Annotated in this window: 86 protein-coding genes, 1 tRNA gene, 1 other RNA gene and 1 pseudogene; 18 read left to right on the top strand and 71 right to left on the bottom strand. The window is 48.7% G+C overall.

The window, feature by feature from the left end; genetic code table 11:
• Positions 1-13: 13 nt before the first annotated feature.
• The 4 genes from GSO_RS01775 to GSO_RS01760 all read right to left on the bottom strand — a co-directional run bounded on the left by GSO_RS01775 (position 14) and on the right by GSO_RS01760 (position 3,597).
• On the bottom strand, positions 14-934 hold the full coding sequence (locus GSO_RS01775) for an RluA family pseudouridine synthase (RefSeq protein WP_010488285.1): 921 nt from the start codon (positions 932-934) through the stop codon (positions 14-16).
• Positions 931-1,398 carry a signal peptidase II gene (gene lspA, locus GSO_RS01770; protein ID WP_010488284.1) on the bottom strand — a complete coding sequence of 156 codons (468 nt, stop codon included), beginning with the start codon at positions 1,396-1,398 and terminating at the stop codon, positions 931-933. The genes GSO_RS01775 and lspA overlap by 4 nt, the downstream gene beginning before the upstream one ends.
• A gap of 108 nt (positions 1,399-1,506) precedes the next feature.
• Entirely contained in the window at positions 1,507-3,180 is a 1,674-nt protein-coding gene (locus tag GSO_RS01765; RefSeq protein WP_029345496.1) for a formate--tetrahydrofolate ligase, read from the bottom strand.
• Between the two features lie 12 nt (positions 3,181-3,192).
• Positions 3,193-3,597, bottom strand: coding sequence for an EbsA family protein (locus GSO_RS01760; protein WP_010488282.1), 405 nt, complete (start codon positions 3,595-3,597; stop codon positions 3,193-3,195).
• A 24-nt stretch (positions 3,598-3,621) separates the two neighbouring features.
• Between GSO_RS01760 and GSO_RS01755 the strand changes: the two genes are divergently transcribed.
• Positions 3,622-4,020, top strand: a complete 399-nt coding sequence (locus GSO_RS01755; RefSeq protein ID WP_010488281.1) for a ribonuclease HI family protein — start codon at positions 3,622-3,624, stop codon at positions 4,018-4,020.
• A gap of 119 nt (positions 4,021-4,139) precedes the next feature.
• Here GSO_RS01755 and GSO_RS15385 read toward each other — a convergent pair.
• Positions 4,140-4,742, bottom strand: a pseudogene (locus GSO_RS15385) (nitroreductase family protein).
• A gap of 305 nt (positions 4,743-5,047) precedes the next feature.
• Here GSO_RS15385 and cls point away from each other — a divergent pair.
• Positions 5,048-6,517 carry a cardiolipin synthase gene (cls, locus tag GSO_RS01745; RefSeq protein WP_010488280.1) on the top strand — a complete coding sequence of 490 codons (1,470 nt, stop codon included), beginning with the start codon at positions 5,048-5,050 and terminating at the stop codon, positions 6,515-6,517.
• A 168-nt stretch (positions 6,518-6,685) separates the two neighbouring features.
• Here the strand turns inward: cls and GSO_RS01740 are convergent, their stop codons facing one another.
• On the bottom strand, positions 6,686-7,012 hold the full coding sequence (locus GSO_RS01740; RefSeq protein ID WP_010488279.1) for a hypothetical protein: 327 nt from the start codon (positions 7,010-7,012) through the stop codon (positions 6,686-6,688).
• A gap of 110 nt (positions 7,013-7,122) precedes the next feature.
• Complete coding sequence (locus GSO_RS01735; RefSeq protein ID WP_010488278.1) at positions 7,123-8,574, bottom strand: helix-turn-helix domain-containing protein; 1,452 nt, start codon at positions 8,572-8,574, stop codon at positions 7,123-7,125.
• Positions 8,575-8,892: 318 nt separating this feature from the next.
• Here GSO_RS01735 and nrdH point away from each other — a divergent pair, with 318 nt between their 5' ends.
• From nrdH to nrdF, 3 genes are all read left to right on the top strand, one after another.
• On the top strand, positions 8,893-9,123 hold the full coding sequence (gene nrdH, locus GSO_RS01730) for a glutaredoxin-like protein NrdH (RefSeq protein WP_010488276.1): 231 nt from the start codon (positions 8,893-8,895) through the stop codon (positions 9,121-9,123).
• Positions 9,124-9,192: 69 nt separating this feature from the next.
• Complete coding sequence (nrdE, locus tag GSO_RS01725; RefSeq protein WP_010488274.1) at positions 9,193-11,364, top strand: class 1b ribonucleoside-diphosphate reductase subunit alpha; 2,172 nt, start codon at positions 9,193-9,195, stop codon at positions 11,362-11,364.
• Positions 11,365-11,417: 53 nt separating this feature from the next.
• Positions 11,418-12,398, top strand: coding sequence for a class 1b ribonucleoside-diphosphate reductase subunit beta (gene nrdF / locus GSO_RS01720; protein WP_010488272.1), 981 nt, complete (start codon positions 11,418-11,420; stop codon positions 12,396-12,398).
• A 166-nt stretch (positions 12,399-12,564) separates the two neighbouring features.
• Here nrdF and GSO_RS01715 read toward each other — a convergent pair whose 3' ends face one another.
• Both GSO_RS01715 and GSO_RS01710 read right to left on the bottom strand, forming a co-directional pair.
• Entirely contained in the window at positions 12,565-13,455 is an 891-nt protein-coding gene (locus GSO_RS01715) for a LysR family transcriptional regulator (RefSeq protein WP_010488270.1), read from the bottom strand.
• A 237-nt stretch (positions 13,456-13,692) separates the two neighbouring features.
• The gene (locus tag GSO_RS01710; protein ID WP_010488268.1) at positions 13,693-15,597 is read right to left on the bottom strand and encodes a M13 family metallopeptidase; all 1,905 of its coding nucleotides are present in this window, start codon (positions 15,595-15,597) and stop codon (positions 13,693-13,695) included.
• A 482-nt stretch (positions 15,598-16,079) separates the two neighbouring features.
• Here GSO_RS01710 and lplA point away from each other — a divergent pair, with 482 nt between their 5' ends.
• Positions 16,080-17,093 carry a lipoate--protein ligase gene (gene lplA, locus GSO_RS01705; RefSeq protein ID WP_010488266.1) on the top strand — a complete coding sequence of 338 codons (1,014 nt, stop codon included), beginning with the start codon at positions 16,080-16,082 and terminating at the stop codon, positions 17,091-17,093.
• 79 nt (positions 17,094-17,172) lie between these two features.
• Here lplA and GSO_RS01700 read toward each other — a convergent pair whose 3' ends face one another.
• The 6 genes from GSO_RS01700 to GSO_RS01680 form a co-directional block, all read right to left on the bottom strand.
• Positions 17,173-17,400, bottom strand: a complete 228-nt coding sequence (locus GSO_RS01700) for a hypothetical protein (protein ID WP_010488264.1) — start codon at positions 17,398-17,400, stop codon at positions 17,173-17,175.
• 133 nt (positions 17,401-17,533) lie between these two features.
• The gene (locus GSO_RS01695; protein WP_010488262.1) at positions 17,534-18,469 is read right to left on the bottom strand and encodes an NAD(P)-dependent oxidoreductase; all 936 of its coding nucleotides are present in this window, start codon (positions 18,467-18,469) and stop codon (positions 17,534-17,536) included.
• Positions 18,470-18,472: 3 nt separating this feature from the next.
• Positions 18,473-19,624: a THUMP domain-containing class I SAM-dependent RNA methyltransferase gene (locus GSO_RS01690; RefSeq protein ID WP_010488260.1), complete on the bottom strand. Its 1,152-nt coding sequence runs from the start codon at positions 19,622-19,624 to the stop codon at positions 18,473-18,475.
• Between the two features lie 422 nt (positions 19,625-20,046).
• Positions 20,047-20,412, bottom strand: an RNA gene (gene rnpB, locus GSO_RS16350) — RNase P RNA component class B.
• A gap of 12 nt (positions 20,413-20,424) precedes the next feature.
• Positions 20,425-20,823, bottom strand: coding sequence for a cell division regulator GpsB (gene gpsB / locus GSO_RS01685; RefSeq protein ID WP_010488257.1), 399 nt, complete (start codon positions 20,821-20,823; stop codon positions 20,425-20,427).
• Between the two features lie 55 nt (positions 20,824-20,878).
• The gene (locus GSO_RS01680; RefSeq protein ID WP_010488255.1) at positions 20,879-21,454 is read right to left on the bottom strand and encodes an SLOG family protein; all 576 of its coding nucleotides are present in this window, start codon (positions 21,452-21,454) and stop codon (positions 20,879-20,881) included.
• A gap of 66 nt (positions 21,455-21,520) precedes the next feature.
• On the opposite strand from GSO_RS01680, the gene recU reads away from it, so the two are divergent.
• Positions 21,521-22,147, top strand: a complete 627-nt coding sequence (gene recU / locus GSO_RS01675; protein ID WP_010488253.1) for a Holliday junction resolvase RecU — start codon at positions 21,521-21,523, stop codon at positions 22,145-22,147.
• Positions 22,140-24,443 carry a PBP1A family penicillin-binding protein gene (locus GSO_RS01670; RefSeq protein WP_010488252.1) on the top strand — a complete coding sequence of 768 codons (2,304 nt, stop codon included), beginning with the start codon at positions 22,140-22,142 and terminating at the stop codon, positions 24,441-24,443. Before recU ends, GSO_RS01670 begins: the two co-directional genes overlap by 8 nt.
• 178 nt (positions 24,444-24,621) lie before the next feature.
• On the opposite strand, the gene GSO_RS01665 is transcribed toward GSO_RS01670, so the two are convergent.
• The 9 genes from GSO_RS01665 to GSO_RS01625 form a co-directional block, all read right to left on the bottom strand.
• A complete protein-coding gene (locus GSO_RS01665; protein WP_010488251.1) occupies positions 24,622-25,086 on the bottom strand; it encodes a deoxycytidylate deaminase in 465 nt (154 codons plus the stop codon).
• Positions 25,083-25,736: an endonuclease III gene (nth, locus tag GSO_RS01660; RefSeq protein WP_010488250.1), complete on the bottom strand. Its 654-nt coding sequence runs from the start codon at positions 25,734-25,736 to the stop codon at positions 25,083-25,085. Before nth ends, GSO_RS01665 begins: the two co-directional genes overlap by 4 nt.
• Before the next feature lie 69 nt (positions 25,737-25,805).
• Positions 25,806-26,426, bottom strand: coding sequence for a DnaD domain-containing protein (locus tag GSO_RS01655; RefSeq protein WP_010488249.1), 621 nt, complete (start codon positions 26,424-26,426; stop codon positions 25,806-25,808).
• Positions 26,427-26,480: 54 nt separating this feature from the next.
• Positions 26,481-27,779: an asparagine--tRNA ligase gene (gene asnS / locus GSO_RS01650; RefSeq protein ID WP_010488247.1), complete on the bottom strand. Its 1,299-nt coding sequence runs from the start codon at positions 27,777-27,779 to the stop codon at positions 26,481-26,483.
• Between the two features lie 30 nt (positions 27,780-27,809).
• Positions 27,810-28,985 (bottom strand): pyridoxal phosphate-dependent aminotransferase, encoded by a 1,176-nt coding sequence (locus GSO_RS01645; protein ID WP_010488245.1) that lies wholly within the window; start codon positions 28,983-28,985, stop codon positions 27,810-27,812.
• Positions 28,986-29,037: 52 nt separating this feature from the next.
• On the bottom strand, positions 29,038-29,529 hold the full coding sequence (locus tag GSO_RS01640) for a cell wall elongation regulator TseB-like domain-containing protein (protein WP_010488244.1): 492 nt from the start codon (positions 29,527-29,529) through the stop codon (positions 29,038-29,040).
• 182 nt (positions 29,530-29,711) lie between these two features.
• A complete protein-coding gene (locus GSO_RS01635; protein ID WP_010488243.1) occupies positions 29,712-32,492 on the bottom strand; it encodes a helicase C-terminal domain-containing protein in 2,781 nt (926 codons plus the stop codon).
• A 43-nt stretch (positions 32,493-32,535) separates the two neighbouring features.
• Positions 32,536-36,246 carry a helicase-exonuclease AddAB subunit AddA gene (addA, locus tag GSO_RS01630; protein ID WP_010488242.1) on the bottom strand — a complete coding sequence of 1,237 codons (3,711 nt, stop codon included), beginning with the start codon at positions 36,244-36,246 and terminating at the stop codon, positions 32,536-32,538.
• Positions 36,243-39,782, bottom strand: a complete 3,540-nt coding sequence (locus tag GSO_RS01625) for a PD-(D/E)XK nuclease family protein (protein WP_010488241.1) — start codon at positions 39,780-39,782, stop codon at positions 36,243-36,245. The genes addA and GSO_RS01625 overlap by 4 nt, the downstream gene beginning before the upstream one ends.
• Positions 39,783-39,905: 123 nt before the next feature.
• On the opposite strand from GSO_RS01625, the gene mvk reads away from it, so the two are divergent.
• From mvk to fni, 3 genes are read left to right on the top strand one after another with little or no spacing between them, the layout of a single operon-like run.
• On the top strand, positions 39,906-40,841 hold the full coding sequence (mvk, locus tag GSO_RS01620) for a mevalonate kinase (RefSeq protein WP_010488240.1): 936 nt from the start codon (positions 39,906-39,908) through the stop codon (positions 40,839-40,841).
• Between the two features lie 7 nt (positions 40,842-40,848).
• Entirely contained in the window at positions 40,849-41,853 is a 1,005-nt protein-coding gene (gene mvaD / locus GSO_RS01615) for a diphosphomevalonate decarboxylase (protein ID WP_010488239.1), read from the top strand.
• Positions 41,819-42,853, top strand: coding sequence for a type 2 isopentenyl-diphosphate Delta-isomerase (fni, locus tag GSO_RS01610; protein WP_010488233.1), 1,035 nt, complete (start codon positions 41,819-41,821; stop codon positions 42,851-42,853). The genes mvaD and fni overlap by 35 nt, the downstream gene beginning before the upstream one ends.
• Positions 42,854-42,941: 88 nt before the next feature.
• On the opposite strand, the gene GSO_RS01605 is transcribed toward fni, so the two are convergent.
• From GSO_RS01605 to rpsU, 20 genes are all read right to left on the bottom strand, one after another.
• Positions 42,942-44,273 (bottom strand): RsmF rRNA methyltransferase first C-terminal domain-containing protein, encoded by a 1,332-nt coding sequence (locus tag GSO_RS01605; RefSeq protein WP_010488231.1) that lies wholly within the window; start codon positions 44,271-44,273, stop codon positions 42,942-42,944.
• A complete protein-coding gene (locus GSO_RS01600) occupies positions 44,260-45,216 on the bottom strand; it encodes an ABC transporter permease (RefSeq protein WP_010488229.1) in 957 nt (318 codons plus the stop codon). The genes GSO_RS01605 and GSO_RS01600 overlap by 14 nt, the downstream gene beginning before the upstream one ends.
• Positions 45,217-45,426: 210 nt before the next feature.
• Entirely contained in the window at positions 45,427-46,170 is a 744-nt protein-coding gene (locus GSO_RS01595) for a hypothetical protein (protein WP_010488227.1), read from the bottom strand.
• 103 nt (positions 46,171-46,273) lie between these two features.
• Positions 46,274-46,621, bottom strand: coding sequence for a metal-sulfur cluster assembly factor (locus tag GSO_RS01590; RefSeq protein WP_010488225.1), 348 nt, complete (start codon positions 46,619-46,621; stop codon positions 46,274-46,276).
• Between the two features lie 35 nt (positions 46,622-46,656).
• Positions 46,657-46,845, bottom strand: coding sequence for a 2-hydroxymuconate tautomerase (gene thmT / locus GSO_RS01585; RefSeq protein WP_010488218.1), 189 nt, complete (start codon positions 46,843-46,845; stop codon positions 46,657-46,659).
• A 175-nt stretch (positions 46,846-47,020) separates the two neighbouring features.
• Complete coding sequence (locus tag GSO_RS01580) at positions 47,021-47,815, bottom strand: Nif3-like dinuclear metal center hexameric protein (protein ID WP_010488216.1); 795 nt, start codon at positions 47,813-47,815, stop codon at positions 47,021-47,023.
• The gene (locus tag GSO_RS01575) at positions 47,802-48,512 is read right to left on the bottom strand and encodes a tRNA (adenine(22)-N(1))-methyltransferase (protein WP_010488214.1); all 711 of its coding nucleotides are present in this window, start codon (positions 48,510-48,512) and stop codon (positions 47,802-47,804) included. The genes GSO_RS01580 and GSO_RS01575 overlap by 14 nt, the downstream gene beginning before the upstream one ends.
• Positions 48,513-48,661: 149 nt before the next feature.
• Positions 48,662-49,912 carry an RNA polymerase sigma factor RpoD gene (gene rpoD, locus GSO_RS01570; RefSeq protein WP_010488212.1) on the bottom strand — a complete coding sequence of 417 codons (1,251 nt, stop codon included), beginning with the start codon at positions 49,910-49,912 and terminating at the stop codon, positions 48,662-48,664.
• 13 nt (positions 49,913-49,925) lie between these two features.
• Entirely contained in the window at positions 49,926-51,695 is a 1,770-nt protein-coding gene (dnaG, locus tag GSO_RS01565; protein ID WP_010488210.1) for a DNA primase, read from the bottom strand.
• Between the two features lie 195 nt (positions 51,696-51,890).
• Positions 51,891-53,960: a glycine--tRNA ligase subunit beta gene (glyS, locus tag GSO_RS01560; RefSeq protein WP_010488209.1), complete on the bottom strand. Its 2,070-nt coding sequence runs from the start codon at positions 53,958-53,960 to the stop codon at positions 51,891-51,893.
• A 1-nt stretch (position 53,961) separates the two neighbouring features.
• Positions 53,962-54,858, bottom strand: coding sequence for a glycine--tRNA ligase subunit alpha (gene glyQ, locus GSO_RS01555; RefSeq protein ID WP_029345495.1), 897 nt, complete (start codon positions 54,856-54,858; stop codon positions 53,962-53,964).
• A gap of 476 nt (positions 54,859-55,334) precedes the next feature.
• Positions 55,335-55,646: a hypothetical protein gene (locus GSO_RS01550; RefSeq protein ID WP_010488207.1), complete on the bottom strand. Its 312-nt coding sequence runs from the start codon at positions 55,644-55,646 to the stop codon at positions 55,335-55,337.
• 110 nt (positions 55,647-55,756) lie between these two features.
• A complete protein-coding gene (gene recO, locus GSO_RS01545; RefSeq protein WP_010488206.1) occupies positions 55,757-56,572 on the bottom strand; it encodes a DNA repair protein RecO in 816 nt (271 codons plus the stop codon).
• Positions 56,572-57,474, bottom strand: coding sequence for a GTPase Era (era, locus tag GSO_RS01540; RefSeq protein ID WP_010488205.1), 903 nt, complete (start codon positions 57,472-57,474; stop codon positions 56,572-56,574). Before era ends, recO begins: the two co-directional genes overlap by 1 nt.
• A complete protein-coding gene (locus tag GSO_RS01535; protein WP_010488204.1) occupies positions 57,471-57,860 on the bottom strand; it encodes a cytidine deaminase in 390 nt (129 codons plus the stop codon). Before GSO_RS01535 ends, era begins: the two co-directional genes overlap by 4 nt.
• A 2-nt stretch (positions 57,861-57,862) precedes the next feature.
• Positions 57,863-58,261, bottom strand: a complete 399-nt coding sequence (locus GSO_RS01530) for a diacylglycerol kinase family protein (RefSeq protein WP_010488203.1) — start codon at positions 58,259-58,261, stop codon at positions 57,863-57,865.
• Complete coding sequence (ybeY, locus tag GSO_RS01525; protein ID WP_010488202.1) at positions 58,245-58,703, bottom strand: rRNA maturation RNase YbeY; 459 nt, start codon at positions 58,701-58,703, stop codon at positions 58,245-58,247. Before ybeY ends, GSO_RS01530 begins: the two co-directional genes overlap by 17 nt.
• Before the next feature lie 2 nt (positions 58,704-58,705).
• Entirely contained in the window at positions 58,706-59,692 is a 987-nt protein-coding gene (locus tag GSO_RS01520; protein ID WP_010488201.1) for a PhoH family protein, read from the bottom strand.
• Between the two features lie 492 nt (positions 59,693-60,184).
• Complete coding sequence (locus GSO_RS01515; RefSeq protein WP_193364109.1) at positions 60,185-60,619, bottom strand: GatB/YqeY domain-containing protein; 435 nt, start codon at positions 60,617-60,619, stop codon at positions 60,185-60,187.
• Between the two features lie 27 nt (positions 60,620-60,646).
• A complete protein-coding gene (gene rpsU / locus GSO_RS01510; RefSeq protein WP_005687665.1) occupies positions 60,647-60,823 on the bottom strand; it encodes a 30S ribosomal protein S21 in 177 nt (58 codons plus the stop codon).
• A gap of 281 nt (positions 60,824-61,104) precedes the next feature.
• On the opposite strand from rpsU, the gene GSO_RS01505 reads away from it, so the two are divergent.
• Positions 61,105-61,935 (top strand): pyruvate, water dikinase regulatory protein, encoded by an 831-nt coding sequence (locus GSO_RS01505; protein WP_010488183.1) that lies wholly within the window; start codon positions 61,105-61,107, stop codon positions 61,933-61,935.
• Here the strand turns inward: GSO_RS01505 and GSO_RS01500 are convergent.
• From GSO_RS01500 to hisS, 5 genes are all read right to left on the bottom strand, one after another.
• Positions 61,932-62,819 carry a deoxyribonuclease IV gene (locus GSO_RS01500; protein WP_010488182.1) on the bottom strand — a complete coding sequence of 296 codons (888 nt, stop codon included), beginning with the start codon at positions 62,817-62,819 and terminating at the stop codon, positions 61,932-61,934. The two genes, GSO_RS01505 and GSO_RS01500, sit on opposite strands and share 4 nt — an antisense overlap.
• A 113-nt stretch (positions 62,820-62,932) precedes the next feature.
• Positions 62,933-63,853: a YitT family protein gene (locus tag GSO_RS01495; RefSeq protein ID WP_010488175.1), complete on the bottom strand. Its 921-nt coding sequence runs from the start codon at positions 63,851-63,853 to the stop codon at positions 62,933-62,935.
• A gap of 282 nt (positions 63,854-64,135) precedes the next feature.
• On the bottom strand, positions 64,136-64,579 hold the full coding sequence (gene msrB / locus GSO_RS01490; RefSeq protein WP_010488172.1) for a peptide-methionine (R)-S-oxide reductase MsrB: 444 nt from the start codon (positions 64,577-64,579) through the stop codon (positions 64,136-64,138).
• Positions 64,580-64,672: 93 nt separating this feature from the next.
• Entirely contained in the window at positions 64,673-66,478 is a 1,806-nt protein-coding gene (gene aspS, locus GSO_RS01485) for an aspartate--tRNA ligase (RefSeq protein WP_010488171.1), read from the bottom strand.
• Between the two features lies 1 nt (position 66,479).
• Positions 66,480-67,763 carry a histidine--tRNA ligase gene (gene hisS / locus GSO_RS01480; protein WP_010488170.1) on the bottom strand — a complete coding sequence of 428 codons (1,284 nt, stop codon included), beginning with the start codon at positions 67,761-67,763 and terminating at the stop codon, positions 66,480-66,482.
• A 668-nt stretch (positions 67,764-68,431) separates the two neighbouring features.
• Between hisS and GSO_RS01475 the strand changes: the two genes are divergently transcribed.
• Positions 68,432-69,754: an N-acetylmuramoyl-L-alanine amidase family protein gene (locus tag GSO_RS01475; protein WP_010488169.1), complete on the top strand. Its 1,323-nt coding sequence runs from the start codon at positions 68,432-68,434 to the stop codon at positions 69,752-69,754.
• A 76-nt stretch (positions 69,755-69,830) separates the two neighbouring features.
• Here GSO_RS01475 and GSO_RS01470 read toward each other — a convergent pair whose 3' ends face one another.
• The 8 genes from GSO_RS01470 to GSO_RS01435 all read right to left on the bottom strand — a co-directional run bounded on the left by GSO_RS01470 (position 69,831) and on the right by GSO_RS01435 (position 76,841).
• On the bottom strand, positions 69,831-70,457 hold the full coding sequence (locus GSO_RS01470) for an HAD hydrolase-like protein (RefSeq protein WP_010488167.1): 627 nt from the start codon (positions 70,455-70,457) through the stop codon (positions 69,831-69,833).
• On the bottom strand, positions 70,457-70,903 hold the full coding sequence (gene dtd, locus GSO_RS01465) for a D-aminoacyl-tRNA deacylase (RefSeq protein ID WP_010488165.1): 447 nt from the start codon (positions 70,901-70,903) through the stop codon (positions 70,457-70,459). Before dtd ends, GSO_RS01470 begins: the two co-directional genes overlap by 1 nt.
• A 123-nt stretch (positions 70,904-71,026) precedes the next feature.
• Complete coding sequence (locus tag GSO_RS01460; RefSeq protein ID WP_010488163.1) at positions 71,027-73,252, bottom strand: RelA/SpoT family protein; 2,226 nt, start codon at positions 73,250-73,252, stop codon at positions 71,027-71,029.
• A 388-nt stretch (positions 73,253-73,640) separates the two neighbouring features.
• Complete coding sequence (locus tag GSO_RS01455) at positions 73,641-73,964, bottom strand: membrane protein (RefSeq protein WP_010488162.1); 324 nt, start codon at positions 73,962-73,964, stop codon at positions 73,641-73,643.
• A 37-nt stretch (positions 73,965-74,001) separates the two neighbouring features.
• Entirely contained in the window at positions 74,002-74,730 is a 729-nt protein-coding gene (locus GSO_RS01450) for an RsmE family RNA methyltransferase (RefSeq protein ID WP_010488161.1), read from the bottom strand.
• Positions 74,730-75,683 (bottom strand): 50S ribosomal protein L11 methyltransferase, encoded by a 954-nt coding sequence (prmA, locus tag GSO_RS01445; RefSeq protein ID WP_010488160.1) that lies wholly within the window; start codon positions 75,681-75,683, stop codon positions 74,730-74,732. Before prmA ends, GSO_RS01450 begins: the two co-directional genes overlap by 1 nt.
• A gap of 61 nt (positions 75,684-75,744) precedes the next feature.
• Entirely contained in the window at positions 75,745-76,239 is a 495-nt protein-coding gene (locus tag GSO_RS01440; RefSeq protein WP_010488159.1) for a DUF3013 family protein, read from the bottom strand.
• The gene (locus GSO_RS01435) at positions 76,236-76,841 is read right to left on the bottom strand and encodes a DNA-3-methyladenine glycosylase (RefSeq protein WP_010488158.1); all 606 of its coding nucleotides are present in this window, start codon (positions 76,839-76,841) and stop codon (positions 76,236-76,238) included. The genes GSO_RS01440 and GSO_RS01435 overlap by 4 nt, the downstream gene beginning before the upstream one ends.
• A gap of 104 nt (positions 76,842-76,945) precedes the next feature.
• Here GSO_RS01435 and GSO_RS01430 point away from each other — a divergent pair, with 104 nt between their 5' ends.
• Entirely contained in the window at positions 76,946-77,194 is a 249-nt protein-coding gene (locus GSO_RS01430) for a hypothetical protein (RefSeq protein ID WP_010488157.1), read from the top strand.
• 164 nt (positions 77,195-77,358) lie between these two features.
• Here GSO_RS01430 and GSO_RS01425 read toward each other — a convergent pair whose 3' ends face one another.
• The 4 genes from GSO_RS01425 to GSO_RS01410 all read right to left on the bottom strand — a co-directional run bounded on the left by GSO_RS01425 (position 77,359) and on the right by GSO_RS01410 (position 79,089).
• On the bottom strand, positions 77,359-77,745 hold the full coding sequence (locus tag GSO_RS01425) for a DUF1093 domain-containing protein (RefSeq protein WP_010488156.1): 387 nt from the start codon (positions 77,743-77,745) through the stop codon (positions 77,359-77,361).
• Positions 77,746-78,150: 405 nt separating this feature from the next.
• A complete protein-coding gene (locus GSO_RS01420; RefSeq protein WP_029345494.1) occupies positions 78,151-78,354 on the bottom strand; it encodes a hypothetical protein in 204 nt (67 codons plus the stop codon).
• On the bottom strand, positions 78,354-78,740 hold the full coding sequence (locus GSO_RS01415) for a hypothetical protein (RefSeq protein ID WP_010488153.1): 387 nt from the start codon (positions 78,738-78,740) through the stop codon (positions 78,354-78,356). The genes GSO_RS01420 and GSO_RS01415 overlap by 1 nt, the downstream gene beginning before the upstream one ends.
• A gap of 260 nt (positions 78,741-79,000) precedes the next feature.
• A tRNA-Ser gene (locus GSO_RS01410) sits at positions 79,001-79,089 on the bottom strand.
• Between the two features lie 551 nt (positions 79,090-79,640).
• Between GSO_RS01410 and GSO_RS01405 the strand changes: the two genes are divergently transcribed.
• Positions 79,641-80,240, top strand: coding sequence for an Ltp family lipoprotein (locus tag GSO_RS01405; protein ID WP_044112435.1), 600 nt, complete (start codon positions 79,641-79,643; stop codon positions 80,238-80,240).
• Positions 80,241-80,465: 225 nt separating this feature from the next.
• Here the strand turns inward: GSO_RS01405 and GSO_RS01400 are convergent, their stop codons facing one another.
• The 5 genes from GSO_RS01400 to recJ all read right to left on the bottom strand — a co-directional run bounded on the left by GSO_RS01400 (position 80,466) and on the right by recJ (position 85,104).
• Positions 80,466-81,260: an N-formylglutamate amidohydrolase gene (locus tag GSO_RS01400; RefSeq protein WP_010488151.1), complete on the bottom strand. Its 795-nt coding sequence runs from the start codon at positions 81,258-81,260 to the stop codon at positions 80,466-80,468.
• Between the two features lie 100 nt (positions 81,261-81,360).
• Complete coding sequence (locus tag GSO_RS01395) at positions 81,361-81,678, bottom strand: DUF960 domain-containing protein (protein ID WP_010488150.1); 318 nt, start codon at positions 81,676-81,678, stop codon at positions 81,361-81,363.
• Positions 81,679-81,694: 16 nt separating this feature from the next.
• On the bottom strand, positions 81,695-82,195 hold the full coding sequence (gene ybaK, locus GSO_RS01390; protein ID WP_010488149.1) for a Cys-tRNA(Pro) deacylase: 501 nt from the start codon (positions 82,193-82,195) through the stop codon (positions 81,695-81,697).
• Between the two features lie 87 nt (positions 82,196-82,282).
• Entirely contained in the window at positions 82,283-82,810 is a 528-nt protein-coding gene (locus GSO_RS01385) for an adenine phosphoribosyltransferase (RefSeq protein ID WP_010488148.1), read from the bottom strand.
• On the bottom strand, positions 82,807-85,104 hold the full coding sequence (gene recJ, locus GSO_RS01380) for a single-stranded-DNA-specific exonuclease RecJ (protein ID WP_010488143.1): 2,298 nt from the start codon (positions 85,102-85,104) through the stop codon (positions 82,807-82,809). Before recJ ends, GSO_RS01385 begins: the two co-directional genes overlap by 4 nt.
• Positions 85,105-85,397: 293 nt before the next feature.
• Here recJ and GSO_RS01375 point away from each other — a divergent pair, with 293 nt between their 5' ends.
• The 3 genes from GSO_RS01375 (at position 85,398) to GSO_RS01365 (ending at position 86,695) form a co-directional block, all read left to right on the top strand.
• Positions 85,398-85,769 carry a hypothetical protein gene (locus GSO_RS01375; RefSeq protein ID WP_010488135.1) on the top strand — a complete coding sequence of 124 codons (372 nt, stop codon included), beginning with the start codon at positions 85,398-85,400 and terminating at the stop codon, positions 85,767-85,769.
• A 213-nt stretch (positions 85,770-85,982) separates the two neighbouring features.
• Positions 85,983-86,459 (top strand): ASCH domain-containing protein, encoded by a 477-nt coding sequence (locus GSO_RS01370; protein ID WP_010488133.1) that lies wholly within the window; start codon positions 85,983-85,985, stop codon positions 86,457-86,459.
• Between the two features lie 5 nt (positions 86,460-86,464).
• Positions 86,465-86,695, top strand: a complete 231-nt coding sequence (locus GSO_RS01365; protein ID WP_010488131.1) for a hypothetical protein — start codon at positions 86,465-86,467, stop codon at positions 86,693-86,695.
• A 155-nt stretch (positions 86,696-86,850) separates the two neighbouring features.
• On the opposite strand, the gene lepA is transcribed toward GSO_RS01365, so the two are convergent.
• From lepA to hrcA, 5 genes are all read right to left on the bottom strand, one after another.
• Positions 86,851-88,689: a translation elongation factor 4 gene (gene lepA, locus GSO_RS01360; protein ID WP_010488127.1), complete on the bottom strand. Its 1,839-nt coding sequence runs from the start codon at positions 88,687-88,689 to the stop codon at positions 86,851-86,853.
• A gap of 402 nt (positions 88,690-89,091) precedes the next feature.
• Positions 89,092-90,264, bottom strand: coding sequence for a molecular chaperone DnaJ (gene dnaJ, locus GSO_RS01350; protein WP_010488125.1), 1,173 nt, complete (start codon positions 90,262-90,264; stop codon positions 89,092-89,094).
• A 113-nt stretch (positions 90,265-90,377) separates the two neighbouring features.
• The gene (gene dnaK, locus GSO_RS01345; protein ID WP_010488123.1) at positions 90,378-92,249 is read right to left on the bottom strand and encodes a molecular chaperone DnaK; all 1,872 of its coding nucleotides are present in this window, start codon (positions 92,247-92,249) and stop codon (positions 90,378-90,380) included.
• 30 nt (positions 92,250-92,279) lie between these two features.
• Positions 92,280-92,873, bottom strand: a complete 594-nt coding sequence (grpE, locus tag GSO_RS01340; protein ID WP_010488121.1) for a nucleotide exchange factor GrpE — start codon at positions 92,871-92,873, stop codon at positions 92,280-92,282.
• Between the two features lie 67 nt (positions 92,874-92,940).
• Entirely contained in the window at positions 92,941-93,969 is a 1,029-nt protein-coding gene (hrcA, locus tag GSO_RS01335; RefSeq protein WP_010488119.1) for a heat-inducible transcriptional repressor HrcA, read from the bottom strand.
• Between the last annotated feature and the right edge of the window lie 2 nt (positions 93,970-93,971).

Here is a 93,971-nt window from a genome sequence, read left to right as displayed (position 1 = left end):
GATTGAGTTAAGATTACCGGACGTTGCGGGTCTTGTCAATGCCTGCGCGCAGATCGGCTAAGGTTTTTTCAAAAACTTCGGGGACCGGTGCCGTGAAAGTTAAGAGTTTGCCGGTGGTCGGATGGACAAAACCGAGCTTGGCAGCGTGAAGAAATTGGCCGTTGCCTGGAAGTGTGCGTTTAGGCCCATACAAAGGATCGCCTGCTACCGGATGGTGAATGTAAGCCATGTGCACGCGGATCTGGTGGGTCCGGCCGGTTTCCAAAACGCATTTGATCAAGGTATAGTGAGCAAATCGTTCCAGTACCTGAAAATGGGTAACCGCATGCCGACCGTCAGCAACCACTGCCTGTCGTTTGCGGTCACGCGGATCACGGCCAAGCGGCGCATCGATTGTGCCCTCATCTTCTTTAAACGTCCCATGAACTAACGCAAGGTATTCACGGATGGACGTTTTGGCTTTAAGTTGCGCCGACAAACTCAATTGGGCCTTTTCGGTTTTGGCGACCATCAACAAACCGCTAGTATCTTTATCGATGCGGTGCACAATCCCCGGCCGAATGACGCCATTGATGCCAGGCAAGTCAGTATGATAAAGCAACCCATTAACCAATGTGCCGTCAGGATGGCCTGGCGCGGGATGGACAACCATGCCTTGAGGTTTATTAACCACGATCACTTGGTCATCTTCATAGACAATATCAAGCGGAATCGGCTCCGCAACGGCTTCTAAGGGTCGGGCTTCCGGAATTGAAACGGCAATGACATCTCCTAACGAGACCTTGTAATTGGCTTTCACCGGCTGGCCGTTAACGGTGACCAAGCCGTCTTGAAGCCATTTTTGTACCTGACTGCGGGTATGGGTCGATTCATGGGCCGTGATCACCTTATCGATACGCCCTTGTTCAGTCGTGATGGTAAAGGTCTCAGTCATGCGGACACCGCCTTGTCGCGATCAAATAAAATAAACGCCAAAACCAAAATCACCCCGAACGTGATGCACATATCGGCAAAATTAAAAATAGCGTTGAACCGCCACTGATCCAAAAATTCAAGGTGAAACATATCTGTGACGTATTGGAATCGCAGCCGATCAATGAAGTTACCAATTGCCCCTGCCGTGATCAGTGTCAGTCCCAAGCGATAAACAGGTTTGTGTAGGCTGTCACGCCAAAGCAACGCTACGACCACAAACGCCAACACCGTCGTGACGTAGAAGAACCACTGCTTCCCTTCAAACATGGAAAAAGCCGCTCCGGTATTGCGGATGTGCGTGAGATCAATCACGCCCGGAATCAGTTGCTGGCTTTCGCCAAGTGGAATATGCGCGCTCACCCAGGTTTTAATGACAAAATCAATCAAAACCAAGACAGCTGCAACGATCACATAGATAAACACAGAAGTTCCCCCTGAATAAATGACATTTGCCTTTAAGTGTACCGCGCCAAAAGAAAAACCGCCATTCGAAAAATGACGGTTACATCTTGTGCCGAAAACATGAATGATTTAAAAGAGTCCGGAAATTTTACCATCGTCGGTGACGTCCATGTTTAAGGCAGCTGGTGCTTTTGGTAGTCCCGGCATGGTCAAAACGGTTCCGGTCATGACGACTAAGAACCCTGCCCCAAGCTTAGGGATAATGTCGCGTACGTGAATCGTAAATCCTTCAGGTGCCCCTAAAGTTTTGGGGTTATCGGTCAATGAATACTGGGTTTTGGCCATGCAAACCGGTAAATCCTGCCACCCATTTTTAGCGATCGTTCGCAGTGCAGCGTTGGCTTTTCCTTCATAAACAACGTCACCACCACCGTAGATCTTTTGCACAATGGTTTTAATCTTGGTTTTGACATCCTGATGCACATCATATAGTGGCGTGAAACTTGCCGGCTGCTTCAAGGCGTCCAGGACCGCGTCGGCTACTGCTAAGCCACCGCGGCCGCCGTCAGCCCAAACCGTTGCGGTAACAGCTTTGACGTTTAATTTTGCGCAAGCATCGATGAGCCACTGAATCTCAGCATCTGTGTCGCTGGTAAAGCGGTTAACGGCCACCACAACCGGCACGCCATAGCCTTGCATGCTGTGAATATGCCGTTTAAGGTTCGCAAAACCTTGCGCCAAGGCATCCAGGTTTTCCTGTTGCAAGTCGGCTAGCACAACACCACCGTTGTATTTCAGGGCGCGAACCGTTGCGACGATAACCACGGCATCTGGGGTTTTGCCCAAAACCGGGGTCTTAATATCCATGAACTTTTCGCCGCCAAGGTCAGCGCCGAAACCGGCCTCCGTGATAGCAATGTTGCCCAGTTGCAGTGCGGTCCGGGTAGCTAAAACGGAATTGCAGCCGTGGGCAATATTGGCAAACGGGCCGCCATGAATGAACGCCGGCGTATGTTCCAGTGTCTGGACCAGATTTGGCTTCAACGCATCCCGCAATAACATTGCAATGGCGCCAGTTACTTTCAAATCGGCCACAGTTACAGGCTTGCGATCATAAGTATAGCCAATCACGATGCGACTGATGCGAGCTTTGAGATCCGCGATGTTTTCCGCAAGACACAGGACTGCCATTAATTCGCTTGCGACGGTAATGTCAAAACCGTCCTCCCGCGGAACACCGCTGGTTGGGCCGCCCAAGCCGATCGTGACGTGGCGCAATGCCCGATCGTTAATATCCAAAGCGCGCTTCCAAAGAATTCGCCGTGGATCGATATTAAGTGTGTTGCCTTGTTGCAGATGGTTATCGATTAAAGCTGCCAGGGTGTCGACTGCGGTTGTCAGAGCGTGCATGTCACCAGTGAAATGCAGGTTGATGTCTTCCATCGGCACAACCTGCGCATAACCGCCGCCGGTAGCGCCGCCTTTCATCCCCATCACCGGGCCTAATGATGGCTCCCGCAATGCGATGACGGGATGCTGGCCGCGCTGCTGAAGCGCATCGCCTAAGCCAACCGTAATGGTCGATTTGCCTTCACCAGCTGGGGTCGGGTTAATCGAGGTCACCAAAACAAGCTTGCCAAAAGGCTTGTCTTTTAACGCATTGAGAGCCGCGAAGCTAAGTTTGGCTTTGGACTTGCCATACAGTTCCAGATCATCGTCGGTCAAGCCTAGATTTGCTGCAACTTTCGTAATTGGCCACATTGAGGTCGCTTCGTTGGCCTGGGCAATTTCAATATCAGACATACAACACACTCCTTATTTAGTTGATGTTTCCAATCCTTTTTCGATCAACGCCACGATCTTTTGCTTTCGTTTTTTACCGAACATCAGGAACGAAACCCGACCGTATTGTTTGGTTTTAAGCATAACTGTCAAATGGCCGGACGTAAACCCCTCAATTTCGCTCCATGACAGATTAATCGTATTACTTTTAAAAAGACTGGTTAACCGGATGCCTTTTTCAGTCGCAATCAGGCGAAGCAGCAAAATCTGGCCGATAGCCGTCAAAATCGTAATCGCCGCAATCGCAATCGCCAGCCATGAAGGTTTCGTACTTTCCAGCTGAACGATGATCGCCAAGCTGAGACCGATCACGATCGCGCTCCAAAACATGCTAAAATCGATCCATGCAGGTTGATAATGTGTTCGATAGTCAGCCAATTCGTCACTTCCTTAGGAGAAATCATGCTTAAACTATACACAGATGGCGCTACAAAAGGCAACCCGGGCCCGACTGGCATTGGCATCCTGGTCAGCGGTTTGCCTCAGCAGATTCAACGACATGCCGCTTTACCGCCGATGACCAATCATGAGGCGGAATTTGCTGCAGCGATTGCCGGCTTTAATTTATTAATCGAAGCTGAACTCACAACTGTACCCGTGGCGTTTTATAGTGACTCCAAGCTGGTCGTTCAGGCAATCGAAAAGCGCTATACCAAACATTATCCTGCTTTAACCGCAGAATTGCTGGCCTTGATTGACCGGTTTCCGCTTGTGCTGCCTAACTGGTTGCCCGATCGTCAAAACCGTGGTGCTCACACGTTGGCTCAGCAAGGGTTACGTGAAGCAGAGACGAAAAGTTAATTTTTCGCCAAAAAGAGACCGTGACATTCCATAATTCGGAATATCGCGGCCTCTTTTGGCATGAACATAGATTTTTAAAGTAAAATGACGCCTCAGCCGGACGACCTCAGCACCTGTGATTACATGAATACCTTAAACTGGCTGGTACGATCCATATAATCCTTATCTTGTGCCGGTGCCTCAATCGAGCCAAACGGCATTTGGGCACGCAATTGCCAGTTTTGCGGGATATCAAAGGCGTCGCTGACAAGCTCATCAATGATGGGATTGTAGTGTTGCAGATTTGCACCAATGCCATTGTTAGCCAGGGCTACCCAGGTGTTGAGTTGAGCCGATCCCTGAGCCTGCTCTGCCCAGGTTGCAAAGTTATCTGCGTACAGCGGAAAATCATGTTCCAGCTGCTTCACGATGTCGGTATCGGTAAAGTACATAATCGTTGCATAGGCGGCTTTGAAGCCAGCTACTTTTTTCTTGGTTGCCTCGTAGGCTTCCTCAGTCGGAACTTCACTCTTCAAGCGCTTAACCACGATATCTCAAAGCTTGTCGTGTTGTCCGCCAAATAGGAAAACTGCTCGGGTTGTTTGCGAATTGAAGGCCGTTGGTGTTGCCTGAATGACAGATTCAACTTGTTCGATGATGTCATCGTCTTTTTGCTTAACATCTTTGCCGAGTGCGTAGATGGAACGGCGTTGCTTGAGAAGGTTCAGAAGATCTTGATTCACAGGAAAACCACCTTTTTCTATTAATAACTACATTTCCGCATATGGCTAGCAAAACTGATAGACGTCAGCGCCTGAAAATAGCAGCATGCGGTCATGCAGCAGAACAAGCATCATTTTACCAACTGACTATTAGTAAGTAAACCCTTTGCGCATCTTTTTTTCAAAAAGCACGCAATAAGCCTCTTTTCGCAAGGCAACCCCCGCATCTGAAAGCTGACATCTGAATAGATCGTCGATCGTAGTGGTTAACGTGACAGAGAGGGACGGCTTCGGTACAATGAAGCTATTCTTCCTGGAGGTGTGGTATGTCGCTGATCACCTGGCTAATTATTATTATTTTGGTTTTGAACACGACGGGTGCGATTTTTACGGTTCTTCGTGAAGTTCGCGACATTTCGACAACTTGGGCCTGGTTGCTGGTGCTGATTTTCCTGCCAATCATCGGGTTCGGTTTTTATCTGTTCGCGGGTCGCGGACTCTCGACCAAAAAACTACGCCGGATTCAGCGTGAGTATGAGTCTGGGGTCAAAGCGTTTGTGTCGCTTCAAAAACACGAAAATGCTCGGAACAAACTTTTGCCGCCGACGGATTATACGCCTGCAGCCAAAGCTCTGACCGCCTTTTTCCTGAATACGGCCCAGGCACCGGTGCTGGCCCATAACCAGGTTCAGCTTTATACCGATGGCGAAAAGAAGTTTGCTGCGTTGTTTCGCGACATTGAAAGCGCCAAGCACTACATTTATGTCGAGTATTACACCATTTATAATGATGAATTAGGCAACCAGTTTCAGCAATTATTGATTAAAAAGGCCAAACAAGGCGTGACGGTTAAGGTTTTATATGACGCTTGGGGGTCGATGGGTGCCTCGGCAAAATGGTGGCGCCGACTAACCGATGTCGGTGGCCAGGTTGAAAGCTATTTTAGCTCCAAACATCCGATTACCGACTTTCGTTTGAATTACCGCGATCATCGCAAAATCGTTGTGATTGACGATCACGTCGGCTATATTGGCGGATTCAACGTCGGCGATCAATATGTCTCCCGTAAGCCAAAATTTGGCTATTGGCGTGATACTCACCTGCGTATCATAGGTAACACCATTTATGCGTTGAAAATTCGCTTCACAATGGATTGGAATGCGACGGTCGGTGAAAAGGACGAGATTGCCTACAACGTGGAGCAGGACAGTCCTGAAGGTCAGTCAGGTGAAGGCATGACGGCCGGCAGCACACCGATTCAGATTGTCGCATCAGGGCCTGATCGCCCTACCCAGCAAATCAAGTTAGGGTACACCAAGCTGATTACTAGCGCTACCAAGTCGGTTTGGATTCAAAGTCCTTACTTGGTTCCGGATGACACGGTGATTGATGCGCTCGTTTCCGCCGCCATGTCGGGCATTGATGTCCGAATCATGATTCCGGATATGCCGGATCATCCGTTTATTTTCCGGGCGACCCAGTACTATGCCACCTATCTGGCTCGTGCCGGCGTTAAAATTTACCATTATCAACATGGCTTCATGCATGCAAAAACCGTGGTTGTCGATGATGCCATTGCCAGTGTCGGGTCAGCTAATTTCGATATTCGTAGTTTTAAACTGAATTTTGAGGTCAACGCCTTTATTTACGATCGTAAGGTTGCCGGAACGCTTGCCGAAATATTTGAAGCTGATATGAAGCAAAGCTACCTACTGACCCCAGCGATCATTGCTAGTCAAAGCCGCTGGTTACGCTTCAAACAAGACTTCTCTCGGCTCCTGTCGCCGATTTTGTAAGCCAGCCTGTAAATCATCAAAAATTGAACGATGTTGTCACAAAAACGCCGCGTCAGCATGGTGCACTGAGGCGGCGTTTTTGTGACCGAAATATAGCATTTTCAAAATAATCATATGTGTTTAGCTGATCGCCATAATGGCAGTGAAGAAGGCTTGATGAGTTGCTGATTACCGTTGCCAATCGTCTAGTGCCTTGGTGTGGCCGAGAAGATAGTGGATGGCAGCTTGGACAAGTGTGTCACGGGCAGTCGTTAACTCGTCGCCTTCCAGGTTATATTTGTCGCGCAGGTAACCTTCCGCAATTGCCTGATATTCTTTGCGGGCCTCGCCCCCATCTTTTAGGTAGGCATCAATGGCATTCAGATCATCTTTAGCGCGGTTAGCTAATTCTTCAGCCAGATCTTCGACATGTGGCTGGCGTTTATGGGCATAGTCCATCAGCGTGTCATTCATATCAACGACAGCGGCCTCGTCTGCTTTCTTGTCTCGTTTCATGCTAGCAGTCATCTCCTCATATATTAGTATGCACCTACGCCGGCCTTTCATCAACGGCAGCGGGGAAAGTCGCTTTTGCAGTCAACAGAGTGACACTCAGCGGTTTTTCCTTATTGATGAAGTTGCTGACGGGAGCGGAGAAAGAGTTCCTGATAAAGCGCGGACCAACTTTCAAAGCGTTCACTAGCCAGATAAAAGACCGGAATGCCAGGCACGATCGATTCCTCACCCGGAGCCAAGGCTTGGGCCGAAATCACAAAGTCTGGATGTTGGTGAATGGTTACCAACCGAATGAATGCCGGGTGAATGAGGTTGAGCCGCACAGTTTCGTATAACGGCTGCGGCATCAACGGGTCCAATGCAACTTTCAGTTTATCAGCAACAGCACTTTCTGTCATGAATGGCCAAAGCAGCTGATAAAAGCCGTCGATAATTTCCTCAAGGGCATGATTTGTTGGTGCCTCACGCGCAAAAAATGCTTTAATCGCCTTGTCCAGCCGCGGATAAAACGCCCGCATTGGATGCGCGGTTTTAGCCAAATCAATATAGGCGCCGTCAGGAAAGATCTGTTCGCTGATTAAAATTTTTAATAAATTGCCGGCTAATGCCAGATCTGTGGTGATTGCCGAGGAAATACCGATCAAGTGGCGGCTAAGTTCAGCGCGGATTTTGGCGACGGTTTGCCAAGCCAGCGTGTTGTGTGCGGCGTGGTAACCAACAATCCCCGCAGCCTCAAATTGCTGCTCCGTGTGAAATCGCGGAATACGCCACTGGCCGAGATACAGATAGAGCATTTCGGCTTTGGCAACTTCTGGCGGCAAATGGGCAAAGACATCCGGCAACTTTTCCGGCAATGTGGGCAGCGGCCTCAATTCAGAAAAGTTTAAAGTATTGATAATGGCGTGATCGGCCTGTAACCGATAGAGATTGATGTTAGCTGAAAATCTTAGTTGCTTGACTGAAAAATCCCGCTCGACTAATCCGGCGTCCTGTAAGGCTTGAACCAGCTGACGTGACTGAGGCAACATGTCTGCAAACAAAGGATTGTCAGCGTCCACTAATTGCCACAATAACTGCCGGTAGACTTGGCGAATTCGCGGCTCTGCGCCGGCAAGTGCCAACGGCGTGAGATTAATGGTGACCCCTTTTTGGCGCAAGTACCCACGTAATGCGGAAATCCGCCGAAAAAAAGCTGCTCGTGAGAAACCGGTTTCTTCTAATAACATGGGCAACGTTAGATCAGGTTGCATCAATGTTTTGACCAAGAGTTTTCCGGGAAGCGATCGGCGAAACAAAAAGATCCGGTAACGAACGCGACTTATCGAAGGCGGTGCCGTCATATTGCCATCCCCTTTACGTAATAAAGGTGGTGCACCAGGATCAATGGCATGTAAATCCTCGGCGACTTTCGCCATTTGCCGGCGCAGTTGTCGGTAACTTTCACCGCGTGCCATCGCAGCCGTTGCGATATTCATCTGTCGATTCGGCGCGTCTCGCAAATCGCCATAAAGCGCCAACCGCTCGCGTTCTTCACGGTCTAGAAAGAGTTCTTCAAACGCCATGGTGACGACTTCCTTTCCAAATTTTTGCTATAGTATAGCAAAGAAGCTCGGCAACCGGATAAATGATGCTTGTGTACTTGTCTCAGACGCGTGTTTCCTTAGCGGGCAGGCTTTTGCCGCATTAAGTCAGCCTATAATTGATTAACACTGGCGTCTGGCATGCATTCTTGCTATACTAAAAGTAAGCGAAAATCAAGTCGACACCATATGCTTTGGGGCATCAAAAAAATTAACCCCAAGATATGGTGTTTTTCATTGACATGCACCCCAATATTGAGTATTCTAAACTACATAAGATAACAAGAAAGGATGATACCTATGCGTAACATCACACTGTTCACGCGCAATGGCTGTCCACAATGCCGGATGACAAAGCGCTACCTCGATACCCACAAGATTCCATTTACGGAACACAACATCAACGAGGAACCTGAATACATCGATTACTTAAAGAAAAAGGGATTCCAGCAGGTTCCTGTTCTTGAAGCAGATGGGCTTGATTCATTCTCCGGGTTTCGACCGGATGCCTTGAAGCAACTGGCTGTCTGAACAGCCAGTTTTTTTATCGCATCGAACTTAACCGAATGAAGATAAATTGCAGTGAAAGCAGGGATTAGCATGTCATTAAAAACAATCAGTCCGGACGAGGTTACTTATTACGCCCTTAACAACGAGATCAATATTCCCGTTAACGACCAGATTCCGCTCAATAAAGATAAGGAAGCATTACAGGCCTTTTTGACCGAAAATGTGGCGCCAAATACGATGAAGTTTTCATCGCTACAAGAGCGCTTGAAGTATTTGGTTGACAATCACTATTATGAAGCGGGATTTTTAAAAAAGTATCAGCCGGCCTTCCTGGAAAAGCTGGACCAGTTCTTGACGGCTCAGCATTTTCAGTTTAAGTCCTTCATGGCGGCCTATAAGTATTACGCTCAGTATGCGTTAAAGACCGACGATGGCACTCAGTATCTTGAAGATTACAAAGATCGGGTATTTGCCAACGCCCTCTTCTTTGCGGATGGTAATGAGCAGCTGGCGGTGGATTTGGCTGATGAGATGATCCATCAGCGGTATCAGCCGGCTACCCCTTCGTTCCTAAACGCTGGTCGGCAACGCCGTGGCGAATTGGTCTCCTGTTTTCTACTGCAAATTACCGACGACATGAATTCGATTGGCCGCGCGATTAACTCTGCCCTTGAGTTGTCACGAATTGGTGGCGGAGTCGGCCTGACACTATCGAACCTTCGTGAAGCCGGTGCGCCAATCAAAGGCATTGACGGTGCTGCAAGTGGCGTATTGCCGGTCATGAAGTTGTTGGAAGATTCTTTTTCCTACAGTAATCAACTGGGCCAACGTCAAGGTGCCGGCGTGGTTTATTTGAATGTCTTCCATCCTGATATCATCAGTTTCTTGGGCGCCAAAAAGGAAAACGCAGATGAAAAGTATCGGGTAAAGACCCTTAGCCTCGGCGTGATTGTGCCTGATAAGTATTACGAGCTTATCAAGGACAATGCCGATATGTACCTCTTCTCCCCTTATTCGGTTGAACGGGCTTATGGCAAGCCATTTTCGTATGTGGATATCACCAAGGAATACGACAACATGGTGGCCAATCCGGACATTAAGAAATACAAGATTAAGGCCCGCGATCTGGAAAATGAAATTTCCAAATTACAGCAGGAATCTGGCTATCCTTACATCATCAACATTGACACTGCCAACAATGCGAGCCCGATCGATGGCAAAATCATCATGAGCAACCTGTGCTCGGAAATCATGCAGGTACAGGTACCATCCAAGCTCAACAACAAGCAGGAATATGAAGTCTTAGGGACAGATGTTTCCTGCAACCTGGGTAGCACGAATATTCCTAATTTGATGCACAGTCGCGACTTTGGTCACAGCGTTGAAGCCATGGTTCGGGCATTGACCTATGTCACTGATCATAGCAATATTGACGTTGTGCCGTCTGTTCAGCATGGGAATCACCTGGCACACAGCATTGGCCTTGGCGCGATGGGCTTGCACACGTACTTTGCTAAGAATCATATGTATTATGGTTCACCGGAAAGTCTTGATTTCACCAACATCTATTTCTTGTTGCTGAATTATTACACGTTGAAGGCATCCAACAAGATTGCCAAAGAACGTGGCGAGTCATTCCATAACTTTGAAAACAGCAAATACGCTGATGGCAGTTATTTTGACAAGTATATCCAGCAATCATGGGCGCCTAAGTACGACAAGGTGCGTGATTTGTTCAAGGATGTTCACATTCCGACCCAGGCGGACTGGGAAGCGCTCAAAGAGAGTGTCATGAAGGACGGCTTGTATCATCAAAACCGGATGGCTGTGGCCCCTAATGGCTCGATCAGCTATATTAACGATACCAGTGCCTCCTTGCAGCCAATTGTTAACCGGATTGAGGATCGTCAAGAGAAGAAAATCGGCACGATTTATTACCCAGCACCCGGTTTGTCGAATGACACCATGCCTTACTATCAAAGTGCCTACGACATTGACATGCGTAAAGTCATTGATGTTTATGCCGCTGCCCAACAGCACGTTGATCAAGGAATGGCCATGACCCTGTTCATGCGCAGTACCATTCCTGCTGGCCTTTATCCGTGGAAAGACGGCCGAACCGACAAGATGACGACGCGTGATTTGAACATTTTGCGGAACTACGCCCATCACAAAGGCCTCAAGTCGATTTACTACATCCGGACTTACACCGATGACCAGGAAGAAATCGGCAGCAACGCTTGTGAAAGTTGCTCGATTTGATTATCTTTTAACAGGGGGATCTCCCCTGTTTTTACATACAAGGAGCGGAGAATATGGCAAAACAATATATTGCGATTAACTGGAATGCGATTGAAGATGAAGTCGATAAGGCAACTTGGGAAAAGTTGACGGAACAATTTTGGCTGGATACCCGGATCCCTTTATCCAACGATTTAGACGATTGGCGTTCATTGAGTCCTGATGAACAGTGGGTTGTCGGGCATGTCTTTGGCGGGCTGACTTTGCTGGATACCCTGCAAAGTCAAGACGGCATGGCAAGTTTGCGGCAGAATATTCGCACGCAACAGGAAACAGCGGTCTTAAACAATATTCAGTTCATGGAAAGTGTTCATGCCAAGAGTTATTCGTCAATTTTCTCAACGCTGAACACCCCGGCTGAAATTGATGAAATCTTTGACTGGACGAATCATAATGAACATCTGCAGTACAAAGCCAACAAAATCAACGATATTTACCACAATGGTTCGGCGTTGCAAAAGAAGATTGCCAGCGTCTTTTTGGAAACCTTCTTGTTTTATTCAGGCTTCTTTACCCCACTCTATTATTTAGGCAACAACAAGCTGACCAATGTGGCGGAAATCATTAAGCTGATCATTCGGGATGAAAGTGTCCATGGCACGTACATCGGCTACAAGTTCCAATTAGGCTTCAATGAGTTGCCAGAAGCCGAGCAGCAAAAGTTGCAGGACTGGATGTACGATTTACTTTACGATCTGTACGAAAATGAAGAAAAGTATACGAATGATTTGTATGCTAAAACTAAGTGGACGGACGAAGTTTTGACTTTCCTGCGGTACAACGCCAACAAAGCGCTCATGAATCTGGGCCAGGAAACCGCTTTTCCAGATACGGCTGATGATGTGAACCCGATTGTTATGAACGGCATTTCGACGTCAACAGCCAACCACGACTTCTTCTCCCAAGTCGGTAATGGTTATCGACTGGGACAGGTTGAAGCCATGCAGGATGATGATTATTCATTTTCAACTGGAGACGAAGGCCGCGATAAGTAAGGCTTTCGGAAATGAATGTGTCGAGGAATAAAAAAAACGGCTCCAGATGCGTCGCAAGTTATGCGATACGCATTTGGAGCTGGCTTTTTTATATTCACTTTTTAAATCAGAATGTCAGAAATGGCTCATTTTGGATGATCGCGCGATAATCCCTTTTCCTTTCGGTCTAACTTTCTGCTTTTTGCTGATTGATCGTTTCATGAACGAGGCTTAAGAAGCGTTGGGCGATGCGGGAAAGCTCACGGTCTCGTTTCCACACTAACGCGATCGGATCGGCTAATGCCGGAGCTAAAGGACGGAAGGTTAAGGAAGTGTTCGATGTTTGCGTTGCCAGATATTCAAGACATAGCGCACGCCCTAATCCGACTGCGGTCATGCCTAAAGCATCAGCGGTCAAATCGTAGGTGCCAACGATGTATGCCGGGTCGAGTCCCTGTCCTAGCCAGTGTTCAAAGGCATTGCGAGTATGCGTGGCCCGCGGCAGAATCAGTTCGCTATCGTTAAGATCATTTGGCGTGATCAGAAGGTTATCGGTTAACGGATCATCGGTGGTCATCAAAACGCCCCAAGCATCGCGAATCGGGAGCGGCAGGCTTTCGTACTGAGTCTGTTCCTTATCTGGGCGCAAAATAAAATCGTACATACCGGCTTCAAGATTAGCAATCAGACTTTCATCAGAACCATAAGTCACATGGACATGCAGACTGGGATACTGCTGGCGGAGGGATTGAGCAACCTGCAACATCAGGCGCTTACCACTGGTTTCGCTGGCACCAATGTAAAGATCACCACCCAGTGTATGTTTGCCTTGCAAATTATTTTTGGTGCGTTCGGCGATGGCGGTTAACTCGCGGGCCCGGTTCAATAAGTAGGTGCCATCTTCCGTCAAGGTAACCCGTCGATTTCCCCGGATCAGCAGTTTAACGCCCAGTTCTTTTTCCAGATCTTTTAATTGGCGCGATAACCCTGGCTGGGAAATGCCCAATGTTCTGGCAGCAGCCGTAATACTGCCATGGTCGGCAATTTCAATAAAGTTACGCAACGTCTGCAGTTCCATAAGCTCCCCTACTTCCTATCAGTTCTGATTATCGCAAATGCTTTCCTATAACTATTATAACCTATCAAGACCACTTTGTATTCCCTTTCACACGCCTTTGCTCAACTGTGGCTTAAATCCGCTGCTCGGAAGAGGATGCTTCAATGCATTCACTTCTAGTTATCAGCATCGCGTGGTGCTTTGTTTAGCGCCATTCTTCTAAAAAAGCATCGACTCAATGAGTCGATGCTAATAGGATTACCAAATTTGAACGCGTTTTTCCGGCGGTAGATACATGCCGTCGCCTGGTTGAACATCAAACGTCGTGTACCAGTCATCCAGATTACGCGGCTGGATATTGGCACGCAGTTCATGCGGGGCGTGGACATCGACGGCCAACAACATCTTTGCCCGTTCAAGCCGGGACTTGGAACGCCAGATGCGGGCCCAGTTAATGAAAAATGCACGCAGATCGGCATCCGGCTCGCGTTTGGCAGTGTCCAAAGCTGCCGCCAAACCGCCGGCGTCGGCGATATTTTCCGACACAACGAGTTTACCATTAACTTTGCCTGCTTCGGTTTCGAGACCGTCAAATTCGTCAATCATGGCTTTGGTTAGCTCATTAAAGTGCGCATAGTCTGCTTTTTGCCACCAGTTGACCATATTACCGAATTCGTCAAACTGTGCCCCGTTATTATCGAACCCATGCGAAATTTCGTGAGCGATAACGGCACCGATGCCACCAAGGTTTTCTGAGGCGGTCTGCTTCAATGAATAAAATGGCGCCTGCAGGATCGCTGCTGGGAATGTGATGTCATTTTTTGACGGGTCGTAACTGGCATTGACCAAGTGACCTGGCATGTTCCAGACACTGCGATCAACCGGCTTGCTTAGTTTATCGTAGTTGTATTGTTGCTGAACGATTTGCAGGGCTTTCAAATTCTCAAGTAATGACTTTTCTGGATCAACGTGCAGCAAATCGTAAATGGCTTCGGGTTTGTCCGGATAACCCATTTTAAGTACCATCTTATCCAGCTTAAGAATGGCTTTATCTTTGGTTGGTTGTGAGAGCCAATCAGAATTGGCCAGGCGCTGTTTGTAAGTGGCAATCATTTTTTCGACCAATTGGGTTACATCGGCCTTGGCCTTCTCGCCAAAATAAGTGCGGCCATAATAAATACCGATTGGCTCACTGAAATAGGCATTGGCTACCCGATAAGCATGCTTGACCTGATCCGGTGATTTCGGTGCCCCGGATAGTGCGCGATTATAGGTACCGCCTAATTGCCGCAGCGGTTCGCTCAAGAAGCCTGCAACACTATCGAGACTTAATACATAAAGCCAGTCGCGGTAGTTCGCAAAATTGGCTTCATTGAATAGCTGACCGAATTCATCCAAAAAGCGCGGATCGGCGACGACGATGGTATCCGGAACCGTTTTGAAAATTGCCTTCAGGAAGTTTTCAAAATCGAATGGTTTGAGCTTTTCAACGACAGTGGCTGTCGGCATTGGATTGTAAGCTTTTGGATAATCCGCCCACTCTTCGGAACTTTTGACGTGTTTAGCAATTTCGGCATCAAAAGCAAGCGCGCCTGCTAAGGTTGCCTTTTGCGCTGTGTCATCAAGATCGGTGTATGCCAGTAGCTTGCTCATCATGTCCTTGAAGATCGCAAGTAGTTGGGCTCCGTTTTGATTGTCTTTGGCGTAATAGGAAGTATCCGGCAAAATTGTCTTGGGTCCCATGAGATTAATGACATTTTTGCTGGTGTCTTTCATGTCAGCATCGACGAAGACGTTGAATGGCGGATCAATGAGTTGCTGCTGCAGTAACTCGGCAGCACGGCGATTGTAGTCAGCCAAATCTTTGATGGCAGCAACTTGGTGCAACGTTGGTAAAGCCGGTGCAAAGCCGGCAGCGTCGCGCGTCTTAAAATCCTTGGCTTGCTGATAAAGCGTGACTGCCTGGGCAAAATATTTATCCGGTGCTTCTTTTGAACCATCGGCAACAGCCGCAAAGTCAGCCATCATTTTTTCTTCTACTTCATCGGCTAAATCCTGGAAGCCGCCGGTACTGCTTTTGTCATCAGGAATGACTGCTTGATCCATCCAGGCCCCATTTACTGCTCGGTATAGATCGTCTTGGTAGCGCACTTTATTCGTCATTCAAAAGCTCCTTTCATAATAAAACGATATAGGACAATCTTAACGCATTTCTCATTTAGTTGCACGAGGAATCAGCTGAGCGGTGCCGGTTGTCATTGTCACTGTAAAGCCGAATAGAACGATTGTTAAAAGGTGTTTACTCTGAGCCATATAAAAATATTTTATGGAATCGATACCATTCGAACTAATGAATTGTTTGCAATCGAAATCGCTTTCTTTTTAATGATTAACTCGTTAAAATAGACCATGTACCAAATGGCGCTTAACAATCTTCGTTGAGTGCCACAAGATCGGATGGTGAACCGGCTGTTCGGTTTCTAACCACGCCGGTTCACGCTTTACCATAACGCGTTCACCGGCGCAGGAGTCTGCGTGTAAGGGTCTTGGTCGCAATGGCCAAAGAGTGGGCCATCACGCCCAAGGCCACTTACACTCCGACTCCTAACCGCGCCGGTTCACGCTCACAAGGAGGAAACCTATAAATGTACTATGTCATTATGAAGTCCCACGATATTCGCGAGAATTTGGCAACTGAGCAGTATTTGATGAATGCCAAACAGTTTGATGAGCCACTGTTGCTTTTTTATTATGAAAAGCCGAGTGTCATTGTCGGGCGCAACCAGAATACACTGGAAGAATTGAATCAGAAGTATGTTGAGGAGCACAATATTGTCGTAACGCGTCGGCTGTCAGGTGGCGGTGCGGTTTATCACGATTTGGGTAACCTATGCTTCTCGTTTGTGGTTGATAGTGATTCTGAAGAATTCGGCGACTTCAAGTCCTTCACACAGCCGATTGTGGATGCGATTCATACGATGGGTGCCACGAGTGCCGAGGTTTCCGGCCGCAATGATATGCTGGTTGACGGCAAGAAGTTCTCAGGAAGCGCGATGTATACCCGCAACGGCAAGACGTTCTCTCATGGTACTTTAATGCTGGATGTGGACATGAGTGTCATTCCAAAGGTCCTCAACGTACCGGAAGACAAGATTAAGAGTAAAGGTATTAAGTCCGTTAAGAGCCGGGTCACCAACCTGCGCCCTTACTTGGACAAAAAATATCAGGATATGACGCTTCCGGAATTTCGGGATATTTTGTTGACGCGGCTGTTTGGCGTTGACGATGTTGCCGAGATTAAAGACAAGGAATATCACGTTACTGACGCTGACCAAGTCGAAATCAAGAAGATTTATGACGATGTCTACAACAATTGGGACTGGGTTTATGGCCACAGTCCGGAATTCACCACCAAGAAGCGCAAGCACTTTGATTACGGTACAATCGATGCGCGTTTTGATATTAAGGACGGCAAGATTGCAAACGTTAAATTCTATGGTGACTTCTTTGGACCAAAAGACGTTGCTGACGTCGCTGCTGCGTTGAAAGACAAGCCGTATACGTCTCAGGCAGTTAAGGAGACACTGGATGGCATTAACACCAATGATTACTTCACCAATATTCCTAAAGATGACGTGATCAACTTGCTGGTACCTTAAGCATTAATCAGTTCAATATTTCCAAAAAGGGGCAGCCATTTTACCGGCTGCCCCTTTTATCTACGCCTCGTTGGAAGCGTTAATTATATTTAATTTGGCTAATGGCGTACGCCTGAATTCGTTTAGCTCCCCGCCCAGTTGCTACCGTAATGACGCCGCGTTCGTTGTACGGCTTAACTTTTCCCGCCTTAATATCGACGACGCGGCCTTTTAGGCAACTGCGATCGATTGTATCGATCGCAACCTCGTGCTGTGAGTGTAAAGCATCTTGAAGCAAGTTGGTAATTTCTTCCGGGCGTTGTGCCATAAGAATTCCTCCTTCATCTTCATGCCGTCTAAAATGCTGGCGGCAACTGTTTCAACGCTTATTGCCGGTTTACCGGGCAATGCAGTAACTGAAAACGTTTACGAGTTCAGTATAACGGTTGCCGGACTAAATTTCAGTAACCTCGGCTCAGATCGACTTGGTGACTTGCTAATTGACTGCGTGATACCAAGGCCTGGAGGTTTTCATTAAAAATTTTAAAAACTTGGTCGCGCAAATGAGGAACCGTGCCGGAAATGTGCGGCGTCAACAAAACCTGATCCATGTCCCAAAGCGGTGAGGTTTGCGGCAATGGTTCAGGATCGACCACGTCAAGGACAGCGGCACGCAACTGCTGGGATTGCAGCGCTTGAACGAGTGCCGCTCTTTCGACTGAAGCACCACGACCGATGTTAACGAAAATTGGTTGTCGATCGAGAGCAGCAAAGAACTCGGCGTTATAAAAATGTTTGGTAGCAGACGTGAGCGGTAATGCGTTAATCACAATATCGGCGGCAGAAATCACTTGCTTCGTCTCGGCATCGGTTACCACATCGTCGAAGCCGGCTGCAGGTCGACCATGGGCACTGACGCCAATCGTATGCAATCCTAGCGCATGCAACTTGGAGGCAATTGTCGAGCCAATATGGCCGGTTCCAAAAATAACCACCGTCAATCCATTCAATAGCGTCATCGGCGGCCGCTCCTGACGCAATGACCACATCTCGCGTCCTGCGCGAATCGCCGGTAGGATGCCGCGACTGATGGTGAACAAAGCGCCGAGCACATATTCAGCGATCGGTTCTGCGTGAATGCCGCTGGTATTGGCCAGCAAGACGTGATGCTTGGCAAAATCAGCGAGCGGTAAATAGTCAACACCGGCAGACATCGCCTGAACAAACTGCAAATGGTCATAATTAACCGTTGCAGAGGCCGCATGCCAGCCGTAAATGACATCGATTTGCTGGGCAGTCGTTGCGTCCAGTTGATCTTCTTCGATCACGGTATGTCCAGCTTTTTCCAATACCTGCCGTTGCGCTGGTTCAAGACTGAAGCTATTTAGAATCTTCACGATTCATCCCTCTTTTCTGTCATGATGGTGCCAATTAGGTTTACCCCAATACTGGAAAAGATCGGTTCGGATTGTGCCATTGTATAGTTTGCGGCGTTTGGTCGCTTTACTGCCATAGGCTTTCTCAAAGCCCATGTCGCTCGTTAAAATGTATTTGCTCCAAGTGGTCAAAGGCGCAAAGACTCGACCCATTTCCGCATACAGCTGGCGGACGGCCGCTTGATCACTTAGACGTTGGCCATAAGGCGGATTAGCCACTATGACGCCGTTTTCTTTAGTGGTCGTGAAATCTTTAACCGCCAACTGTTTAAATTGAATACTATGAAGTAAACCTGCTTGCTGGGCGTTTAATTTGGCCATGTCAATCATGTCACCGTTAATGTCACTTGCCTGAATATCAAGTTCTCGGTCAAAATCCGCCTGATCCATAGCCTGATCTTTGGTGGTCTGCAATACGTCTTGATCAAAAAAGCCGAAGTTTTCAAAGGCAAAATGCCGCTGCAGGCCCGGCGCCAAATGATGGCCAATCAAAGCCGCTTCAATTGCGATGGTTCCGGAACCGGTTGTAGGGTCGACAAACGGCATATCGGGATGCCAGTTGGTGAGCAAAACCAGTGCTGCCGCAAAGTTCTCTTTAAGCGGTGCCTCCCCTTTGGCAATCCGGTAACCGCGTTTAAATAAGCTGGGACCGGTTGTATCCAGCGTCAGCGTTGCCACATCTTTTAAAATCGAAACTTCAAGCGGATACTTAGCTCCGGTTTCGGGTAAACGGGTGGTGCGGTGGTAAACGGCTGACATTTTCTCGACAATCGCTTTTTTGGTAATGGCTTGTGCATCAGGCTCAGAATGTAACTGTGAGCGAACCGCGCGGCCTTCAACCGGGAACGCCGCATCCAGTGGCAAATACTGATCCCACGGCAACGCTTTGACGCCTTCAAACAATTCATCAAAAGTGCGTGCCTTGAACTGACCGACCACGATTTTGATTCGATCGGCACTGCGCAACCAGACATTGGTTAAAGCAATGGTTTGGTCATCGCCTTGAAAATACACTTTGCCATTTTCGGTTCGGGTCTCGATGCCCAGTGCTTTTAGTTCCTTGGTCGTAACAGCTTCAAGTCCTGCTGCCATCGTTGCGACGAGTTGATATGTCATGACATGATTTCCTTTCAAAATGCCGGTTTAAAGAATGGTGTTCAGGTTTAGTTTAACTTTTTTTGATGGGGTTGGCGATGTTGGATTTTAAGGTGAGCGGAATTGTTGGTGGGGATAGGCGATTGAGTTTTGCGTTCCGTAACGCGTTTACCGGCGTGGGAGCCTGCGTGTAAGGAGCTTAGGCGTGATGGCAAAGCTCGCGTTAACTGGGAGATTTCAATTGTGGGCAAGTATGCAGTCTGACTTTCGCGTTCTATAACGCGCTCGCCAGCGCAGAAGCTTGCGTGTAAGGACCTCATCCCCAAATGGCCAAAGCCCAGCCATTTGGGGATGAGGCCACTTACACTCCAGCTTCTAACCGCGCCGGCGAGCGCTCACAAAAAAACAGCCCGAGTCTCCCCGAGCTGTGCCTGCATGTAGATCCCTATAAGCCATGTTTTGTTCCAGAGCCTGTTCAGGCGCAGGTTCCTTCAGTCATCATCTATCTCAGCGTTGCCGCTGTTTTGCCGTCGCTTCAGTTTGCTTGGCAAAACGCCCCTACCAAAAGTTTGGGTTACTCGCTCGCGGGGTTTACCCGTTCCACCGTTTAGGTTTCCCTGAACGTTTCGTCACTGTGGCACTTTTCAGACCTACTGGCGCATAGCCGAAACCTTAGCGCGGTTGGTCGCCGTAACCGTTGACACGGTCCCTAAGCTTATTGGGCTTAGCACGAACACTACAAGCATCGCAGCTTGTGCGGGCATGGACTTTCCTCAGCCTGCAGATGCAGACCGCGATCACTCAGGATCTACATGTGATCATCAATATTGGTCAACGTCGGAATGGCTGTTGTCATCGTGGGTATCAGCGCTACCGCTATCCGACAGCTTTGAACCGAAAACATGACGTTCCAGATTACTCAGACGTTTAAGAATATCATAATTTGTCGCAGCAGCGTTGGTTTGCGGTGTCTGCGCACTGACATTCTTGGAAACACTCAGCTGTTTGGTTAGCTCATCGACCCGACTAAACAGCTTTGCATTTTCTTCTTTCAGTCGATCAATCTCGTTAGTAAAAGCTTCATAATCACGAATGATGCCGTCTAAAAATTCATCGACTTCATCCGGATCATAACCGCGAACCTTATTCTTGAACTTCTTGTCCAAAATATCTTTAGGTCCGTACTGGATACTAAATTTTGTTTCTTTGTTACTATCCATTCCGACACACCTCATTGTTTTCATGGAACCAGACTAACAATAAGCTTACCATATCTCAATCGTTTTGAAAATGCTCATTTTCCGCTTCTGCCATTTCTTGGGCAGTGTCTTCCAAATCGTCCATGGTAATCAACGTGACCGGATAATCACGCCGATTAGCCATATCCTCAGCAGCGCGGTAATCCCATTGCGGCTTACCGGGAAACTCCGGATCGTAAACAATCACCGCAGCATCCGTGTGTGCGGTCATGAACCGCGTATAACCCTGCAACTGTGCCGGTCGTTGATATGGTGCTTGCGAAACCGCATCGGAAAAATCGACTTGCTGGCGTAGTGCGGCCAATTGTCCCTGATTGGCTTCATTCCACTTTGAGCCAAAATCCGTAAACGGCAGCATCATCGCAATTTTAAAGTCGGGATACAATGGCTTCAGCGTTAAAGCGACCTCGATTGCCCACTGCTCAACGCCTAATTGGCCGCCGGTAATCAGCCAGTTTAGACCTTCATCCAGATACTGAAGTAAGGTATTTTTTAATGAAGTTTTAAGGACTTTTAGCTTCGGGTCCTGATTGCCAAAGACGTTGAGTTCATAGGCACGGTATCCGGTTATCCATAATCGTTTTCCAGCCATGATTTTCCTCCAAATATTAGGCCAACGCGGTTGATATTGGTATAATAGCGCCAGGAGTGTGATCGCATGACCATTCGTTATCCCAATGGTAATCCATACAAAGACGGGACGCAATTGTCACCCAGTTCCGTTTCGCGCCCAACGATTTATGGCGGGCGTGGGATGACATTAGAAGAAGAACTTAATCTCAGTAATCAGTATTATCGCAGTGTTGACAAGGCGGTCGTGTATAAAAAGCCGACGCCTGTGCAAATTGTAAAAGTCGACTACCCCAAACGTAGCCAGGCGGTGATTCGCGAAGCGTACTTTAAGACACCTTCTACCACAGATTATAATGGGGTTTATCGTGGTTATTACCTTGACTTTGAGGCCAAGGAAACCAAGAATAAGGCAAGCTTCCCGCTAAAAAACTTCCATCAGCACCAGATTGATCATTTTCGGCGCTGTTTGAAGCAAAACGGGATCTGTTTTGTTGTGATTCGATTTGCGACAATTAAGCGACTTTTTGTTTTTCCGGCAAGCCGACTAATCGCATGCTGGGATCACCAGAGCACCGGTGGTCGTAAGTCGATTCCTTTAACAAAAATCATTCAACACGGATTTGAACTCCATCCGCAGTTGCAACCGGTCGTGCCGTTTCTTGACGGCGTTGACTGGTTGATCGAAACGAAAGTAGGTAATTTGCGTGGCTGATAATCAGAACATGTCGCGAATGGCGCGACGCCGCGAAGATAAACTCACTAATGGACCCAAGCCGCCCAAGAAATTGTGGCGGCGTATTCTCAAATGGACATTGATTGGATTGCTTGTCCTCTTCATTGCAGGCGTGGGCCTGTTCTCTTGGTATGCCAAAGATGCCCCTGAAGTCACCCAGGCGAAGTTGGAATCAGGCGGTTCCAGCACCATTTATGATCGCAGCGGAAACGAGATCACGACGCTTGGACTCGAAAACCGTGATTACGTGAAAGCTTCCGAAATTCCGCAGCAGTTGAAAGATGCCGTTGTTTCAATTGAGGATCGCCGATTCTACGATGAAAAGTTAGGCGTTGATCCAGTCCGAATCATCGGCGCCGCCTTCAACAACCTGACCGGAACTAGCGATGGCCTTCAAGGTGGTTCGACTTTGACGCAGCAGCTCATTAAGCTGTCTGTATTTAGTACCAAGTCATCTGACCAAACGCTGCGCCGTAAAGCTCAGGAAGCTTGGTTGGCGATGCAGGTTCAACAAAAATATAGTAAAGATCAGATTCTGGAGTACTACATCAACAAAGTCTTCATGAATTATGGTCAGTACGGGATGAGCACCGGCGCCAAGTTTTATTTTAATAAATCGCTTAAAGATCTGACGTTAGCGCAGACGGCGTTCATTGCCGGCCTTCCACAAAGTCCTGCCGGTTACGATCCGTACAAATATCCGCAAAAGGCAACCCAGCGTCGCAATGCGGTTATTGATGCGATGCTGCGGGACAAGAAGATCACAGCCGCAGACGCTAAAAAGGCCAAGGCTACGCCAATTACGGATGGCTTACAGCCGAAACAGCAGCAAACCAATACCACGACCAATGACAAGATTATCGATTCTTACCTCACCCAGGTGATAGCCGAAGTGAAGAAGAAAACCGGGTTAAATCCGTATACTGATAATCTGGATATCTATACCAATATTGACATGAGTGCCCAGCGTCGATTGTATGACATCGTTAATACTGATGACTATGTTAGTTTCCCTGACGATTCTTTCCAAACCGGGGTGACCATGACCGATCCGGATAATGGTGAAGTGCTGGCGCAGATCGGTGGCCGTAAAACCGGCGATGTCCGCCTTGCCTATAACCGCGCGGCGCAAAATACCCGAAGCAATGGGTCGACCATGAAACCGCTCATGGATTATGGGCCGGCAATTGAATATCTGAACTATTCCACTTATGAACAAATGCTGGATGAACCTTATCAATATCCGGGAACCAGTATTTCCCTGTATGACTGGGATAAAAAGTACCAAGGTCGTATTTCCATGCGGACGGCACTGGAACAATCGCGGAATATTCCGGCGGTCAAAACTTTGAGTGCCGTTGGTATGGCCAACGCCGTGAAATTCTTGAAAGGCTTGGGCATTGATTTGCCAAGCTCGGAGCAGTATCTCTCAAGTGCGATTGGTGCTTCGGTTAACACCGTTCAAGAAGCGGGCGCTTATGGCGCATTTGCAAATGGTGGTACCTATTACAAACCGTATTACGTCAATAAGATTGTAACTGCTGACGGTAACACGCAGACCTTTAACAGTCAAGGAACGCGGGCGATGAAGTCAAGTACCGCGTATATGATTACCGACATGCTTAAAGGTGTGCTGACTAAGGGTACCGGGACAGCAGCCGCTATTTCCGGACTCCATCAAGCCGGCAAGACCGGAACCACCGATTACAGTGATGCCGAACTCAAACAAAATCCGGCGTTAAACGCAACGGGAATTGCTAAGGACGCTTGGTTTACGGGTTATACGCGTAATCGGGTCATTTCGGTCTGGACAGGTTATGACAAGCCGACATCGCATGGTATCACTTATGCTGAACAGGAAATTTCGCAGAAAATATACAAAGCGCTGATGAGCTATACCTCACAGAATTTGGACAATCGCGACTGGACTAAACCGGATACAGTTGAATCCTACAATATTTTAAAAGGCAGCAATCCGGGAACGGCGATTACTGGCGGCTCAGGTAATACCACGAAAGAACTGTACGTCCGTGGTCACGGGCCAAGCAGTCGCAAAGCGGTCGCCGAGTCTTCATCCTCAAGTGTCAGTTCCGAATCATCGTCTTCACGGGCTAGTGACGAAAGCTCCAGCAGTGAAGTTTCCGAAAGCGTTGAATCAAGCGTTTCAACCCCGAGTATCACAACACCAAGTGCCTCGCAGGCTTCACAAGAAGAACCATCTTCAAATAGTACGCCTTCATCGGCAAGCGGTGGTGGCTCTAGCGGCAGTCAGTAAGACACTTAACGACTGAATACTAAAAAGCTCGATGCAACCGCCAGATATTTTGGCGCTAACATCGAGTTTTTTACGGTCAATTTTTTGATCGAAGGTTGAGACGACTGGTTCACCATTCATGTAAAGAGTCCCAAAGTTTGATGCAGGCACATCAAACTTTGGGACTCTTTTTGCGATATTAATCTTGTGGGGTCAAGTGCAAGACGTCTAAATGATGCTGTTTTAACAACGCCTCGCCATAAGGGTCATTGCGATAGTCGTGCGCGTAAACAATGCGCTTAATCCCTGCTTGAATCAAAGCCTTGGTGCAATTCAGACACGGGAAGAAGTTCACGTAAACGGTCGCGCCGTGGGTACTGACACCATTGGCTGCGCATTGGATAATCGCGTTCATCTCTGCGTGAATCGTGCGAATGCAGTGGCCGTCACGCATTAAGTGCCCTGCCTCATCACAATGCGGATCGCCACTGATGGCGCCATTATAGCCCGTGGCAATGATGCGGTGCTCCTGCACTAAAACAGCGCCAACAGTGGCCCGCTCACAAGTTGACCGCTCCGAAACTTGTTGCGCGAGTTCGAGAAAATAATGATCCCAACTTTCACGGTGAACCTTTCGTTTAGATGGCACAATTTTATCTGTCAATGCTTAGCTGCCTCCTTCAGCGGCGCGTAATGCTCTGCTAAAAATGACCATTCGGAACCGGTCGGTATTTTTGGATCGCGGGCGCGTAAATGCTCGCGACCAAAGCGAATCAAACTGCGATGCAACTTGATCCAGGTAGATTTTGGCATTAATGCTTCCAGTCGTTTTTGAATCTGAACCGGCGTAGCCTTAGGTGAAACCAGTCCCAACCCTTTCACAATCCGACTGACATGCGTATCAACAGCCACACCAGGAATGCCGAATGCATCGCTAAGCACCACGGTGGCCGTTTTCTTGCCGACCCCTGGCAGCTTAACCAAATCAGCTGCGTCAGCTGGGACCTTGCCGCCATATGACTGAACCAAAATGGCACTTAATGCCTTTAAGTGGGCTGCTTTCGTACGGTACAACCCAAGTCGGCTGATTTTTTCGGCAATATCCGTCACCGGCGCAGCAGCCATTGCTTCCGGAGTTGGATAAGCCGCAAACAATGCCGGGGTGACAGCATTGACGGCAACATCGGTCGTTTGTGCCGACAGCATCACCGCAACCAAAATTTCAAAGGGATTTGTCGCGTGTAACGTCGGTTCGGGATCAGGATATAGTGCCATGATTTGGTTAAACAATTGCCTAGCCTCTGCGTCAGTCATGAATGCGCCTCCTAGTTGACTCTCACCGCTTTTACCCGATAAAAGTATGATCTTGATTTGATGGTGAATTTAAAGTTCCTGATGCCGCTTGATGTCAGCTTGGACTTGTTGCGCAGTTTTGAGATGGCGGCGTTCCCAGTTTAGCAAAATGCGATCCATATATTTTAATGAGTATGCCGAATTCAAAACTGCCTCGCGTAATGCCAATAAAATGACCTCGGGTAGATAATGATCGGTATTCAACCAATCACGAATCATTTCCTGCTCAATCGGCGAAAGCGGCCGGCCAAATTCAATTTCAATTTGATTGAAAACATTTGTCTGAGCATCGGCATTGGGCGGGGTCATTGTGGCGCTATTGGTTTGGCCGTTATTCGGAATCTTGGCAAGTAGCGGACTGAGATCATAGTAATCACGCATCCGTCCTTGATTGTCAGGAACGCTTTCCAGTACGATCGCCTTTTTTTGAATCAAGGTTTCAATGGCTGTGTAAATCGCGTTAGGGGCGACATTCATCTGGTTGGCCAATGCTTTGAGATCCGGTGCCTGATGATGCTTGGATTGCCATTGATCCAAAAAAAGATACGTCAGAAATTCGGTCTGTGTCAGCCCTAATGCTGGATAATGGTCAAACAGCAGGTTCGAGACACTGAACTGCCCTGCTTCAGTGTAAGTCCTTAAATCAGTCATTCTTGTGACCCTCCAAAAAAAGCCGGCGCGTTGGCGTCCGACTTTTGCGTGCCATTACGGCTTTAAACGATTGATTATGCGTGGGAACGGGATGGCTTCGCGTAAGTGATCCAGCTTGCAGATCCAGGTAATTGCCCGCTCCAGACCCAAACCAAAGCCGGAATGCGGCACGGATCCATACTTGCGCAAGTCCAGATACCATTCATATTCATCCAAATCAAGTCCGGCTTTTTCGATGGAAGCCTTTAATGTATCATAATCGGTTTCACGTTCGGAACCGCCAATGATTTCGCCATAGCCTTCAGGTGCCAGCATATCAGCACAGACATATTGCTGCGGGTCATCCGGATCCGTCAACATATAAAACGGTTTGATGTTTTTCGGATAATTCAAAACAAACACCGGCTGATCGAATTGGTCAGACAGATAGGTTTCTTCAGGCGAGCCAAAGTCATCTCCATACTTCACATCCATTCCGGCATCCTGCAGCATTTCGATCGCTTTTTTATAGCTGATGCGAGGGTATGGGAGTTTGGTGTATTGTTTGAGGACTTCAGGATCGCGACCGAGCAAATGCAACGGGTAACTGCAGTTGTCCAACACCGCCTGAACTAAGTAAGCAACGTAACGTTCCTGAACCTTGAGGCTTTCTTCCTGATGACAAAAGGCCATTTCCGGTTCGATCATCCAAAATTCGGTCAAATGACGGCGAGTCTTACTTTTTTCCGCCCGGAACACCGGACCGCAAGTGAAGACTTTACCGTAAGCCATGGCTCCCGCTTCAGCATACAGCTGGCCCGACTGACTGAGATAAGCTTTCTTATCAAAATAATCGGTCTCGAATAATTCGGTTGTTCCTTCGGGTGCCGAATCAGTCAGAATTGGCGGATCCATTTTGATAAAGCCTTCGTTGTTGAAGAATTCAAAGGTTGCCCGGATCATTTCGTTACGAATTTGTTGAATGGCAAATTGGCGTTTGGACCGCAACCAAAGATGGCGGTGATCCAGTAAAAACTCAATCCCGTGTTCCTTAGGAGTGATCGGATAATCTTCAGAGTCGCCGACAAGTTCAATATCGCGAACTTCAATTTCGTAGCCAAAATGACTGCGGCTGTCTTGATGAATAACACCGGTGATCCACATACTGGATTCTTGGCGCAACTCCTTGGCGAGTTTAAACACTTCATCTGACACGTCAGCTTTAGAAACAACGCCTTGAAAATACGCTGAGCCATCGCGTAACTGAAGAAAGGCAATCTTGCCAGAGCTTCGTTTGTCAGTCAACCACGCGCCAATTTTTACTTCTTCGTTTACATGTTCCTTTGCATCAATGATGCGAATCTTTTCGGTCATGCCTTAACTCCCCACTTTAAAAATATAAAATTATTTCCGGACAAATTCCTGAATGCGCCGCGCTGCTTCGCGCAGGCTGTTAAGATCTTTACAATAACTGATGCGCGCATGATCCGGCATCCCAAAGGCGCGCCCCGGAACGATCGCAACCCCGGTTTCATTCAGCAGTGCGCTGATAAAATCATCAACGGTGCCATAATGGCTCAATTGTGCTGCCCGCTTAATATTCGGGAAAAGGTAAAAGGCCCCTTGTGGCTTTTCGCCCATATCAAATCCCGGAACTTCGGCCAACAAATCATAGAAAAGATTGAGTCGTTCTTCAAACGCCTGGCGCATCTTTTCGACAACGCTCTGATCACCTGTCAGCGCCGCTACTGCAGCATATTCGGAAACGGCTGCTGGATTAGAGGTGGTATGGCTGATGAAGGTCGCCATTGCTTGCATGAGCTTTTCCGGCCCGGCCGCATAGCCGATTCGCCAACCGGTCATGGCATAAGATTTGGAAACGCCTGAAATTAAAACCGTATTATCGGCAATGTCAGGATCAATACTGATCATGGATGTATAGGATGTGCCATTGTAAATCAGATCCCGATAAATATCATCAGTGACCACCAGAATGTGATGTTTTAAGGCCCAGTTGCCGATTAAGGTCAGTTCGGTGCGATTATAGACGACGCCGCTGGGGTTTTGCGGCGAATTGATGATCAACGCGCGCGTTTTATCCGTTCGTGCGGCTTCAAGATCATCAACGCTGACTTTATGGCCAACTGCTGGCATGACCAAGTGTGGGATGCCGCTGGCTAATTTAATCTGTTCCTCATAGGAAACCCAATACGGAACCGGAATCAACACCTCATCGCCTGGATTTAAATAAATCTGGAATAAGGCGTACAAAGCAAACTTTGCCCCAGTGGTCGCAACAATCTGACGCGCCGGATAGCGAACCCCATCCTGGGAAAAAATTCGATCGCTGATGGCTTGTTTTAATTCTGGAATACCGGTAGCTGCCGTGTAAAAACTGGCGTTGCCGGCTTGAATGGCAGTAACTGCCGCGTCATCGATGGCTTTGGGGGTCGGAAAATCCGGCTGACCGATCGATAAGTCAATCACATCGGCGCCTTTCGCCTTCAGTTCCTTAGTCTGATTACTTAATGCTAATGTCGCGGACGGTGCAACGTTGAGGATTCTTTTTGCTAAATGCACGAGGGCGCCTCCTACAGTGTCGACACCACTCAGGATGTCGAATCATGCTAATTTATAGATTTTTGATCGCGTTCAGCTGTTCGCCGCTGCGAAAACTGTACGTCACGTAATTCAGTTTACCAGACTTTGACAGATAGCCAATATCCCAAACGAATTCCGAGCCACGTTTACCTAAGGAAGCGTTTAAAATCTTCTTTGGATTGTTATCACTTGTCGCTTGTTGGATCGCCTGTTGCCGTGTGATACCGGATTTTTGGTTTAAAATGTCGACTTTGCCGGTTTTTTTCTGAATAACAACGTAGACGGACTTATTTTTTTGCGTTCGTCCGGCAACGCTTAGGTAGCTTTTATCGCGGTTATACCACCAAAAGCCGTTAATCGTTTTCAGGTCGGCCCGATTGGTGGCAATTCGTTCGGCTTGGCTGCGTAATTGCTGATAAGGCGAGATACTTTTGGCATAAATACCGATAACCGCGATGATGAGAATGATGAAGCCGCTGATCAAGGAAAATTTGAGCCAATCAAAACGTCGGTGACGCCGCATGGGTTGTTCCCTCCTTTGTTGGGTGTGGGTGAGTTGTAAGTATAAAATTAGCCGATGTTACCTAAACGCGCTCACCGGCGCAGGAGTCTGCGTGTAAGGACCTTGGTCGCAATGGCCTAAGCCCGGGCCATCACGCCCAAGGCCACTTACACTCCGACTCCTAAGCGCGCCGATTCGCGCTCTCACGCTCGTAGCCACATGCCAATATACGCTGGCATATCGTTTAGAGGCATGGTCATGGGTTTAATATTCGGTAAGGATTTTTGCATCTTTTTACCGTATTGCGTAGTGATGAAGCGCGGATCCAAGATGACGAAGGCGCCGCGGTCGGTTTCGGTACGGATGAGGCGGCCGAAGCTTTGACGTAAGCGAAGCGTTGCCCGTGGCAGTGCATCGTCGGTGAATGGATCGCCGCCGCTGGCTTTGATTTGGGCATAACGTGCTTTGGTGATGGGCGCTTCCGGTGCGTCGAACGGTAACCGGGTTAAGATGACCATTTCGAGTAAGCGATCAGGATAGTCGATGCCTTCAAAAAAACTCGCCGCGCCTAACAATAGACTCTGCTCGCCGACTGCAAAGCGCTTGGCAATCTTTTCCGCCGATCCGGTCACGCCTTGTGCCAACAGTTCTTTGTGATCAGCAATGGGGCGATGAACCAGTCGCTGATAAACCTCTTCAATCACGGTCAGAGAGTTGAACAGGACAATGGTTTGATGCTGATTATCGGCTAGCAGCTCAATTGCCTGAGCAAGGTAGTCCGCATAAGCTGGTGCTGACACCTCGCTGGCGTTTGGCGCATCTGTTGCAACCAACACCTTGGCTTGATCACGATAATGAAACGGACTGCGAAGTTTTAGGAAGCTTGTTTCCGGGAGCTCAGGATAGCCTAGTTGCCGGGTCAAAAAATCAAAGGATCGGGCAGCCGTCAACGTTGCGCCGACGAAAACCGGTGCCGTAAATTGCCGGAGTAACTGTTGCACCGCCGCGCCAACTTGAAAAACATCCCAACTTAAGCCTAAGCTTGCCACATCCTTCACCTGGCTCAAGGTAATTGAGCCAACGGCAGCCCGGCCGTTGATTAGCTCCGGCAATCTTCGAAGCATTTCCTGCAGCCGATTGCGTTGATCAGCCAAACTCATGCGCAATGCTGCCAGTGCCTGAAAACGTTGACCGTCACTTTTTAAAAAGAACCGTGGGCGTTGATTAAAATCCGCTGTCAGTTTATCTGCCGTCACTGTCAGCCGACCAATGACTTTGATTAATAGTTTAACCTTATCTGACTGGGTTTCACGTAGCCAGTCGACTGCGGCCGGATCCAGACTTAAACTGACAAAGCCGGACGTCGCCGTCGTTTTGCCGTGGAAAAAGTGCCGGTAGATGTCTTGCTGTAAAGTGGTGACGGTTGTTTGCGCCGTTTCCGTTAACTGATGTAGTTGTCGCAGAACCATTTGCATCGCCGGCTCGCTTTGATAGACCGCAACTAAGGAGTGAGATTCATCGGGATCGCTTAACTGCCATAGATGCCGCAACTGACGCCGCAAATGGCCTAACGCCATATGTTGGGCGAACGCTGCTGCGGTGTTATCCGCGAAATGCTGTGCTTCATCCACCACCAAAAATGGCTGTCCACCTGCAAGTTGCTCGACATGGCGCGCAAGAAAGGCATGATTCGTGACCACAATCACCGCTGCGTCCATGGCCGTTTGCAGACGCCGATAAAAATCCAACGTATAAAACGGATTGGTAAACGGCGTTCCGACATCGCCGGTATGCCGAATCTGCAAAAACAAGGGCGCACGATATGTCGTGAGATGTAACTCGTCCAAATCGCCTGTCGTCGTCTGGGTCAGCCAAACCAGCAATTTCATTTGCAGTAACTGGGTTTGCCGTGTCGGTGCTTCTTGATGCAAGCTGGCAGCAAATTTATTTAGATCCAGGTAATGCTGCGGGCTTTTGACTTCCACACTTGGCACCGTGCGCCCTAGCAAGTCGTTGAGCGCTGGAATGGCTTTCTGCATCAGCTGAGTTTGCAAAACCAATGTTGGCGTTGCAATCACCAGTTTGTGCTCGGGGGTTGCGGCGTAAGCATAAGGTAATAAATAGCCTAATGTCTTCCCTAACCCCGTCCCGGCTTCTACAAATAACGGTTGCTCAGGTTGATGCGTATGGGCAAAGATGGCATCCATCATTTTGGCCTGTGCCTTGCGAAACCGATAACGCGGTTGCAACAGATGCTTTTTGGCTAAGTCGGTTGCCGGATAAGCGCCTGCAAGTGCAAAGTCAGTTGCCGGTGTCACGGGCCGCCGCAGCACCAACGAACCGACCTGAACGTAAGCTTTTTTAAGCGGTTTCGGCGGTGTCGCAATCAGGTTGAGGTAATCGCCGGTTTCCCGAATAAATCCGCCGCGATGCTGAATTAGTGCCTGCTGGGTCGGAGTTGGCAGTTCCTGAAATCGTTTGGTTAATTGTAATAGCAGCTTGCCGGTACTGATCGCGTCACTGTCGGCTTGATGCGGATTATCGTGTTGAATGGACAGATACGCGGTTAAATCGCTCAGGCGAAAACTGCTGATTTCCGGTAGCAAAACCTGCGCCAGTTCAACAGTATCAATGGCTTCTAACTGCAATTTTGGCAGGCCCACCCGTTCAAATTCCGCATTCAAAAATGGATAATCGAAATTAACGTTGTGCGCAACAAAAACCGTGTTTGTCAGCAAGCGGTGTAAGACCGGTGCCACTTCGTCAAAATACGGTGCTGCGACTAACCAATCGGGATTAATCCCTGTCAGCCGTTGAATGGTCTGCGGCACCGAACGATCAGGATTAACCATTTGTGAAATTGTTTGAATGATTTTGCCATGGCGCAGTAAGGCACATCCGAACTGAATCATCCGGTCGCCATCTTTGACGCTGGTGCCGGTTGTTTCCAGATCGACCACGGCAAACGTGGTGTCAGCATTCATAAATTCTTATCCATTCCTGTCTAAACATACTACGTCTATCATACTATTTCCCGATTGGGTTCGCCACCAAATCAACAATCGTACCGGTCCGCAACAAAACCAGATAACGATGATTAACCGGGTTGGGTTGCAGCCGGGTCAATGCCTGTGCATAAAGATTCAGCTGACCGCGATAACGCGCGACTAATACATCGGGATTAGGTTCGTGATCCGTTTTATAATCAAAAAGTGTCACCCCATCGGTATCACTGACATAACCGTCAATGATCCCGTGAATCAGAACATCTTCGCCGGGGTCATCCTTCATGCCTTCGAATAACCGATCTGCCGGCAACAACATGGAAAATGGCACTTCTCGATGAACCTGCTGCGGTTTGGCTTGCAGCAGGCGACCCAAGTCAGTCGCAAAAAAGCGCACCAGTGCGGATAAATCAATGCGGGCGGCTACTTCCTTGGGGATAGCGCCCGTGGTTATCAGATGGCGCCGTAGTTCATCAAGACTTGTATGCGTCACCGGTTGTGTCAGGTCTATCAGTTGTAACAACAAATGGGTAGCCGTGCCGACAGCAGTCGCACTGGCGCCACCTGCCGATTGGCTCAGAAATGCCGGTGCGGCTAGATCTCCCAATGGCAGTTGTGGACCCAAAAACCGATCGGCACTCACCAATTCCATCGTATCCGGGTCATCAAAGGCCCGTTTGATTTCAGAAACACTTTGGAAGCCGGCAGTGGTGGTCGCGGCCTGAAATGGATACTGCTGCTTGAACCAGTTACTTAAGTCGAGTGACGGCGCTTCAGCCGGAGCCGATTTTGTAGTGGTGACCGCCGGTTTAACTTGCGGATTAACCTCGATTTCAATGGCAAATTCGGTTGAATCACCGATGAGCGCTGGCTTTACGGTAGTTTCGGCTAAACCTTTGACTTGGGGATGGCGAATCAATGCTGGGCCGATCCAATCCAGGTAATTCGTTGCCGCGCTGCGAACTTGGGGAGCCAGCACCAGTTCTTCGCCTTCTGCTTCTTTAGCCCACCTTGCCACTGTCTTGTCGGCAGATGTCAGTTGCTGGCCGCTCATCGTTGCGCCAACAACGTATAGACGTTGCTGCGCTCGGGTTAAGGCAACATACAGCAGACGCATTTCTTCAGCAAGCGTCTGATTCTGGCGGGCGGCTTTTGCGGCCTGATACTGCGGTAATTCGTATTCAACCCGGGTTTCCGGATCCAGCCATTTAACGCCGATGCCATTTTTAGTCAAAATGGCCGCGCCACGTTGATCGCGTCGATTAAAATGTTTATTGGTTTGCATCACAAAAACGACCGGGAATTCGAGGCCCTTACTTTTATGAATCGTCATTAATCTAACCGCGTCTTGATCCGGATCGACTTGGGCAGGTGTGGTGAGGTCCTGATCCTGTTTCTGCATGAGCGTGATGAAATGAATAAAGGCAAACAGGCCCTTAAATCCACCTGACTCATACGTCTGGGCCCGATCAATCAAGACTTGCAGATTGGCCTGACGTTGACTGCCACCGGGGGTTCCACCGACATAATCGAGAAAACCGGTTTCTTGATAAATCGCCCATAGCAAGGTCACAAGATCATTTTCCCGCGCAAGGTCGCGAAAATGCTTTAATTGCTGGAAAAATTGTGTGAGTGTTGCGTGCGTTTGCTTGGCTAGCGGCGTGGACGGTGTCGCAGCCAAAAAGGCAGTGACCGCATCATAGTAAGGAACCTGTTTGGCTGCTAAGCGAATGAGCGCTAGTTGATCCGCTGACAGTCCGACAATCGGCGAACGCAACACGGCAACTAATGGAATATCCTGTTTAGGGTTGTCAATAATCTTAAGCAACGCAAGCATGACCATCAATTCAGTGGTTTTAAAGAAATTCTTCGTATCTGCCACGAACAGCGGCACGCCGGCTGCAGCAAACTGTGTCTGGATCAGACTGTTTTGCGTGGTTTGGCGGGTTAACAAGGTGATGTCACGATAATGGATACGGCGGTAAGTTTGATTCGCCCGATCCCATAACTTCGCTTCCGGATCCTCGACCAACCGCTGAATTTCGGCAATGACCATTTGGGTTTGACCGGTCGCGACATCTAAAGGTTCATCATCGTCTTCACTTTCAGGCAAATCAGGTGCATCAGTACTCTCGTCATCCTCATCTGAGGTGGCCTTGCTGTATAACAGCATTTTGACCGCCGGATGGCATTCGCTGTAATCAACAGCCCCATACTTCAAAGCGGCGCGATCATCGTAGCTTAAGTCCCCTACCTCGGGATCCATGATCTGGCTGAAAATAAGATTGGTGAATGCCAGCACGTTCTTGGTTGAGCGGAAGTTCTCTGCCAAAATAATCCGTTCGGGAGCGGCAGGATCACTAGGTTGATCGGCGAAAGACTGATATTTGTGAATGAAGAGTTGCGGATCGGCTAATCGAAAGCCATAGATGCTTTGCTTGACGTCTCCCACCATAAATCTGTCGCCTGGGTTAGTCGTGCTGACAGCTGCTAGTAATGCCTCCTGCAGCGGGCTGATATCCTGATATTCGTCCACCATCACTTCATCGAAGCTAGCACGATAATTCTCGGCAATCGGCGCGCCGGTTTGGGGATCTTGCTGCTGCAGAATTCGTAATGCGTTGTGAGCGATGTCGCTATAATCCTGGACATGACGATCTGCTTTTTCAGCGGTTAAGGCCGCCAAAAACTGTAGCGCTACTTTTGTCAGCATTTGTATCATTGGCTGAACCGTTTGCAGCAGATCCTTGATTTGTTCACCTGTCAGCGCAAATTCCGGCGCGACTTGTTTTTGCCACGTGGTTTTGGCCGCGTCACGTAATTGTTTCGCCTCCTTTTTGGTCGCCTGATCGTTGTCATCCAGCCCCTTCCTAACGCCCGACCATTTTGCAAATTGATGATCAACCAAGACGTTGCGGACAGTGTCATAAGCCGGGGCAGCATTTTCCAATAAATGTTGCAGTGGCGCTAGATCAGCTTCGATTTGGCGATGCCAGATCGGATTGGGTAATTGATCGGCCAGCGCTGCTGCTTGGGTGAGATCCGTGGTCATTTGCAGTAATTTCTGTTTCATCCGCGGCCAGATTTGGGTGTTGAAGGTTTGCTCCCATGCCTCGGGTGCATACGGTTCGGCTAATTGCCGCAAATAGGCTTCAGGATCGGTCGTCGCCGCTGCTTGACGCATTAGCTCAAACATCAAATCCTGGAGGCCACTATCATCCCGGTCACCGCTAAAATTAGCCGTTAACTGTTCAAAAGCCGCGGCATCGTCACCAGCATAGAATTGCTCGCGTAAGTCATTCCACACGCGTTCCTGCAACATGTAACGTTCTGTTTCATCCGTGAGTAACCGAAAACCAGGATCGAGATCGATGACGTAATAATAAGTTTGGACAATCTGCAGGCTAAAAGCATCCAAAGTACTGATTTTGGCCGCATTCACCATCGCAATCTGATTGGCTAAATGGCGGCGGTCCTCTGCATTAAGTTCATGCCGTTTTTGCGTCAGGGTCTGCTTTAACGCCGATTGAATTTTGGTCCGCATTTCGGCGGTTGCTGCGCGGGTAAAAGTGACGATCAACATTCTGGTGATATCGGCATGCTGTTTGAGGATCTTTTGGATAATCCGTTCAACTAACACCGTTGTTTTGCCGCTGCCGGCAGAAGCAGAAACCAGCACATCATGGCCATGATGCTCAATCGCTGCTTGTTGAGACGAAGTAAATTTTGTCATGATTGCGGTGTCTCCTTTTTAGAATCTGGCGTCTGCTTAGGGTCCGTTGTGAGGCGGTTGATGACATCTTTCCGTTTTAATTTAGGAACATGGTGATAATGGTCAAAACCGGTTGCCGGATCAAAAAGCATGATGCTTTGGTAATCACTGCGGCTGACGACTTCTGAGGATTGACCGTATTGGAATGGCGTCAGGTCAATATTGCCGGAGAGAATCTGAGTGGCCGCATCGATGATCAGCGCTTGATTGTGTGCCAAGTAGGCGCGTAAATCATCCGGCGTTAAAATATTCGACTGGCTACGGTTGAAGCTGCCATCTTTTTTAAACCCTAACGGAGCAACCTCGCTGGCGCCGCCACTTTCCGGTGAAATCGTACGATCAACCGCGGTGAGTTCGTCACCATGATTGGCAACCAGAAAACCCAAATATTTGAATTTCTTGAGCCGCTCAATGACCGGTTCCAAAGTCGGCGTGTATTGAAGCGTTGGATCCTGAAGATGGAAATACAGTGCGCCGGCCGCTACAAACGGCGGGTCGACAGGAACGTTTGTCATGGCTTCAATGTACGTCAGCATTTGCAAGGCAATTCCGTAATAGGCATCACTGTCATTAAACCGATGCTGGGTACTCTTATAGTCAACAATGATAAAGCGGCGCGCATCCGGTTCGCGATAAACATCTAAGCGGTCGATTTTGCCGCGGACGTTGACGCGCCCACCATGCGGCAACGGCCAGGATAATCCCGGTAAGCCTTTGGTGTCCCCGATCCGGCCAAATTGCAATTCGGTGCGCATCGGACGAAAACCGCTGCGTTGTTGTTGCTGGCGCATGTTAACCAGTACTTGGATCAGTAGCTGGCTTAAACGTCTGGTCAGATAGAGCATGCGATGCGTACTGCCGAGAATTTCATAACCCGGCTGACTGGCAATGTCTTCAACAAGCGGCGGAACGGCGGCGCTGATAGCAGATGGGTCAACATCTGCCAATGTCATATGTTCTTCGCGTAGTTGGGTCAAATACCGATCCAGCACCGCATGGAACAGACTGCCCGTGTCGGCTGGTGAAAGTTCAAACTCCGGACGCGGTTGCAGGAGCAAGCCGTACTTGAGAAAATATTCAAAGTGGTTCAGATAGTAAGTTTCAAGCCGGGAAACCGAGACATTCATGTCCCGCCCGTAAAGTTGGATAGCTAAATCCGGATCAAGGTGTCCCGGATCATTCTGATAAGTGAGACTACCAGAGAGGCGGCGGGATAACGTTGCCAAAGCGGTTTGTTTTAACGCCGCCAAAACGTTTTGCCACGCTTTCCCCAACGGCAATTTTTGTTGTTGGGCATCACCGGCGGCCCGGACAAAGTCGCTCAACATTGCCCGCGGACTGCCTAAAACGGTTTCGACTGGCGTTGTCAGCGAAACCGGCGCCCAAGCGGTTGGCGTTAGGTGCAGTGCATTCCCCATTTGCTGAAAATAAGGTGAGGCCTGATTTTCGTTGTTTTCCTGGGCATTTTGAACCGGATAGCTCAACGTCAATTCGTCTGACGCTGCCATAAAACCAAGATAGTTGATAAACGGATCGCCTAAAGTCGTTGCCGGGCCCTGTTCAGGCAGGAAGCGATCATCCGGCAACTGGGCAGCCAACAATTGGCGCTCCTCACTGTTCAACACGCCATCATCGGTCGGAACATCCGGCATGGCCGTGTTGGTTGCGCCAATGACGAAAACGTGTTTTGCCTTCGCTAACCGCACCAAACCGGTTTCGGAAATGACAACCGCGTCAAGCGTCGCCGGAATCTGGGTATACGTGGCACTCGCAAACCCAGCCGCGAGCAATTCGTGAAACTGCTCCCGGTCAAATTTGGCACTGCCCAAAATGGTGACATAGTCGTCCAATAATGCAGTAAAAGTGGTCCACGCCTGCTCATGGGCACGGCTGCGGGTCAGATCACCTTCGTCACTGGCAGTTTGCCGCCAAGCGCGTAGTTGATCAACAACGCCATTTGCGTCCAACCAGCGATACAGGTCGCTTGCCGCCTCCGCTCCGGTTTTGGCGGTCTGCCATTGTTTTAGCAACGTTGGCACGGTTTGGGCGATCAACGTTTTAATGGCATTGATTTGCGCGGTTTTGACCGCTTCAGGATCCATCTGCGGGTCATCGGCGTCGGGATTACGTTGAAAATAACGCCATGCCGCTGCCTGCGTCCAGCGCTGCTTCCCGGCAATGCCCGTCCGTACCAGGTGGTTATCCGTTGTGTCCACCGCATCCCGAAATTCGGCCAGTGTCATCCCTTCCGGCAGCAATAGTTCTGTGTGCAGCAGACGCATGACATCCTGATACTGGTAATCGTGTTTTTGAATCGCAAATAGACTTTCCATCAAGACAACTAGCGGATGGTCCTTCATCGGCCGTTGCAAATCGGTAAACTGCGGGATCGAAAATTCGGCAAAAATTGCCGGAATGACGGTTGCATAGGGTTCCAATCGTCGTGCTAAAATCAGGAAATCACGATAGCGGGCACCATGCCGAACTGCGCGATAAATGTGCTGAGCCACATGCCGCAGTTCCTGATACGGATCGGTCGCGATGGCCAGATGAATTTGCTCAGCGGTTTCAGAAGTCGGAGCTGTTGATGGTTGCAAGTCAGTATTGGCCTCCCACCAATTTGCAACTTGTTGCATACCGCGACTGATTTGACGCGGTGCCGCAAAGCGATCCGGACGAATCGGAACTTGCAGCGTTTTCGCTTTTTGATAAAGCCGTTGGTAAAGTCGACCGGCGGGTAAAAATAAGTTCGGAGCAACTGGCGGATTAAGCGGATATGGCTTATTCAACACTAACCCGAGCGTTACCTCGGCGGCCGTTTCGAGCATGGTTTCGACTAACGCAGACTCAGAAGCAGAAAACACGTTAAAATGATTGAGATAGATAAACGTATGGCTTAGATCCTGCGTGCGCATGGCTTGCTGCAAGCCACTCAGTAAACTTGCAGTTGTGGCATAAGGGCCGATTTCTGCTTCATATTGGTCAAGGATGATCCCTAAGTCACGCAACTTCGCGCGATGCCGATTACCGGGAGCCAAGGCCGATACCGTATGCATCAAATCTTCGGCAGTAATTCGGCCGATCATCAACTCGCTTAATTGATCGGCAAGTTGCGTCACGAAACCGGTGTGTTGCGCTTCACCGGCATAAATGGTCAAGTCGTCTTGCCGATCAGCCAGAATTTTGGCCACCAACATGGTATTGCTTGCCTGATCAAGCCGTGGTTGTTGATAAAGTGGCGTGTTTTTCAAATAAAACCAGGCCAGACGCGAAAATGACAGTACTTGCACCCGACTCTGAGCGTACGCATTCGCCTCACCTTGTTGCAATTGGCGCAAGCGTTTGAGAAGATCGATTTCTGCTTCAAATTTAATATGGTTTGGCACTAAAAAGAAAATCTGATTTTGCGGATCCGCAGCGAGTTGCTCCTGGATCATGGTTGCCATAGTTTGCGCATGATCCCTCGTTGCGTCACCTAAAATAAACTGCAGCCCCATGCTGTGCCTCCTCAACGTTTCAATCAGTGGTGATGATGACTTATGCTTTAGTCTAGCATAACTAAGTAGTGTCCGATCGGGGTTTGCGCTATCATAAGTAAAGAATATTAATGAGGTGTTTATATGGAAATCGGGACGGGTAAAAGTTACGCAAAAATTATTCTTATCGGGGAGCACGCGGTCGTTTATGGGGAACCGGCTATTGCGCTTCCAGTCAAAAGTATCGGCTTGTCGGCGCGGGTGGCACCGCTGCCTGATGGTCGCCAAGAAGTTACGTCTGCTTTTTTTACCGGTGATTTGAATGCTGGCGAGCTGACCAACTTTGCCGGCATCGCCATGCTGATTCGCCGGTTGCTTGTGTTCTTCGATGCTACTGAGCAGGGCTTTCACCTTACCATTACCAGTGCTTTGCCATCCGAACGGGGAATGGGATCGTCAGCTGCAACTGCGGTGGCGGTCGTGCGGGCCTTTTACGATGCGTTTCAGACGTCGTTAACGCGCACGGCGTTGTTGAACTGGGCCGATATTTCCGAAAAAGCGCTACATGGCAATCCCAGTGGTTTGGACGCAGCAACGGCCAGTGCCGAAAAGCCGCAGTGGTTTGTTCGTGGCAAATCATTGCGGTCAATCATGATGCCGCGAAATGGTGTTTTGCTCATTGCCGATACCGGCATTGCGGGTCAAACCAAAGTCGCGGTCGATCTTGTCGCGCAGAAGCTTAAACAGGCACCTAAAGTTTATCGACCGCTTATTACGGACATCGGCACCGCGGTTCGCCAGGCAGCATTAGCTTTGGCGCAGGATGATATCATCACGTTAGGCCAACTTTTGAACCGCGATCAGGCTGATTTGGCCGCGCTTGGCGTCAGCAGTCCGGAGCTGGATCGATTGATTAATGTCGCCATCGATCATGGTGCATATGGGGCCAAATTAACCGGCTCCGGCATGGGCGGCTGCATGATTGCCCTGGCTGCTGAGGACCAGGCGCCGACGATTATTCAGGCGCTTAAAGCAGCTAATGCGGTCAAGGTCTGGGAATATCACTTTGAAACGAAATGAGGCACCTATGACAACTTACGCACGTGCGCATACGAATATTGCGCTCATTAAATACTGGGGTAAAGCTGACAAGAAGCTTATGCTGCCGGCAACGAGCAGCATTTCTCTGACGCTGAACGATTTTTACACAGATACAGCGGTAACGTTTGATCCGGTACTGACTCAGGATCGGTTTATCCTCAACGATCAACCACAATCACCAGTCGCTGTCAGCCGGTTTTTGAATCATGTTCGGAAGTTAGCCGACATTAAAGCCCGCGCTCGAGTGATCTCGCTGAACCACGTACCGACTGCGGCCGGTTTGGCCAGTTCCGCCTCGGCATTTGCTGCACTGGCATTGGCCGCCAGTCGTGCTGCTGGCCTAAACTTATCACCGACCGCCTTATCCCGTTTGGCTCGGCGCGGATCCGGCTCAGCAACCCGGTCGATTTTTGGTGGTGCCGTCATCTGGCATCGTGGCTTTGACGATGCCTCTTCATTTGCTGAGCCCCTGGCGATTCAACCGACTTTGCCGTTACGCATGTTGGTTGTCACCGTTTCGGATCAGAAAAAAGCGGTCAGTTCCCGCACCGGGATGGCCAATACCGCTGCCACCAGTCCTTATTATCAAGCGTGGGTGCAGACTAACGAAGCCTTGATAAGTCCCATGATCACGGCGTTGGCGGAAGACGATTTTGCTACCATCGGGGCGCTCACAGAATTGTCCAGTATGCGCATGCACGCTGCGATCATGGCTGAGGAACCGCCATTTACCTATTTTCTGCCAGAAACCTTACGCGCCTGGCAACTGGTGCAGGAACAGCGCCGGCTCGGTACTCCGGCCTTCGTCACCATGGATGCGGGACCTAATGTCAAAATTCTCACAACAGCACCCTATGTGGATGTGCTCATGACCGCATTACGGCCGGCTTTCGGTGATCGCATCCTCAGCACCCAAATTGGCCCAGACGCCCAAGTGATCACAAAGGAGCAGTTTGATGACACAGAGTCAGCAATCACATCGCAAGGATGAACATGTTTTCTTGGCGGAAAAATATTTCAAAGTCGATGCTAATGCCGGGTTTGATCAAATCCGGCTGCTTCATCGTGCACTCCCGGAAACGGCCTTAGCTGATGTTGATCTGACGCCGCCGTTACCTTTTGGGTGGCGCTGGCCGATTTATATTAACGCGATGACTGGCGGTTCGCCACAAACCGGCAAATTAAATGCCCAACTCGGTCAATTAGCCAATGCGTTGGGTGTCGCGATTGCCAGTGGATCACAGTCAGTCGCCTTGCATGACCCCGAGTTGAGTTCAACGTTCACGACATTACGGCAGCACAATCCTGATGGCTTTCTTCTCGCTAACATCGGTGCCGGTCATGATGTACACGCGGCCAAAAAGGCAGTGGCCATGTTGCACGCGAATGCGCTGGAGGTGCATTTGAACGCGGCGCAGGAAGTTATTATGCCTGAAGGTGATCGCGACTTTTTATGGCAGGACAACATTCAGGCGATTGCAGCGGGAGTCTCCGTTCCGGTGGTGGCAAAAGAAGTCGGTGATGGGTTTATTCGTGAAGACTTGCAGACTTTGCAACGGTTGGGCATTCGCTATGTCGATGTCGGTGGGCGCGGCGGTACCAATTTCGCGGTTATCGAAAATGCACGCCGGCCGCAGCAGGACTTTGGATATATGCGGGACTGGGGTCAGACGACGGCTGAATCCTTACTTGAGGCCCGTGGCTTGCCGCTGACAATTCTGGCGACTGGTGGCATTCGTTCGCCGCTAGATGTGGTTAAAGCGCAGCGACTAGGTGCTCACGCGGTCGGGATTAGCGGGCTGGTGTTGCATCACTTGATCCAAACCGGCTATGCCGCAACGCTCGCTTATTTTCAGGAGTTTCTACACCAAATCCGGCAACTCTATGCGCTGCTTGGCGTCACAAACTGGCAAGCCTTGCAAACTGCTCCTGCCCTTCTCGGCACCGAACTGGAGCATTATCGTCGCGCTCGCAATTTGCCGGCGATTTGACCTTTAACAACAGTGGGACCGACAAAAAAGATGATCCAGGAGTCAAAAATCAAACTCTTGGATCATCTTTTTTAATACCGTTTAATGGCTAAACGCGCAGCCCTTTTGGATAAAAGTTCTTGATGGTGCCATTGACCAATTTGCCGATCGCAAACGGTTTGTGTTCAAACGTGAGTAACACAAATCGCTTACCAGTGGCGGTTACCGATAAAGTTTCCCCATGGCGATAGCGGGCATAATCATCCTGATCAACCTCAATGACGGTCTGAAACGTATTTGGCGATAATGCGGTGGCTAAACTATGGCTGGGTTCGAAACGCTTTTTGCGAAAACTGCCAAGTTCCAACCCTGCCCGCACCACTTTTACCCGGTTAAACGGCAGCATGGTTGCTGGCAGCAACGACAAAAAGTCACCGTGGCGATAGAATTGACCGGTTAACGGCTGATTTAAGCTGGTTGCGAAAAAGTCATGAACTTCATCCACTGCCGGCTTCGCCAATGGTTTGACCGAAACCTTTGCAGGGGTGTGCACTGTTTTTTCACCAGCTAGGCGCAATTTAGCCACAAAATGGCCTTCACCGCGCAGCCGATGGGGAAATAAGCGCACCGTTTTGGCTAACTCTGGGTTGCCATCGGCCCATTCCGGTCGCCCGGCTTCCATTCCCAGATAGGTTTTGATGGGCTCAACCGTCACGTCATAGTTTGCCAGTAACCATGCGATGATTTGCTCATCTTCTTCAGGGCTGAAGGTACATGTCGAATAAATCAGTTCGCCGCCGGGTTGCAGCATTTTAACGGCCGCGTGCAGAATCTGCTTCTGTCTGGCAGCGCATTCGGCCGGATAATCGCGATGCCAATATTGAATCGCATCCGAATCCTTGCGAAACATGCCTTCGCCCGAACACGGTGAATCAACCAAAATCCGGTCAAACGTTTGCGGCCAGGCCTTCGCCAACGTGTCGGGATCATTGTTGGTCACCAGAATGTTTTGGCTGCCCCAGCGCTCGAGATTGCCGGATAGCACCTTGGATCGGGCCGGGTTGATTTCATTGCTGACGAGCAAGCCGGTATCGCCCAGATAACTGGCCAATTGCGTCGACTTACCGCCAGGAGCAGCGCAAAGATCAAGCACCCGTTCACCAGTCTGCGGCGCTGCGACCGTGCCCACAAACTGAGCGCTGGGTTCCTGGCTATAAACGAGACCGGCAACGTGATCAATGTCATTGCCGGCAATTTTGCCATAATATCCCCAAGGACTCCAAGGGACAGGATCATCCGTTGCTTCATCTAGCGGCCAGGGTTTGGCAGGATCGCGCCGGAAGCCACTCACTGGTTCTGCATCAAAACTGGCTAAAAAAGCTGCCGCGTCCGCACCTAATAGCCGCGTATATTTTTCTTTAAAAGCTTCAGGTAGTTGCACTTGTTCGATCCTTTCTGCGAATTAAGTAACGCAGGAAAATAATAGTGGCGATCGTTAAGATAACCAGGAAACTCCAGATATTGGTCCGGGTGGTGAAGTAGAACCACCAATTGGCAAACAAGCCGCCGAGAAACAGACTGATACCGACATGACTGGCACAGCTGGACAAAACCCCGCGTAAATATCTGGCGCGCATGTTGATTTCCAAGCCGGACGTTTGTAACGGCCCGATCAATGTGACCATCAGCAGACTTAAAATTCCCGCTCCCATTAGCAGCAAGACACAGAACAAAGCGGTTTGTCCGTAAGCGCGCCACCAGGTAGCCGCGTCGCTGTCGCTAAAATGAACTCGATGGACACGGCTTGCCCGTAAAATAGTCTTCAATGTCTTACTATGTTGATTGGCGCCATCGACATAAATTTTAACCTGCTTCAAGGTCAGACCTTCATTGGCCATACTTGGCGAGGTATTCAGGAAAACTGCCTTGTTAAGGGGGCTGCCCTTGCGCGTACCGACTGTCCCCATGACCGGAATGTACTGGCCGTTAACACTCAGATAACGTTGATTATTACTGCCGGTATAAAGCTTATCTGCTAAATCATGGCCGACCACCGCCACGGGCAGACTTGAGGCAAAATCCCCCGTTGAAAACCATTGCCCGGTTTCCACTGGAAGACTCGCGACCGACCCACGCTGATACACATAAACCAGCTGTTTCGTCACAAACTGTACCTGGTAACCGGAAAAATCCGTTTTCTCAAGCTCAGCCACCGCCTTCGTCACACTTCGCGAACTGCTCGTGACATATTCCTGCGCCATTTCAGACATACCAAGATGATCCAGCTGGCTGGCATATTCATTTTGATCATGTTGCGACCAAACCAACCCAGCCAAAATCGCCAAGCCGATCCATAGAAAATCAATCAAAAATAATTTTTTCACGAGATCCTCCTGTGAGGTGAGCTGAGCGTGAGCCGGCGCGTTTAGAAACCGGAGTGTAAGTGGCCTCAGGCGTGATGGCCCGGTCTTGGCCATTGCGACTGAGGTCCTTACAAGCAGGCTTCTGCGCCGGCGAACGCGTTATGGCGACAGCAAACTTGCTTTCAAGCTAACAATACACTAACAAAAAAGTCCCTAGCCCACCAGCCAGCATTACTGCAACCGATAAACCCGCTCATGAATCGCATCGAAATGACCCAAGGCCCGATTCAACGCAAACAAACGGTGATCAGGCACCTGCTGAGCTTCCTGCCAAAATAGCCGGCTGTTAGTGGCCCCTTTGCGTTCGCCGATAACAAATAATTGTTTATCGGGAAACGACCGCGCCATGATATGTAAAAAGCGCACATCGTTCGGATCCTTATCCGGGCTCCACGCCATGACCACCGCATCAACCTGATCGGCATATAGGAACAAGGAAGCATTAGCGGTGGCGGTTTTAACTGGGACTAAGGGTTGCTGGCCGGTCACGTTTTCTTTGACCCAAGTGTGCGCGTCCGTGGTAATCGTGGCATCGCCTTGTGCCCGCAACCCAGCGCTAACGTAACCATTACCGGCTGCGACTTCCAAATACCGCTGGGAACCATATAAACGGTGCCAGACGCTAAAGAAGTCAGTGTGGACAAAGGACCACATCCCGTAATGAAACGCAATGTATCGCCGGAAATTATGCAACAAATGATCCAGTTGTTGCAACTCAGCCAACCGCGCGTCAGGTAAAGCTAAAGCATGTTCGATTTGCGGCGTCGTCAATCCTAACCAAGGCAAGGCATGTTGCGGCAGGCGATGATTCGCTACTGCCGTCTGCCACGAATCCATTGCCGTAATTTGTTGTTTAAGTGGCAAAATGGGCGTGTACTTGCGCGCTAACTCATTCAGCCGGGTCCAATAAGCCATGTCAACCTCGATATTTAATGAATACTAGTAAAAAACATGCAGGAAAACACTCAAAAGCCGCCATAAACGGCGGCTTTTACGGTTAATTTTGACAACCAACCTGTTAATGGATACCCAGTGCCATTTTGGCGTAGCGACTGAGCCGTTCCGGGCCCCATGCCGGGTACCAAACCAGATGGATTTCGACGCTCTCGATCCCATCAATCGCAGTCAAGGCCCGCTTAATATCAGCATCCAGCATATCCGTCAATGGGCAGCCCATCGTGGTTAGCGTCATTTCAACGGTACACTTGCCATCTTCATCCAGATCAACCCCGTAAATGAGCCCAAGATTAATCAAATCGATTCCCAGTTCAGGATCGATCACTGTCTCCAGCGCATCAAGAATCTGTTGCTTCATTTTGTCAAAATATGCCTGATCCTGGGTGGCGGCTTGGTCATGATCTGCCATCAGCGGTCCCTTCTTTCCAAAAAGCTTGCAGAACCTTACGCCTTATCGGCCGCCAAAACTCCCGCAACGGCGTAATGTTCTTTGGCCATTTCATTTAAAACAATATGCACATGTTCAGCCGGGGCGCCGGTATTCTTAACAATTGCGGCAGTCACATCTTTAACAAGCGCCTTCAATTGCTCCGGCGAGCGGCCTTCAATTAAATCAATATGGACTAATGGCATGATATTTCGCTCCTTCAATCATCATTTGGTGAAAGTTAATTTGTTTCATTTTAGCATGCAAAGGCGTTTTGCGCACGTTTTCGCGAAACCTAACATATGCTGCTCTCTCGGCGTTAGTTGGCAATTTGACAAACACAGCGATTGATCTCTGAATTTTTGGCTTATCTGACGGTGACTACATAAACGTAAACGGATCCGTGGATAACTTGGACGGAATGGCTTTGACGTCCCATCCTTCTACCGCTGCCCATTCGTTGATCAAGGCGGCTACTTTGCCTTTCATGATGGCTTCGATGTGATGGCCTGGGTCGATGACTGGCAGGTCTGCTGCCAACATGTTGTGGCCCGTGTGATAGTACACATCACCGGTAATGAAAACATCCGCGCCAGCTTCCTTGGCATCGTTGAAGGCATCGCCGCCATCGCCACCAAGAATGGCAACCCGCTGAACCTGGCGATCCAAGTCGCGTGCGATCACGCGAAGTCCCTTAACGTTGTATGCGGCCTTGACCTGTTCAACGAACGCTTCAAGTCGGACTGGTTCCGGTAAAAGACCGATCCGCCCCATATTAGCGCCTTCACCTTCGTTAATAAACGGCACGACCTGGCCTAAACCGAGTGCTTCAGCCAGCCAGTCATTCATGCCTTCCTGAACCCGATCCAAATTCGTGTGAGCGCTATAAACCAGCAAATCGTCCTTCAGAATCTGGGCATACATAGCGTTTTGCGGTACCCGCAGGTCGAGGTTGTGAACTGGCCGAAACATGGCCGGATGGTGCGAAAAGATCATGTCGGCATGCACCGCTTCGGCTTCCTCAACCACTTCCGGACGAACATCAAGGGTCACCAAAACCGTTTTAACTGTTTGTTCCGGATTGCCTAATTGCAGTCCGCTGGGATCCCGTTCCCATGAAAGGCTTAAAGGTGCATAATCTTCGAATCGATTGATAATCTGCTTACCGCTTGTCATGTGCGTTTAACTCCTCCTTAATGAGCGCCAGGATATGCTCCTGTTCGCGAATCTTAGCCAGTGGCACCATTCGCGCGTCTGCCAATCCCTCAAGAACGGCTTCGGTTTTTTCGGCCTCCCGATGCATTTTTTTCATAAACACCGGATTTTTCTGGCGGCGTAAAATGGGGCCGAAGCGCAGATCTGCTTCTGAATACGGAACATCTGGTTTGGTTTTACCAGCTGCCATCATCTCGTAAATATGGCCTTCATCTTCGACAATCTGTTCGCTGATAATACCGTATCCATGCTTGTCTAGCCAGCGGCGGACATCATATTGGTGGCGATTCGGTGCCAACACCAGTGTTTCGGTGCCGTCCATTCGCGTACTGCCCGCGTCTAGAATATTGGTAATTAATTGCCCGCCCATGCCAGCAATGACAATGGTTGAAATGGCATCAACCGGCTTGATTCCGGCTAACCCGTCTGCCTGGCGCACGTCGATTTGCTCGGTTAACCCCGCAGCAGCTACGTTTTGTTTGGCAATTGCTACCGGGCCAGCGCCAATATCACTGGCGACGGCAAATTGAATGACGCCGCGCTGGACAAGCTTAATTGGTAAAAAAGCATGGTCGGTACCGATATCCGCAACTCGTTCACCGGGTTCGATAAACGTACTGATCGTTTGCAGGCGCTTTGATAAATGTATATGATCCATTAACTTTACGATCCCCTCATCTAATTGACAGTTTTCATTATAACAAACTAATGCGAAGATGCTGGTATTCGGCCTAAAATCGATTGGTTTGAACGCAAAAAGCCGCTATCTCTCAACCGAGAGACGGCGGCTTTGCAGACTTGATTTAATTATTCAAGAAAGTCTTTAAGTTGTTTGGAACGACTTGGATGGCGTAGTTTCCGTAGCGCCTTTGCTTCAATTTGCCGAATCCGTTCGCGGGTCACACCGAAGACTTTGCCGACTTCTTCCAGTGTCCGAGTACGGCCATCGTCAAGACCGAAGCGTAACCGCAAAACATTTTCTTCGCGGTCGGTTAAAGTATCGAGAACACTTTCCAGCTGTTCCTTGAGCAGTTCATAGGAGGCGTGGTCTTCCGGACTGGTGGCGTCCTGATCTTCAATGAAATCACCTAGATGCGAATCGTCCTCTTCACCAATTGGCGTTTCAAGCGATACGGGTTCTTGGGCAATTTTAAGAATTTCGCGGACTTTTTCAGTTGGCATATCCATTTCGGCACCGATTTCTTCAGGCGTTGGTTCGCGACCAAGGTCCTGAAGCAATTGCCGCTGAATCCGGATCAGCTTGTTAATGGTTTCAACCATATGCACGGGAATCCGAATGGTGCGGGCTTGGTCGGCAATCGCACGGGTGATCGCCTGACGAATCCACCAGGTCGCGTACGTGGAGAACTTGAAGCCTTTGCGGTAATCAAATTTTTCTACCGCCTTCATCAGGCCCATGTTACCTTCCTGAATCAGATCCAGGAACTGCATGCCCCGGCCGACGTACCGCTTGGCAATTGAAACAACCAACCGTAAATTGGCTTCAGCCAAGCGCTGTTTAGCTTCCTGATCGCCTTGTTCGATTTTCAGTGCCAGCGCAACTTCTTCATCCGCCGTCAGCAAGGAAACCCGGCCGATTTCCTTCAGATACATCCGCACAGGGTCATTAATCTTAACCCCTGAAGGTGCGGACATGTCGCTCATTTCCTTCTTGGAAACCTTCTTTTGCTTCTTCAGGCTGATGGTTGCCGGTTCGCCGTTTTCATCGACGATCGCAATGCCGTTGTCTTCGATTTTCTGCATCAAATCATCAATTGCATTGCTCTTAAGCTCGAACGGCTTAATCAATTTAGCGGTCAGGTCATCTTCGGTAATCTGCTTTTTCTTCTTGTAATCTTTGATCACAGCCTTAACAGCACTATCATATGCCTTCGTAGTTGTGTGGGTCTTGCTAGCGGTAGTCTTCTTGGCCGTTGTTTTCTTGGTTGCGGTCTTTTTGGCCGTCGCCTTCACATCGGTTGCCGCCTTCTTGGCAGATGCAGCCGTTGTCTTCTTTGTGGTCTTGCTTACTTCAGTTGCTGTTTTTTTCTCAGCCATTAAAGTTCCTCCCCTAGCCTTGTTGTTGCTTCAAAAGTTTCATGAGATTCACATATTGCACCGTTAACTCGCCTTGTTTCTGCTTGTCTCCCAAACGTTGTGCTTCAACAATCGCCTGTTTGATTGCCTGCAGCCGAGTCACCGTCGAGGCAGACGTGATCGTCTGAATTAACTCATCAATGGTTGCCTCAGTGGCTTCAGGCAATGACTGCATGGCAACATCCGCCGCCACACCGCTGAGTTCGGGATCAACCCGATCCAGAAATCCCGCCAAATCACCGTCTGGCTGTTCATGCAAAAAGTTCAGCCATCCGGTAAAAAGTGTCTGGAAATAATCGGTTGGAAATACGAATGTTGCATTTTTTAACCGCTGCATCACCAAATCATCATGCCACACATAATATAATAACTGCCGTTGCGCCGCCGTGTACCGATCAAGCGGGCGCGCCGGTTGTTCCGTGACAGCGGGACGCGCAACGGGTGGTTGTGATTGCTGCGGTTTAGGCAAACTTTGATTCAACGCTGCGATCGGTACATCGGTTGTTTCGGCTAGCTGTTTAACATAGACTGCTCGCGCAACCGGATCACTGATTTTACCGATGATTTTAAGTGCAGCATTCAGGTAAGTCAGTTTGGCCTGATCATTATGCATATCCACGCCGCGGGCTAAGAATTGTAACATAAAGGCGGTTGGCGTCAAGACCGATTTGACTTGCGCCTGAAAAGCTTCAGCACCGCGGGCTCGAATATATTCATCAGGATCCATGCCATCCGACAAAACCACCACATCGGTTTGCAGCCGCGGATGATCGGCTAACATCGTCACTGCGCGTTCAATGGCTCTTTGGCCGGGTTCATCACCATCGTAACAAACTGTCAACCGTTTGCTCAAATGGCTGATGATGTCGACTTGCTCGGTTGTCAGGCTGGTACCCATTGACGCAATGCCGTTTTTAACGCCGGCCTGATAAGCAGCGATGACATCCATATACCCTTCAAAAAGAATCGGTCCCCCGTCGCGCCCAATCTCGGCTTTTGCGCGGTGCAGGTTAAACAGGACATCACGTTTGTTAAACAACTTTGTCTCCGGACTATTCAGGTACTTGGCCTGCGACTTATCATTTTGCAGGATCCGCCCGGAAAAACCGACCACTTTACCATTGCCGTCTGTCAACGGAAACATCACGCGGTCATTAAAGCGATCAAACAGTTTGCCTGCCTGATCTTCGACAAATAAACCACTTGCGCGTTGATCCTGATAATCGATTTTACGGTTATTCAGGAAAGCCACCAACAGATTGCGTTCTTCCGGCGCATAACCCAGCTGGAATTCTTCAATCGTTTCATCGGTCAACCCACGCTTATGCAAATAAGCCAGTGCTGCTTCGCCTTTTTCGGTGTTCACGAGAATGTGATGAAATAAATCGGCAGTGTCTTGCAGGATGTGTTGCTGCTTGGCAATCTCCGGATCAACCGGTGCTGCGTGACCGATTTGCACATTAAGCGGAATACCGGCAAAATCGGCCACTTTCTTAACGGCTTCGGGAAACGTGACATTGTCATAATCCATCACGAACTTAAAGACATTGCCACCCCGCCCACACGAAAAGCAATGGAAAATCTGTTTTGACTCATTGACGGAAAATGATGGCGTATGCTCTTCATGAAAAGGACAGAGGCCAAAAAGGTTTTGGCCGGTTTTACGCAACTGGACAAATTGTCCGATATAGTCAGCAATGTTAACTGCCTTCAGGACTTGATCGACAGTGGCCTCTGGAATCATTCCGGCGATATCAGCTCACTCCCTTTCCATGACAGGCGCAACAGCGATGGCGCTTCCGCTTGACTGTTGCGCGACTTGAACCGATTGAAATAGCGGTAAAAAGTCGCACTTCTCATGTGAAATGCGACTTTTCAATAGTCTATCGGCATAATAATACAAGGTACAGTATAGCGCGTCCTCGTCAAAAAGGCAAATCTACTTAACAATGACCTGACTGACATCCCCAAATTGGCGAATAAGCTGGGCGAGTTGCTGTAAAGTAGCCAAGCGATTGGCCCGCACCGCCGCGTCGTCAGCCATCACCATCGTGGCGTCAAAATAAGCGTTAATCGGATCAACCAAGGCTTTTAGTGCTTGATAATCGGCTTCGGTCGGTTCAGCATCGAAGGTCTTAGCCGTCATCGTCACTGCTTCATGCAGTTGGCCTTCAGTTGCATTTTCGAATTTGGCGGGATCGACTGGAGTATCAACGGTTTTGTTACCGGTAATCCGCAAAACCCGTCCCAAGGCTTCCATGACCGCTTTAAAGTCATCATCCGCGGCATGGGCAGTCAACAGCTTGGCTGCATCCAAAATGCCGGCAATATCGGCGTCGCTGCGAACAGTGACCGCATCCACGATGTCGTGGCGGATTTTTTCAGCTTGCAGTAGTTGCTTGGCACGATCAACGATGAAGTCATTAAGTGCTTGGTGGTGGGCGGCGAAATCAAGGCCGTTTGTTTTCCCTGCAGCAGCTAATGCCTGAGCAATCGCTGGCTGCAGCTTGGCCAGCGCAAATGGCCAGTTGTGCGCGGCGATCATGCGAACGATGCCGTATGCTTGGCGGCGTAAGGCGTATGGATCATTGGAACCGCTTGGAATCAGATCAACCGCAAAGAAGCTCATGAGTGAATCCAGTTTGTCAGCAATGGCTAATACGGTGCCGACCAAGCTTTGCGGCAACGCCCCGTCTGCGGCAATCGGGTCGTAATGTTCGGCAATGGCTTGGGCAACAGCCGGTTTTTCGCCGGCCAGTTGCGCATAATGTTCGCCCATGATGCCTTGCAATTCAGAGAATTCACCGACCATTGATGTGACCAGATCAAACTTGTAAATCGATGCCGCGCGGTCCAGATCAGCCTTGTCTGTGGCAGAGAGGCCAAACTGGTCAGCAAGCAAATCGGCAATAACTTTTGTGCGCGCCATTTTGTCATACATCGAACTGATTTTATCGTGGAAACTGACCGCTTTCAGGCGCTCAACATCGTCGGCAATGCTGCGCTTTTGATCTTCAGCATAAAAGAAGGCAGCATCCTCAAGACGGGCAGTCAACACTTTTTCATTTCCGGCAATCACGTTGGCCAAGTGGTCGCGGTTACCATTGCGGACGCCGATGAAGGCATTGACCATTTTCCCGTTTGCATCGCGGGCATAAAAGTAACGCTGATTGTCCTTCATTGAGGTGATCAGAACGGCTTCAGGAATGGCTAGATATTTTTTGTCAAACGTACCGGCAAAAGCGGTTGGCCATTCTACCAGATTATTGACCTCTTCCAATAAATCGGCATCAAGATCGATTTGCCACTGATGATCGGTGGCAATTTGCTTGATTTGGTCGCGAATAAGCTGCTTACGCGCCGCTGGTTCCACAATCACAAACTGGTCTTTTAAAGCAGACACATAGGCATCAGGATTCGGCAAGGAAACAGGTTTGCCGAGGAAGCGATGGCCCTGAGTCACACGACCGGCTTCGACATCCAGCAACTTCATTGGCACAACTTCATTATCCAGCAAACTGACCAGCCAGTGAATCGGGCGAATGTATTCAAAATCGTACGCGCCCCACTTCATTCGCGTCGGGAAGGTCAGACTCTTGATGACATCCAGCATCCCTGGCAGAATCTCAGCGGCACTTTTTCCCTTGATCGCTTTATGCAGGTAAACATAATCAACCCCTTTGACGGTTTTAAAAACAATGTCGTCTGGGGTCATGCCCTGACCGCGTGAAAAACCGATTGCAGCCTTCGTCCAATTGCCATCTGCATCTTGGGCAATCTTCTTCGCCGGGCCTTTGACATCTTCTTCAACATCCGCTTGTTTAGCGGCCAGATCATGAACCAGTAAAGCAAGCCGCCGCGGAGTTGCGTAACGGTCAATGCGCCCGTGTTCAAGGCGGTTGGCTTTTAGAAAAGCAACTGTTTTATCGTGGAATTGATTCAAACTCGGCGTGACAACATGGGCAGGCATGTCTTCAAGGCCAATTTCGATCAGATAGTCATGCGTCATGTTATTGCACCTCCGTTTTGTGCTGCAGCAATGGGAAGCCCAGCTTTTTGCGTTCAGCTACAAATGCTCGGGCGACCTTGTGTGCCATCTTGCGAATCCGACTCATATATCCGGCTCGTTCCGTCACGGAAACAGCCCCGCGAGCGTCTAGCAGGTTAAAGGTGTGGCTGCATTTGAGAATGTAATCATAAGCTGGATGAACCAAGCCAAGATCCATCAGCCGCCATGCTTCTTTTTCATAAGCATCGAAAAATTCCAATAACATTTTCTGGTCGCTGACTTCAAAGGCGTATTTGCTGTGTTCATATTCAGGTTCTTTGAAAATGTCCCCATACAAAACCCCGTCGCCCCATTCAAGATCAAAGACACTGTTGACGTCTTGAATGTAAGAAGCCAGACGCTCAACGCCATAGGTAATTTCACTCGTCACTGGCGACACTTCAAGACCGCCGACCACCTGGAAATACGTAAACTGGCTAACTTCCATCCCATCAAGCCAGACTTCCCAGCCAACACCGGCGCAACCCATGGAAGGATTCTCCCAGTTATCTTCAACAAAGCGGATATCGTGTTCCAACGGATCGATGCCAAGCGCGGCCAGTGAATCCAGATAGTAATCCTGGATATTTTCCGGCGAAGGCTTCATCACTACCTGAAACTGGTGATGCTGGAACAGCCGATTTGGGTTTTCGCCGTAACGACCGTCTGCCGGGCGCCGTGAAGGTTCCACGTACGCGGCATTCCAAGGTTCCGGTCCGATTGCCCGTAAAAAGGTATACGGACTCATAGTACCGGCGCCTTTTTCTACATCATAGGCTTGCATCAGCATGCAGCCTTTGTCACCCCAGAATTTTTGCAGGGTCTGGATCATCGTTTGGATGTCCATTTTTGTTGTCATGACAACCTCTTTCCCGGTGAATCGAAGCGGATCCTGGCTCAGGAAACTATTTCTATAAACACGAAAACGTCCCTACGCCAAGATATGGCGTAGGGACGCTTCTGCGCGGTTCCACCCTACTTCAGGCAGTTACAAAACCTTGCCTGCAGCTTCATCATTTGGTTCGAAAACGCCAATCACATCGACCGCCACCAGGCTTACACTATCCCTGACTCGCTGAAGTTCAGTACCGATATGACCCTTTTTCTCATCACCGATTCAATTTTCTTAATAAGTATAGCATCGCGGTAGGTGCTGTCAAGCGACTTTCTGAAAGCAGAGCGTGAACTGGCACGGTTAGAAGTCAGGGTGTAAGTGACCATAGGTGTGATGGCGCCCGGGCTTGGCCATTGCGCCTGAGGTCCTTACACGCAGACTTCTGCACCAGTGAACGTGTTTCAAAAAATGGACATGTCAACCAACCACTTCAAGAAATACTAATTAATCCCCGATAACTGATCAATGCTTGACTTGCTGTTATACCAAAGTTCCTCAGGTGTATAGGTATCTTTTTCAAAAAGCGTCACCTTGCCATCGGATTCGATCCGGGCATTGGCACCGAGCCATTCCCAAGTCGGTGCCACGAAAAAGTTAATCCGTTTGCCTTTACCCTTACTCGGTGACCATGAGGATACATAATTGTCGATAAAATGTGTCCGCATGAACCGCGTTTGTCCGTTATCAAACTCGATTTGCAGTATATTTGCACCCATCCAGACTTTGACCGCTCGTGGTAATGTCTCTGCCATGCTCGCACCCCTTTGTAAACACTTGCTGAAATCATCTTCACCCAAAAATTATCAATAACGAAACCGCTTACTTATCTTCAATCTACCATAAACCCGCGGAAAAGCAATGACTATTCTCGATGCTCGTTGTCCGACTGGGATTCGTTGGGTTGATGCGCGTCCGGCAGGCGATCCTGCCAGTGATTCATTTGGTCGATAAAACGCTTGGCCTTGGGGGTTACGCCAACCATGTCGGTGTAAATGACATCCAGAATTCGTTTTAGTTCGGCCTTGGTGGCAGGCTTGACATCAATGCGTTTAACTTGATCCAGATTCAATGTGCTGAAGCGGCGCAAGTAAAAAATCGCGCGTGCACTAGCATGAAGCCGATGGGGATCTTTGTCCCAGTGACGCTGGCAGAGTAGACCGCCATAGCTTTCAGAAAAATCCAGCGGCAGGTCAGTGCGGCCATCGATCACACAACCGCGCCAATTTGGCTCCACGCCGTACGCCTTCAGCATCTGAACTTCGATCACGTTGGCAATAATTTGCGGATCAAGACCGGTATCAATCAAATGCAAAGCTTGCTTGATCTGACTAAACCAAAACCCGACTGGCTGCCCATCCGGATAAGCCAGATCAAGCAACCCAAAAATGTACGATGCATAGGCGTTTAGCGTGATATCGGTTGAAATCTGCCGGTATTGCTTGGCATTTTTAATTGCGGACAAATACGAGAGACCCGATTCACGAATCTCCCCGATATAGTCGGCATGCGTAAATGGCAAAATGCCAGCAGCTAAAGTAAAACCGGGCTTGCGTGCCCGGTTCAACAGAAACATTTTCTTACCGAACTGATCGGTTAAAATTTTAACCAACATATCGGATTCGCGATAATTTTGGCGGGACATCACGATTCCCTCAAAGGTTTGCGCTTGCTTAACCATTACCGCAGATCCTTTGTGTTATAGCCGAGTGATTTGAGATAAGCATTGTTGTCGCGCCAGTTTTTCTGGACGCGAACCCACAGCTTCAAGTTCACCTTATCGCCCAGCAAATTCTCAATATCCCGGCGTGCCCGAATACCGATTTGCTTCAGCATTTGCCCGCCGCGGCCGATAATGATGCCCTTTTGACTGTCGCGTTCGACAATAATGTACGCTTCGATTTGCAACTTGCCGCCTTCGCGATCCTTCATGCGCTCGACCTGAACAGCGGTAGCATGCGGCACCTCATCGCGGGTAAGTTCGAGGACTTTCTCCCGAATCAATTCACCCACGACAAAATATTCCGGATGGTCGGTCAGCTGATCTTCCGGATAATATTGCGGCCCGACCGGTAAGGCTGCGGTCAACGAGGTCAATAAGTCATCGACATTGTTACCCATGGTTGCGCTGATCGGGAAGACCTGGGCGAAGTCATAATCATGCTGATAGCTTTCGATAAGCGGTAAAAGATCGTCCGGTTTAACCAAATCGATTTTATTCAGAATTAAATAAACCGGCTTCTTCACCTCAGCCAGTTGCCGCATAATATAGGCATCACCGGCACCTTTTTGCTCATCTGCAGCGACCATGAACAAAATAGCATCAACCTGATTCAGAGTCGACAGCGCTGCTTTATCCATGTAGTCATCAAGTTCATTTTTAGGCTTATGAATCCCGGGCGTGTCGACAAATACAATCTGCGCATCAGGTGTGGTATAGATGCCGTTGATTTTATTCCGTGTTGTCTGGGCCTTAGGTGACATAATGGCAATCTTTTCACCCAAAATCCGATTCATGAAAGTTGATTTGCCGACATTTGGTCGACCGATAATGGCCACAAAGCCAGAATGATGTTCGCTCACGCGTTTAAGTCTCCTTTCGAAAATGCTCCCGGCAGTAATGCTTGCGGCGTTGTTTGCTGCGAATCGCCGCGTACGTTGGCCAGCGTGATAACTGCATCGGCTGGAAAGAATTCGCTGATGACTTGCCGGCATGCCCCACAAGGTGAAACCGGGCCTTCCGTGTCGGCAATTACCAGTAATTCATCCAATTTGGTATAACCAGCGCTCACAGCCGCAAAAATCGCGCTCCGCTCGGCGCAATTGCTCAGTCCGTAACTGGCATTTTCGATGTTGGCGCCAGAAAAAATCCGATCGCCAACCCGGACAGCCGCACCGACCGCAAAATGGGAATAAGGGACATACGCATTTTCGCGTGCTGCTAAGGCAGCGGTACGTAAAACCGACAACATTACCAACTCCTCAAAAGGTCTAACAACGGTGGCCCGAAGACATAAATGCCGGCGACCACGGCGATTAGGGACACCAACAAAACGGCGCCAGCACTCATATCCTTGATTTTCTTTGCCCGTAAATCATAGTGTTCCCCAATAATGAAATCCACCAGATTTTCAACAATGGTATTCAATAATTCGCCTAAGAAAACCAGCAAAATGGCTAAAATCAGGACAAACCAAGAAAATGGCGGTACTTTTAGCCAGATGCCGGCAATAATCACCAACGTTGCACTGGTAAATTCCCGTTTGAAATTATTTTCGTCGACAAAAAAGACGCGCAGCCCATCGAGCGCGTGGCGGGCGCTTTGGATAAAATGTTTGTTTTTGCCGATCTGTTTATCGGGTAAGGCCATAAGCTGCCAGAATTTTCTTTTGAAGCGGAATCATCACGGCTTCATCTTCCGGCTTAATGTGATCATAACCGTTTAGATGTAAGAAACCGTGAACCACCGTGTACCCTAGCTCGCGCTCAAAGCTGTGGCCATATTCCTTAGCGTGGCGGCGAACCGTTAGCGGGTCAATAAACAGATCCCCAATATTCTTTGCCATGCCTGGAAGTAGCGGCAGATCGTCTTCGCCATCTTCAATCGCAAAACTAATGACATCCGTTGCACGATCGGTGTCGCGATAGTCACGATTAATCTTCTGAATGTCATCATCACCGACAATCGTAATGGACATTTCGGTATCAGCTGATAATTTTAACTGTTGTCCGCAAAAAGCAACCAATTTCTGAATCAGATCATGATGTTGTGCGTCCAATAAACGATCATCATCGTATAACTCTAAGTCCATACTTACTCCTTTGTCCGTTTCTGCAGCTGTAGGTCGTGTTTGCCATAAGCTTCGATAATCTTGGCAACAACCGGATGCCGCACAACGTCTTGTGATGAAAATTGCGTAAAGGCAATATGGCTAATTCCTTTTAGCAGTTGTTCCGCCTGTAGCAGACCACTTTTGGCATTATTCGGCAAATCGATTTGCGTGATGTCGCCGTTGACGATCATTTTTGAACCAAAACCAAGACGCGTTAGGAACATTTTCATTTGGGCCTGCGTTGTATTCTGCGCTTCATCAAGAATGGCAAAAGCGTTGTCGAGTGTGCGGCCCCGCATATAGGCTAACGGCGCGATTTCAATAACACCGCGATCCATTAGCCGATCAGTGTGTTCTTTGCCCAAAACGGCGTACAACGCATCATAAACGGGGCGCAAATAAGGATCGACCTTTTCTTTGAGGTCACCGGGAAGGAAGCCCAGACTTTCCCCTGCTTCGACGGCCGGTCGCGTCAAAATAATCCGTTCCACTTGTCCGGCCTTCATCGCGGCAACGGCCATGACCACAGCTAAGAAAGTTTTCCCTGTCCCGGCAGGACCGATCCCGAAAGTAATATCGTTATGCTTGATCGCATCGACATACTGGCGTTGGCCAAAATTTTTAACCCGAATCGGCTGGCCTTTAGCGTCCCGCAACAAGGTTTCGCTATACATATCGGCAAAATACTCTAACGTCCCGCGTTTCGCCATGGCAACCGCACTGGCAATATCCTGCGGGGACAACTTAATGCCCTGCGACAACAACTTACTCGTTGCCTCCAGCAGCTGCAAAGTCAAACTAACCGTCTCCGGTTCACCGCTAATGCGTAATTCGTCCCCAAAAGGCGAAATACGCACGTTCAAGCCTTCTTCAATCAACGTCAAATTAGCATCATTAATGCCGACAAGGTTAATCGCCATGTCGGGATTACTAAGTCGGAAAATTTTCTCCGAGGTTTCCTGTGCCAAATATTGGCCCCCTAACAAATATTTTAAGCGGTAAAGATGGTATTAGTTTAGCATATTTTAAGAGCGCGAGCAGGAGCGCTTAGAAATCGGAGTGTAAGTGGCCTCAGAGCTAAATGGCTGGGCTTTGGCCATTTAGGTCTGAGGTCCTTACACTCCTATTTCTGCGACTGCGAGCGCGTTTCAGCGTCGGACAACTCCAGGCTGGGCTTTGGCCATTTGTGCTTGAGGTCCTTATGCGGAGATTTCTGGGCCTGCGAACGCGTTTCCGCAGCAGTATCGATCAAACTCATTTCTGCGGCACAGCACAGTTTTGGCATTTTAGCCATTTAGGTCTGAGGTCCTTACACGTAGATTTCTGCGACTGCGAGCGCGTTTTTGCGCCAGAAAGCCACATTCCTCGCACTTTACAACCTAAACAAGCCGACTTTTACGCCATGCCCACACCCGCGCAATCACCACAATAAAAAGCCGGTGCTAACACCGGCTTTGTCGTTAACTAAGTTTTTCTTTTACCACGCTGCTGACGAGACCGCCATCAGCTTGGCCTTTAACCTTGGGCATCAACGTCTTCATCACCTTGCCAAAGTCTTGCTTACCTGTGGCTCCGACTTCTTTGATTGTTGCATCAACGATGTCGGCAACTTGGGCTTTGTTTAACTGGGCTGGCAGAAAACGTTCCACAACCTTGATTTCAGCTTCGGTTTCCTGAACCAGATCATCACGGCCACCTTTTTTGAATTCCGAAACGCTTTCCTTGCGCTGTTTTAATTCAGTCGTAAGAACGCTCTTTTCTTCATCCTCGGAAAGCTCATGGCCGACTTTGATCTTTTCATTGACCAACGCTGTTTTCAACATCCGGACAACGCTCAACGTTACCTTGTCCTTGGCTAACATGCTTTGTTTCATCTGAGCATTAAGCTCATCCATTAAAGCCACTATTCACCAAGTCCTTTATTAATACTTCTTACGCTTACGCGCAGCTTCTGACTTCAGCTTGCGGCGTACGCTAGGCTTCTCGTAGAATTCACGCTTGCGGTATTCAGCGAGTGTACCAGACTTGGATACAGTACGCTTAAAGCGCCGAAGAGCGTCATCGAGAGATTCGTTTTTCTTAACAACTGTCTTAGCCATGTGATATCCCTCCCTCCGACACTTGTGTAACCACTGACGGATATCATAGCCAATAGTTCGTTTATTAGTATACAAAACTGATAACCACGCGTCAATAAGCGATTTCAGATTTTTATATAAACAACCGTTGTTATCCGCAATGATGCGTTCTTAACTAAATCTTAACGCCATTATCGGTTACAATCAAAGATTTGCTAGCGTTTAATGGCCGCGTTCCTCGACATTCACGTACGCGCTTGAATTATGCTATGATAGCGTTATCTAAGTTGCGAGGTGGCATTATGACCCAAGAATTGAATTTGTATATCATGTCAGATTCCGTCGGCGAAACCGGACTGCGACTTGCGCAGGCGGTTGCCGCACAGTTTCCGGAATTTGAAGCCCATTATGTCCGGTTTCCGTTCATTCACACGAAAGAAAAAATTTACAGTGCCATTGATGAAGCGAAGAAAGAGAACGCATTGGCCATCATGACGTTCGTCACAGACGGCTTCGCCCAGTTGGCAACACATTACGCCAAAGACCAAGGTGTCATTGCGATCGACGTCATGTCACCGATTTTAAGCGGTATCAAATCGATCACACATGAGGAGCCCAATCACGTTCCGGGTGCCGTGCATGATCTCAACGAACGTTATTTTGATCGGATCTCGGCGATGGAATTTGCGGTTTTGTATGATGACGGCAAAGACCCGAAAGGTTTTCTGGAGGCCGATATTGTCTTGCTCGGCGTGTCGCGGACAAGCAAAACACCATTGTCCCTATTCCTCGCCAACCGTAATCTGAAAGTTGCCAATTTGCCTTTGGTGCCCAATGCCCATATTCCCGAAGAAATCTGGCAGGTCGATCCTAAAAAAATTGTCGGCTTGACCACCGATGCTTCCGTTTTAATGGAATTTCGGCGTCAACGCATGATTCAGTATGGCTTGAATCCTGATACTGCTTACTCGGCGCGCGATCAAGTCAATCAAGAATTGAAGTTTGCTGAAGATCTCTACAAAAAAATCGGCTGCATGGTGATTAACACCGCACACCGATCGATTGAAGAAACTGCGACCTTGATTTTGGAGCACATGGGCTTAGATGAATTTGAAAATACCGAGACGCATTAATCCATCAACCGGCGCAAAGCTTCCGGTTGAAAATGGCCGCTTTTGAGCCACTTGATTTCCTCCCCGTATGGCGGGACCTGATGCTTTTTATCTGGCCCGACATACGGGGTTTCGAGTATCTTGGGTAACTTTTCCAATGCCGGATGATGGGCAATTCGGTTTAACGCGTCAAACCCGATTGTCCCAAAACCGATGTTGGCATGGCGATCCTTATGGCTACCTCGCGGATCCTTGGAATCGTTCACGTGAATGACACTCAGTCGATCTACACCGATGACGTGATCAAATTCATTTAAAACACCATCAAAGTCATCTTTGACATCGTAACCGGCGTCGTTGGTATGACAAGTATCAAAAGTCACGCGCAACTTTTCGTTATAAGTCACCCCATCAATGATTGCGGCGAGTTCCTCAAATGAGCGGCCGATTTCCGTTCCTTTCCCTGCCATGGTTTCAAGCGCAATCGTGACGTGTTGCTTAGGGTCAATAATAAGATTCAAGCCTTTCACAATTTGCTTGATGGCGGCTTCAGGACCGGCACCCACATGCGCACCGGGATGAAATGGCATGGTATAGGCGTGTAACGCATCCGCCCGGGCAACTTCTTCCCGCATGAATTGCACCGCAAATTCAAAGTTTTCAGGCTTTTTCGTATTGCCAAGATTGACAATATAAGGCGCGTGAATAACGGTATGACTGATGCCATGTTTAGTCATAGCCGCCAGCCCTTCAGGAATGCGCATTTCGCTCGTTGGTTTACGCCGCGTATTTTGCGGCGCACCCGTATAAAACTGCAGTGTATTGGCATCATAACTAGCCGCTTCTTCAACGGCTCCTAACAACATTTTTGTGCCTTTCATACTGACATTGGCACCAATTAACATTTAAAAAGCCCCCTATGTATGATCACCAGCAATAATCGTTTCGATTGAGATTTCTGGTGATCAGAAAATTTCATCAAAAAACCCGGCTACTGTCCGGGTTTATGTTAGCGCCATTAATCCGTTTTGGGCTCGTAAAAATGGCCGAGGATTTTGACCGAGTCCGTAATTGACACAAACGCATACGGATCGCTATGACGCATGGCCTGTTCTAAGTCATACATTTCAGCCCGGGAAATGATCGTGAACAGGATGGTTTTTTCTTCGTGATGGAAGGCTCCTTCTGCATCGTGAACAATGGTGATGCCGCGGCGTAGTGAACCTTGAATCTCCCGGACAACCTGCTTAGGCCGGGCAGTCACAATCATGACCTGCAACCGTTGCTGGCGCGTGTATAGCGAATCCATGACCCGTCCATTGATGAAAATTGCCAATGCTGAATACAACGCATGCGGCCAATCATTAACAAAACCGGCAAGAAAGATAATCAGCACATTGAACATGATGTTGATCGTGCCAACTGTCCGCCCGGTGCGCTTGCGCAACACGATCCCCAGAATATCGATACCGCCAGTGGAAATATTATTGCGCAAAGCAAACCCGGTACCCAAGCCATTCACAACCGCCCCAAAAATACCACAAACGATGGGATCTTTGGTCAGCGGCGTTAATACCCCAAGCAACCGAATCATGATCGTCGAGAAGATAACCGCCAAAAAAGTGAACACTGTAAAGCGGTGCCCGATTGCCTTCCATGCCAGAATAAACAGTGGCACGTTTAAGAAAAATAGCAGGGTCCCAGTTGAAAATAAATCCGTTGTCGCCAGCGAAAAGAATGGCAGCGCAATGTCGAAGTTAAACCATTTTCGCACCACAGTCGCCAAAAGCTGTGCCGCACCGGTAATGCCACTGGCAAAAACCCCGCCCGGTTCCCAAAACATATTCAATGCAACGGCGACACAAATACTATAGAAAAATGCTGCTGATAATCGTGACCAATTTTGATGTCGGCGAATTAGCCGATCAATCTCTTCCATATCAAAAACCGCTCCCTGTCACCCATAATCATGTCGTGATCAAGTATAACAAGGGCGGTCTTTGATTGCTACCAAATCAAAAAATCGGTCAGTTTATTTATTTTAACGGGTGTCATAATGCGTTCACCAGCGTAGGATCATAACTGCGCCATCTCACGCTCACTTTAACGCGTTCACTGGCGCAGAAGTCTGCGTATAAGGACCTTAGGCGCAATGGCCTAAACCCGGGCCATCACGCCTAAGACCACTTATACTCCGACTTCTAATCGCGCCATCTCACGCTCACTTGAATAGTTGTCGGTACTGGCCGTAGCCTTCTTTGTCGAGATCGGCAACTGGGATGAAACGTAGCGCTGCAGAATTGATGCAATAGCGCAAGCCACCTTTTGCAATCGGACCATCGTTAAAGACGTGACCAAGGTGTGAATCAGCTTCGGGACTGCGGACTTCGACGCGTTCCATACCGAAGCTCTGATCCCGGTGTTCGGCGAGCTTCGTAATCGGTTTGGTAAAAGATGGCCAGCCGCAGCCAGCATCATATTTATCTTGGGAGGAAAATAGCGGTTCGCCGCTAACCACATCCACATAGATGCCGTCTTGATAAAAATCATCATACTGACCGGAAAACGGCCGTTCAGTCGCGGCTTTTTGCGTAACCGCATAAGCTTCAGGTGACAGTTGCTTCTTTAGATCGGCTTTTGACGGCCGTTTTGCTTTATCGAACATAAAAAACACCTCCGCTACACATCATTATAGCGGTAGGTGTTTCGATTGTCAGCAATTAAATTGTATCGTTCATTTAGGCGAAAGTGACGAGCCTCATTCAGTTAAATTCTCGTCGCCTTCATGCTCTTTTTCCGGATCGACATCTGGCCGAACTTCAATACCTAAATCCTTAAGTTGTACGTCCGCAACTGGTGAAGGTGCACTGGTCATCGGTTCGCTGGCTTTGCTGTTCTTCGGAAAGGCAATCACATCGCGAATATTGGTGCGGCCTGTGAGCAGCATGACAAACCGATCTAATCCAATGGCCAAGCCACCATGCGGCGGGAACCCGTAATCAAGCGCCGTCAGCAGGAAGCCAAAACTCTTTTGGGCACGTTCCGGAGTGAAGCCAAGTGCTTTGAGCATTTTTTCTTGAATCTCCCGGTTGTGAATACGGATGGAGCCGCCGCCTAATTCATAGCCATTCAATACAATATCGTAACTTTGGGCATGTGCTGCATGCGGATCGGTGTCAAGTAGATGAACGTCTTCCTCGTTTGGCATCGTGAATGGATGATGCGCCGGAACCCAACGTTGAATTCCTTCGTCGTATTCGAACAGCGGCCAGTCAACCACCCAGCAGAAGCGGAACTGCTTGTCGTCAATCAAACCAAGATCATGGCCAAAATGGGTGCGGAGATAGCCTAGTGAATCAGCAACGACCTTCGCTTTATCTGCCACAAACAGAACCAGATCACCGGCATGGGCGCCGACTGCCTCTGTCAGCGTCTTGCCGTCACCGAAGAACTTGGCAATTGGGCCGCTAATGCCATCAGTTGTTACTTTCAACCACGCCAGACCCTTAGCACCAAAACGTTTGATGTAGTCCTGTTGGGCATCAATCATCTTCCGTGAATATTTATCGGCTCCGCCAGGCAAAACGATTGCCCGCACTTGACCGCCATTTTGCACGGCACCCGCAAAAACTTTGAAATCAGAATCTTTGACTAAATCGGAAACATCCTGAATCTGCATGCCAAAGCGAAGATCCGGCTTATCAGAGCCATATTTATCCATCGCATCCTGCCAGGTGATCCGCTCGAATGGCAACTTGACGTCAATGCCTTTTACATCGTGCATCACCTGAGCAATTAGGCCTTCAGTAATATCCTGAATTTCTTCTGCCGTCAAGAAACTGGTTTCAAGGTCAATCTGGGTAAATTCCGGTTGGCGGTCGCCGCGCAAGTCTTCATCGCGGAAGCACCGGGCGATTTGATAGTACCGATCAAATCCGGCCCCCATCAATAGCTGCTTAAATAATTGCGGTGATTGTGGCAAAGCATAGAAACTGCCAGGGTAAACCCGCGATGGCACCAGATAGTCCCGGGCCCCTTCAGGCGTACTAGCAGTTAACGTCGGCGTTTCGACATCAATAAAGCCATTGTCATCTAAGTAATGGTGCACACTGCGCATGATGTGAGCGCGGGTAAAGATGTTCTTTTGCATCTCAGGCCGGCGCAAGTCAAGGTAACGATACTTTAATTTTGTCTCTTCTGTGACGGCGACATTGTCTTCAATGTAAAATGGCGGCGTTTTGGCCTTGTTCAAAATAGTGATGTCATGGACTTCAACTTCGACATCGCCGGTTTTCATTTCCGGGTTCACTGCTTGCGGCTTGCGTTTTTTGACCACCCCATGGACTTCGATCACATACTCGGAGCGCACCGAATTAGCCACTGTCAACGCGTCCTGATCAAATTCCTCAGAAAAAACAAGTTGAACGATGCCTTCCCGATCCCGCAAATCAATAAAAATCAAACTGCCGAGACTGCGGCGTTTCTGCACCCACCCTTTTAAGGTTACTTCCTGATCGACATAAGCGGTGGTCACATCACCGGCATAACAGGTTCGTTTACTCATACTACTTTGCCTCCGTTACTTGCGTATAAATTTTACCAAAATCTGCCAACACATCTGCTTGGGGGAAAGCTTGTTGCTGACCGGTTGCCATATTTTTAATCTGGACGGTGCCGGCTGCGCGTTCGCTTTCGCCAATCGTCAAAACCAGCTTCGCATGCGCTTTGTTAGCCGCTTTAAACTGGCCTTTCGCTTTACGGCCCATGTAATCCATTTCACCGGTAAAGCCTTGTTGACGCAAGGCTGTCAGCATTTGCAAGGCTTCTTGGTCAGCACCTTGATCGATCGTGACGATGTATGCATCCGGTTGGGCGGCTTCTTGGTCTGATTGCATCAGCAGCATCAAGCGCTCAACACCCATGGCAAAGCCAATTCCGGGAGTCTCGGGACCGCCGAGTTCTTCAACCAGCCCGTTATAGCGGCCACCTGCAAGAATCGTCGTATAGCCGCCTCCAAAGACTTTATCATCGGACATGACTTCAAAAATCGTGTGGTTGTAATAATCAAGTCCGCGGACCATGGTCGCATCCACGTCAAAATCAATTCCCAGCCCTGTCAGCAACGTCTTCACGCGATCAAAATGCTGTTGGGCTTCCGGCGTCAGATAGTCCAGAATTGAAGGCGCATTGGCGACAATTTCCTGATCATGGCGATCTTTACTATCGAGAATGCGCAGCGGATTTTTTTCTAAACGAACTTTAGAATCTTCAGAAAGCTCATCTTTGAACGGCGTCAGGTAATCAACAAGCGCTGCATGAAAAGCTTTTCGGGTCGCTGGGTCGCCCAACGAATTGATGACAAACTTAAGGTGTTTGGCGCCTAAAGCTTCGAGCAACTGTTTAGCCAAGGCGATCGTTTCGGCATCCAGTACTGGAGAATCGCTGCCAAAAGCTTCGACCCCAATTTGATGGAACTGCCGCTGACGGCCACTTTGCGGGCGTTCATAGCGAAACATCGGCCCCATATAGTAAACTTTGTAAGGCTTCGCATATTCAGGACCGTATAACTTATTTTCGACATAAGCTCGCACGACCCCGGCAGTGCCTTCAGGACGCAAGGCCATCATCCGGTCGCCTTTATCTTTAAAGGTATACATTTCTTTGGTCACGATGTCGCTGGTGTCACCAGCACTGCGCGAAAAAACATCGACATTTTCAAAAATCGGCGTGCGAATTTCACGGTATTGGTATTGAGCAAAAATTTTACGGGCAACAGCTTCTACCTGCTGCCAACGTTCACTTTGGCCAGGTAAAATATCGGCTGTGCCTTTTGGACGTTGATAATTCATGAGGAACCTCCTGTAGTCTGAGAGATGTGATGGGGTTGGGTGATCGGGTGGGTTTTGGTGGTTGGCTTCGTGAGGATGGTTGAGGGTGTTCGCAGGAGCCTGCGTGTAAGGAGCTCAAGCGTAAATGGCCAAACTACACGATCTGGGATTGAAACTATAGACATTGGGAGGCAATCCGGTTCCGAAACGCGCTCGCAGTCGCAGAAATCTACGTGTAAGGACCTCAAGCCTAAATGGCCAAAGCCCAGCCATTTAGGCTTGAGGCCACTTACACTCCGATTTCTAAACGCTCCTGCTCGCGCTCTAAAAAAATGCACCCCTCGATTGCTCGAAGGGTGCGGACACGGTACCACCTTGTGTTTTACTTTGCCATAACGGTGGCGTTCCGGAATTTGATCACCTCGGGAGTGTCTTTTCGATCGGTCCCGGCTTTCACCATCTCCGGGTCGCTTGAAGTTGATCTATCCTACTCCGTCACAGGTCTTAGTTATTGTTTAAAGCATACGGTTTGCAGAAAGCTTTGTCAACGGCGTTTCTATTCTTTTCTTATCGCTGACTTTTGACTCTAGCGTACGGCTTACAGACAGTAAAACTGTCTTTGCCGCCTTTTTGCCAGCCGATTTGCTATAATGAACTTAACGATTTTTAGAGAATGGTGAGGCTGGGTCATGAAACCTATCGGACAATTGAAAAAATGGCCATTGATCATTTTGCTGGCGGTGTTGTTTGGCGTTGGTGCCGCGACGACCAGTGTCATGGCCAATACGCAATATATGACGGTCAAGGCCGACACGGTTAATGTGCGCCTAGGGCCCGGGCTTGCTTACGGCATTATGGGTCAGGTTAAGTCGGGTAATCAGCTGACGATTATCGGTGCCAAGAATTCCTGGTACCAAGTTCGGCTTGCCGGGAATCGAATTGGTTGGGTGGCATCATGGCTGGTGGATCAAAGCGAAGCTGCCACGACCAGGGCAAAAGTTGCTACGGTCAATCAACCGGTGAATGTGCGTGAATATGCGAGCCAGGATGCCAAACAATTAGGCTCTCTTAATGCTGGCGTGAGTGTTAAGGTCGTCTATCAGGAAGGCAACTGGACGCAAATCGCATACAACAATACTGCGGCGTGGATCACCAGCAGCAGTGTCCAGTTGACCGGCCAGACAACGAACCTTGCGCAACCTGCCCAGGCAAATCTGACGCAGACCCAAAGCAACCCCTCGCTCAAAGTCACGACCAACACAACAACTAATTTACGCAATGCGGCGGGTATCAATGCACCGGTTGTCGAAAAACTGGACAAGGGCACGGAACTGACCGTTATCAAGCAACAGGATGATTGGTATCAGGTTACCGCGCCTGATGGCAAAACCGGTTTTGTGGCTAGCTGGACAGTCAGCGCGCCGAATGATGGTCAGACGCAAAAAGCCGCAACCAAGCTTTCCGAAGCGACGATTGTCCTCGATCCGGGGCACGGCGGTACCGATACCGGTGCCATTGCCAATGATGGCTCTGATTATGAAAAAACCTACACTCTGAAAACGGCTGATCTTGTTGCCAATGCCTTGCGCGCAGCCGGAGCAAACGTCATCATGACACGCACCACCGATACGTTTGTTGATCTTGCGCCACGGCCGACCACCGCCAACAACGCCCACGCAGATGCGTTCATCTCATTCCACTTTGACTCCAGCCCATCCAAAAACTCTGCTTCAGGCTTCACCACCTACTACTACAGCAGTAAAAAGGATCTCGCGCTGGCCAAGTCGATTAATGGTGCGCTGACCGGCTTACCGCTGGAGAATCGTGGCGTGGCTTTTGGTAATTATGAAGTCTTGCGCGATAACAAGCAGCCGGCCATTTTGAACGAAATGGGCTACATCAACAATGACAAAGACTTTAAACACATCAAGGATCCGACGTATCAGTCCAAAATAGCGACGGATATTGTCAATGGATTGAATGCCTACTTCAAGGCTGGCAATCACCAATAATCATTTCATCTAGATCAATCAAAATACCCGCCAAGGCAGCTGCATTTGCCTTAGCGGGTATTTTGGTTGCAACTATTTACTTGCGGAACAAAGGTGGAATTTCTTCCAAAGTATCAACCTTAAAGTCCGCTTGCGGTGCGGCATTTAACCCATCGACATTGAAATAAATGGTTTTGACCCCTGCGTTGACGCCAGCATCAATGTCCAGAGAACGGTCACCGATCATGGCGGTAACTGCCGGATTCAGCTGAAATCGATCAAGTAGATATTGAATCGCATCCGGTGCCGGTTTGCGTGGCAGGTTCAGGTCGGAATCCACACCACCGAGAAACAAGGTATCCGCATGATCATTCGCGAGAATCTGCCATGCGCTGTGGTCGCGATGCGTTAACAACAGATTGTTCCCACCTTGATCCTTGATTGCCTGCAATACTGGCAGCGCCGCCGGGTAAGGATGAATGTCATGAAGGTAAGCACGGGCACGGTGATGGTAGTCAGCTTCTAATTCATCCACTGAGCGTCCTACTTTGCTACCGAAATCGGTTAGGAACTTTTTGATTGAAGTCTTTTTGACTTGGCGGTACAAAGCATCCGTTTCAATCTGACCACCGTTATCCAATACGAGGCTTCTGAGGGCCTTCATCATGCCGGGATAGGAATCATACAGCGTGCCGTCAAAATCCCAAATCGCATTAACCAGCATTACTTCGCCTCCGTATCAAACAGAATGGTGACTGGACCGTCGTTAGTGAGACTCACCTGCATATCGCCGCCGAACTCACCGGTTGCCACCGTCATTCCCAGTTGGCGTAGTTTGGCATTGAAGGCTTGGTACAGTTGCTCACCTAAAGCCGGATCAGCCGCATTGGTAAAACTCGGCCGATTGCCACGGCGGGTATCGGCATATAACGTGAATTGGGAAATCGATAAAATCTGCCCACCGACATCTGCCAAGGCCAAATTCATTTTGCCGGCATCATCACTAAACACCCTTAATTTACTTATTTTTTCCGCCAGATAGTCACTGTCGGCCTGGGTATCGTTAGGACCGACGCCTAATAACACGACAAAACCGTGGTCGATGGCTCCGACTATTTGCCCCTCAATGGTGACTTGGGCGGCAAGACTGCGTTGTACGACTGCGCGCATGAATTCCTCTCCTTTTCTCGTTTGCTTTTATTTGGATCCGGTGCCGGCTCGCTATGGCCGAAAAAGCAGCAGGAACAAACATCTCAGTCTAAGCTGGCGATGTTGCTCGACTGCTGCCTTCGATCAACCATTGGCCCGTTTAACTTCATAAATATCCGGGACATTTTTAACTGCGTCCATCAACTTATCCAAGTGAGCAAGGTTACGGACCCCGACCGTAACATGAATGTCAGCCATTTTGTCATGGTCGACCCGGCCATTGATATTATTCAAGGCTTTGGTTTGGGCGTTGAGAACCTGCAGAACATCACTCAGCAATCCGCTGCGATTGTATCCGTAAATTTCGAGATCTGTGTTGAAGAGCTGCTTTTGATCCTCTTCATTCTCCCAGCGAACCTCAATCAGCCGGCCAGACATTTCCTTGGAATTTTGAACGTTGGGGCAATCAGCACGATGAACAGTCACACCGCGGCCTTTGGTGACATACCCGACAATCGCGTCGCCAGGCACAGGCATGCAGCACTTGGCCAGATGAACCAGCAGATTATCGACACCTTCAATAACCACGCCATCTTCGGAATGGGTCTGTGGCTGATGGCGTTCGCTGGAAACCGTCGTCACTTTTTGATTCTTCGACAGGATCGCGGCTTCTTTAGCTTTGCGATCTTTTTCGGCCTTTTCGTGGCGATACTTCTCGGTCAGCCGATTGGCAATGACTTTCGGCGTATATTCACCATAGCCGATCGAACTCATCAGTTCATCTTCGGTTTGAAAATTCAGCCGCTGCATGAGCCCGGACAGGTTTTCCTTGGTCAGGAACTCTTTAGGTGTATACCCTTCCTCTTGCAGCTCGTGTTCCAGCATATCGCGACCTTTTTCGGCATTTTCGCTTTTATCGGCTTGCTTAAAATAGCGCTTGATCTTGTTGCGGGCGCGGGAGGTATAAACAATCTTGATCCAGTCACGACTCGGAGCACTGCCGCTAGCCGTCAGCATCTCGACAATATCACCGTTTTTGAGCACATAATTCAGCGGCACGATTTTGCCATTGACCTTTGCCCCGACTGTGTGATTGCCGACCTCAGTGTGAATAAGATAGCCAAAATCAAGCGGATTACTACCTTTAGGAAGCTCGTAGACGTCACCCTTGGGCGTAAATACATAAACCCGATCGGTAAAAATGTCACCTTTGACACTTTCCATGAAATCAGCCGCATCGCTACTTTCATCCTGCAGTTCGAAAATTTCGCGGAAAATATCCAGTTTCTTGCCGGCCTTGTCATACTGAACTTTACTGGTCTGACCTTCTTTGTAAGCCCAGTGTGCCGCAACACCATATTCAGCCACGTGATGCATTTCTTCTGTTCGGATCTGCACTTCTAGCGGTTTGCCCATGGGCCCGATGACCGTTGTATGAATACTTTGATACAGGTTGGCTTTTGGCATCGCGATGTAATCTTTAAACCGTCCTGGCATTGGCTTCCATTTGGTGTGGATGGCCCCTAAAACTGCATAGCAGTCTTTAATTGTTTCGGTGATCACCCGAATGGCAAGCAGGTCATAGAGTTCGTCAAACTGCTTGTGTTTGTCGCGCATTTTTTTGTAAATCGAATAAATATGCTTGGGACGACCATAGATTTCATATTTGATATGCAAGTCAGCCAACGCTTTTTTGATTTCTTCAATGGCTTCTTGGATATAAGCTTCGCGTTCGGTTCGCTTGCTGTTCATCAAGTGAGCAATCCGGTAGTACTGTTGCGGGTTTAGATAGCGCAACGACAGATCTTCGAGTTCCCACTTGATGGTGCTGATCCCCAAACGATCAGCTAAAGGCGCATAAATCTCCAATGTTTCATTGGCGATCCGCCGCTGCTTGTCTGGGCGTAAGTGCTGGAGCGTCCGCATATTGTGCAGACGGTCAGCCAATTTGACCATGATGACCCGTAAGTCCTTGGCCATCGCCAACAACATCTTCCGGTGGTTTTCAGCAAGTTCGTCTTTATGCGCAACGTACGTGACTTTGCTCAGTTTGGTGACGCCATCAACAATAACCGCGACATCATGCCCAAACACCTCTTCAATGTCGCCTAACGTGATGTTGGTATCTTCGACGACATCATGTAAATACCCGGAAGCCACTGTCTCCGGATCCATTTTTAATTCGGCAAGAATCCCGGCTACCTGAATGGGATGAATAATATAAGGCTCACCGGATTTGCGAACCTGGTCTTTATGAACGTATGCAGCAAATTTATAGGCCTTTTCGACGAATGCCAAATGTTCAGGATTCATATAAGCTTTGCACAACTTCATGACATCCGGTTGGGTAAGTTCAACTTCTTCGGCCATGCTATTCCCCTCCTGAGCGTGAGCCAGTCCAGTTTCTGGGCTGACGAACGCGTTAATATGCGCTGAGCGTGAGCCGGCGCGGTTAGAAGTCGGAGTGTAAGTGGCCTTGGACGTGATGGCCGGTCTTTGGCCATTGCGTTCAAAGCCCTTACATACAGACTTCTGCGCCGGGGAGCGCGTTAATATGCACGCTGACATTATGAGAAGGGCGATAAACGGTCTGTTCCGACTTGGCCGGGACAACACGCTTATCGCCGCTTCGTTACGCTTGATTAATCGCGTCAGTTCGCGCATGATCGCTGCACGTTGTTGATGAAACATTTGGCGCACAGCTGGTTTCATCTGTTCTTAGACTACCCTTAAATTATAACGATTCTTGGGCAAAATGCTAGTCCTTTGCCATTGCCAGACAGCTCAAAACGATGTAGATCGGCGGGAAAAAATACCCATACCATTTGTACCGCCATAAAACCATCAACGTAAACAAGACAGGTAAAACCAGAAGCCACCACCAACCTAAATGATGGCGACGAATCATTTTGCCAATCCACCAGGCGCTCAGCATGTTGATCAAGATGAACAGCACACCGACGCGAATGGCAGTGCTGAGATGCAGTAATGGGAAGACCCAAGGGAGGAGCAAGGTCACGAAGACACTCCAACAAATAATAGTATTGCGCGGAACTTTAACCCAATTCATGACACGACTCATCGGCGGTAGTCTCCTTTATTAATCATTCAATTTTTAATTAAGTAAGCTCGGTGAGAACCGAAACGGCACTCAGTAAGTACAGCGGCGCCGTTTCTGCCCGTAGAATTCGCGGACCGAGACCGGCCGGAGTGAAGCCGCGTGCTTTTAGCCCAGATAATTCAGTCGGTGAAATACCGCCTTCCGGACCAAAAACAACGCATAGTGACGCTGGCTTCTCTGCCAACGCTGCGACCAATGCGGCATGTTCACCTTGCTTGGCACTTTCTTCATAAGCAACCAGCTTGACTGCCGCGCTACGGCCTACATCATCCAGCTTAGCATACATCGCCACTTCAGGAACCAGATTGCGATGACTTTGCTCCGCGGCATTTTGCGCGATGGTCGCCAGCCGACTCATTTTCTTGGCAACCCGTTCAGCCGGCCAGCGGGCAGTGCCCCACTGAGCATTAAAAAAGCCGATCTTGGCAGCGCCTAATTCGGTTGCCTTTTGGACAATCCACTCGGCTTTATCGCCTTTGCTGACACCGCAGACAATTTCAACGGCAATTGGCAGTTCGACGGGTAGCGTGACATCCTCGCCAATCAAAACCGTCAGCGGATTTGTGGTCTGAATCGTAGCCTGATAAACATGGTGTTCGGGATCGGCTAGCTCAATCACATCGCCCACCTCATGCCGCAACACCTTAATGGCGTGCTTTGCAATCGCTGGTTCCAGTGTTAACGTCTGCTTTTTATGCAACTTATGTGTGGTGAAGAACCGCTGCATCAGTCGTCCTCGTCTGGAATCACCGCATCGAGCGCCACCCAGCCGCCTGCTTCACGCCGTTGGGCAATCGTAAACCCATTGGCCTGCAAAGTCTGCGTGATTAAGGCTGCTTTGTCAACGATAATGCCGGAAAGCAAGAAATGTCCCTTAGACTTTAAACGCTCCCGAACCTGCGGAATTAAAGGCACTAAAACCTCAGCTAAAATGTTGGCAACAATCAAATCAGCAGACATCGTGATTCCTTGCAGCAAATCATTCGCTTTTACCGTGATGTGGCTGACAGGATTGAGTTCTATGTTAGACTGGGCATTTTTGACGGCAACATCATCGACATCGGTTGCTAAAATACGGCTGGCCCCCAAACGTTCGGCCGCAATCGCCAATATCCCGGAGCCGGTTCCGACATCAATCATCGTCTCGCCGCCGCGCACCACTGACTCCAGTAACTCTAACATCAGCTGAGTGGTCGGGTGCGTGCCGGTGCCAAACGCCATGCCTGGATCCAGCGTCAGCACGATTTCGCCATTTTGTTCAGGCGTGTACTGTTCCCACTTTGGCACAATGGTTAAAAACCGCGTAACCCGAAGCGGATGATAATACTGTTTCCAGACATTCGCCCAGTCAGCCTGCCGCACATCGGTTAACGTGACCGTCGCCGCTCCGGGATCTAATCCGAATTGCTTCAGTGCTTTGACTTGAGACGCAATGTGATCACGCTGTTCAATGAGTGAAGTGGCTGGATCAAAATAACCAATTACCTGGGCGCCTGAAGCTAAATGTGGAATAGTCGTTGGGTCAAACCAGGTTCCGTGGGCATCAATCGTCGCTTTTTTGAAGTCAGCAGCGTCCTTAATTTGAATCCCCTCAGCCCCGGCCTCCATCAAAATATTGCTAACCGCCTCTATCGCTTCAGTCGAGGTTGTTACCGTTAACGCTGTCCAATCGTTGTTCATCGATGTCTCCTTTTAGTGCCGCCTATCATCCAATTGCGGTTAACACTCGCTCATCAACTTATTAATACTTCGGATACGGCAAAAAGATCCGATTGTTGGCGTCAGGCTGTTGCGCCAGAATCTCTTCAAACGCCGCATCGTCGAAATTCAATGAAAAAAGATCATTGTCAGATGTGCCATCGACAAAATCCATCAGATCGCTTTCACCATCGTCTAGCAAATACTGCAGATAAATGAACAAGGCATCCACGGTTGCGACATCAATGCCTTTCTTGCCATTAAACCCGAAAATGGCGAGATAGTCATCGGCATAATCTTCACCATGCAGCCGGGTCTCGTCATAAAAAAGAATTGCATCTTGATAAGTGACCGGTCCGTCATCAATGGTCGCGCCGTTTTGGTCTTCAACCTTGATGCCTGCCTCACCCTGTGCCGTCATCGTGATTTCCAGTTCAATGACGTGGGCATCCTTATCCCAGTTCAAACTAAGATCGCCGTCAAAATCGAGCTGATCCATTTTCTCGCCGATTGCATCTAACATATTCAGTTGGCTCATGTTTGCCATCCTTTCATTTTCCGATCCTGGTCTCGCCGCGGCAAGCCCGACACAAACGGATTGCCGGACACGTAAAATCGCAGGGGTGCACTTGTCCAGGGTTCCTTATTGGGGATGCCGATTCGCGGACCGATCACGATATTCCGTGGGCGATACGCTGTTGGCGTTAGTTTTAATTGACCGTCATTTAGCATAGTCCCATCGAGCTGGCGATCAATCGCTAACGCCTGGCATAACTTTCCCGGCCCGTTTGTAAGCCCGACACCGGTTTGATGACGCCGGTGCGCCATGTCCGCCAGTCCAGCTACCGGTTCAAGCGCGCGAATCAAAATGCACTCAGGGATATCAGCCGCCTGGGTCACAATATTCAGCAAACAGTATTGCCGCATTTGATACACGTAAACTGTGCCCGCTTCCAAGAACAGACTGTGATTGCGCTTAGTATGTCGATTGCCAAACGCATGTGCTGCTTGATCGCGAACACCGAGGTAAGCTTCGGTTTCGACGATTAAGCCGCTGCAGTTGGCTAAACTTAACTTCATCCCCAATAATTGTTGCGCGGATTGAAGGGTTGGTTGTGTTGCTAACCAAGGAATTATCATGCTTAATATATTAGCCTAGCTTCAGCCGAATGCAAAGGGCTAAGTGGCTTTGCCTTCAAAACATCGCCAGGTATAATAGTAACCAACTGGAAAGGAAGCTGAACATGGCAGAAAACTTAGCATTGCGCGCGCTTATCAGTCAACAAGCCGATACACTGGTCTCCGAACTCTACACAGACGACAAGGTCAACGCCCGCCTCCAAAAATGGTTAGCCAAAGTACCGGATCCGGGTGTGGCCGACACCTATAGTTATTTGCTATCAGAGTCGCGGGATTTTTCCGAAGAACTACTTTATCGAATTTTAAGCAAATTGGTCGAAGACGGCGCGCTTACATTGCCTGACCAAAAATAATGGCTAGCAAAAAGAGGCAAACTAGCAGCCTCAATGGGCTGTTGTTTGCCTCTTTTTTGCGTGTGACCCGGTACGGCTAGAAAGCAGGGCGTAATCGGACTCAGCAAAGTTCCCTGCCCCATTTCCATACATGCTAGCATCATGCTCTCGATGTCACTGAGAAACTACTTAAGCTTATCCTTAATCGCCGCAGGAACCGAATCAGCCGAAACGGTTTGTGGGCCAGCAATGACCCGTTTTTGCGAAATCTTGGCTTTAACATACGTACCTGGTGTTAATGGCTTGGGATCAGCCGATTCTGGAGATGAGAACCCGAGTTTTCGTTCTTGACCGTCTTTTGTGATCCAAACGAAATCGTATTCATACGTGTAGTATTGTTTGCCATTCACTTTGTAAGGCGAGCCATCATCATTCTTGGAAGCTTCCTTTTTGCCTTCAGTGACCACGGCATAGGCTTCAACCCCATTATAAGTACTGTTCCAATACTGATAGCCAAAAAAGCCCAAAACAAGAACCGCAAGTAACGCAACCACACCTATAACTCTTTTCATGGATAATCGCTCCTTTTTGTTACCAACATTATGTCAATCCGAATAAAAAGTTGCAACTATCTTTACCGCCTTTAGAGTTTTCTTAAATCGTGACAAAAATGTCATAATCGTAAGGTAGATAAGGCATTCAAGCATTTCTACGTTAGCTGTGGTGGTTCAGAAATCGTCATTTTAAGGGACAGATAAGAAACTAATCGAACATTTTTGTAAGAATAAAGTGGCAAAAACTATTCTTAATTTAGCTTTAATATTTTTACAAGCATAGCTCGACATAAGGGAATCCCAAAAAATCTGAGGATTGCTTGCCCGGCAGCAGCATGAACAAATGCGCGGCAACAAAATCAGCCTCGGAGACAAAGATCGTCCCGAGGCTGATATACCTTCTTGTCCAACTACTAAATGGCTTTAACGCGCATCTTTAGGTGAATGCTTCACTGGCAGATGATTGTTACTGTTTTTATGCGGATTGCGTTTTAGTCGACTAAATACTGACTGAACCGCCTTGAAACGTTGCGGATCACGGCGGGCATTTTTGACAAACTGGCTAAAATCATGATCGCCAATGCCGACTTCCGGTTCGTCATCTTTTTTATGCTTTAACCAAGGCATCATGACACCTCCGACTCCTCGCGCATTCGATGTGAGCGATTGGCACCTCTCAAAATGAGCAGCATGGCAACGACCAACCCAATCAATGCAAAGACACTATAATTAGGAATCAAAATAAAGGCAATAAAGGCGCATAACCCAATGATGTTACCCACTGTAAGCAATCGTGAATGCTGACTCACAAAATACGACAGTAAATGAAAAATGATGCCGGGCACAGTCAACCACCACAGATGGTCCGCCCATGTCATCAGCGTTGCGCCAACGCTTGTAAAAGAAAATCCGTTGGGCAGAGTTGTCACGATCGCAACAATCAGCATCACAAGGGCAAACGCCCCATAAATCAAATCATAAAGTGCCGGTACTTTTTTAATGGAAATTTTCAAGTGTCGATCATCCCTTGTTTTAGCAGTAACTGTATTATACAAGTTTGCAGAAACCATTGCACGATGATGGATCCTGTTTATACAAAGGTTATTAATCTTCTGCTGTTGAATTGTGGTATAGCGAGTAAAAATGAAACGGACTGGATGGAAACCGACCGCGTGATGTGCAGGTTCGCATAGTCGATTTTGGAACCAGACTAATGGCGTAAAAAAAGCGTGATAACAGGCGTTTAATCCCGGTATCACGCTCTTTCAATCTCAGGAGAGTACAGGATTTGAACCTGCGCGCCCGCTATAAACGGGTTCGACGGATTTCGAGTCCGTTGCATTACCACTCTGCCAACTCTCCAAAACACAAGAACTAGTATAACAAAGTGCCTGCATTTTGGGAAGCGAATCTCTTGAAATTTGTTTGACTAACTTAAAAGAGACTGAATCTTGGTGCGGATCATTTAGATGGGTGGTGACACTGTGTCACCTTCTAATTATGTGACGTTTGCAGCTGTTTTGCCTGATTCGATTATGCATGCCTTTGCAAAATTACTAAATGCAAGTCTAAATATCATCTATAAATAAATAATGTTATTAAATTATTTAAACTTGTACACAATCCTTTTGTACCATCTACAAGTTTTATTTTGTTGACATAAATTGTTAAGCTGTATAATATGCTTCTAAAGGTGCAAACAGGCGCCTTCGACTTTCAGCTCTTCGGGAAGTTAATGCCCATTTTATCGTTGTTGTGAAGGTTCACAAGTGAAATGACAAGTAGGAATCCCGATCTGTCGGGGCAGATCGGATTATTTTTAAACAATTAAATAGACAATTTGGAGGAAAAATTAAGTGAAGAAAAAGCCAATTTATAAGCGAATTTGGTTCTGGTTACTCGTTGTCGTTGTTATGATTATTGCTGGCGGAATGGCTGGGGGTAAAGGTAACAACAGCTCAAAACAAACATCCAGCTCTAGTCAGACTGAAAGTAAAACTGCTGATGCGTCAAAATCGACGCCATCCAAAGCTGAATCCAAAGAACCTGATGTGCCGGCCGATTATCGCTCGGCATTAGCCAAGGCAACATCTTATGCAACGATGATGAATATGTCGAAACAAGGCGTTTATGACCAACTCACCTCTGAGCATGGTGAAAAGTTCTCAGCTCAAGCAGCACAGTATGCGATTGATCATGTCAAGGCGGACTGGAATAAGAATGCTGTTAAGAAAGCTAAAAATTATGCTGACACAATGCACATGTCAAAGGCTGGCATACTGGATCAACTGACTTCTGAACACGGCGAAAAGTTTACCGCTGAAGAAGGCAATTATGCCATTCAAAATGTCAAAGCGGACTGGAACAAAAACGCTTTGGAGAAAGCTAAGTCATACCAAAAGGACATGGCTATGTCGCCTGATGCAATTCGTGACCAGTTAACTTCAGAGCATGGTGAAAAGTTCACCGCTGAAGAAGCAAATTATGCAGTTCAACATCTTAGTGATAAGTAGCCGCAACTCTTTTTAAACTTGAGTTACAATGAAACAATCTTCGCTCAATGATCGAACCTAAATCAAGCAAGCACTTGGTTTGGGGGACAGAAAAAGTTCGCCTGTTTGCATCAACTATCAAAAGACACCCGTGAGAAAATAACTCACCGGTGTCTTTTTGCCTTTTTAGAATTTTATTCTGATTCGGATTTTGAAAACGCAATCATTGAGATCAAGATGCCCGCTTTAATCCAGACGATTCAAAAAATCGGTCAAAAAAGCTAAACGCCTTTGCGCCTGCCTAAAAATATCCGGCTGATATTGCGTGAGCACCTCTTCACCAAAAGTCCTGTGCGCAATGTACTGGTCATAGCGCAGTTCAATTTGAATCGCCGTTATTCCCTGTTGATGGCCATAATAACGTGTGATGTCGCCACCGCGAAACGGAAAATTATTTTCGACAGTCCAATCCTGGTCGATCAGCCGGTTTGTCAGCACTTGCCGAAATGCTTTGCTGGAGGTCTTGTCATGATCGTTGCCTAAGACAATGGCTTTCGAATTAACGCCCGGATAATACGGGTATTGGGCAAAGCTGTGCAGGTCAATTAAATAAGCATGACCAAATTTTGCTTTCTTTTGATCTAGCAACCTGCTTAGCTGATGACGATAAGGCCAGTAAAACATGCGGACGCGTTGCTGCATCTGCGCAGTTGTTAACGGTGTTGCGTATAGCGGATGGTCAAATGTGTTGCGCTGATAAATGGTGGCTGAGCGATAATCATGGTACGGATCGTAAGTCACAGCGCGGTTAGGATCGGCAACATAGCGATTGACGTGATTGATCAACGTCGTAAACCCAGCGGCTGGTAAAAAGCGATAGAGTTCCGGCAAAAACCAATCCGTGTTGGCTAACACAGCTGTCGGCAGCAACGCCTGCTTCATGGACTCAGGAAGCCAAGTGCCGCTGTGCGGTAAACTAATAACGACCGGTGAATCATGATCCTGATTCAACACCGTGTACGTCGCGTTTTGGTCATTCAAATATGAAGCCCCCTTATTGCAAACGATGCACCGTAAAAAATCAGCACCGAACGATTTTCGCCCGATGCTGATTAGCCTTTTTACTTGATTAAGTGCGACATTACGATTCGCGGTGGCCTTCTTCAGGTAAAAGAATAGTTTGACTTTCACCATCATCGTAAGCCATCACAGTGTCCGGAAAGCTGGGATCGTATGGGAATGGCAGATCCACGGCCATTTCCGTATCGGCCCCTTCTTCACTAAAATGAACCGTCAGCTTGCCTTGATTGTTTTGCAGGTCAAAGCGCAATAAGTTGTTCAGTGGCACAACGCCTTGTAAGTTGCGGTCGATAATCATCCAAATACTATCGATAATTTCGCCCGGCAAGTTTGAAATGACGCCAAATGTCGCGAATCGACTATGATTTGCTTCAAACATGACTTGGCTCCTTTCCTCAGTCCTGTGTGGCAATATCCGCAAACTGTGCGTCAACAAAGTTTGCCAACACTTTGGGATCAATGCCAACAGAACGGCCGACTTTTCCAGCTGATACAATCATGCGTGGTTGATTTTCGGCCTCTTGACTGATAAAGATCGGGTATTTGTGGCGCTCATGAATCCCAATCGGTGTATTGGCGCCGTGCTCATAGCCAGTCGTTTTCACGAGATCTTTCAATGGCACCATGCCTACTTTACGATTACCGGAGACCTTGCTTAGCTTTTTGTAGTCGACATGCCGATCTAAGGGAACAACGCCAACCACTGGCCCGGTTTTGTTGCCGGTCAATACCAGCGTTTTATAAATTTGATGTTCCGGAACATCGAGATGATCGACTTCCAGTTGGGCAACGTCGCCCACTTCTTCGGTCGGAAATTCATAAGGCACGTAGGTAATGCCCGCTTTGTCTAACATTTTTTCGACCAAGGTTTTTTCTGTCTTATGATGTTTAGCCATTGCGACCCCTCCTCACGAAATTTCCATCTGACCTACTTGAAAACCTTCACTTAAAATACTAGGGCAATTGCAGCGAAAATACCACCATCAAGCGCCGGTGTATGCCATTAACGTGAACATATCGTAGTCTTTGATCTTATCGCGGCCGTGCAAGTCGCTTAATTCAATCAAAAAGGCTGTACCAACCACCACGCCGCCTAGTTGCTCAACTAGGCGAATCGTTGCGGCAATGGTACCCCCGGTTGCCAATAAATCATCGCAAACCAGAACACGTTGACCCGGTTTGATGGCATCCTTGTGTAAATACAGGGTCGCTTCACCGTATTCCAGATCATAACTGGCCTTAACCGTTGGCCGTGGCAGCTTTCCCTTTTTCCGTGCCGGTGCGAAACCAATACCTAACTTGTAAGCGACCGGGCAACCAACAATAAAGCCGCGTGCTTCCGGACCGACAATCATCTCAACGCCTTTGTCCTGGGCGTAGGCGGCAATTTCGTCAGTCGCGGCGGCATAAGCCTTACCGTCTGCCATCAGCGGCGAAATATCGCGAAAAATAATCCCCGGTTCCGGAAAGTCCTTCACACTTGCGATGTAATCTTTAAAATTGATGGTCATGATCCTACCTCACTGTCTGTATGCTGCTCCGTCAGCAACATCGCTTCTAACTGGGCTCGCGGCATGGTTTGCAGCTGCTGCGCGAGCGTTAGAAATTCCTCGCGGGCTGCATAAGCCTTGGCCGTCTGCAGTGGCTTCTTGGCCGGTGCTGTGACTGGAGAAATAAAAGCACCATCTATTGTAACAAAGTCAAGTTCAAAAAACACCTGAATCGCCAAGATCACCTGATGGACCGTCAAGTGCACGGCTTTAGCGATTGCCGGAATGTGGTGTTTGTCAAAACCGGGGTGGGCCTTGAGAAAATGCAAAACAGCGCCGAACTCAACGCGCGTCGGAATAGCCACTAAATGACTGGGCGCGCCGTAAAACATAATGGCGACTGGTGGTTGGATTTGCTGCATAAGCGCGCGCAGCTGTGCACGATTCTGAGGCAAATCAACCAAAACGGCATTGGCTAACGGCGATGTGACTTGCTCAGCCGTCAGTGTTGGACCGCCAAAGGAAAATTGCCGCTCGAATTGCTGCTTAACCTTCGCGTCAAAAAAGACATAGGTACGACTGCTTTTGAATTGGCTGCCATCAATGGAAGGCATTCGCCAATCAATGACTTGCGGTTGCTTGACTTCATAATCTTTTAGCATCAGCTGCAGGCTCGTATTGCCTTGCCAGGTGTTCTGATCCAACCTGACAGCAAGCTTGACGGCTTGGGCATCAACCAGCGTTGCAGCGGCCTCACCAAAGCCAAAACCGATGACATTAATACCATTATCCACCTGAAACCGGAGATGAGTATTTTCTTTGCCGATTTGCTTCACATTTTGAATCACTTGTGGCCGAAGTGAAAAAGTCGGTTCGGGATTACCCTGACCAAAAGGCGCAAGTTGGCGAATCAATTCGTAATGATCTAACGTCAGATCATCATTTTCCAACCGCGCAGCAATCGGCAGCGTCGGCTTTGGCACGGTTTTGAGCATCGTTGCCGCAGCCTTCTCCATCTGGGCATGAATTGCCGGTAGCGCCTCGGTCTTGGCCGTTAATCCAACTGCCATATGATGTCCGCCAAACGCCACCATCTTGTCTCTAACCGGTTCTAAGGCATTAAAAAGATGATAGGCTTCGATGGAACGACCCGAGCCTTTAGCAGTCACACCGTCATCAGCGATATTCATAATCAGTGTTGGCTTGCCGGTCGCCTCAACCACTTTGCTGGCTACGATCCCGACAACGCCTTCGTGCCAGCCTTTTTTCGCCAGTAGCAAAGTCTTGGCAGCCTGGTTTTCCGGGGTCTGGGCCATTGCCAGTGCTTCTGTGGCAATCTTGCTGACCAGTCCTTGGCGTTCCTGATTTAATTTACCAACCTGTTGGGCCAGATCAGCAGCGACATCTTCTTCAAAAGTCGTCAGCAAGGTGACGCCGGGATTCGCATCGCCCATGCGTCCTAGTGCATTTAGTCGCGGACCGATGACAAAGCCGACTGTTGTTTCGTTCACAGACTCCGGGGCAACGCCCGCCTCTTTCAAGATCGCGGCAATCCCAACACGCGGCTGGGTCTGAATCATTTTCAAACCCAGCTGTGCGATCACACGATTCTCATCGGTCAGACTAACCAAATCCGCAATGGTTCCTAAGGCAGCTAAGTCAACGCTTTCAAGCGGTGGTTCGCCAAGCAGCGCGGTGGCCACCTTGAATGCCACACCGGCACCGGAAAGATCGCCGAACGGATAATGACCACCAGGATGCCGAGGATGCACGACCGCTACCGCATGCGGCAGGTTTGCGGGTAGTTCATGGTGATCCGTGACCACAACGTCCATCCCGGCTTCCTGAGCTGCGTCAATCACAGAAGCGCCAGCCACGCCGTTATCGACCGTAATCACCAGTTGCGTACCGGTTTTCTGCAAATACGCGTAGACTTCTGCGTTCGGGCCATAACCGTCAGCAAACCGATCCGGAATAAACACATCAGGTTCCGCGCCAAGGCTCTGCAATGTTTCAAGCATAATGGCGCTGCTTGTCAGGCCATCAACGTCATAGTCACCGTAAATCGTGATTTTTTCATTATGTTCGATTGCTTTTAGGATTCGCGCAACTGCCTTATCCATGTCATGCAACGCAAACGGATCGTGCAGCCGACTGATATTCGGGTGCACGAACGCCTCGTAGTCAGATTTATCCTTAATACCGCGCTGCCACAACAAAGTCGCCAAAAAGGCTGGCACGCCTAATGTCTGGCTCAATTGTTGAACGGCTGCTGGATCGGGTTGTGCGGCGAGTTGCCACTGATACTGCGTCATATTGTTTCGTTCCTTTCTAACCGATCCAGTATACCAGACAACCCGCCACGAATTAACCGGTTGCCACAAGTTTTCCATTACAGCAACGGCCTTTTTAACTTCCTCTATCGCTTCTTTACCAAACCCATCCGTTCGGGCAAGAAAAAGCGTGATATAATTGAGTTGTTAGAAAGCCCTACTCCAGTCAGCGACTTTAACCGGACAATCCGTAATTGACGGGTTGTCTTTATTAGACAAAGCGTAACGGATTAAAGCCTTTCGCAGACCGTTACGATTTTTAAGGAGGAAGCACCATGGCAAAATCTCAAGACCAATTCAATGAAAAGGCCGGCAAGAAGATTACAGTTTCTGACGAAGCAGTCGATAAGGCAGCTAAGCAAATTGAGAAAGTCGGTTATGTAACGGAAAAGGATGTTCCGGAAATGGTCGACCGCGATTACACCCGGGCGTTGTCAAAGAAGGTTTCCGCAAAACTTCATAACGACAACGACGATGATTATTTTTACGAAGAGCCTTTTGATTATGAAAATGGGCGAATCGCCAACATCATCTGGGATATGGATAAAATCAAGACACGTGAAGAAGCCATGAAAACCTTGGCAAATGAACTTGGTTTAACTGTACCGAAGATCGTCATGCGCAAAGTTGACGAACAGGTCTTCTAAAACTGAATGTTGACAAAATCGATGCCCGGTTAAGGCATCGATTTTTCTTACTGCTCTTCTTACTGCTCTTCTTACTGCTCAATGAAGGTTCTGTATCGAGAAGGACACAGTGGCAGACACTGACTAATGCTTATGTGTGGCGGTCTAATAAGCCAATCATGCACCATGTGGGGAATTGTGTGATAATAATGATAAAGAAAGGACGTGAAAGTCATGGCTGATCAGCAAGTATTGGACGACTTTTTTGCTAAAGCTAAAGCTGCGTTGGATCTGCCAGCCGCAACCTACGAAGATGCCTATCAATTGGGCGGACCTGAATTGGCTGACGAGTTAGCTGCGCTGGTTAAAACCGGCCAAAAAACCGCAACCACCAGCGGCTTTGAACTCTATACCATTGAGCAAGACCCGCTGCCGATTGCTGGCGTTTACAACATCATCTTGGATCGTCAGGATCGCCCCGTCGCCTTGACTTTCACGGATAATGTGTTTGTGACGCCGTTTACCAAGGTCGATGCCACGATCGCCAAACGCGAAGGTGAAGGCTCTCAATCGTTGGCAAGCTGGCGTGCAGCTCACGAAGCGTTTTTCCGCCGCGAATATCAGGCAAACGGTATCCAGTTTGATCCCGCCTCATCTATGGTTGTGGTCGAAGAGTTTCACACGGTTTATCCGATTGTTCAAACGAGGTGACGAACATGAGTCTCAAGAATCGCACGGCATTAGCGGAAAAGAAAGTCACAGGAAAACTCGAGGACATCCCTCACCCTACTTTGGACGCCACCATCTATATCCTTGTTTTCGGCATTACGGCGCTCGGTGGACTGGTTTCCTATGGCGCGTACCAGTTCTTTAAGCCCGAACGCAAGCTGGCGCATAAGGCAAAACATATTGTGAATGATCATCAGCGTAAGAATGAGGGCTATTAGACTGCACGAAAGTAGATTAAAACAACCAGACGCCACGGATCATCAGCGCCTGGTTGTTTCGTTACTGTGAGTTATTGTCAGCTATCAAAAATGCAGAGCTGCCGTTTAGAGGAACAGTCTCAGTAAACGTTACAGATTTAAATGACTACAAACCGCTATTTTCCGCGACTTTCTTCGTCATTCATCTTGAGAATGCTCATAAACGCTTCCTGAGGTACCTCCACAGAACCAACTGCTTTCATCCTTTTCTTACCGGCCCTTTGTTTCTCCAACAGTTTGCGTTTCCGGGTAATGTCACCGCCGTAGCATTTAGCCAAAACGTTTTTACGATAAGCTTTGACGGTGCTGCGGGCGATAATCTTATTGCCGATGGCTGCCTGAATCGGAATTTCAAACTGTTGCCGCGGAATGGTTGTTTTCAACCGGGCAACAATGGCCTTGCCGCGGTCATAAGCAAAGTCTTTGTGAACGATGGTGCTCAGAGCGTCAACCGGATCGCCATTGAGCAAGATGTCCATTTTGACCAGATCACTTTGCCGATACCCAATAATTTCGTAGTCCAGACTCGCGTAGCCTTTGGTGCTGCTCTTAAGGTCGTCAAAGAAGTCATAGATGATTTCGGATAACGGCAGTTCGTAGATCACATTAACCCGATACTTATCCAGATAATCCATCGTAACAAATTCGCCGCGCTTACGCTGGGATAGTTCCATGACCGGCCCGACATAATCGTTTGGCACCATAATCGAAGCCTTCACGTAGGGTTCGCGAATTTCTTTGATTTCACTGGCATCCGGCATGTCAGCTGGGTTATCGATGGTCTTTTCGGTTCCGTCTGTCAGGACTACCTGATAGTCCACACTTGGCGCTGTCATGATTAAATCAAGGCCATAGTCGCGTTCCAGGCGCTCCTGGACGACATCCATGTGTAACAGCCCTAGGAACCCACACCGGAAGCCAAAACCAAGCGCCTGGGACGTTTCCGGCTCGAACTCAAGCGCTGCATCGTTGAGCTGTAATTTTTCCAATGCTTCGCGCAAATCATTAAACTTCGCATTATCGACTGGGAAAAGTCCGGAGTAAACCATTGGCGTGATTTTCCGGTAGCCTTTTAATGGTTCTTTTGCCGGCCGATCCGCTAGTGTGACAGTATCACCGACACGAGTATCCTGAATCGTCTTAATTGATGCAGTAATGTATCCGACATCGCCAACCATCAAAAAGTCGCGTTTAACGGCTTTAGGCGACATAACCCCGACTTCTGTTACCTGAAACTGCTTGCCGTTGCTCATCAGCTGAATGGTGTCACCGACCTTGACCTGACCTTCCTTAACGCGGACATCAAGCACAACGCCACGATAATCATCGTAAACTGAATCAAAAATTAAAGCTTGCAAGGGTGCGTTTATATCTCCAGACGGTGCAGGAATGTCTTTTACAATCCTTTCAAGAATCTCCGGAACACCGAGCCCGGTTTTACCACTGGCCAAAATCGCATCGGAAGCATCAAGGCCGATCATTTCCTCGATTTCTTCTTTGACCACATCCGGCTGGGCGCTGGGCAGGTCGACTTTATTGATGACAGGAATAATTTCCAGATCATCGTCAATCGCCAAATAAACATTGGCGAGCGTTTGGGCTTCGACCCCTTGAGTGGCATCGACAACTAACAGTGCCCCTTCACACGCCGCCAGACTGCGACTGACTTCATAGCTAAAATCAACGTGTCCCGGCGTATCAATCAAGTGGAAAATGTAAGTTTCGCCATTTTTGGCTTTATAGTGCAATTCGACCGCGTTGAGTTTAATCGTAATCCCGCGTTCCCGCTCAAGTGCCATATCATCAAGCACTTGCGCCTGCATGTCGCGCTTGGCAATGGTGTCGGTTAATTCTAAAATGCGATCGGCAAGCGTCGATTTGCCATGGTCAATATGGGCAATAATCGAAAAATTGCGGATATGCTTTTGTCGTTCCAGCATTTCTTCATGATTCATCTTTAATAGTGCCTACTTTCTAAGCGAACGTTTGATTCTTATTATAGCAGAGCGTGAGCTGGCGCGGTTAGCAGTCGGAGTATAAGTGGCCTTGGGCGTGATGGCCCGATTTTGGCCATTGCGACCAAGGTCCTTATACGCAGACTTCTGCGCCAGCGAACGCGTTTCAAGCAGAGCGTGAGCTGGCGCGGTTAGAAACCGGAGTGTAAGTGGCCTTGGGCGTGATGGGCCGGTTTTGGCCATTACGATCAAGGTCCTTACACGTAGATTTCTGCGACTGTGAGTGCGTTTCCGCAACCAGACAAGTTAGATTGAAGTTACCGGACAAGGATATCAAAAAATCGGTTCCAGCGACAAGTTGCCTCCAGAACCGATTTTTTTGTGTCAATCAATTTTAGCGCTTTATTTCCCGCCTTTAAACGCTTCTTTAACACGGTCAAACAACGTGCCATTATGCGGCGTGACATCTTCACCGCTAGCGGCAGCAAATTGCATCAATGCTGCTCTTTGTTTCTCATTCAGATGCTTTGGCGTTTGAATTTCGACGGTAACAATTTCATCGCCGGTTCCGTTGCCGCGCAGTCTTGGCGCACCCTTACCGCGTAGTCTGAACTTAGTCTGGCTTTGGGTACCTGCCGGGATCTTCAACTCAACCGGTCCATGAACCGTATCGACTTTGATTTCGTCGCCCAATGCAGCCTGCGCAAAGCTTAATGGAATGGTCAGATAGATTTCTGCGCCGTCCCGTTGATACTTTTTGCTTGGTGCAACTCGGAAAACAATGTACAGATCACCGTAAGGCCCGCCGTTGGTCCCCGCTTCACCAGCTTGTTGCAGCCGCATTTGCTGACCGTCTTCAACGCCGGCTGGAACCTTGACATCAATAGTGTGACGTTCTTGTTCATGACCGCTGCCATGGCAAGTCGGGCACTTTTCTTTGATTTCTTTACCGGTACCGCCGCAGACGTCGCAAGCCTGGCGTGTCATCATCGTGCCAAAGGCCGTATTTCGTTGTACCTGGATGTAACCGGTACCATGGCACTTATGGCACGTTACCGGGCTGGTACCCGGTTTAGCGCCACTACCATGACAGGTATGACAAACAGCTTCGCGATCGTAGGAGATCTTGGTATCTTTACCAAAAATCGCCTCTTCAAACGTCAAGTCCATCCGGTATTGTAAATCGGCGCCTTGACGCGGTGCTGACGGATTCGCTTGGGCACCACCGCCAGCTCCGCCAAAGAATTGGCTGAAGATGTCGTCAAAGCCACCGCCAAAACCACCTTGGCCACCGAAATCGCCAAAGCCGCCTGCCTGACCTGCGCCTGCGCCGGCGTTGCCGAATCCCTGCGGACCATCAGCAGAACCATACTGATCATAGGCCGCACGTTTCTGGGGATCAGACAGGACCTGATAGGCTTCATTTATCTCTTTAAACTTTTGCTCTGCACCTGGTGCGTGATTGAGATCGGGATGATATTTTTTCGATAGCTTGCGAAAAGCCTTACGAATGGTGTCATCATCGGCATCCCGGCTCACACCGAGCGTCTCATAATAATCTTTCTGATCCGCCATGAGTTCCTCCTCGATTCAGATCGTGACTGAAAATGCCAATTCAGCATAGCATAATTCAAACAAAAAGCCAAAACCGCGCCGCGGCTTCGGCTTTTTGCTGATGATCTGCGACCTTACTTCTTATCGTCGTCAGAAACATCCTTGTAATCGCCATTAATGGTATCATCGTCAGACTTCTTGTCATCGGTACCGCCTTGCGTTGCACCGGTTGCAGCACCACTAGCAGCGCCGCCTTGTGCCTGCTGATTCTTTTGGGCGTTTTCGTAAAGCTTAACGGTCATATCCTGAACTAGCTTGTTCAAGTCGTCCCGCTTCTGCTTCATGTCATCAAGGTTGTTTTCTTGTTGCGCTTTCTTCAAAGCTTCTTGAGCATCCTTGACTTTCTTGATATCTTCTTCAGGAACCTTGCCGTCAACGTCCTTGAGTGTCTTATCAGTCTGGAAGAGTAACTGATCGACATCGTTCTTCAAGTCGACTTCTTCCTTACGCTTTTCGTCGGCTTCGGCGTTTTCTTCGGCTTCCTTCTTCATGCGTTCGATTTCTTCATCGGACAAACCACTGGAACTCTTAATGGTGATGTTCTGTGACTTGCCGGTGCCAAGGTCTTTGGCAGAAACCTGAACGATCCCGTTCTTATCGATATCAAACTTGACTTCGATTTGCGGAACCCCACGTGGTGCCGGCGGAATATCCGTCAATTCGAAGCGACCAAGCGTTTTGTCATCCGCTGCCATTGGCCGTTCACCTTGCAGAACGTGAATGTCAACGGCCGGCTGGTTATCAGCTGCAGTTGAGAAGACCTGGCTCTTGGAAGTCGGAATGGTCGTGTTACGATCGATTAATTTGGTGAAGACGCCACCCATGGTTTCAATACCCAAGGACAGCGGCGTAACATCCAACAGAACAACATCCTTAACATCACCGGAAATGACACCACCTTGGATAGCAGCACCCAAAGCAACAGCTTCATCAGGGTTGATGCTGTGATCTGGGTCTTTGCCGGTCCATTCTTTAACGGCTTCCTGAACCGCCGGAATTCGTGTAGAACCACCGTTCAAGATAACCTTGTCGATGTCAGCGTTAGTCAACTTAGCATCCTTCAACGCATTTTCAACCGGTTGCTTGGTCTTGGCAACCAAGTCAGCGGTCATTTCGTCAAACTGAGCACGCGTCAAAGTGCGTTCCAAGTGCAACGGGCCATTAGGGCCAGCAGAGATAAATGGTAGACTGATCTGGGTCTGGGTAACCCCAGATAGATCTTTCTTGGCCTTTTCAGCAGCATCCTTTAAACGTTGCATGGCCATCTTGTCCTTAGACAGGTCGATGTTGTTGTCCTTCTTGAATTCGGAAACCAACCAGTTGATGATCTTGTTATCAAAATCATCCCCGCCCAAATGGGTATCGCCATTGGTTGACAGAACTTCAAAGACGCCATCACCTAATTGCAGAATGGAAACATCAAACGTCCCACCGCCAAGGTCATAAACCAGAATCTTTTCATCTTTATCGCCTTTGTCCAAACCATAGGCCAATGCGGAGGCCGTTGGTTCGTTGATGATCCGCTGTACATTTAAGCCGGCAATCTTTCCGGCATCCTTGGTAGCCTGACGCTGGCTATCGTTAAAGTAAGCTGGCACGGTAATAACCGCATCTTTAACCGGTTCGCCCAGATAGTCTTCAGAAAACTTCTTGATGTATTGCAGAATCATCGCAGAAATTTCCTGAGGTGTATATCCCTTGTCGCCAACCTTAACCTTATAGTTGGCTTCGCCCATGTGGCGTTTGATCGAAACAATCGTATCTGGATTGGTAATCGCCTGACGCTTAGCAACTTCGCCGACTTGAATTTCACCATCTTTAAACGCAACAACAGACGGTGTGGTCCGATTGCCTTCAGGATTTGTAATGATCTTTGGCTGATTGCCTTCCAAAACCGCAACAGCTGAGTTGGTGGTTCCTAAGTCAATACCAATAACTTTACTCATATTGTTATACCCTCTTTATTTTCAGTTTAATTATTTAGCAACAACGACCATAGCAGGGCGTAAAACCCGATCTTTGAGATAATACCCTTTTTGCAGGACCTGCGCGACAGTATCAGCTGCGTGTTTGTCATCAGCCGCGACTGTTTGTACGGCCTGTTGGGTATTCGGATCGAATTTTTCACCGGTACCATCAATAGCAGTGATGCCGTTTTCCTTCAAAGCACGCTCCAAATGGTCGTAAACCATTTGGACACCCTTTTTTAGTGACGCAGCACTATCATCTTTGGCCTCGGTTGCAAGCGCACGTTCAAGATTATCGACCACTGGCAAAATCGCCTTTGCCAACTTCTGGCCGTCGTACTTCAGCAGCTTCTGTTGCTCTTTTTCGAACCGATGATTCATATTTTGAATCTCCGCGGCTGCCCGCAGATATTTATCTTCGAATTCATCACGTTCTTTCTTCAACTGCTCGCCATCATGTTGGCTGTTTTTTAGTTGATCATTGAGATCAGCGATGCTTTCTTTCAGAATATCTTCTTTAAGCGAAGACCCTGACGCTTCAGCAGGTTGTTTTGCCTGTTTGGCGGTATCTGCTGCGGTTTGCTTTGCTTTTCTTTCTGCCATGGTATCCTCCCTTTAAACCACATTTGCCAGCATTCATGGATCCACACTAACAAATATTTTTTAATTTTTATTGATCAAAGTTGGCATAATAATCTGTCAACCGTTTTGCCAGCTCTTCACGGAAAACATCCAGCAGTCCGATCATTTTCGAATAAGGCATCTGCGTCGGTCCTAGCAAGGCGATCATTCCAGTGCCGTGGTCACCAACATCGTAGCTAGCGGTGATTAAACTGAGGTTGGCCAAATCAATTGGCTTAAGCTCTGGCCCCAAACGTACTTGAACCGGCGTTTGACGAATCGGTCCGCCAAGCAGTTCCGTCAGATCACCGTGATCAGCGTCAATCAATGACATAATCTTTTTCAGTTCATGGATATCGGAATCGCCTAGGTAATCCATCAAATTCAACCGCCCGCCAACGTAAAAGCGCTCGGACGCAGCTGATTTCAAAACGTTACCGAAGATATCCAAGAAGCCTTCAGGACTGGTTAGATACTGCATTAACATTGAAGGCACATCGGTTTTCAGCCGCTGTGCAACTTGAATTAATGGCAGTCCAACGAGTTGATCATTGACAATTCGAATCGCCTTTTCAAGCTCATCGGATGAGATGTTTTGCGATACGGTAAAGACCTGGTTTTCAATGTTACTGTTATTCGTGACCAAAATCGCCATGACTTGGTGATTGCCTAATGGAACAAGGCGAAAACCTGTCAGCTTGATATTGGTTACTTCAGGTCCCAAGCTAATGGCCGTGTAACTCGTCAGATTGGACAAAATTTGCGCACTTTGCGCGACAATCTCATCCATCTTATTGTATCGCTGGCTAAATGCCTGCTTGATAGTCGCCAGTTCTTGATGCGAAACACGCACCGGTTCAACAAGGTGATCGAGATAATAACGATAGCCTTGGGTTGACGGTACGCGCCCGGAACTGCTGTGGGTCTTGGTGATCAAACCGGCATCTTCTAGCGACGCCATATCATTACGGATTGTGGCGGAACTGACATGAATGGGCAGCTCGCGCATCAATCGCTTTGAACCAACCGGCTCTCCGCTTTCAGTAAACAGGCGGATGATTTCTTTTAAGACGAGCACTT

Source organism: Lacticaseibacillus zeae DSM 20178 = KCTC 3804, from assembly GCF_000260435.1.
Lineage (GTDB): Bacteria > Bacillota > Bacilli > Lactobacillales > Lactobacillaceae > Lacticaseibacillus > Lacticaseibacillus zeae.
This window is presented reverse-complemented; position numbering and strand designations above follow the sequence as displayed.

Bases quoted from the DNA above. Each gene is read 5' to 3' on its own strand.
- GSO_RS01755 (WP_010488281.1), top strand. From the start codon at position 3,622: ATGCTTAAACTATACACAGATGGCGCTACAAAAGGCAACCCGGGCCCG.
- GSO_RS01435 (WP_010488158.1), bottom strand. From the start codon at position 76,841: ATGATAATTCCTTGGTTAGCAACACAACCAACCCTTCAATCCGCGCAA.
- asnS (WP_010488247.1), bottom strand. From the start codon at position 27,779: ATGACCGAAAAGATTCGCATCATTGATGCAAAGGAACATGTAAACGAA.
- dnaK (WP_010488123.1), bottom strand. From the start codon at position 92,249: ATGAGTAAAGTTATTGGTATTGACTTAGGAACCACCAACTCAGCTGTT.
- grpE (WP_010488121.1), bottom strand. From the start codon at position 92,873: ATGGCAGAAAGAAAAGCAAAGCAAACCGCAGCAGATACCGCCAAACAG.
- GSO_RS01425 (WP_010488156.1), bottom strand. From the start codon at position 77,745: ATGAAAAGAGTTATAGGTGTGGTTGCGTTACTTGCGGTTCTTGTTTTG.
- ybaK (WP_010488149.1), bottom strand. From the start codon at position 82,195: ATGGCTAAACATCATAAGACAGAAAAAACCTTGGTCGAAAAAATGTTA.
- GSO_RS01690 (WP_010488260.1), bottom strand. From the start codon at position 19,624: ATGACATATCAACTCGTCGCAACGATGGCAGCAGGACTTGAAGCTGTT.
- GSO_RS01515 (WP_193364109.1), bottom strand. From the start codon at position 60,619: ATGGATGAGCTTAATGCTCAGATGAAACAAAGCATGTTAGCCAAGGAC.
- GSO_RS01450 (WP_010488161.1), bottom strand. From the start codon at position 74,730: ATGCAGCGGTTCTTCACCACACATAAGTTGCATAAAAAGCAGACGTTA.
- recU (WP_010488253.1), top strand. From the start codon at position 21,521: ATGACCATTCGTTATCCCAATGGTAATCCATACAAAGACGGGACGCAA.
- GSO_RS01395 (WP_010488150.1), bottom strand. From the start codon at position 81,678: ATGTTTGAAGCAAATCATAGTCGATTCGCGACATTTGGCGTCATTTCA.
- GSO_RS01440 (WP_010488159.1), bottom strand. From the start codon at position 76,239: ATGAGCCAACTGAATATGTTAGATGCAATCGGCGAGAAAATGGATCAG.
- GSO_RS01775 (WP_010488285.1), bottom strand. From the start codon at position 934: ATGACTGAGACCTTTACCATCACGACTGAACAAGGGCGTATCGATAAG.
- GSO_RS01505 (WP_010488183.1), top strand. From the start codon at position 61,105: ATGACCCAAGAATTGAATTTGTATATCATGTCAGATTCCGTCGGCGAA.
- GSO_RS01740 (WP_010488279.1), bottom strand. From the start codon at position 7,012: ATGAAACGAGACAAGAAAGCAGACGAGGCCGCTGTCGTTGATATGAAT.
- GSO_RS01385 (WP_010488148.1), bottom strand. From the start codon at position 82,810: ATGACCATCAATTTTAAAGATTACATCGCAAGTGTGAAGGACTTTCCG.
- GSO_RS01700 (WP_010488264.1), bottom strand. From the start codon at position 17,400: ATGGCACAACGCCCGGAAGAAATTACCAACTTGCTTCAAGATGCTTTA.
- GSO_RS01715 (WP_010488270.1), bottom strand. From the start codon at position 13,455: ATGGAACTGCAGACGTTGCGTAACTTTATTGAAATTGCCGACCATGGC.
- mvk (WP_010488240.1), top strand. From the start codon at position 39,906: ATGGAAATCGGGACGGGTAAAAGTTACGCAAAAATTATTCTTATCGGG.
- nrdE (WP_010488274.1), top strand. From the start codon at position 9,193: ATGTCATTAAAAACAATCAGTCCGGACGAGGTTACTTATTACGCCCTT.
- GSO_RS01710 (WP_010488268.1), bottom strand. From the start codon at position 15,597: ATGACGAATAAAGTGCGCTACCAAGACGATCTATACCGAGCAGTAAAT.
- lepA (WP_010488127.1), bottom strand. From the start codon at position 88,689: ATGAATCATGAAGAAATGCTGGAACGACAAAAGCATATCCGCAATTTT.
- msrB (WP_010488172.1), bottom strand. From the start codon at position 64,579: ATGTTCGATAAAGCAAAACGGCCGTCAAAAGCCGATCTAAAGAAGCAA.
- GSO_RS01635 (WP_010488243.1), bottom strand. From the start codon at position 32,492: ATGAATGCTGACACCACGTTTGCCGTGGTCGATCTGGAAACAACCGGC.
- GSO_RS01655 (WP_010488249.1), bottom strand. From the start codon at position 26,426: ATGACTGATTTAAGGACTTACACTGAAGCAGGGCAGTTCAGTGTCTCG.
- dnaJ (WP_010488125.1), bottom strand. From the start codon at position 90,264: ATGGCGGATCAGAAAGATTATTATGAGACGCTCGGTGTGAGCCGGGAT.
- GSO_RS01500 (WP_010488182.1), bottom strand. From the start codon at position 62,819: ATGTTAATTGGTGCCAATGTCAGTATGAAAGGCACAAAAATGTTGTTA.
- GSO_RS01370 (WP_010488133.1), top strand. From the start codon at position 85,983: ATGGCTGATCAGCAAGTATTGGACGACTTTTTTGCTAAAGCTAAAGCT.
- GSO_RS01590 (WP_010488225.1), bottom strand. From the start codon at position 46,621: ATGGCAGATCATGACCAAGCCGCCACCCAGGATCAGGCATATTTTGAC.
- dtd (WP_010488165.1), bottom strand. From the start codon at position 70,903: ATGCGCGCAGTCGTACAACGCAGTCTTGCCGCCCAAGTCACCATTGAG.
- ybeY (WP_010488202.1), bottom strand. From the start codon at position 58,703: ATGGACTTAGAGTTATACGATGATGATCGTTTATTGGACGCACAACAT.
- GSO_RS01470 (WP_010488167.1), bottom strand. From the start codon at position 70,457: ATGCTGGTTAATGCGATTTGGGATTTTGACGGCACGCTGTATGATTCC.
- nrdH (WP_010488276.1), top strand. From the start codon at position 8,893: ATGCGTAACATCACACTGTTCACGCGCAATGGCTGTCCACAATGCCGG.
- hisS (WP_010488170.1), bottom strand. From the start codon at position 67,763: ATGAATTATCAACGTCCAAAAGGCACAGCCGATATTTTACCTGGCCAA.
- cls (WP_010488280.1), top strand. From the start codon at position 5,048: ATGTCGCTGATCACCTGGCTAATTATTATTATTTTGGTTTTGAACACG.
- lplA (WP_010488266.1), top strand. From the start codon at position 16,080: ATGTACTATGTCATTATGAAGTCCCACGATATTCGCGAGAATTTGGCA.
- GSO_RS01580 (WP_010488216.1), bottom strand. From the start codon at position 47,815: ATGACAAGCGGTAAGCAGATTATCAATCGATTCGAAGATTATGCACCT.
- GSO_RS01680 (WP_010488255.1), bottom strand. From the start codon at position 21,454: ATGGCTGGAAAACGATTATGGATAACCGGATACCGTGCCTATGAACTC.
- GSO_RS01640 (WP_010488244.1), bottom strand. From the start codon at position 29,529: ATGCGGCGTCACCGACGTTTTGATTGGCTCAAATTTTCCTTGATCAGC.
- GSO_RS01420 (WP_029345494.1), bottom strand. From the start codon at position 78,354: ATGCCTTGGTTAAAGCATAAAAAAGATGACGAACCGGAAGTCGGCATT.
- rpsU (WP_005687665.1), bottom strand. From the start codon at position 60,823: ATGGCTAAGACAGTTGTTAAGAAAAACGAATCTCTCGATGACGCTCTT.
- nth (WP_010488250.1), bottom strand. From the start codon at position 25,736: ATGACTGACGCAGAGGCTAGGCAATTGTTTAACCAAATCATGGCACTA.
- GSO_RS01475 (WP_010488169.1), top strand. From the start codon at position 68,432: ATGAAACCTATCGGACAATTGAAAAAATGGCCATTGATCATTTTGCTG.
- rpoD (WP_010488212.1), bottom strand. From the start codon at position 49,912: ATGGCTGAGAAAAAAACAGCAACTGAAGTAAGCAAGACCACAAAGAAG.
- GSO_RS01530 (WP_010488203.1), bottom strand. From the start codon at position 58,261: ATGGCCTTACCCGATAAACAGATCGGCAAAAACAAACATTTTATCCAA.
- GSO_RS01460 (WP_010488163.1), bottom strand. From the start codon at position 73,252: ATGGCCGAAGAAGTTGAACTTACCCAACCGGATGTCATGAAGTTGTGC.
- glyQ (WP_029345495.1), bottom strand. From the start codon at position 54,858: ATGACAACAAAAATGGACATCCAAACGATGATCCAGACCCTGCAAAAA.
- addA (WP_010488242.1), bottom strand. From the start codon at position 36,246: ATGACAAAATTTACTTCGTCTCAACAAGCAGCGATTGAGCATCATGGC.
- dnaG (WP_010488210.1), bottom strand. From the start codon at position 51,695: ATGATTCCAGAGGCCACTGTCGATCAAGTCCTGAAGGCAGTTAACATT.
- GSO_RS01625 (WP_010488241.1), bottom strand. From the start codon at position 39,782: ATGGGGCTGCAGTTTATTTTAGGTGACGCAACGAGGGATCATGCGCAA.
- GSO_RS01595 (WP_010488227.1), bottom strand. From the start codon at position 46,170: ATGGCTTATTGGACCCGGCTGAATGAGTTAGCGCGCAAGTACACGCCC.
- gpsB (WP_010488257.1), bottom strand. From the start codon at position 20,823: ATGGATAGTAACAAAGAAACAAAATTTAGTATCCAGTACGGACCTAAA.
- thmT (WP_010488218.1), bottom strand. From the start codon at position 46,845: ATGCCATTAGTCCATATTGATTTAATTGAAGGCCGCTCGCCGGAGCAA.
- GSO_RS01735 (WP_010488278.1), bottom strand. From the start codon at position 8,574: ATGGCGTTTGAAGAACTCTTTCTAGACCGTGAAGAACGCGAGCGGTTG.
- GSO_RS01765 (WP_029345496.1), bottom strand. From the start codon at position 3,180: ATGTCTGATATTGAAATTGCCCAGGCCAACGAAGCGACCTCAATGTGG.
- GSO_RS01495 (WP_010488175.1), bottom strand. From the start codon at position 63,853: ATGGAAGAGATTGATCGGCTAATTCGCCGACATCAAAATTGGTCACGA.
- GSO_RS01575 (WP_010488214.1), bottom strand. From the start codon at position 48,512: ATGGATCATATACATTTATCAAAGCGCCTGCAAACGATCAGTACGTTT.
- nrdF (WP_010488272.1), top strand. From the start codon at position 11,418: ATGGCAAAACAATATATTGCGATTAACTGGAATGCGATTGAAGATGAA.
- GSO_RS01405 (WP_044112435.1), top strand. From the start codon at position 79,641: ATGATTATTGCTGGCGGAATGGCTGGGGGTAAAGGTAACAACAGCTCA.
- GSO_RS01375 (WP_010488135.1), top strand. From the start codon at position 85,398: ATGGCAAAATCTCAAGACCAATTCAATGAAAAGGCCGGCAAGAAGATT.
- aspS (WP_010488171.1), bottom strand. From the start codon at position 66,478: ATGAGTAAACGAACCTGTTATGCCGGTGATGTGACCACCGCTTATGTC.
- GSO_RS01365 (WP_010488131.1), top strand. From the start codon at position 86,465: ATGAGTCTCAAGAATCGCACGGCATTAGCGGAAAAGAAAGTCACAGGA.
- GSO_RS01455 (WP_010488162.1), bottom strand. From the start codon at position 73,964: ATGAGTCGTGTCATGAATTGGGTTAAAGTTCCGCGCAATACTATTATT.
- fni (WP_010488233.1), top strand. From the start codon at position 41,819: ATGACACAGAGTCAGCAATCACATCGCAAGGATGAACATGTTTTCTTG.
- recO (WP_010488206.1), bottom strand. From the start codon at position 56,572: ATGGTTAAGCAAGCGCAAACCTTTGAGGGAATCGTGATGTCCCGCCAA.
- prmA (WP_010488160.1), bottom strand. From the start codon at position 75,683: ATGAACAACGATTGGACAGCGTTAACGGTAACAACCTCGACTGAAGCG.
- glyS (WP_010488209.1), bottom strand. From the start codon at position 53,960: ATGACGCATGACTATCTGATCGAAATTGGCCTTGAAGACATGCCTGCC.
- GSO_RS01550 (WP_010488207.1), bottom strand. From the start codon at position 55,646: ATGGCAGAGACATTACCACGAGCGGTCAAAGTCTGGATGGGTGCAAAT.
- GSO_RS01430 (WP_010488157.1), top strand. From the start codon at position 76,946: ATGGCAGAAAACTTAGCATTGCGCGCGCTTATCAGTCAACAAGCCGAT.
- recJ (WP_010488143.1), bottom strand. From the start codon at position 85,104: ATGACGCAGTATCAGTGGCAACTCGCCGCACAACCCGATCCAGCAGCC.
- mvaD (WP_010488239.1), top strand. From the start codon at position 40,849: ATGACAACTTACGCACGTGCGCATACGAATATTGCGCTCATTAAATAC.